This is a genomic window from Streptosporangium heterodermiicola (genome assembly GCF_051390675.1).
Taxonomy (GTDB): domain Bacteria; phylum Actinomycetota; class Actinomycetes; order Streptosporangiales; family Streptosporangiaceae; genus Streptosporangium.
On sequence record NZ_JBPJSR010000003.1, the window covers coordinates 342,590 to 453,417 of the forward strand.

110 protein-coding genes, 2 tRNA genes, 1 pseudogene and 1 riboswitch (2 of these 114 running past the window's edge) are annotated in these 110,828 nt (G+C 69.7%); of the genes and pseudogenes, 44 read left to right on the plus strand and 69 right to left on the minus strand.

Features of this window, described 5'->3' with window-relative positions; genetic code table 11:
• On the plus strand, positions 1-684 hold the 3' portion of the coding sequence (locus ACSC1Q_RS08740; protein ID WP_436758141.1) for a carbohydrate kinase family protein. 285 nt of this gene lie to the left of the window's left edge; 684 of the gene's 969 nt are visible here — the last part of the coding sequence; its start codon lies off the left edge, out of view; its stop codon occupies positions 682-684.
• A 97-nt stretch (positions 685-781) separates the two neighbouring features.
• Here ACSC1Q_RS08740 and ACSC1Q_RS08745 read toward each other — a convergent pair whose 3' ends face one another.
• On the minus strand, positions 782-2,917 hold the full coding sequence (locus ACSC1Q_RS08745) for an ATP-binding protein (protein WP_436758142.1): 2,136 nt from the start codon (positions 2,915-2,917) through the stop codon (positions 782-784).
• A 648-nt stretch (positions 2,918-3,565) separates the two neighbouring features.
• On the opposite strand from ACSC1Q_RS08745, the gene ACSC1Q_RS08750 reads away from it, so the two are divergent.
• Together ACSC1Q_RS08750 and ACSC1Q_RS08755 are read left to right on the plus strand one after the other, a co-directional pair.
• Positions 3,566-7,864 (plus strand): nSTAND1 domain-containing NTPase, encoded by a 4,299-nt coding sequence (locus tag ACSC1Q_RS08750; RefSeq protein ID WP_436758143.1) that lies wholly within the window; start codon positions 3,566-3,568, stop codon positions 7,862-7,864.
• Between the two features lie 116 nt (positions 7,865-7,980).
• Positions 7,981-8,925: an adenosine deaminase family protein gene (locus ACSC1Q_RS08755; protein WP_436758144.1), complete on the plus strand. Its 945-nt coding sequence runs from the start codon at positions 7,981-7,983 to the stop codon at positions 8,923-8,925.
• Between the two features lie 210 nt (positions 8,926-9,135).
• Here the strand turns inward: ACSC1Q_RS08755 and ACSC1Q_RS08760 are convergent, their stop codons facing one another.
• From ACSC1Q_RS08760 to ACSC1Q_RS08780, 5 genes are all read right to left on the minus strand, one after another.
• Positions 9,136-9,510, minus strand: a complete 375-nt coding sequence (locus tag ACSC1Q_RS08760) for a VOC family protein (protein WP_436758145.1) — start codon at positions 9,508-9,510, stop codon at positions 9,136-9,138.
• A gap of 77 nt (positions 9,511-9,587) precedes the next feature.
• The gene (locus ACSC1Q_RS08765) at positions 9,588-10,559 is read right to left on the minus strand and encodes an NAD(P)-dependent alcohol dehydrogenase (protein ID WP_436758146.1); all 972 of its coding nucleotides are present in this window, start codon (positions 10,557-10,559) and stop codon (positions 9,588-9,590) included.
• 10 nt (positions 10,560-10,569) lie between these two features.
• The gene (locus ACSC1Q_RS08770; protein WP_436758147.1) at positions 10,570-10,839 is read right to left on the minus strand and encodes a hypothetical protein; all 270 of its coding nucleotides are present in this window, start codon (positions 10,837-10,839) and stop codon (positions 10,570-10,572) included.
• On the minus strand, positions 10,840-11,190 hold the full coding sequence (locus ACSC1Q_RS08775) for an ArsR/SmtB family transcription factor (RefSeq protein WP_436758148.1): 351 nt from the start codon (positions 11,188-11,190) through the stop codon (positions 10,840-10,842).
• Positions 11,191-11,470: 280 nt separating this feature from the next.
• Positions 11,471-12,064 (minus strand): helix-turn-helix domain-containing protein, encoded by a 594-nt coding sequence (locus ACSC1Q_RS08780; protein WP_436758149.1) that lies wholly within the window; start codon positions 12,062-12,064, stop codon positions 11,471-11,473.
• A 59-nt stretch (positions 12,065-12,123) separates the two neighbouring features.
• Here ACSC1Q_RS08780 and ACSC1Q_RS08785 point away from each other — a divergent pair, with 59 nt between their 5' ends.
• Both ACSC1Q_RS08785 and ACSC1Q_RS08790 read left to right on the plus strand, forming a co-directional pair.
• Positions 12,124-13,128: an alpha/beta hydrolase family protein gene (locus tag ACSC1Q_RS08785; RefSeq protein ID WP_436758150.1), complete on the plus strand. Its 1,005-nt coding sequence runs from the start codon at positions 12,124-12,126 to the stop codon at positions 13,126-13,128.
• A 272-nt stretch (positions 13,129-13,400) separates the two neighbouring features.
• Entirely contained in the window at positions 13,401-14,315 is a 915-nt protein-coding gene (locus ACSC1Q_RS08790; protein WP_436758151.1) for a CPBP family intramembrane glutamic endopeptidase, read from the plus strand.
• A 156-nt stretch (positions 14,316-14,471) separates the two neighbouring features.
• Here the strand turns inward: ACSC1Q_RS08790 and ACSC1Q_RS08795 are convergent, their stop codons facing one another.
• Entirely contained in the window at positions 14,472-16,097 is a 1,626-nt protein-coding gene (locus ACSC1Q_RS08795) for a DUF1349 domain-containing protein (RefSeq protein ID WP_436758152.1), read from the minus strand.
• Between the two features lie 226 nt (positions 16,098-16,323).
• Between ACSC1Q_RS08795 and ACSC1Q_RS08800 the strand changes: the two genes are divergently transcribed.
• Positions 16,324-17,766 (plus strand): sensor histidine kinase, encoded by a 1,443-nt coding sequence (locus tag ACSC1Q_RS08800; RefSeq protein WP_436758153.1) that lies wholly within the window; start codon positions 16,324-16,326, stop codon positions 17,764-17,766.
• Positions 17,763-18,437, plus strand: a complete 675-nt coding sequence (locus ACSC1Q_RS08805; RefSeq protein ID WP_436758154.1) for a response regulator transcription factor — start codon at positions 17,763-17,765, stop codon at positions 18,435-18,437. The genes ACSC1Q_RS08800 and ACSC1Q_RS08805 overlap by 4 nt, the downstream gene beginning before the upstream one ends.
• Before the next feature lie 10 nt (positions 18,438-18,447).
• On the opposite strand, the gene ACSC1Q_RS08810 is transcribed toward ACSC1Q_RS08805, so the two are convergent.
• The gene (locus ACSC1Q_RS08810; protein ID WP_436758155.1) at positions 18,448-18,945 is read right to left on the minus strand and encodes a DUF1203 domain-containing protein; all 498 of its coding nucleotides are present in this window, start codon (positions 18,943-18,945) and stop codon (positions 18,448-18,450) included.
• Positions 18,946-19,196: 251 nt separating this feature from the next.
• Between ACSC1Q_RS08810 and ACSC1Q_RS08815 the strand changes: the two genes are divergently transcribed.
• The gene (locus tag ACSC1Q_RS08815; protein ID WP_436758156.1) at positions 19,197-19,757 is read left to right on the plus strand and encodes a cysteine hydrolase family protein; all 561 of its coding nucleotides are present in this window, start codon (positions 19,197-19,199) and stop codon (positions 19,755-19,757) included.
• Between the two features lie 179 nt (positions 19,758-19,936).
• On the opposite strand, the gene ACSC1Q_RS08820 is transcribed toward ACSC1Q_RS08815, so the two are convergent.
• Complete coding sequence (locus tag ACSC1Q_RS08820; protein WP_436758157.1) at positions 19,937-20,872, minus strand: NHL repeat-containing protein; 936 nt, start codon at positions 20,870-20,872, stop codon at positions 19,937-19,939.
• Positions 20,873-21,200: 328 nt separating this feature from the next.
• Between ACSC1Q_RS08820 and ACSC1Q_RS08825 the strand changes: the two genes are divergently transcribed.
• Complete coding sequence (locus tag ACSC1Q_RS08825) at positions 21,201-22,052, plus strand: DUF72 domain-containing protein (protein ID WP_436758158.1); 852 nt, start codon at positions 21,201-21,203, stop codon at positions 22,050-22,052.
• Between the two features lie 13 nt (positions 22,053-22,065).
• Here ACSC1Q_RS08825 and ACSC1Q_RS08830 read toward each other — a convergent pair whose 3' ends face one another.
• From ACSC1Q_RS08830 to ACSC1Q_RS08845, 4 genes are all read right to left on the minus strand, one after another.
• Positions 22,066-23,517: a DHA2 family efflux MFS transporter permease subunit gene (locus ACSC1Q_RS08830; RefSeq protein ID WP_436758159.1), complete on the minus strand. Its 1,452-nt coding sequence runs from the start codon at positions 23,515-23,517 to the stop codon at positions 22,066-22,068.
• Between the two features lie 73 nt (positions 23,518-23,590).
• Complete coding sequence (locus ACSC1Q_RS08835) at positions 23,591-24,079, minus strand: MarR family winged helix-turn-helix transcriptional regulator (RefSeq protein ID WP_436758160.1); 489 nt, start codon at positions 24,077-24,079, stop codon at positions 23,591-23,593.
• Positions 24,080-24,315: 236 nt separating this feature from the next.
• On the minus strand, positions 24,316-25,185 hold the full coding sequence (locus ACSC1Q_RS08840) for an aminoglycoside phosphotransferase family protein (RefSeq protein ID WP_436758161.1): 870 nt from the start codon (positions 25,183-25,185) through the stop codon (positions 24,316-24,318).
• Positions 25,186-25,564: 379 nt separating this feature from the next.
• Positions 25,565-26,512: an AraC family transcriptional regulator gene (locus tag ACSC1Q_RS08845; protein WP_436758162.1), complete on the minus strand. Its 948-nt coding sequence runs from the start codon at positions 26,510-26,512 to the stop codon at positions 25,565-25,567.
• A gap of 132 nt (positions 26,513-26,644) precedes the next feature.
• On the opposite strand from ACSC1Q_RS08845, the gene ACSC1Q_RS08850 reads away from it, so the two are divergent.
• Positions 26,645-27,682 (plus strand): aldo/keto reductase, encoded by a 1,038-nt coding sequence (locus tag ACSC1Q_RS08850; RefSeq protein WP_436758163.1) that lies wholly within the window; start codon positions 26,645-26,647, stop codon positions 27,680-27,682.
• A gap of 111 nt (positions 27,683-27,793) precedes the next feature.
• On the opposite strand, the gene ACSC1Q_RS08855 is transcribed toward ACSC1Q_RS08850, so the two are convergent.
• The 6 genes from ACSC1Q_RS08855 to ACSC1Q_RS08880 all read right to left on the minus strand — a co-directional run bounded on the left by ACSC1Q_RS08855 (position 27,794) and on the right by ACSC1Q_RS08880 (position 33,129).
• Positions 27,794-28,039, minus strand: coding sequence for a hypothetical protein (locus ACSC1Q_RS08855; protein ID WP_436758164.1), 246 nt, complete (start codon positions 28,037-28,039; stop codon positions 27,794-27,796).
• A gap of 147 nt (positions 28,040-28,186) precedes the next feature.
• Positions 28,187-29,068 carry a L,D-transpeptidase family protein gene (locus ACSC1Q_RS08860; RefSeq protein WP_436758165.1) on the minus strand — a complete coding sequence of 294 codons (882 nt, stop codon included), beginning with the start codon at positions 29,066-29,068 and terminating at the stop codon, positions 28,187-28,189.
• A 207-nt stretch (positions 29,069-29,275) separates the two neighbouring features.
• Positions 29,276-30,166: a GNAT family N-acetyltransferase gene (locus tag ACSC1Q_RS08865; RefSeq protein ID WP_436758166.1), complete on the minus strand. Its 891-nt coding sequence runs from the start codon at positions 30,164-30,166 to the stop codon at positions 29,276-29,278.
• A 164-nt stretch (positions 30,167-30,330) separates the two neighbouring features.
• Positions 30,331-30,750: a Rieske (2Fe-2S) protein gene (locus ACSC1Q_RS08870; protein WP_436758167.1), complete on the minus strand. Its 420-nt coding sequence runs from the start codon at positions 30,748-30,750 to the stop codon at positions 30,331-30,333.
• Between the two features lie 50 nt (positions 30,751-30,800).
• Complete coding sequence (locus ACSC1Q_RS08875; RefSeq protein WP_436758168.1) at positions 30,801-32,459, minus strand: sensor histidine kinase; 1,659 nt, start codon at positions 32,457-32,459, stop codon at positions 30,801-30,803.
• Position 32,460: 1 nt separating this feature from the next.
• On the minus strand, positions 32,461-33,129 hold the full coding sequence (locus ACSC1Q_RS08880) for a response regulator transcription factor (RefSeq protein WP_436758169.1): 669 nt from the start codon (positions 33,127-33,129) through the stop codon (positions 32,461-32,463).
• A 225-nt stretch (positions 33,130-33,354) separates the two neighbouring features.
• Here ACSC1Q_RS08880 and ACSC1Q_RS08885 point away from each other — a divergent pair, with 225 nt between their 5' ends.
• Positions 33,355-33,927 carry a hypothetical protein gene (locus tag ACSC1Q_RS08885; RefSeq protein ID WP_436758170.1) on the plus strand — a complete coding sequence of 191 codons (573 nt, stop codon included), beginning with the start codon at positions 33,355-33,357 and terminating at the stop codon, positions 33,925-33,927.
• A 248-nt stretch (positions 33,928-34,175) separates the two neighbouring features.
• On the opposite strand, the gene ACSC1Q_RS08890 is transcribed toward ACSC1Q_RS08885, so the two are convergent.
• Both ACSC1Q_RS08890 and ACSC1Q_RS08895 read right to left on the minus strand, forming a co-directional pair.
• A complete protein-coding gene (locus ACSC1Q_RS08890) occupies positions 34,176-35,267 on the minus strand; it encodes an Rv3169 family protein (RefSeq protein WP_436758171.1) in 1,092 nt (363 codons plus the stop codon).
• A 272-nt stretch (positions 35,268-35,539) separates the two neighbouring features.
• Positions 35,540-36,031 carry a hypothetical protein gene (locus tag ACSC1Q_RS08895; RefSeq protein WP_436758172.1) on the minus strand — a complete coding sequence of 164 codons (492 nt, stop codon included), beginning with the start codon at positions 36,029-36,031 and terminating at the stop codon, positions 35,540-35,542.
• 329 nt (positions 36,032-36,360) lie between these two features.
• On the opposite strand from ACSC1Q_RS08895, the gene ACSC1Q_RS08900 reads away from it, so the two are divergent.
• Both ACSC1Q_RS08900 and ACSC1Q_RS08905 read left to right on the plus strand, forming a co-directional pair.
• The gene (locus ACSC1Q_RS08900; RefSeq protein ID WP_436758173.1) at positions 36,361-36,897 is read left to right on the plus strand and encodes a peptidylprolyl isomerase; all 537 of its coding nucleotides are present in this window, start codon (positions 36,361-36,363) and stop codon (positions 36,895-36,897) included.
• A 166-nt stretch (positions 36,898-37,063) separates the two neighbouring features.
• A complete protein-coding gene (locus ACSC1Q_RS08905) occupies positions 37,064-37,942 on the plus strand; it encodes a rhomboid family intramembrane serine protease (RefSeq protein ID WP_436758174.1) in 879 nt (292 codons plus the stop codon).
• Between the two features lie 48 nt (positions 37,943-37,990).
• Here the strand turns inward: ACSC1Q_RS08905 and ACSC1Q_RS08910 are convergent, their stop codons facing one another.
• A complete protein-coding gene (locus ACSC1Q_RS08910; protein WP_344744891.1) occupies positions 37,991-38,236 on the minus strand; it encodes a cell division protein CrgA in 246 nt (81 codons plus the stop codon).
• 211 nt (positions 38,237-38,447) lie between these two features.
• Here ACSC1Q_RS08910 and ACSC1Q_RS08915 point away from each other — a divergent pair, with 211 nt between their 5' ends.
• The 3 genes from ACSC1Q_RS08915 to ACSC1Q_RS08925 all read left to right on the plus strand — a co-directional run bounded on the left by ACSC1Q_RS08915 (position 38,448) and on the right by ACSC1Q_RS08925 (position 39,943).
• Complete coding sequence (locus ACSC1Q_RS08915) at positions 38,448-39,116, plus strand: class E sortase (RefSeq protein WP_436758175.1); 669 nt, start codon at positions 38,448-38,450, stop codon at positions 39,114-39,116.
• 99 nt (positions 39,117-39,215) lie between these two features.
• Positions 39,216-39,374 carry a hypothetical protein gene (locus tag ACSC1Q_RS08920; RefSeq protein WP_436758176.1) on the plus strand — a complete coding sequence of 53 codons (159 nt, stop codon included), beginning with the start codon at positions 39,216-39,218 and terminating at the stop codon, positions 39,372-39,374.
• Positions 39,371-39,943: an anthranilate synthase component II gene (locus ACSC1Q_RS08925; protein WP_436758177.1), complete on the plus strand. Its 573-nt coding sequence runs from the start codon at positions 39,371-39,373 to the stop codon at positions 39,941-39,943. Before ACSC1Q_RS08920 ends, ACSC1Q_RS08925 begins: the two co-directional genes overlap by 4 nt.
• A 321-nt stretch (positions 39,944-40,264) precedes the next feature.
• Here the strand turns inward: ACSC1Q_RS08925 and pknB are convergent, their stop codons facing one another.
• The 7 genes and pseudogenes from pknB to ACSC1Q_RS08960 form a co-directional block, all read right to left on the minus strand.
• Positions 40,265-42,142 carry a Stk1 family PASTA domain-containing Ser/Thr kinase gene (gene pknB, locus ACSC1Q_RS08930; RefSeq protein WP_436758178.1) on the minus strand — a complete coding sequence of 626 codons (1,878 nt, stop codon included), beginning with the start codon at positions 42,140-42,142 and terminating at the stop codon, positions 40,265-40,267.
• Between the two features lie 862 nt (positions 42,143-43,004).
• Positions 43,005-43,712 (minus strand): annotated as a pseudogene (locus ACSC1Q_RS08935) (protein kinase domain-containing protein); the annotation flags it as partial.
• Positions 43,709-45,166, minus strand: a complete 1,458-nt coding sequence (locus tag ACSC1Q_RS08940) for a peptidoglycan D,D-transpeptidase FtsI family protein (RefSeq protein ID WP_436758179.1) — start codon at positions 45,164-45,166, stop codon at positions 43,709-43,711. The gene ACSC1Q_RS08940 and the pseudogene ACSC1Q_RS08935, both read right to left, overlap by 4 nt.
• Positions 45,163-46,542 (minus strand): FtsW/RodA/SpoVE family cell cycle protein, encoded by a 1,380-nt coding sequence (locus ACSC1Q_RS08945; protein ID WP_436758180.1) that lies wholly within the window; start codon positions 46,540-46,542, stop codon positions 45,163-45,165. Before ACSC1Q_RS08945 ends, ACSC1Q_RS08940 begins: the two co-directional genes overlap by 4 nt.
• A 4-nt stretch (positions 46,543-46,546) precedes the next feature.
• On the minus strand, positions 46,547-47,857 hold the full coding sequence (locus ACSC1Q_RS08950; protein ID WP_436758181.1) for a Stp1/IreP family PP2C-type Ser/Thr phosphatase: 1,311 nt from the start codon (positions 47,855-47,857) through the stop codon (positions 46,547-46,549).
• Positions 47,854-48,321, minus strand: a complete 468-nt coding sequence (locus ACSC1Q_RS08955; RefSeq protein WP_362688484.1) for an FHA domain-containing protein FhaB/FipA — start codon at positions 48,319-48,321, stop codon at positions 47,854-47,856. The genes ACSC1Q_RS08950 and ACSC1Q_RS08955 overlap by 4 nt, the downstream gene beginning before the upstream one ends.
• Positions 48,322-48,338: 17 nt before the next feature.
• The gene (locus ACSC1Q_RS08960) at positions 48,339-49,079 is read right to left on the minus strand and encodes an FHA domain-containing protein (RefSeq protein ID WP_329088344.1); all 741 of its coding nucleotides are present in this window, start codon (positions 49,077-49,079) and stop codon (positions 48,339-48,341) included.
• Between the two features lie 166 nt (positions 49,080-49,245).
• Between ACSC1Q_RS08960 and ACSC1Q_RS08965 the strand changes: the two genes are divergently transcribed.
• Positions 49,246-49,328: transfer RNA gene (locus ACSC1Q_RS08965), tRNA-Leu, on the plus strand.
• A gap of 394 nt (positions 49,329-49,722) precedes the next feature.
• On the opposite strand, the gene ACSC1Q_RS08970 is transcribed toward ACSC1Q_RS08965, so the two are convergent.
• Together ACSC1Q_RS08970 and ACSC1Q_RS08975 are read right to left on the minus strand one after the other, a co-directional pair.
• Positions 49,723-50,757 carry a hemolysin family protein gene (locus ACSC1Q_RS08970; RefSeq protein WP_436758182.1) on the minus strand — a complete coding sequence of 345 codons (1,035 nt, stop codon included), beginning with the start codon at positions 50,755-50,757 and terminating at the stop codon, positions 49,723-49,725.
• Complete coding sequence (locus tag ACSC1Q_RS08975) at positions 50,754-52,226, minus strand: hemolysin family protein (RefSeq protein WP_436758183.1); 1,473 nt, start codon at positions 52,224-52,226, stop codon at positions 50,754-50,756. The genes ACSC1Q_RS08970 and ACSC1Q_RS08975 overlap by 4 nt, the downstream gene beginning before the upstream one ends.
• Before the next feature lie 294 nt (positions 52,227-52,520).
• Between ACSC1Q_RS08975 and ACSC1Q_RS08980 the strand changes: the two genes are divergently transcribed.
• Complete coding sequence (locus ACSC1Q_RS08980; RefSeq protein ID WP_436758184.1) at positions 52,521-53,804, plus strand: LCP family protein; 1,284 nt, start codon at positions 52,521-52,523, stop codon at positions 53,802-53,804.
• 273 nt (positions 53,805-54,077) lie between these two features.
• Here ACSC1Q_RS08980 and ACSC1Q_RS08985 read toward each other — a convergent pair whose 3' ends face one another.
• Positions 54,078-54,722 (minus strand): GOLPH3/VPS74 family protein, encoded by a 645-nt coding sequence (locus ACSC1Q_RS08985; RefSeq protein WP_436758185.1) that lies wholly within the window; start codon positions 54,720-54,722, stop codon positions 54,078-54,080.
• A gap of 224 nt (positions 54,723-54,946) precedes the next feature.
• On the opposite strand from ACSC1Q_RS08985, the gene ACSC1Q_RS08990 reads away from it, so the two are divergent.
• The 4 genes from ACSC1Q_RS08990 to ACSC1Q_RS09005 all read left to right on the plus strand — a co-directional run bounded on the left by ACSC1Q_RS08990 (position 54,947) and on the right by ACSC1Q_RS09005 (position 58,262).
• Positions 54,947-55,540 carry a DM13 domain-containing protein gene (locus tag ACSC1Q_RS08990; RefSeq protein ID WP_436758186.1) on the plus strand — a complete coding sequence of 198 codons (594 nt, stop codon included), beginning with the start codon at positions 54,947-54,949 and terminating at the stop codon, positions 55,538-55,540.
• A gap of 15 nt (positions 55,541-55,555) precedes the next feature.
• Entirely contained in the window at positions 55,556-56,161 is a 606-nt protein-coding gene (locus tag ACSC1Q_RS08995) for a TenA family protein (protein ID WP_436758187.1), read from the plus strand.
• 159 nt (positions 56,162-56,320) lie between these two features.
• The gene (locus ACSC1Q_RS09000) at positions 56,321-56,644 is read left to right on the plus strand and encodes a rhodanese-like domain-containing protein (protein ID WP_436758188.1); all 324 of its coding nucleotides are present in this window, start codon (positions 56,321-56,323) and stop codon (positions 56,642-56,644) included.
• Between the two features lie 123 nt (positions 56,645-56,767).
• Positions 56,768-56,906: riboswitch (TPP riboswitch) on the plus strand.
• Positions 56,898-58,262 (plus strand): purine-cytosine permease family protein, encoded by a 1,365-nt coding sequence (locus ACSC1Q_RS09005; RefSeq protein ID WP_436758189.1) that lies wholly within the window; start codon positions 56,898-56,900, stop codon positions 58,260-58,262. Its footprint overlaps the riboswitch before it by 9 nt.
• A 14-nt stretch (positions 58,263-58,276) precedes the next feature.
• On the opposite strand, the gene ACSC1Q_RS09010 is transcribed toward ACSC1Q_RS09005, so the two are convergent.
• Entirely contained in the window at positions 58,277-58,861 is a 585-nt protein-coding gene (locus ACSC1Q_RS09010) for a methylated-DNA--[protein]-cysteine S-methyltransferase (protein WP_436758190.1), read from the minus strand.
• Between the two features lie 125 nt (positions 58,862-58,986).
• Here ACSC1Q_RS09010 and ACSC1Q_RS09015 point away from each other — a divergent pair, with 125 nt between their 5' ends.
• Both ACSC1Q_RS09015 and ACSC1Q_RS09020 read left to right on the plus strand, forming a co-directional pair.
• The gene (locus tag ACSC1Q_RS09015) at positions 58,987-60,858 is read left to right on the plus strand and encodes a sensor histidine kinase (RefSeq protein ID WP_436758191.1); all 1,872 of its coding nucleotides are present in this window, start codon (positions 58,987-58,989) and stop codon (positions 60,856-60,858) included.
• A gap of 157 nt (positions 60,859-61,015) precedes the next feature.
• Complete coding sequence (locus ACSC1Q_RS09020; protein ID WP_436758192.1) at positions 61,016-61,465, plus strand: ATP-binding protein; 450 nt, start codon at positions 61,016-61,018, stop codon at positions 61,463-61,465.
• Between the two features lie 151 nt (positions 61,466-61,616).
• On the opposite strand, the gene ACSC1Q_RS09025 is transcribed toward ACSC1Q_RS09020, so the two are convergent.
• From ACSC1Q_RS09025 to ACSC1Q_RS09035, 3 genes are all read right to left on the minus strand, one after another.
• Positions 61,617-62,312, minus strand: a complete 696-nt coding sequence (locus ACSC1Q_RS09025) for a YidC/Oxa1 family membrane protein insertase (RefSeq protein ID WP_436758193.1) — start codon at positions 62,310-62,312, stop codon at positions 61,617-61,619.
• A gap of 310 nt (positions 62,313-62,622) precedes the next feature.
• Complete coding sequence (locus ACSC1Q_RS09030; RefSeq protein ID WP_436758194.1) at positions 62,623-62,889, minus strand: DUF6412 domain-containing protein; 267 nt, start codon at positions 62,887-62,889, stop codon at positions 62,623-62,625.
• On the minus strand, positions 62,886-63,053 hold the full coding sequence (locus tag ACSC1Q_RS09035) for a hypothetical protein (protein ID WP_344915193.1): 168 nt from the start codon (positions 63,051-63,053) through the stop codon (positions 62,886-62,888). The genes ACSC1Q_RS09030 and ACSC1Q_RS09035 overlap by 4 nt, the downstream gene beginning before the upstream one ends.
• Before the next feature lie 131 nt (positions 63,054-63,184).
• Between ACSC1Q_RS09035 and ACSC1Q_RS09040 the strand changes: the two genes are divergently transcribed.
• A complete protein-coding gene (locus tag ACSC1Q_RS09040; protein ID WP_344748551.1) occupies positions 63,185-63,880 on the plus strand; it encodes a response regulator transcription factor in 696 nt (231 codons plus the stop codon).
• Positions 63,877-65,004, plus strand: coding sequence for a sensor histidine kinase (locus ACSC1Q_RS09045; protein WP_436758195.1), 1,128 nt, complete (start codon positions 63,877-63,879; stop codon positions 65,002-65,004). The genes ACSC1Q_RS09040 and ACSC1Q_RS09045 overlap by 4 nt, the downstream gene beginning before the upstream one ends.
• A 305-nt stretch (positions 65,005-65,309) precedes the next feature.
• Here ACSC1Q_RS09045 and ACSC1Q_RS09050 read toward each other — a convergent pair whose 3' ends face one another.
• On the minus strand, positions 65,310-65,873 hold the full coding sequence (locus ACSC1Q_RS09050; RefSeq protein ID WP_436758196.1) for a hypothetical protein: 564 nt from the start codon (positions 65,871-65,873) through the stop codon (positions 65,310-65,312).
• 229 nt (positions 65,874-66,102) lie between these two features.
• Here ACSC1Q_RS09050 and ACSC1Q_RS09055 point away from each other — a divergent pair, with 229 nt between their 5' ends.
• The 3 genes from ACSC1Q_RS09055 to mptB all read left to right on the plus strand — a co-directional run bounded on the left by ACSC1Q_RS09055 (position 66,103) and on the right by mptB (position 68,847).
• Positions 66,103-66,456 (plus strand): STAS domain-containing protein, encoded by a 354-nt coding sequence (locus tag ACSC1Q_RS09055; protein ID WP_326646321.1) that lies wholly within the window; start codon positions 66,103-66,105, stop codon positions 66,454-66,456.
• Positions 66,457-66,504: 48 nt separating this feature from the next.
• The gene (locus ACSC1Q_RS09060) at positions 66,505-67,185 is read left to right on the plus strand and encodes a glycosyltransferase (RefSeq protein ID WP_436758197.1); all 681 of its coding nucleotides are present in this window, start codon (positions 66,505-66,507) and stop codon (positions 67,183-67,185) included.
• 129 nt (positions 67,186-67,314) lie between these two features.
• Positions 67,315-68,847 carry a polyprenol phosphomannose-dependent alpha 1,6 mannosyltransferase MptB gene (gene mptB, locus ACSC1Q_RS09065; protein ID WP_436758198.1) on the plus strand — a complete coding sequence of 511 codons (1,533 nt, stop codon included), beginning with the start codon at positions 67,315-67,317 and terminating at the stop codon, positions 68,845-68,847.
• On the opposite strand, the gene ACSC1Q_RS09070 is transcribed toward mptB, so the two are convergent.
• Positions 68,729-71,308, minus strand: coding sequence for an alkaline phosphatase family protein (locus ACSC1Q_RS09070; protein ID WP_436758199.1), 2,580 nt, complete (start codon positions 71,306-71,308; stop codon positions 68,729-68,731). The genes mptB and ACSC1Q_RS09070 overlap by 119 nt on opposite strands.
• Positions 71,309-71,419: 111 nt before the next feature.
• Between ACSC1Q_RS09070 and ACSC1Q_RS09075 the strand changes: the two genes are divergently transcribed.
• The 3 genes from ACSC1Q_RS09075 to serS all read left to right on the plus strand — a co-directional run bounded on the left by ACSC1Q_RS09075 (position 71,420) and on the right by serS (position 75,646).
• On the plus strand, positions 71,420-72,943 hold the full coding sequence (locus ACSC1Q_RS09075) for a glycosyltransferase 87 family protein (RefSeq protein ID WP_436758200.1): 1,524 nt from the start codon (positions 71,420-71,422) through the stop codon (positions 72,941-72,943).
• A 291-nt stretch (positions 72,944-73,234) separates the two neighbouring features.
• The gene (gene pheA, locus ACSC1Q_RS09080; protein WP_436758201.1) at positions 73,235-74,155 is read left to right on the plus strand and encodes a prephenate dehydratase; all 921 of its coding nucleotides are present in this window, start codon (positions 73,235-73,237) and stop codon (positions 74,153-74,155) included.
• Between the two features lie 228 nt (positions 74,156-74,383).
• Positions 74,384-75,646, plus strand: coding sequence for a serine--tRNA ligase (gene serS / locus ACSC1Q_RS09085; RefSeq protein WP_436758202.1), 1,263 nt, complete (start codon positions 74,384-74,386; stop codon positions 75,644-75,646).
• 57 nt (positions 75,647-75,703) lie between these two features.
• Here serS and ACSC1Q_RS09090 read toward each other — a convergent pair whose 3' ends face one another.
• Together ACSC1Q_RS09090 and ACSC1Q_RS09095 are read right to left on the minus strand one after the other, a co-directional pair.
• A complete protein-coding gene (locus ACSC1Q_RS09090; RefSeq protein WP_436758203.1) occupies positions 75,704-75,865 on the minus strand; it encodes a hypothetical protein in 162 nt (53 codons plus the stop codon).
• A 702-nt stretch (positions 75,866-76,567) separates the two neighbouring features.
• Entirely contained in the window at positions 76,568-76,771 is a 204-nt protein-coding gene (locus ACSC1Q_RS09095) for a cold-shock protein (protein ID WP_012886943.1), read from the minus strand.
• A 237-nt stretch (positions 76,772-77,008) separates the two neighbouring features.
• On the opposite strand from ACSC1Q_RS09095, the gene ACSC1Q_RS09100 reads away from it, so the two are divergent.
• Positions 77,009-77,809: an HAD family hydrolase gene (locus ACSC1Q_RS09100; RefSeq protein ID WP_436758204.1), complete on the plus strand. Its 801-nt coding sequence runs from the start codon at positions 77,009-77,011 to the stop codon at positions 77,807-77,809.
• Between the two features lie 140 nt (positions 77,810-77,949).
• Here ACSC1Q_RS09100 and ACSC1Q_RS09105 read toward each other — a convergent pair whose 3' ends face one another.
• Complete coding sequence (locus ACSC1Q_RS09105; RefSeq protein WP_350968516.1) at positions 77,950-78,465, minus strand: bacterial proteasome activator family protein; 516 nt, start codon at positions 78,463-78,465, stop codon at positions 77,950-77,952.
• Between the two features lie 4 nt (positions 78,466-78,469).
• Positions 78,470-79,426 carry an NAD(P)H-quinone oxidoreductase gene (locus ACSC1Q_RS09110; RefSeq protein ID WP_436758205.1) on the minus strand — a complete coding sequence of 319 codons (957 nt, stop codon included), beginning with the start codon at positions 79,424-79,426 and terminating at the stop codon, positions 78,470-78,472.
• A 117-nt stretch (positions 79,427-79,543) separates the two neighbouring features.
• Here ACSC1Q_RS09110 and ACSC1Q_RS09115 point away from each other — a divergent pair, with 117 nt between their 5' ends.
• Positions 79,544-81,844 (plus strand): MinD/ParA family ATP-binding protein, encoded by a 2,301-nt coding sequence (locus tag ACSC1Q_RS09115; RefSeq protein ID WP_436758206.1) that lies wholly within the window; start codon positions 79,544-79,546, stop codon positions 81,842-81,844.
• Between the two features lie 120 nt (positions 81,845-81,964).
• Positions 81,965-82,053 (plus strand) — tRNA-Ser (locus ACSC1Q_RS09120).
• A gap of 214 nt (positions 82,054-82,267) precedes the next feature.
• Here ACSC1Q_RS09120 and ACSC1Q_RS09125 read toward each other — a convergent pair.
• From ACSC1Q_RS09125 to ACSC1Q_RS09190, 14 genes are all read right to left on the minus strand, one after another.
• Entirely contained in the window at positions 82,268-83,512 is a 1,245-nt protein-coding gene (locus ACSC1Q_RS09125) for a tyrosine-type recombinase/integrase (protein WP_436758207.1), read from the minus strand.
• A gap of 122 nt (positions 83,513-83,634) precedes the next feature.
• Entirely contained in the window at positions 83,635-83,829 is a 195-nt protein-coding gene (locus ACSC1Q_RS09130) for a helix-turn-helix transcriptional regulator (protein WP_362871544.1), read from the minus strand.
• A complete protein-coding gene (locus ACSC1Q_RS09135; RefSeq protein WP_436758208.1) occupies positions 83,826-85,559 on the minus strand; it encodes a replication initiator in 1,734 nt (577 codons plus the stop codon). Before ACSC1Q_RS09135 ends, ACSC1Q_RS09130 begins: the two co-directional genes overlap by 4 nt.
• Complete coding sequence (locus ACSC1Q_RS09140; protein WP_436758209.1) at positions 85,556-85,750, minus strand: hypothetical protein; 195 nt, start codon at positions 85,748-85,750, stop codon at positions 85,556-85,558. Before ACSC1Q_RS09140 ends, ACSC1Q_RS09135 begins: the two co-directional genes overlap by 4 nt.
• Positions 85,750-87,195 carry an FtsK/SpoIIIE domain-containing protein gene (locus ACSC1Q_RS09145; RefSeq protein ID WP_436758210.1) on the minus strand — a complete coding sequence of 482 codons (1,446 nt, stop codon included), beginning with the start codon at positions 87,193-87,195 and terminating at the stop codon, positions 85,750-85,752. The genes ACSC1Q_RS09140 and ACSC1Q_RS09145 overlap by 1 nt, the downstream gene beginning before the upstream one ends.
• A gap of 86 nt (positions 87,196-87,281) precedes the next feature.
• On the minus strand, positions 87,282-87,602 hold the full coding sequence (locus ACSC1Q_RS09150; protein ID WP_436758211.1) for a hypothetical protein: 321 nt from the start codon (positions 87,600-87,602) through the stop codon (positions 87,282-87,284).
• Entirely contained in the window at positions 87,599-88,024 is a 426-nt protein-coding gene (locus ACSC1Q_RS09155) for a plasmid replication, integration and excision activator (RefSeq protein ID WP_436758212.1), read from the minus strand. The genes ACSC1Q_RS09150 and ACSC1Q_RS09155 overlap by 4 nt, the downstream gene beginning before the upstream one ends.
• 125 nt (positions 88,025-88,149) lie before the next feature.
• Positions 88,150-88,971 (minus strand): integrase, encoded by an 822-nt coding sequence (locus tag ACSC1Q_RS09160; protein ID WP_436758213.1) that lies wholly within the window; start codon positions 88,969-88,971, stop codon positions 88,150-88,152.
• 1 nt (position 88,972) lies between these two features.
• Entirely contained in the window at positions 88,973-89,815 is an 843-nt protein-coding gene (locus tag ACSC1Q_RS09165) for a sigma factor-like helix-turn-helix DNA-binding protein (RefSeq protein ID WP_436758214.1), read from the minus strand.
• A 418-nt stretch (positions 89,816-90,233) separates the two neighbouring features.
• On the minus strand, positions 90,234-90,641 hold the full coding sequence (locus ACSC1Q_RS09170; RefSeq protein WP_436758215.1) for an ATP-binding protein: 408 nt from the start codon (positions 90,639-90,641) through the stop codon (positions 90,234-90,236).
• 96 nt (positions 90,642-90,737) lie between these two features.
• Entirely contained in the window at positions 90,738-91,577 is an 840-nt protein-coding gene (locus ACSC1Q_RS09175) for a helix-turn-helix domain-containing protein (protein ID WP_436758216.1), read from the minus strand.
• Between the two features lie 384 nt (positions 91,578-91,961).
• Entirely contained in the window at positions 91,962-92,975 is a 1,014-nt protein-coding gene (locus tag ACSC1Q_RS09180) for a PIN domain-containing protein (RefSeq protein WP_436758217.1), read from the minus strand.
• A gap of 217 nt (positions 92,976-93,192) precedes the next feature.
• On the minus strand, positions 93,193-95,013 hold the full coding sequence (locus ACSC1Q_RS09185) for an ATP-dependent nuclease (RefSeq protein WP_436758218.1): 1,821 nt from the start codon (positions 95,011-95,013) through the stop codon (positions 93,193-93,195).
• A 541-nt stretch (positions 95,014-95,554) separates the two neighbouring features.
• Entirely contained in the window at positions 95,555-96,319 is a 765-nt protein-coding gene (locus ACSC1Q_RS09190) for an ASCH domain-containing protein (RefSeq protein ID WP_436758219.1), read from the minus strand.
• Positions 96,320-96,456: 137 nt separating this feature from the next.
• Between ACSC1Q_RS09190 and ACSC1Q_RS09195 the strand changes: the two genes are divergently transcribed.
• Entirely contained in the window at positions 96,457-97,326 is an 870-nt protein-coding gene (locus ACSC1Q_RS09195) for a nucleotidyltransferase domain-containing protein (protein ID WP_436758220.1), read from the plus strand.
• A 280-nt stretch (positions 97,327-97,606) separates the two neighbouring features.
• Here ACSC1Q_RS09195 and ACSC1Q_RS09200 read toward each other — a convergent pair whose 3' ends face one another.
• Together ACSC1Q_RS09200 and ACSC1Q_RS09205 are read right to left on the minus strand one after the other, a co-directional pair.
• Positions 97,607-97,873, minus strand: coding sequence for a sigma factor (locus ACSC1Q_RS09200; protein WP_436758221.1), 267 nt, complete (start codon positions 97,871-97,873; stop codon positions 97,607-97,609).
• 315 nt (positions 97,874-98,188) lie between these two features.
• Complete coding sequence (locus ACSC1Q_RS09205; protein WP_436758222.1) at positions 98,189-98,779, minus strand: DinB family protein; 591 nt, start codon at positions 98,777-98,779, stop codon at positions 98,189-98,191.
• Between the two features lie 8 nt (positions 98,780-98,787).
• Between ACSC1Q_RS09205 and ACSC1Q_RS09210 the strand changes: the two genes are divergently transcribed.
• The 3 genes from ACSC1Q_RS09210 to ACSC1Q_RS09220 all read left to right on the plus strand — a co-directional run bounded on the left by ACSC1Q_RS09210 (position 98,788) and on the right by ACSC1Q_RS09220 (position 100,071).
• Complete coding sequence (locus ACSC1Q_RS09210) at positions 98,788-98,937, plus strand: hypothetical protein (protein ID WP_436758223.1); 150 nt, start codon at positions 98,788-98,790, stop codon at positions 98,935-98,937.
• 63 nt (positions 98,938-99,000) lie between these two features.
• The gene (locus ACSC1Q_RS09215) at positions 99,001-99,507 is read left to right on the plus strand and encodes a type II toxin-antitoxin system PemK/MazF family toxin (protein ID WP_436758224.1); all 507 of its coding nucleotides are present in this window, start codon (positions 99,001-99,003) and stop codon (positions 99,505-99,507) included.
• A gap of 39 nt (positions 99,508-99,546) precedes the next feature.
• On the plus strand, positions 99,547-100,071 hold the full coding sequence (locus ACSC1Q_RS09220; protein WP_436758225.1) for a hypothetical protein: 525 nt from the start codon (positions 99,547-99,549) through the stop codon (positions 100,069-100,071).
• Between the two features lie 23 nt (positions 100,072-100,094).
• Here ACSC1Q_RS09220 and ACSC1Q_RS09225 read toward each other — a convergent pair whose 3' ends face one another.
• From ACSC1Q_RS09225 to ACSC1Q_RS09235, 3 genes are all read right to left on the minus strand, one after another.
• The gene (locus ACSC1Q_RS09225; RefSeq protein ID WP_436758226.1) at positions 100,095-100,253 is read right to left on the minus strand and encodes a hypothetical protein; all 159 of its coding nucleotides are present in this window, start codon (positions 100,251-100,253) and stop codon (positions 100,095-100,097) included.
• 411 nt (positions 100,254-100,664) lie between these two features.
• Positions 100,665-101,558: a hypothetical protein gene (locus tag ACSC1Q_RS09230; protein WP_436758227.1), complete on the minus strand. Its 894-nt coding sequence runs from the start codon at positions 101,556-101,558 to the stop codon at positions 100,665-100,667.
• Between the two features lie 158 nt (positions 101,559-101,716).
• Positions 101,717-102,139, minus strand: a complete 423-nt coding sequence (locus ACSC1Q_RS09235) for a hypothetical protein (RefSeq protein WP_436758228.1) — start codon at positions 102,137-102,139, stop codon at positions 101,717-101,719.
• A 291-nt stretch (positions 102,140-102,430) separates the two neighbouring features.
• On the opposite strand from ACSC1Q_RS09235, the gene ACSC1Q_RS09240 reads away from it, so the two are divergent.
• Complete coding sequence (locus tag ACSC1Q_RS09240; RefSeq protein WP_436758229.1) at positions 102,431-103,408, plus strand: FkbM family methyltransferase; 978 nt, start codon at positions 102,431-102,433, stop codon at positions 103,406-103,408.
• Positions 103,409-103,540: 132 nt separating this feature from the next.
• On the opposite strand, the gene ACSC1Q_RS09245 is transcribed toward ACSC1Q_RS09240, so the two are convergent.
• Positions 103,541-103,927, minus strand: coding sequence for a VOC family protein (locus ACSC1Q_RS09245; protein WP_436758369.1), 387 nt, complete (start codon positions 103,925-103,927; stop codon positions 103,541-103,543).
• Positions 103,927-104,223: an ArsR/SmtB family transcription factor gene (locus ACSC1Q_RS09250; RefSeq protein ID WP_436758230.1), complete on the minus strand. Its 297-nt coding sequence runs from the start codon at positions 104,221-104,223 to the stop codon at positions 103,927-103,929. Before ACSC1Q_RS09250 ends, ACSC1Q_RS09245 begins: the two co-directional genes overlap by 1 nt.
• Positions 104,224-104,490: 267 nt before the next feature.
• Between ACSC1Q_RS09250 and lepB the strand changes: the two genes are divergently transcribed.
• Complete coding sequence (lepB, locus tag ACSC1Q_RS09255) at positions 104,491-105,030, plus strand: signal peptidase I (protein ID WP_436758231.1); 540 nt, start codon at positions 104,491-104,493, stop codon at positions 105,028-105,030.
• A gap of 352 nt (positions 105,031-105,382) precedes the next feature.
• Here lepB and ACSC1Q_RS09260 read toward each other — a convergent pair whose 3' ends face one another.
• Positions 105,383-105,631, minus strand: a complete 249-nt coding sequence (locus ACSC1Q_RS09260; protein ID WP_436758232.1) for a cell division protein SepF — start codon at positions 105,629-105,631, stop codon at positions 105,383-105,385.
• 94 nt (positions 105,632-105,725) lie between these two features.
• Between ACSC1Q_RS09260 and ACSC1Q_RS09265 the strand changes: the two genes are divergently transcribed.
• Positions 105,726-106,349: a DJ-1/PfpI family protein gene (locus ACSC1Q_RS09265; RefSeq protein WP_436758233.1), complete on the plus strand. Its 624-nt coding sequence runs from the start codon at positions 105,726-105,728 to the stop codon at positions 106,347-106,349.
• 116 nt (positions 106,350-106,465) lie between these two features.
• On the plus strand, positions 106,466-107,032 hold the full coding sequence (locus ACSC1Q_RS09270; RefSeq protein ID WP_436758234.1) for a flavoprotein: 567 nt from the start codon (positions 106,466-106,468) through the stop codon (positions 107,030-107,032).
• Positions 107,033-107,388: 356 nt separating this feature from the next.
• Here ACSC1Q_RS09270 and ACSC1Q_RS09275 read toward each other — a convergent pair whose 3' ends face one another.
• From ACSC1Q_RS09275 to ACSC1Q_RS09295, 5 genes are all read right to left on the minus strand, one after another.
• Positions 107,389-108,282, minus strand: coding sequence for a protein phosphatase 2C domain-containing protein (locus tag ACSC1Q_RS09275; RefSeq protein WP_436758235.1), 894 nt, complete (start codon positions 108,280-108,282; stop codon positions 107,389-107,391).
• Between the two features lie 299 nt (positions 108,283-108,581).
• Positions 108,582-108,818 (minus strand): hypothetical protein, encoded by a 237-nt coding sequence (locus tag ACSC1Q_RS09280; protein ID WP_436758236.1) that lies wholly within the window; start codon positions 108,816-108,818, stop codon positions 108,582-108,584.
• Between the two features lie 296 nt (positions 108,819-109,114).
• Positions 109,115-109,501 (minus strand): hypothetical protein, encoded by a 387-nt coding sequence (locus ACSC1Q_RS09285; RefSeq protein WP_436758237.1) that lies wholly within the window; start codon positions 109,499-109,501, stop codon positions 109,115-109,117.
• 3 nt (positions 109,502-109,504) lie between these two features.
• A complete protein-coding gene (locus ACSC1Q_RS09290) occupies positions 109,505-109,927 on the minus strand; it encodes a hypothetical protein (RefSeq protein ID WP_436758238.1) in 423 nt (140 codons plus the stop codon).
• A 57-nt stretch (positions 109,928-109,984) separates the two neighbouring features.
• Positions 109,985-110,674 (minus strand): hypothetical protein, encoded by a 690-nt coding sequence (locus ACSC1Q_RS09295; RefSeq protein WP_436758239.1) that lies wholly within the window; start codon positions 110,672-110,674, stop codon positions 109,985-109,987.
• A gap of 110 nt (positions 110,675-110,784) precedes the next feature.
• Here ACSC1Q_RS09295 and ACSC1Q_RS09300 point away from each other — a divergent pair, with 110 nt between their 5' ends.
• A protein-coding gene (locus tag ACSC1Q_RS09300; RefSeq protein ID WP_436758240.1) for a cadmium resistance transporter crosses the window boundary here: on the plus strand, positions 110,785-110,828 show its 5' portion. The gene runs 556 nt beyond the window's last position; only the first 44 of its 600 coding nucleotides appear in the window; it begins with the start codon at positions 110,785-110,787; its stop codon lies beyond the right edge, outside the window.

Sequence of the window (110,828 nt, forward strand, 5' to 3'; positions counted from 1 at the left end):
GTGACACTCGTCACGCCCGACGGCCGTCGCATGGGTTTCCCGCATCTGGCGCCCGTCGACCGGATCGCGTACCCACCGGACCTCTTCGAGGCGCAGGCCCGTGGCGCGGACCTTCTTGTCCTGACGAACGCGAAGTTCGTCCGGGACCTGGTGCGGCCCGCGGCCCGGCTCGGCGTTCCCATCGCCGTGGACGTCCACCTCATCCACGATCTCGACGACGAGTACAACCGTCCGTGGCTGGAGGCCGCGCGGATCGTCTTCTGCAGCCACGAGCGCCTGCCCTGCCCGCCCGCGCGGTGGGTGGCGGAGATGTTCCGGCGCTACCCGCGCTGCCAGGTGGTGGGCGTCGGGCTCGGCGAGCGGGGGGCGGTGCTCGGGACGAGGGACGGGCTGCTCGTCAGGGCGGAGGCCGTGACGCCACGGGGGGTCGTGAACACCACCGGGGCCGGCGACGCCCTGTTCGCCACCTTCCTGCACGTCTGGCGGAACACCGGAGATCCGGTACGGGCCCTGCGGGCGGCGGTGGTGCACGCCGGCTGGAAGGTCGGGTCCCGTACCCCGGTGACGGCGTCACTGACCTGCGAGGAGCTGTCGAGGCTGGGAGCGGCGCGTTCGCCGCGTGTCGTGACCGGACGCTGGGACCCCCGCCCGCCGGCCGTCCGCCGGGACGCCGGGACGGCCTGACCGCCGGGACCGTCCCGGCACCCCGCCGGGACCGTCCCGGCCGTCGGTCACGATCCAGCTGTCGGGCACGACCCCGCTGCCGGGCACCACCCGGCCGTCAGTTTCCGCTCAGGCGGGACAGCCGGTCGTCCAGCCTCGCGCTCCTGGCTCCCCGCCGGACGAGGATCCGCCGCGCCTCCTCGTAGCGTTCACGAGCGTCGTCCCGGTGGCCGTTCTCCAGGGCGAGGTCTCCGAGTGCCTCCAGGGCCTGGGCCTCGCCGTCGTCCGAGCCGATCCGCCGCATCTCCTCCAGTGCCCGTTCCAGGAGATCGGCCGCCGCCGTGGGTCCTCCGGCCCGCGCGCGGCCGAGCAGGACGAGCACGCGTGCCTGGTTGTAGGGGTCGGGTTCCGGCGCGAGGAGCCGTCGCGCCTCCGTCAGGCATTCGACGGCCTCCGCCTGGCGATCCCTCACGGTCATCGCGTCGCCGAGGTCGCACAACGTCAGAGCCACCTTGCGTGACCTGCCCACCGCGCGGTAGCCGTCGAGTGCCTCCCCGAAGAGCGCGATGGCCTCGTCGACCCGCCCTCGGTCCTTCTCCACCAGGCCCAACCGGCGCAGGCTGCCGGCCACCCGCTGCCGGTTTCCCTCGCGACGCCAGATCTCCAACGCTCCCCGGAAGTCGTCGGCGGCCTCGTCCAGCCGGCCGAGGGCGCGCAGCGCCAGACCGGTCCGGTTCAGCATCTTGGCCTCGCCCGGGGAGTCCGAGCAGGCGCGCGCCGCCGCCAGGCCCAGCCTGTCGACCTCCAGCCGTTCCGCGTGATGACCGCGGTACAGGAACAGGGGCCAGATGCCGTCGACCAGCTGCCAGGCCACGTCGAACAGACCTCGCTCGGACGCGGCACGGACGGCGGCCCTGAGGTTGGCGAACTCGTCCTCCAGCCAGTCGAGCGCCTGCGCCGGGCCGGTGAAGACGACCGGCTCGGCGGGCTCGTGGATCACCGCCTCCCGGGAGACCCGGCGGTACGGCAGCACGACCTGGCTCGCGCTCCAGGCGGTGTACAGGAACCAGTCGAGCGCCCTTCGCGCGGTCTCCTCACGGGTCGCCGCGGGATCCAGCTGCTCGGCCAGCTCCCGGGCGTGCAGCCGGGTCAGGTCGTGGAAGCGATAGTGCCCGCCGGGCACGTCGTCGAGCAGGTTGGCGTCCGTCAGGACCTCCAGCAGGTGACGGACCTGGACAAGCGGAAGCCCCACCGTCGCGGCCACCGCCCGGCTGTCGAAGGTGGTGCCGGGGAAGAGCCCGAGCAGCCGGTAGACGCGTGCCGCCTCCTGCGGGGAGAGTCCTCTGTAGGAGAGCGTGAGAGCGGCCCGGATCGTCATGTCGTCCTCCACCGACAGCTCGCTGAGGCGCCGCCGCTCGTGGCTGAGGGCCTCCACCATTTCCGACAGCGGCCAGTGTGGCCTGGTGGCGAGCCGGGCGGCGGCCACGCACAGGGCGAGCGGTAGTCGCGCGCACAGTTCCACCAGCTCGCCGGCCGCCTCCGGCTCACCGTGCACCCGGTCGTCGCCGACGGTCCGTTCCAGCAGCGTCAGCGACGCGGCCGGACTGAGCCGGCCCAGCTGGACCCCCCTCGCCCCGCGCATCAGCAGCCCCGCGAGCCGCCACCGGCTGGTGACGATCGCGACGCTGTCCGCGGACGCCGGCAGCAGCGGGTTCACCTGGGCCGCCGACAGGGCGTCGTCCAGCACGACGACCAGGCGGCGCCCGCTCACCAGCGACTGGTAGAGCGCCGAACGTTCCGCCAGGTCACCGGGGATCCGTCCGGGCGCGACCCCGAAGGCACGGATGAACCGCCCCAGCACCTCCGCCGGTTGCACGGGGGCGTCCACGGCGTGCCCACGCAGGTCGGCGAAGAGCTGACCGTCCGGGAAGGCGCCACGCTCCCGGTGCGACCAGTGCAACGCCACCGTGGTCTTTCCGATGCCCGCCGGGCCGCTGACGACGGCCACCTTGGGCACCCCCGTCCCTCCCCGGCCGGAACACGCGGCGTCCAGCAGGGCGAGCGTCTCGGCACGATCGACCAGGATGCCGCCGGCCGGCAGCTGGGTCGGCCGCGGCAGGGGGGTGGACGCCTGGTGCAGGTGGATCCCGCCGTGGACGTCCCGGGCCTGGACCGCCGGCCCCAGCACGGTTCCGTTCAGCTCGTTGACATGATCTTCGGGTCGCTGGTTCCTGAAACTGGAGTCGGCACTCATCGCCCTGCTCGTGTCACGGGCGATAAACCGTGCCCGCGAATAATTGTTGACCGAATCGGTTGTTTCCATACATGAGAAAATGAACAACAGCTTCCATGCTCATGCCATCCGGCGTCTTCGTCAAGACAAAAAGGCGCTCTTCCGCTTGTTCTCATCCAGTAAATAAGACCATATGTGTGTCTTGAGTAGGAGATATATCTTTTTGTGATACTTGAAAAGATATGAGGCTTGAGTGATGGAAGTAGCCGTGTGAAAGCGTACGGCGTTTTCCGTGATAGTTCCCGGCGCTCCCACACGACCGATGCGCATCCTGTTGTCCGGGCCGACGTACTCCGTTGTTCCCGCAGTTCTTCGTGACCCACCCGGGCGCCGGCCCCGCGTTCATCGGACGCGCCTGAGGATCCAGACGGTCCCGGTCCGAACGTTCACGGTGGGCACCGCGTCCCGCAGCCGGTGCGAAGCCGGGGTGGCTCGGGTCGAGTGTCAAACCGGCCGGTATATGTGCGATATAGGCTCTGCTGGAACCCGCTTTAGTGCCTGTGTGACGGTCCGCGCGAGGCATGGGCTCCCACCACGACCGGACGTATCGACGCAGCAGGCGGCGGACCAGGATTCCTCGTTCCGAGGTCCGATGAGGGCGGGATCTGATTGGAATTTCACGTTCTGGGGCCGCTCAGCGTTTCCCGCGACGGCCAGTTGGTTCCTGTCAGTGGTGCACCCAAGCTTCAGCTCACCCTCGCCGCGCTGTTGTCCAAGGCCGGCCAGCCGGTGTCGATCGACTGGCTGATCGCCGCGGTCTGGGGTGACGAGCCGCCCGTGTCCGCGCGGCGCAACATCCACCTCTACGTCCACCAGCTGCGGCGGGCGTTCGGCGCCCACGTCCTGCCTGGACGGCCGGGCGGATACGCGATCATCACCGACTCGCTCGACGCCGCGCGTTTCCGCAGTCTCGCCGCGCAGGGGAGCGCGGCCCTGGCCGACGGAGACGTCGAACTGGCCCGTGACCGGCTGCGCGGGGCGCTGAACCTGTGGCGGGGACCGGCGTTCGCGGAGTTCGGCGACCACGCGCTCATCGCCGAGGAGGCCCGGCGGCTGGAGGAGGCGCGGCTCATCGCCCACGAGCGGCTGGCGGAGACCGAGCTCGGTCTGGGACGGCACGTCGAGCTCGCCGCCGAGCTGGCCGATCTCACCCGGCAGCATCCGTACCGGGAGAGCCTGCGCGCTCATCACATGCTCGCGCTGTACCGGTCCGGCCGTCAGGTCGAGGCGCTGGAGGTCTTCCGCCGGACCCGCGACCTGCTGAACGCGCAGCTCGGCATCGAACCCGGCCCCGTGCTCCAACGTCTGCACGAGGCGATGCTCCGCGGTGACGAGGATCTCCTCCCCGCCCCGGATCCGCCGTCGCGGACGCCCGCCGCGCCGGGGGCGACGGAGGAGTGGGCCGAGGGCGACTGCCCGTACCGGGGGCTGGTGGCGTTCCAGCCGGAGGACGAGGAGTGGTTCTTCGGCCGCTCCCCGCTGGTCGACCGGCTCCGCGAGCTGGTCGACCGGCTTCCGGTGGTCGGCGTGTTCGGGGCGTCGGGAAGCGGGAAGTCGTCCCTCCTGCGCGCCGGCCTGCTGGGGACGGGCTCCGGCGAGCACGGTACGGCGGAGTCGCGGCTGGGCCTGATCATGACGCCGGGCGAACACCCGCTGGACGCGTTGGCCGAACTGGTGGCGAAGGTGTCCGGCGACGACCCCGAGACGCTCCGCGACGAACTGTCCGGCGATCCCGGCGCCCTGAACGCCGCCCTGGACACAGCCCTGGACACAGCCCTGGACAGGGCTCTGGACACGGCCCCGCGCGACGGGCGGGAGACCCGCCTGCTGCTGGTGGTGGACCAGTTCGAGGAGATCTTCACCCTGTGCGCCGACGACGGGGAGCGACGCCGGTTCGTCGAGGTCCTGCTGGGCATGGCACTCGGCGCGGACCGCCGCGCCGTCGTCGTGCTCGGCATACGAGCCGACTTCCTCGCCCACCTGACCCAGCATCCCGGCCTGGTCGAGGCCCTGGGCGGTGAGGCCCAGCTGCTCGTGGGGCCGGTCTCACCGGCGGACCTTCAGGAGATCGTCGTCCGGCCCGCCGCCCGGGCGGGGCTCACCGTGGAACCCGACCTGCTGGCCACGGTCCTGGCCGACGCCGCCGAGGAGCCGGGCAACCTGCCGCTGGTCTCGCACGCGCTGCTGGAGACCTGGCGGAACCGCACCGGCCGGAATCTCACGCTGTCGGCCTACCAGGCGGCCGGCGGCGTACGCGGGGCCATCGCGCAGAGCGCGGAACGAGCCTACGACGAGCTCGCCCGCGCGGAACAGCAGGCCGCACGCAGGATCTTCGTGAGACTGACCGCGCTGGGAGACGGCACGGAGGACACCAGGCGGCCCATCTCCCGGGCGGAGCTCGTCGGCCTGGCCGACCCCGAGGTCACCTCCGGCGTGCTGGACCGGCTCGCCGCCGCACGGCTGGTCGTGCTCGCGGAGGAGACGGTGGACGTGGCGCACGAGGCGCTGATCCGGGCCTGGCCCCGGCTGCACCGCTGGCTCACCGACGACCGCGAGAACCTGTTCGTCCATCGGCGGCTCACCGACGCCGCGCAGACGTGGCGGGAACTGGAGCGCGACTCCGGAGCCCTGTACCGGGGCGTCCAGCTTCTCGCCGCCCGGACCTGGGCGGAGGATCACCCGCAGGAGCTGAACGACGTCGAAAGCGCCTTCCTGCGGGCCAGCCGTGTGCTGGAGGAGAGCGAGCGCGACGCGACGAGACGCCGCACCCGGCTCCTGCAACGCCTCCTGGCCGGGATGGCCGCGCTCTTCCTGCTCGCCCTGCTCGGCGGAGGCGTGGCCGTACGGCAGGGGCGGGAGGCCGGCCACCAGCAGGTGGTCGCCCTGTCGCGGCAGCTGTCGCTGAAGGCCGGGTCTCTCCTGGACACGGATCCGGATCTGGCCGGCCTGCTGGCGATCGCCGCGTTCCGTCTCAATCCGGAGACCGAGACGCGGGGCGGCCTGCTGAGCGTGTCGGCCGCGGCGCGCCGCCGCGTCGAGTTCAACACCGAAGGACCGGCGATCTTCGGGGTGGCGTTCAGCCCGGACGGCTCTCGGCTGGCCTCGGCCGGCACCGACGGAACGGTCAGCCTCTGGGACCCGCGCACCCGCACCCGCGTCGAGACCTTCTCCGAGCACGCGGAACTCGCGGGGACGGGACCCGTCTACGCGAGGGTTGCGGCCTTCAGCCGCGATGGCGGGCTGCTCGCCTCCACCGCGAGGGAGCCCTCCATCGCGGCGAGCAAGGGCTCGATCGTCGTGCGGGACCTGGGCTCCGGCCGGCCGGTGTTCCAGCGGCGACGGGAGCTGCTCACCGACGCGATGGTGCTGAGCCCCGACGGGACGAAGGTCGCCGTCGGAGCCGGCAAGGGCGCGATCGAGGTGTGGGACCTGCCCGGCGGGAACAGGCGCACGCTGAAAGGACACCGGGAGGAGGTCGTGGCTCTCGCGTTCAGCCCCGATCGGCGATTTCTCGTGTCCGCCACGGACGGGGCGGAGAAACCGCTCGTGTGGGACGTCGCCTCCGGGACCAAGGTCGCCGCGCTTCCCGCCGAACGCGTCCACAGGCTGAGCTTCGATCCCGCCGGCGGCACCCTCGCCACGGGCTCGTTGCGGCACGGGGTGCGGTTCTGGCGAATCGCTCACGACGGTGTGACCGCCCTGCCCGCGCTGCCCAGGCAGTCGCCGTACGTCTGGGAGATGTCCGCTCCCGTCGCCGGCCGGATCGCCGTCGCCGACGAGAACGGCCTGGTCACCGTCTGGGACACCGTGCGACGTCAGCCCATCGAGACCTACCAGGACAGAAGCCGCGCCGAAGCGCTTTCCCTCGCCTTCAGCGCCAACGGCTCGATGCTCGCCTCGGCCGGCTTCGGCCGAACCATCATGATCCGCGAGCACGCCATTCCTCCGTTCAGCGGACACAGCCGGGCCGTGAACGACATCGAGATCAGCCCGGACGGCCGTGTCATCGCGTCGGCGAGCAGCGACCGCACCGTCCGGCTGTGGGACGCGCGCGGAAACCCGATCGCCACGCTCGGCGACCATCCCGACGACGTCCGGGCCGTCGCCTTCAGCCCGGACGGCCACCGGCTCGCGACCATCACCCGCGGCCACACGATCACCGTCTGGGACGTCGGCAGCGGGCGGAGGCTCACCACGATCACGTACAAGGGAGTGGGCGCCTCCACCGACGTCGGCTTCGATCCACAGGGGCGCTTTCTCGTCGGGGCCGCGCTCGGCCGGTTCCGCTGGAACCTCCACGATCCGGGGAGCTCCGTCGAGCCGTTCCCGGGCATTCCCTACATCGCCTCGGCACTGGCGTTCAGCCCCCGCGATCCACTGCTCGCCACCACCAGTCCCGCCGGAGACCTCATCGTCTGGGACCTGGCCCAGGACCGGCAGGTCCTCGCCTTCAGGACGCGCCAGAGCTCGGTGCTCGACGTCGCCTACAGCCCGGACGGCGAACTGATCGCCACGGCCGGGGCCGACCGGACCCTCAAACTGTGGGACGCGCGGACCGGGAAGCCGCGTGCCACGCTCACCGGCCACACGGCCCCGATCCAGGTCCTCGCCTTCAGCCGGGACGGCCGCGCGCTCGCGTCCGCGGGTGACGATCGCACGATCACCGTCTGGGACCTCCCGTCCAGGAGTCCGACGGCCACGCTCACCGGCCACACGGCCCCGATCAAGGGCCTGGCCTTCACCGCCGACGGGGACCTGATCTCCGGAGGGGACGACAGCAGGATCATCCGCTGGTCGCTCCGGCCCGAGCCGCTCGTGGGGAAGCTCTGCCGGGAGATCGGCCGCGACCTCACCCGCGAGGAGTGGGCCACCCATCTCCCCTCCGTGGACTACCGGTCCACGTGTTGAGGGGCCGGTGGTCCGGGTCGGGGGTTCTCACCTCGGCTCCCCGTTCCGTCTTCCGCGCCCGCGCCGATGTCGAGACCACTTCTGCTCTGTTCAGAGCTCGATTTAGAGTGGGAGAGGTGAGGGATCTTCGTCTGCTGCCCAAGGCTCATCTGCACGTCCATCTGGAGAGCACCGTACGGCCGCGGACCGTGCGCGAGTGGGGAGGGCCACCCGAGCCGGAGGGGCCGTTCGCCGGCTTCCGGGAGTTCGCCGACCAACGGGCCCGGGTACGGGCGTTGCTGGACACGCCCGAGCGCTTCCGGAGGGTGGCGCTGGAGTTCTGCCAGGACGAGGCGGCCCAGGGCACCCGGTACGCCGAGGTGACCTTCACCGCCGCGTCCCACGGCGAGCGCGTGGGAGCGATGGAGATGCCGCTGGAGGCGGTGCTGGACGGGCTGGCCGAGGGCAGGCGTCACGGGATCGAGTGCCGGGTGCTGCTCGACCATTCACGCCGCCGGCCGGTGGAGCGGCTGTGGCGGACGCTCAAGCTGGCCGGCCGGTACGACGAGGTGATCGGTATCGGGCTGGCGGGCGACGAGAGCCACCCGCTGGCGCCGTTCGCCGAGGTGCTGGACGCGGCCAGGGACACCGGGCTGCGCCTGGTGCACCACGCGGGCGAGGCGGCCGGGCCGACCAGCGTCCGCGAGGCCCTTGAGGTGGGCCACGCCGAGCGGCTCGGGCACGGCATCCGGGTGCTGGACGATCCGGCGCTGGTGGCCGAGGTGCGCGAGCGCGGCATCCCGCTGGAGGTGTGCCCCACCTCCAACGTCCTGCTCGGGCTCGTTCCCACGTTCGCCGAGCACCCGCTGCCGCGCCTGCGCGCGGCCGGGCTGGTCGTCACGGTCAACACCGACGGGGAGACGGCGTTGGCCGACGAGTACGCCCGGCTGCGCGAGGTCCTCGGCCTCACCGACGCCGACCTGGCCGGGCTGGCCGTGGCCGGGGCCGAGGCGTCCTTCGCCCCGCTCGCGGTGAAGGAGCGGATCAAGGCGGGGGCGGCCGCCTGGCTCGGCCGTCCGTAGCGGTCACGGACCGTCAGAGCCACCCCCGCCCACCTCGCTGGTCGTCCGCGGCTCCACCGGGTAGACCTGACCCGCGGCCGCTCGTCCTGGGACCGCCTGTCCCGCGGTCGCTCGTCCTGGGGTCGTCGGCCGCCGCCGAAGCTCGTGCCGTGACGCGCACGCGCGGGACGGAGGCTTTCGAGGAGACGGATCCGTACCGGGGTGAGCGAGCTACGCCTCGGCCCAGACGCCGAGTTCGTTCCCGCTCGGGTCGGTGAAGTGGAAGCGGCGCCCGCCGGGGAACTCGTACGGCCCGTTCACCACCCGGCCGCCCGCGTCGGTCACCGCCCGCACGGACCGGTCCAGGTCGGTGGAGTAGAGCAGCACGAACGGGCCGCCCGCCCGTACCTCCTGGTCCGTGCGGAGGCCACCCACCTCGGGCGCGGTTCCGCCCTGCGGGTTCTGGATGCCGGCGTACTCGGGCCCGTAGTCGGTGAACCGCCAGCCGAACGCCTCGCCGTAGAAGCGCTTGGCCCGATCGAGGTCGGTGACGGTGAGTTCGACGTAGTCGATGGCGTGGTGCCGATGCGCGGCGGGATGAGTCATGCGCCGCATTATCCCGCCGCCGTCTCGCGAAACCGTGACCACGGCCCCGGGGGAGAGCCGGAAGGCGGCTCCCGGTCTCACGGAACGGTGATGACGATCTTCGCCCGTGCGTGCTCCTCGCCGAAGTACCGAATCGCCTCGGGGACCTCGCTCAGCGGGTAGGTCCTGTCGATCGCCGGGGTGATCCGCCCGGCCTCGATCATCTCCTTGAGGTCGGCGAGGTTCTTCCGGCTTCGCTTCGCCGTGTACGGGCGCAGGTTCTGCCGCACGAACGGCGACAGCGCCAGCGCCCCCACGAGCCGGCCCACCGGCCCGAACCAGCGGTCGCCCTTCGAGCTGGACAGCACGAGGGTCCCCCCGGGGTTCAGCACGCGCCTGCAGTCGGACAGCGAGTGACTGCCCGCCAGGTCGAAAACGAGGTCGTAGCGCCGGTCGCCCCTGGTGAAGTCCTCCCGGGTGTAGTCGACGACATGGTCGGCGCCGATCGAGCGGACCAGCTCCGCGTTCCTCGCACTGCACACACCGGTCACCTCCGCCCCGAACGCCCTGGCGATCTGTACGGCGAAGGTGCCCACCCCTCCCGACGCCCCGTTGATCAGGACCTTCTGCCCCCGCGCCATCCCGCCACGGTCGCGGAGCCCCTGCAGCGCGGTGTTCGCCGCCCAGGGTACGGCCGCAGCCTGCTCGAAGGTCAGGTTGACCGGCTTCGGGCACAACAGGTCCTCGGGGACGCGGGCGTACTCGGCGAAACCCCCGGCGGCGACCTCGGCGTAGACCTCGTCGCCCGGCCGGAGTCGCGTCACGTTCTTACCGACGGCCTCGACCTCCCCGGCGATGTCCCGGCCCAGGACCTTCTGTCTCGGCACGCGCAGCCCGAACACCAGGCGGCCCAGATACGGCAGGCCCGTCATGGTGACCAGGTCGCCGTGGGTCACCGATGCCGCGCGAACGCGTACCAGAACCTCGTCGTCGCCGGGCACCGGTTTGTCGGCCTCACCGAGCCGCAGGACGTCGGCGGAGCCGTACCTCTCATAGATGATCGCCTTCATCGTGTCCTCCTCATTCGACTGTCCGCAGGATCTGCTCGATCGAGGCCGCGCGCGACCGCAGTTCGGAGAGGTCGTTCGACATCCGCTTCTGGGTGTCCAGGGTGTTCTCGGAGAGCTGCTCGTAGCGGCGTACGAGCCGGTGCAGGTCCTCCTGGACGGCGGCGGACATCTTCAGCTTGCGGGACTCCAGGACCGTCGCCGCGGTGCCGATGATCAGGATCAGGGCGAGCAGCGACAGGCCCAGGATCAGGACCGTGCCCGGCCAGGTCGTCGTGTCCATTCAGGACTGCTCCTTGGGTGCGGGACCCTTCTCCGGGTCCGATCGGGTGAGGGTCCTGACCGACTCGGCCAGGGTCGAGGCGGTCAGGCTCAGGTGGAAGTCCGTGACCTCGTAGTACTTCATGGCCTTGCCGTCCTCCGAGAGTTCGAGACTGCCGACGATCAGCCCGGCCGCCTCCAGCCGCTGCAGGTGCATGTGCAGGAGAGGCCGGCTGATCCCGATGTCGCGGGCCAGGCGGCTCACGTAGTCACGCCCATCGGCGAGCTTCGCGACGATGCGCAGCCGTAGCGGGTTGGCCAGCGCCGCGAGCATCACGACCAGTTCGTCACCGGTCGGCGCGGGCCCTGTCATGAGGCTCCTTCATGTGTAAGAATTTTCTTACAGGTGAAACATAGCTCATACGCGATGGATCTGGCCAGGGCCGTTCGACCACGGGCTCCGGCTTCTGCCCGGAGCCGTTCGGGACGTCGACGTCCGCGCCGAAGGTGGTGGGGCCGGTTGGATTCCCGTCCGTCCCCACCGCGTGAGGATCGAACGCCGTCGAGACGCGTCGCCGGGGCGGCACGGTTCGCGGTCCGCGGTTCGGCCACCGGCCCTGGAGCGGCTCGATCAGCTCAACCGCTTGATCGGTTCAACCGGCTTGATCGGCCGCTCGTTCGGTGCCGGCGTCCGGCCCGGGTTTCGTCGCCGGTTCCTTCCCGGGCCTGTCCGGTACGACGACGAGGCTGACGACGCGACGGGTGCGGCCGTCGCCCTCGGCGTGGCTGATCCGGGAGAGGACCGCGCGCTCGATCTCCTCGACCATGGTGGCGAACTCATCCTCGGTCAGACATACCGCCGCCTGCCGGTAGACCACGCCGTCCGAGATGGGATCGATGTCCTCGTGGGCGAGGTAGCGGCCGAAATCCGCCATCAACGACGCCGCGAACGTGGTGAACGCCCGTTGGTGGTCCTCACGCGTCATCGCCGCCCGCGCCTCGGGGTCGACCGCCGCCTGCTCCGGGCGCACCCGGTAACTGCGCTCCACCGTGCCGCGCACCCGTTTCTCGTCCACCACCTCCAGCACGCCCGCGTCGGTCAACACGGCGATGTGCCGGTACATCGTCGCCGGTGCGATGTCGGGGAGGCGGTCGCGCAGCTGCGCGGTGGTCATCGGATCGGTGTCGAACAGCGTTTGCAGGATGCGTATCCGGACGGGGTGCAGGAGAAGATCCGCGGTTGACATGAACCTATGTTCTCATATGAGATAATGTTCTCAAAGTTGATAACGATGAAAGGCGGGACATGCGCGACGTCGACATGACGGTGACCGCGGACGACGGACTGTCCCTGGTCGGCACGCTGACCCTGCCCGCGGGCCCCGGCCCGCACCCGGCCGTCCTGCTGCTGCACGGATCCGGGCGGCTGGACCGCGACTCCAACACCGGACGGCTCCGCATGGAGCTCGGGCCGCCGATGGCCGCCGCGCTCGCGAAGGACGGGATCGCCACCCTGCGCTATGACCGGCGCGGCGTCGGCGCCACCTCCGGCGACTGGCGCGCGACCGGATTCGCCGACAACCGGCACGACGCCGCCGCCGCGTTACGCGCCCTCGCCGGGCGGCCCGACATCCGGGCGGACGCCATCGGCGTGGTCGGGCACAGCGAGGGCGCCGTCCACGCCATGTCCCTCGGCACGCGCCCGGGGGTCGGCGCGGTGGTGCTGCTGGCCGGGTTCGCCCGCCCGGGTGAGGACGCCCTGCGCCGGCAGGCCGGGATGATCGCCCGCGACCTCCCCGCGCCGGTGCGGCCGCTGCTGCCGGTCCTGCGAGCCCTGGCCGCCCGGCACCTGGCTCAGATCAGGACGACTCAAGCGGACGTGGTGCGCCTCGCCGGGATGCCGGTGAACGCCCGGTGGATGCGGGAGATGCTCGCCCACGACCCGCGCCCGGACCTGGCGAACATCCAGGTCCCCGTCCTGGCGATCACCGGGGACAAGGACGTCCAGGTCGACCCGGCGGACCTGGACGAGATCCGCAGGCTGGTGCCCGGTGAGGTCGAGGTCCACCGGATCCCCGACCTCACCCACCTGCTGCGCCGGCCGGTCGACGCCGGCCTGCTCACGCGGGTGGCCGGCTGGCTCGCCCACCGGCTTCGGGAAACGTCCCGGGAGAACCGCGAGGGCCGGGAGGGCCGGGAGAACCGCGTGGACCGGGAGGGCCGGGAGAACCGCGTGGACCGGGAGAGTCCGTCCGCCCCGCGGCGCGAATCTCCGGGCGGGACGGGGGATTCCCTGGTCAACAGCCCCTAACCCGGTCACTTCAATCGTTCCGGTCACTACGGCCGTGTCGGTCACTTCAACCGTGTCGGTCACTACGGCCGCGCCGGCCGCTACGGCCGGTCAGGTGTTGTGGGCGTCACGTCCGGCCGGCACACCCGCTTCCCGTCGCCCTCGGGCTCGCTGACGGCCGCATCGTCCCGCGCCGGCCGCCGAGAACGCTCGATCGCGGCTTCCGCTTCCGCTCCTCCCCCGCAGCAGGGATCGAGAAATTCCTCCCTGTGATACCCGTGAAAGGGAAAAGCATGACCATCGCACCCCCCGTCCGCAGGCAGAACGGCCTCGCCCTTTTCTGGATCGTCACGTTCGCGACGAGCTGGGCCTTCTGGTTCACCGCGATCGCACTCGGTGGATCGGCGATGAGTTTCCCCACCGTCATCCCCCACCTGCTCGCCGGTTTCGGCCCGATGATCGGCGCGATCGTGATCCGGGCGCGCCGTGCCCGCCGCCGTCAGCCCGTCCCCGCTCACACGGTGAGATTCCGGCTGAGCACGCGGCTGTTCTGGGTGCCGCCCCTGCTGGTACTGGCGTCGGCGACCGTGGTGGGAGCCGCGCTGCTCGCGTACCTCCTGGGTGGTCCCGCGGTGAGCTTGACGGCGGGGCGGGACCTGGTCGCGACCGTCGGCGGGCCCGTGCCGTTCCTCATCAGCATGCTGATCGCGGGCCCGTTGTCCGAGGAGCCCGGTTGGCGCGGCACGGCGTACCCGCGCCTGCGCGCGTCGTTGAGCCGCTTCCGGACCGGCCTGCTGCTGGGCGTCGTCTGGGCGGTTTGGCATCTGCCGCTGTTCTTCGTCCCCGGGACCGTCCAGGCCGGATTCGGCCTGTTCAGCTGGAGCGGGCTGCTGTTCACGATCAGCGTCGTCCCGATGGCGCTCTTGACCGGCTACGCCTACGAGCGTGCCGGGGTCGCGGCGTCGATCGCGGTTCACTTCGGCGTCAACGCGACGATGGCGCTGCTGAGCGTCAGCTCGCCCGTGACGATGGCGTCCATCGTGGCGATGCAGGTCGTTGTCGCGATCGCGCTGCTCGCTGGCAGCGTGGTCGCGACAACGACCTGCCGGTCGACGAGGACTCCCGGCCGCACCGGGTCGGAACCGACGAGTCGTACCAGACCGGCCGTACCCGCGGTTGAAGGTGCATCCCTGACCGTTACGGTCTAGATCATGAAAAGGGTGCCGGAGGCGCGGAGGTCGACTTCGAAGTCTGGTTCGATCGGAGTCGAAGGACACCTCCTCCTACATGGTGAGAGCGTCCACCTGGCCCTGCTGAGGCGGCACCGGGTGCCGCGATGCCGCCGAGTCTCCGGCGGCGGGCCGCTACCTCCAGCGGGGTAGCGGTCCCGATGCCGGGACACCCCGGCGTAGCCGGGAGCCGGCCAGGGCGAGGACGACCGCGGCGTACCCGCAGAGCACGGCGAGCCCGGCCCACCAGGCGAGGGGGTGGTAGCCCGCCGACGGCGCGTAGTGGGCTACCACCTGCGGATACTCGCGAATGGTCTGTACGACGGCGAAACCGGCGGCGGGGGTGAGGCGCAGCAGCCACCTGGCCGTGTCGTCGGGCAGGAGCGGCAGGACCGCCAGGAGGTACGGAAGGACGACCGTCGAGATCGCGACAAGGATCGCCGCCCAGGTTCGCCGCAGCAGCGCGCCGAGAGCGAGCGCGAGGACGGCGGCGACCGCGAGCAGCGCCGCGACACCGGCGACGACCCGCATCCCCGTGAGGGCCGGCACCGGGATGACACCGAGGCCGTTGGCACGCAGGATGTCCGGACCGGCCGTCACCACGACCACTGCGGAGACCAGTCCGGCCAGGAAGGTGACCGCGCCGGCCACGATGGCCTTCGCCGCCAGTGCCCGGCCGGTGAGCGGCGCGACGCCGGTCACGTCCGGCCGGTGCCCGGCGGTCGTGAACCGTACGGCCACCACGAGCACGATGATCAGGCTGATGGCCAGGCCGACGAGGCCGCTCTCCACGGGGTGGCCGCCCTCGGTGCCGCTCGGCCCGATGTCGCCGGTTCCGGTGACGGTGAACGCGCCGTTCGACTCGACGAGACCGGCCGCCCGGTGGTACTTCTCCCAGTCGGTGTGCCCCATCTCGCCCACGCTGCCGTGGCTCCATCCGTTGGCGGAGGCGTCGGCAGAGGTATCGGCGGGGGTGCCGGCGGGGGTGCCGGTGGACGTGCCGCCCTCCACGCTGATGTGGTCGAAGGTGGCGGTGGCCTGGGTGAAGCGTGCCTCCGGGAGGCTCGCGCCCAAGGCGACCTGCCTGAGCGTCAGGTCACCCGGGGACGTGACGAAGAGCCCGACCCGCACCGTCTCGGGCAGCGCGGCGAGATGGGCGGTGCCGACCCGCGTCCATCGCGTGCCGTCGGCCGACTCGTGGCCGGTGACGGTGTCGCCGGAGCGGGTCAGGCGCAACCAGCGCGGTGCCTCCGCCGAGACGCCGCCCGCGCGGCCTGCCGTGTCGTGGACGTAGTCGTGCTGCATCCGTACGCCGTGCGCGCCCGTGAGCATCAGCGCCGCGTAGGAGGAGCCCTGCGCGGTGCCGTCCTTGACGATGACGCCGGCCTTCGCCCAGGGGACGAGGCCGGGGACGATCTCGTCGTGGTCGGGCGGCGGGTAGGTGATGATGCCGGTCATGGACGTCACGCGGACGGTGATGCTGCCGTTCTCGCCCAGCGGCCGGTGGACGAAATAGAACGTGTCGCTCACCGCCTGGCCGTGCGGCCCGGCCGGATCGGTGGGACAGGGGACCTCCACCGGGCCGTCGCCGCAGTGGGAGCCGCCGCCGAGCGTGATCGCGTGGAGCAGTCCGAGCAGGACGGTGACGAGGATCGCGGCCGCCACGGCGATCATCCGGCCCCGGGTACGGAACCTCGCCCACTCCTGTCGTACCTGTGCGGTCAGGGATGGCTCGGCGGTGGCTTCGTGGGTTTCTCGCATGGGGCCGGTTCTACGGATCCGGCCCTAACACGGGCCGAACCGGCACTGTCACACCGCTGTTAGGTCGGGCACCCCATCCTGGAGGTCCTGGAAATCCTTGGGGTCTCAAAAATCTCAGAGGTCTTGGAAGTCCTATAGGTCTGGAAGCCCTGAAGATCTTGGAGCCCCTGGAAGTCCTGGAGACCTTGGAGATCTTGGAGATCCGCACGCGAACGGGAGAGGACCGATGAGCAAGCCGCGAGGCCCCGCACGACCGAGGCGGACGGTGAGGCAGCGTTTCACCATCCTGTACGCCGCCCTGTTCCTCCTCTCCGGCCTGGGGCTGCTCGCCCTCACCAACCTGCTGGCCACCGGCATGAGCGTGACCCAGCCGGTGCCCGGCCAGACCTCTCCCGTCCAGCGGCCCGATCTCACCCGCGCCCAGGAACGCGTCCACCAACTCGAAGCGCGGCTCTCGGACGTCCACGCCGTCCAGTCGCGTCAACTGCTGGTGGGTTCGGTGATCGCGCTGGTCGTGATGGCGGCGACCTCGTTCCTGCTGGGCAGGGCCATGGCTGGCCGGGTGCTGCGCCCGCTGCGGACGATCACCGCGGCGACCCGGCGGATCTCGGCCGAGAACCTGCACGAACGGCTGGCCGCGCCGGGTCCCGCCGACGAGGTCAAAGACCTGGCGGACACCATCGACGGGCTGCTGGAACGCCTGGAGGCGTCCTTCGCCGCCCAGCGCCGGTTCGTCGCCAACGCCTCCCACGAGTTGCGGACACCGCTGACGACCATGAGGGCGTCGCTGGACGTGGCCGTGGCCAAGCCGGAGCCGGTGCCGCCGCAGACGCTGGCGCTCGCCGACCGGCTACGCACCGAGCTCGACCGGGTCGACGGCCTTCTGGAGGGCTTTCTCGATCTCGCCCGCGCGCAGCACGGCGAGCTCCACGGCCGCGTCCCGGTCGCGCTCGGCGCCCTGGTGTCCGAATCGCTCGCCGCCCGCGCGACGGACATCGCGGAGCGGGACCTGACCGTCGAGGCCCGTGTACGGGACATCGCGTGGACCCGGGGCAGCCCGCCCCTGCTGTCCCGCATGGTGAACAACGTGATCGACAACGCGGTCGTCCACAACCGGCACGGTGGCACGATCCGGCTCACAACCGGGACCGGGATTGAGACTGGGACTGGGACTGGGACTGGGTCTGGGACTCGGTCCGGGACTGGGCTCGGGTCTGGGTTTGGAACCAGGTCCGGGTCCGGGTCTGGGATCGGGATCGGGATCGGGGCCGGGGACGACCCGGTGTGGCTGGTCGTGGAGACGGACGGGCCGGTTCTCGACCCGGCGCAGGTCGCCGGGCTCGCCGAGCCCTTCCGGCGGCTCGCCGCCGACCGGACCGGCTCCGAGACCGGTGCCGGCCTCGGCCTGTCGATCGTCGCGGCCGTCGTCGGCGCGCACGGCGGCGCCCTGGCCCTGCACGCCCGGCCGGAGGGCGGCCTGCGCGTCACCGTCTCACTGCCGCGGGAGCCCGCGCCGGAAAACGGTTCGCACCTCACCGCCTCACCGCTACGGGAGCCCGCACCGGAAGGCGGTGGCTCACTGCCGTGGGAGCCCTGGCCGGAAAGCGATTCGCGCCCCACCGTCCCCTCACCGCCGCCGGGGCCCGCGCAGGAAGGCGTCGCCCCGTGAGGGTCCTGGTGGTGGAGGACGCTCGCTCGCTCGCCGAGATCCTGGCCGAGGGGCTACGGGACCAGGGCATGGCCGTCGACGTCGCCCACGACGGCCTGGCCGCCGCGGCGAAGCTCGATCTCAACGCGTACGACGTGGTGGTCCTCGACCGTGACGTGCCAGGGATCCACGGCGACGTCCTCTGCCAGATGATCACCGAGCGGGACGACCGCGCGATGGTCCTGATGCTGACCGCGGCCGGCTCTCCCGGGGACCGGGTCAGCGGCCTCACCCTGGGAGCCGACGACTACCTCGCCAAGCCCTTCCACTTTCCCGAGCTGGTCCTGCGCCTCCGCGCCCTGGACCGCCGCCGGCCGTTCGCCCGCGCACGGACGCTGCGCGCGGCCGGGATCGAGCTCGACCCGGTACGCCGCACGGCCACCCGCGACAACCGGCGGCTCGACCTCTCGGTCAAGGAGTTCGCGCTCCTCGAAGCCCTGCTGCGCGCCGGTCCCGGCTTCCTGAGCACCGAGGACCTCCTGGAACGGGTCTGGGACGAGAACGCCGACCCGTTTACCAACACCGTCACCGTGACCATCGGGAGGCTGCGCCGCAAGCTGGGGAACCCGCCGGTCATCACGACGACACCCGGGGTGGGGTACCGCGTCGCCGACCCCGGGGGCGAGGCGTAGCGCGGGAGGGTCAGGCGCGGTGCACCTCGAACAGGAAGCAGCCGAACTCCACCGCCCGTACGTGCACCAGCGCCACGCCGGGGTCCGCGAACTGCTCCGCCAGGATGGTCTCCGCCGTCGCGGCGTCGCGGCTCGCGTACTCGTCCACCAGCCGTCCGCCGAGGATGTTGCCGTCGGCGTCGTAGGCGCGGAAGACCCGCCGCTCACCGCACATGTCGACGGGGAAGCCCGTCCCGCCGGGCCCCGCGCACGGCCCGGCGTGCACGAACACCGGGCCCACCTCCTCGTACGGGCCGGGGTCGCCACCGGTCCGCGCCCCCCACCGGCGCAGCGGCGCGTACGAGAGCAGGGCGAGTCGCTCTCCTGGGAGGCTGCGGCGCAGGCAGCATCGCAGCGGGGAGCCTCCCTCGGTGTCGGTGACCATGCGGGGCGGACGCCCGGCGTCGTCGCGGACGCGCAGCTCGGCGGCGACCTCGGCCTCGATGGCGAACGTACGGAGAATGCTCATGGATCCATGCTCGGCCGTACGGCCCCCGGCGCGCTGGCGGAAATCGGCCCTGGTTGTGAGCCCGGACGGTCTCCTTCGTCTCGACGAGACCCCTCCGTTCCAGGCTTCCCCCGGGTGAGCGCGCCGGCCGGGCAGCTCTCCCGGGACCTGTGGCCGGGACGGCTCGCCCCGATGACCGGTGAGGGGGTTTCTGTCGGTGGGTGTGTCTAGCGTGGGCAGGCACAGGATTCCGGCGTGAGCGAGGGAAGACCATGACCACACTCGAGAACCGGCCGCACACCGCGCTCCTCGTCGTCGACGTGCAGAACGGTGTCGTCGAGGGGACTCACGAGCGCGACGTGGTCGTCGCGAACATCGGCGGTCTCGTCGAGAGGGCGCGGCGGGAGCGGGTCCCCGTCGTCTGGGTCCAGCACTCGGACGAGCAGCTCGTGAGGGGGAGCGACAACTGGCTGATCGTCCCCGAGCTGGCTCCGGACGACGCCGAGCCGCTCGTCGAGAAGCACTACAGCGACTCCTTCGAGGAAACCACCCTTGAGACCGTGCTGTCGGGTCTCGGCGTCGGGCGGCTTCTCGTCGTCGGGGCACAGACCGACGAGTGCGTCCGCTCGACCATCCACGGCGCGTTCGTCAGGGGATACGACGTGACCCTCGTCAGCGACGCCCACACGACGGAGGACCAGACGGAGTGGGGGGCGCCGCCGCCGGACAAGGTCATCGCGCACACGAACCTGTACTGGACCTACCAGACGGCGCCGGGACGGACGGCCGGGACGGCCGAGACCAAGAACGTCGACTTCGGCCGCGAGTCCTGAAGCCCGTGTGACGACGCGGACGGCGTCCCCCATGAACGGCACCGGGTCACCGCGGAACCGGACCACGTGCGCGGGCGGGAGCGGGTACGGCGTGTCGTCCCGCTCCCACCCGCCCCGCTCCGTGTCGCGGAAGGCCGAAGGAGCCGGTCGCGAGGGAACGAAGGGAACGAAGGGAACGGTCAGTGACGCTCGACGGCCACCACGTCGTACGGGGTCGTCGGGGTGGGGGGCGTGGTGAATCGCGCGTTGGGGAGATAGAGGCGGTCGCGGAAGGAGGCGACGGTGGTCGGGACGTCGAAGCGGCCGTCCGTGAGCTTGCGGACCACCTTCCCCGAGGTGGCGCCACGGTCCAGCGAGAGGGACGTCAGGGTGTTCAGGCGGTTCTGCACGACGTGGAGGGTGCGGCCCTCCAGCAGCAGGCCGTCACCGTTGGTCAGGGACTCGGCGCCGATGTCCACCAGGGTGGCCACGCCGGTCGAGGGGTTGACGCGGAACAGCTTGCCGGTGTTGGACTGGACGACGAGCAGTGCCCTGCGGTCGGGGGTCTGGGCGATGCCGTTGGCGTTGTTGCCGGTCGTGTAGACGATGTCCCCGCTCAGCGGCACCTTGACCGCCTCGGCCGGCAGTGCTCCCCCACGCCCGAACGGCAGCTTGTACAGCACGGGGTTGGCCGAGTCGGTGAAGTACGCCGCGTCGCGGGTGAGCACGACGTCGTTGACGAACGCGGTGCCGGTGGCGAGCCGGTAGCTCGCGAGCACCTTGCCGTTCCTGGTGTCGATCACGCGGGCGTCGCCGCCCGTGCCGCCGGCGACGAACAGCCTGCCGCGCGTGTCGACCTTGAGGCCGAGCGACGGGGTTCCCGGGCCCGGGTTGATGATCCGGCCCTTGCCCGTGCGCAGGTCGGCCCGGTAGATCGCGCCGGTCCCGCGCGAGCCGAAGTACGCGGCCGCTCCCGGGCCGATGGCGATCCCCTCCGGCTGGAAACCGTCCGGGAGGGAGAACTCGGTGGGATAGGCCGGCTTCTCATGAGGGGCGGAGGTCGTGGATCCGGTCTCCGCCGCCGCGGCCGGGGCCGCCATGAGCACGGTGAGGAACCCTGCTAGGAGAAATGCCACCTTCATCAAAGAACATCCCATCTGTCGCGAATGCGATGGTCTACCCGAATGCCCGCTTGGGCAATGGATCCAACGTATGCCGCCCGGCTGTAGCGATCCCGTAAAGCCCACGTGCCCGGACAGCCCCGTAAAGCCACCCGCCCGGACGCCCCCGCGAAGCCCGCCCACCCGGACGCCCCCGCGAAGCGCATCCGCTCGCACGACCCCGTACAGCCCACCCGCCCGGACGCCCTCGCGAAGCGCATCCACCCGGACGACCCCGCAAAGCCCACCCGTCCGGACGGCGTCCGGTTCCTGTCTCCCGCCGTCCTTGGATAGCGTCGAGGGCATGCGGCTTCATGTGGGATGCGCGATGTGGACCCTCACGTCATGGCAGGGACGCCTCCTGCCCCATCCGCTCCCTCCCGGGGAGCGCCTGCGGGCCTACGCGACCTGGTGCAACGCGGTGGAGGGCAACACGACGTTCTACGCGACACCGGCGCGGAGCACGGTGGAGTCGTGGGCGCGGCAGACCGGCCCCGACTTCCGCCTGGTGGCCAAGCTGCCCAGGACGATCACCCACGAGGGCCGCCTCACCGGCGTCGACGAGGAGGTCCGGTCGTTCCTGGAGGCGATCGAACCCCTCGGGCCACGGGCCCAGACTCTCTGGATCCAGCTGCCGGGGTCGTTCGGCCCGACCGACCTCGGTGCCCTGGCGGCCTTTCTCCACAGGCTCCCCGGCTCGCACAGGTACGCCGTCGAGGTCCGCCACCGCGCGTTCTTCGACGACGCGCGATCCGTACGGCTTCTCGAAGGGGTCCTCGCCGGAGCGGGCGCCGAGTGGGTGCCCTTCGACACCACCACTCTCTTCCGCAGCCCTCCGACCAGCGACGCCGAGCGGGAGGCGTGGTCGAAGAAGCCGCGCATGCCGCGCAGGTCGGACGCGCTCACCGACCGCCCGATCGTCCGCTACCTCGGCCGGGACGACACGGCGAGCACGGTCGAGGGCTGGGGGCACTGGGTCGGCACGGTCGCCGGGTGGCTGCGCGAGGGCCGCTCGCCGACCGTGTTCGTCCACACCCCCGACAACGCCGACGCGCCGACGCTCGCCCGCCGCTTCCACGACGACGTACGGGCCCTGCTGCCCGGGATCGAGCCGCTCCCCGAGCCCATGCCCACCGAGCCGCTGACCCTCTTCTGACCACCGACCGTGATCAGGCGGCCTCCGGCCTGGGCTGCCGCAGCACGACGAGCGCGACGGTGAAGGCGGCGAGGAGCAGGGCGGCGGCGATGCCGAAGGCCAGGTGATAGCCGCCGGTCAGGGCCGCCGCCCCGCTCGCTCCCGAGGACAGCAGTTCCTCGGTACGCGAGGCGGCCAGCGTGGACAGCACCGCGACGCCGACCGCCATGCCGATCTGCTGGGTGGTGTTGAACAGCCCGGACGCCAGGCCCGCGTCGTCGGCCCTGGCGCCGGACATGCCGAGCGTGGTCAGGGCCGGGAGCACCAGCCCGCCGCCCGCGATGAGCAGCATCACCGGGAGCAGGTCGGTGACGTAGTTCGCGTCCACCGGTACGCGGGTGAGCCAGCCCATCGCCCCGAACAGCAGCACCAGGCCCGCCAGCAGGACGGCACGCTCACCGAAACGGGTGTTGAGCCGGGCGGAGAGGAACAGGGACACGCCGCCGATGGCCACCGCCGCGGGGAGCATCGCCAGGCCGGTGTCGAGCGCGCCGTACCCGAGGACCTTCTGCATGTAGAGCGCGACGATGATCTGGAAGGCGAACATGGCCGACAACGTCAGGATCTGGGCCAGGTTGGCGCCCGAGACGTTGCGCGAACGGAAGATCCGCAGGGGCATCAGCGGGGTCCTCGCGGTCGCCTGGCGGGCGACGAACGCGGCGAGCAGGACGAGCGACACCGCGCCCAGGCCGAGGGTGTGCGCCGCGAGCCAGCCGTACTCCTCGATCTTGACCACCGTGTAGATGCCCAGCATCAAGCCCGCGGTGACCAGCACGGCGCCGATGACGTCGGCCCCGGCGGCGAGCCCGATGCCGCGCTCGCCCGGCAGCGTCCGGATCGCGAGCGCGATCGTGGCCAGCCCGATCGGCAGGTTGATGAAGAAGATCCAGTGCCAGCTGAGCGCGTCGGTGAGGACCCCGCCCAGGACCTGGCCGATGGAGGCCCCGGCCGCGCCGGTGAAGCTGAAGACGCCGATCGCCTTCGCGCGTTCGCCGGGCTCGGTGAACAGCGTCACCAGGATGCCCAGCACGACCGCGGAGGCCATCGCGCTGCCGACGCCCTGCAGGAACCGGGCCGCGATCAGCGTACCGGGCCCGGTGGACAGCCCGGCCAGCAGCGACGCGGCGGTGAAGACCGCGTTCCCGGCCAGGAACATGACCTTGCGGCCGATGAGGTCGCCCAGTCGTCCGGCCAGCAGGAGCAGCCCGCCGAAGGCGATCAGGTAGGCGTTGACGGTCCAGCTGAGCCCGGCGGGCGAGAAGCCCAGGTCCGCCTGGATGGCCGGCATCGCCACGGTCACGATGCTGCCGTCCAGGATCGTCATCAACATCGCGGCGGACAGCACGGTGAGCGCGAGCCAGCGCGACGGGGACGCGCCGGTACGGGGTGGCCGGGAGGTCCGGGGGGAGGGTGCGGTGTGCGGCATGGCCGTCTCCTGTTCGAAGGGGAACAGAAGCGACCGTAGCAGATAGTTTTGTTGTAGACGATCCTCTATGGATTTACTTGGTGCGCTGCCGTGCCCGCCTGACCCCCTGCGGCGCCTCGGCGGGGATGGCCAGATGGCCCGTCACCAGGCGGTTCATCGCCCGTACGAGCACCTCGCCCTCGTCCTCCGGCAGCGAGCCCAGCGCCGCCCGGTGCACGCCGTCGACGATCTCCTGGCTCTGCCGCGCGACCTCGGCGCCCTTCTCGGTGACCGCGATGATCCGGGCGCGCCGGTCGGTGCTGGACGGGCGGCGCTCGGCGAGCCCCGCCTTCTCCAGGGCGTCGACCGTGACCACCATCGTGGTCTTGTCCATGTCGCCGAGCTCGGCGAGCTGGATCTGCGTGCGCTCCTCCTCCAGGGCGTGGACCAGCACGCAGTGCATGCGCGCCGTCAGCCCGATCTCGGCGAGCGCCGCCGCCATCCGGGTCCTCAGGACATGGCCGACGTGGTCGAGCAGGAACGACAGGTCCGGCTCGGTACGGGCGGGTGCCATCGCGGTCATGGCCCCTACCATAGCCAACCGGTACCGTTCTGGATTATCCGCAAGCGGAACTACTTGACGGGCCCGGGACCTGTCCGATGAACGATCACCGCTCGTGCGGCCTTCGTGTCCGGGCCCGGCGAACCGTCTCCCCGGCGGCCCACGGGCGGGCCGCCGCCGCGACCCGCGAGCCGGGGTCCGCCACGTCGTGACCACGTGATCCCACGCCGGTCACACGGGGCCGTACGGGGATCTCGTCAGGTGGCGTTCTCGTGGTCGGCGAGGACTTCGCGGATCACGTGCCGCGCGTTCGCCGCGAACACCGGATTCGTGTCCCGGTAGTACGGGAGCGCGATGAGCGCGATGGACAGGGCCCGGCCGCGACCGCGCGCCCAGGTCGCGTCGTCGACCTGGAGAGCCGTACGGAAGTCGTCGCGCACCTCGGCGGGGAGGAGGTTCCAGGCGACGATCAGGTCGCAGGCGGGGTCTCCCACCCCCGCGGTGCCGAAGTCGATGACGGCGCCGAGCCGTCCGCGGACGAGCAGCAGGTTCCCCGGCATCAGGTCGGAGTGGACCCAGACGGGCGGCCCCGGCCAGCCGGGAGTCTCCAGGGCGGCCTCCCACGCCGCGGTCGCCGCGCCGGTGTCGATCGTCCCGCGCAGGTCGCCGATCGCGATGCGCGTCGGAGCGTCCAGCGTCTCCAGCGGCCCGCCCCGGTAGGCGGGCGGCCCGTCGGGGAGGTCGATCCGGCGGAACGCGGCGACGAACGCCGCCAGATCCCTCGCGAGCGGGCCCGGCTCGGTCAGGCCGTCGGCGGACGGGCTCTCACCGTCGAGCCAGCGGTAGACCGACCAGGGCAGCGGGTAGCCCTCGGCGGGCCTCCCCGCGCCGAGCGGGACGGGAACGGGCACCGGGAGCAACGGCCCGAGCCTCGGCAGCCACCGCAGGTCCTTCTCGACCTGCGCCGCGGAACCGGCCCTGCGGGGCAGGCGCACGGCCATGTCGTCACCGAGCCGGTAGATGGCGTTGTCGGTGCCGGAGGAGTCGAACGGCTCGACGGGAAGGTCCGCCCACCGCGGGAACTGCGCGGCGACCAGGCGGCGTACGAGAGGGACATCGTGCTCCATCTCATCCGCATGCATCCTGCGAGCACGCATGGGCACCTTCCTCACCTTCCCAACCTGGAGCGGGACTTTCCGGCCGCCATGCCTTCCGCCATACGCCGGGCCTCCCGCCGTACGGCGACCAACGTTCATCGGAACGGTTTCCGGACGCGCCTGTCAACTCATATACCGGTCACGCACCGGCGGGAACGCGCACGCGCCCGGCGTTCGCCGGCGGTACGGGCCTCTCCCGGGAACTGGTCGGCACGGTGCCCCTTGTCTCGGGAACCCGGAACCCGGAACCGGGAACCGGTCGGCGCGGTCGCCTCGGGCTCGCCGCCGGAGGTGTCCGCGAGGCGACCGGAAAACCAGGAACCCGTCACCGGTGTGCCGTTCGCCGACGTCATTCGTGGACGGGAGGGGCGGCCGGCGGGGGTGGCTTCGCGGTCCGGTACCGGGCGGGCGGCTGGCCGGTGACGCGTTTGAAGGCGTTGCTGAAGGCGCTCTCCGAGGCGTACCCCCACTCGGTGGCCACCGACGCGACCGTGCAGTCACCGGCGCGCAGCGCCTCGGCCGCGGACCGGATGCGCCAGTGCAGCAGGTAGTCCAGCGGCGGCAGCCCGACGAGGGTCTTGAAGCGCAGGGCGAAGCTGGAGCGGGACATGTCCACCTCGGCGGCGAGGCCGGCGACCGTCCAGCGGCGGGTGGCCTGCTGGTGCATCAGGGTGAGCGCGGAGCCGATCCGCGGGTCGTTCAGCGCCCCCAGCCAGCCCGGGATGCTCTCCTCACCGGCCAGGTGGGCGCGCAGGGCCTGGACGAACATGATCTGGGTCAGATGCCCGATCATCACCGTCGCCCCGAGCGGCTCGGCCGCGGTCTCGTGGGTCAGCATCCCCAGCACCGGGCGCAGGGTCCGGGCCTGCTCGCTGTCGGCGGGGATGCGCACGGCCGGGGGCAGGCAGTCGAGCAGCAGCGTCGCGGTCATGTCGTCGAGGGTGATGCTGCCGCCGATGATGACGGTCGGCTCCGCGTCCGGGCCGGTGGTCCCGTACCGCACGTTCCTGATGTTGGGAGCGTCGAGATAGACGGCGTGGCCGTCCTCCGCCTCGATGTCCAGATTACTGGCGACCTCGTACGGCCGCCCGCCCGTGAGCAGGTAGCAGTCGCCCGCCGCCAGCCGCAGCGGCGGCATGCCGTCGATGGTGAGCCAGCAGGCGCCGGACGCGATCGCGCCGATCTTGATGTGCCGGTAGCTCCGGAAGCGCAGCGCCCAGCGGCCGGAGGCCTCGAAGCGCGAGGAGAGGGCGCTCCTGACGTTCAGCAGGGTGAGGACATCGGACAGGGGGTCCATGACGACTCCGGACGATCTCGCATATATGTCGGACTCTTTCTTATGGATTGTCTAGGTAGGCGGGTTATAGCGTTCCAACGCCCCCCCTCATCCGGCCATCCGGCCATCCGGTCATCTGGAAGGAGTAGGACGATGAAGTACGCACAGCTCGGTACCACCGGGGTTTTCGTCTCCGGCATCTCGCTGGGGGCGATGAGCTTCGGCGGGCGCGGCCAGGTCTGGGAGGCGGTCGGCGCGCTGGACGCGAAGGAGACGGACCGCCTGGTGAGCACCGCACTCGATCACGGGGTGAACCTCGTCGACACCGCCGACGTGTACGGCGGGGGCGAGTCGGAGGAGCTCCTCGGACAGGTGCTCGGCGCACGCCGCCGCGACGTGGTGCTGGCCACCAAGATGACCGCGCGGACGGCCGCCGGCCCCAACGACGTCGGCCAGTCCCGGCTGCACATCACGCGGTCGCTGGAGGACAGCCTGCGCAGGCTCCGTACCGACCACATCGACCTCTACCAGATCCACAACATCGACCCGATCACGCCCTTCGAGGAGTCTCTCGCCGCCCTCGACGACGCCGTGCACCAGGGGAAGGTCCGCTACGTCGGCGCCTCGAACCTGACCGCCTGGCAGGCGATGAAGGCCCTTGGAGTCTCCGAGCGGCGGGGATGGGCGCGGTTCGTCTCCCTGCAGGCCCAGTACTCGCTCGCGGCGCGCGACATCGAACGCGAGATCATCCCCCTGCTCCAGGACCAGGGACTCGGCCTGCTGGTGTGGAGCCCGCTCGCCGCCGGGCTGCTGTCCGGGAAGTTCGACCGCACCGGCACGAGTGACGGCGGGGCCCGCCGCGGTCGGTTCGAGTTCCCGCCGGTGAACCTGGAGCGCGCCTACGACGTCATCGACGTCCTGCGCGAGGTGGCGGCCCGCCACGAGGTCGGTGTGGCCCGCGTCGCGCTGGCCTGGGTGCTCTCGCGACCGGGCGTGAGCAGCGTCATCATCGGCGCCAAGCGCCCCGAGCAGCTCACCGAGAACCTCGCCGCCGTCGACCTGGAGCTCACCGAGCGGGACCTCACCGAGCTGGACGCCGTCAGCGCGCTCCCGGTGGAGTACCCAGGCTGGATCCAGGCCGACCACTCCGACCGCTTCCCCAAGCAGGACGCCCTCACCCCGCGGGGCTGACCCCGGCACGGCGTCGCCGTCCTCGGCGTTCTCGGCGTTCTCGCCGTTTTCACCAGCGGAGACCGGTGGAGACATCAGGGAGGTCGAGCCTCGGCGCGGCCGGCCGCACGGTCACGGGTTCTTCGCGCCCGCCCGCTGCGTGATCGTGTTCCGTACGAGCCACAGGACGCTCTGGTGAACCGCCACCCCGGCGGCGACGTTGAGCACCCCCAGCGCGGCCGCCATCACCAGTGACCCGTCGAGCCCGATCGCGTCGCCGGCCAGGAGCACGGCGGGCCAGAACACGGCGGCGGCGAGGAGGGAGGCCCGCCACCAGCGCCCGAAGACCAGGCCGAACAGGATCATGGTTGGTATCACGACTCACGCCCTTCGGAATGATCTGCCGACATCTTCATCATGACCTCACGGCACCGGTTCTAAGCCCGTGGGATCGGTTCGATCGCCGTACCCACCGGGATTTTCCGGCGAAGAGGTCACTTCCCGGCTCGGGCGCGCCCCCACGGCTCACCGGTGGCCCCTGCCGTGACCGTCGACGGAGCGGCCGGGCCGCGAGGAGTGCCGGTGCGAGCGACGCGGAACCTCAGGAGGTCGTGCCCTGGGAATCCGGGAGCGTTGTTCACCGCCGGCCTTCGGGCGGCGTTCGGCGGGAGCCTCCGGGCGGCGGACGTACACGGGGACGTCCGGCTGGAGGAACCGGTAGACGTCGAGGGCGTTGTGCAGCGGGACCCGGACGCACCCGTGGGACGCGGGGTAGCGGGGGACGAGAGTGGAGCCGTGGATGGCGATGCCGCCGTTGAAGTAGACGGGGTAGAACATCGCCCCCAGGATCCCCGTGGACCAGCCGGGGACCCGCGCCCCCACCCGATAGTCGCCGAGCGGGGTCGAGGCGAACCCGCAGTGGCCCTTCTCGCAGTACGGTCTGCGGGCACCGGTCGAGATGTGGGTCACCAGCACGGGTTTACCGCCCTTCCACGTCGTGAGGAGCTGGCGCCGTAGATCGATCTCGGTCCTCTCCGGCTCGCCGTCCGCCACCAGGGGCCTGATCCGGCGGGGGTGCAGGAGGGCCTGCCAGGTCGGCGAGTCGATCCTGTCGACGGGCTTCAGCCCGTTGGCCTTCTGGAAGGCCCACACGGTCATTCGCAGCGCGGAGTCGTACGTGGGGCTGAGATTTCCTGGGGGGAACCCCAAATCCTTGAGTCTTTTCTTCGCGTTGTGGACCTCGATTCCCCTGCTGCCCATTCTCAGGGTCGTGAATTGGTCCGGAAGGGGGACGTGACGGGAATCGGGGGTGGGGTCGGCCACGGCATGTGTGACGCCGAAGGGGAGGGTCGTGACCAGGGCGAAGGCGGTGCCGGCGATCAGGGAGCGTTGAACGGTGCTTCGCATGTGTGACGTCTATCCGCCGACAGGTGCGATCAATCCTCTAATGCTACTTGCCGGGGAGTAAGACTTATGCAGCCACGCACGGTTCAAGAGTTATCTCGGGGGAATTTTCCCGGGAAAATATGCATATATTTCCAGGCGAGGTTATATGGCGATATTCATTGGATATCTCGGAAACCGTTGGACGTGCTCGGCGGGACCCGGCGGGGTTCAGCGGCGGCGCGTGTGGCGGGCCGTCCGGTCGAGGGCGCGGAAGCCGAGTGCCTCGTACAGTCGCGCGGGCACCGGATACCCCGCGTCCCCCCGAGGCTGGACGATCGCGGTGACCGCTCCCGCCTCCCCGAGCCGGCGCAGCGCGTACAGGCAGGCCGCGCGGGCCAGCCCCATCCGCCGGAAGTCCGAGTGCGTGCCGACCGGCTCCAGCTCCCCGACGCCGTTGGCGTCGTCCAGCCAGATCAGGCAGTACGACGCCAGGCGGCCGTCCGGCGCCTCGACGACGCAGTCCAGCTCGCGCCGGTAGGGCCACGCGCCCATGACGTCGCGATAGCTCTCCTCGGTGACCGACGAGGGGGCGAACGCCGACCGGTGCACGGCCACCCGCGCGGGCACGTCCTCCTCGCCGCGCACGTGGCGCGCGACGAAGCCGGGAGGCAGCTCGGGTTCCGGCAGGTCACGCATGTCACGCAGGTCGCGTGACATGCGCAGCAGGAAGGGCGCGTCCGCGGGCTCCCGCCGGTAGCCGTGCCGGGCCAGGACCTCGGCGAGCCGTCTCTCGCCCTCCAGGACGGTCACCCCCAGCTCGTCGCCGGTGGCCACGCCGCGGAACCAGTCGAGCACCTCGTCCGCCAGCTCGGGACGCTCCGGATGCGTGAACATCTCCAGCTCGCCCGGAGGCGTCGCCCATCCCCACGCCAGGGTCTCACCGTCGCGCTCCCACAGCGCCGTCGGCCACTCCGCCTCCCGGCCCACGTGCTGGAACCTGCTCCAGGCGAGGCCCCCGACGTGCGGCCGGACGGCGGGCCCCCAGGCCGCCCGTACGAGTTCCTGCATCTTCCGCAGGTCGGCGGCACCCTCGTAGGGGCGCACGGTGACGTCACCCATCGGTCTCACACCTTTCTCACGATGCTTCCACCGTGACCCTCCCCGCCGCCGCGCGAAGCCCATTGATTCACGTGAAACCTTCGCCGATGTCCCGGAAGATCACTCGCTCCCGTGACGGGTGTCATGGGAGCGGCCCGCGCGGAGTCCTGGTGAGCGCCGGTCGATCAGCTCAGCCGGATGACACCCTTGGAGATCCTGATCTTCTTACGGGCCAGCGGCCGCTTGGCGGGACCCCTGGCCACCGAGCCGTCGGCGATCCGGAATTTGCTGCCGTGGCAGGCGCAGTCGATGGTCCCGCCACGGATGGTGGAGACCGGGCAGCCCTGGTGCGTGCACTTCGCGCTGAAGGCGCGGAAGGTGCCCTTCCTCGGCTGGGTGACCACCCACGTGCCCTTGATGATCCGGCCGCCGCCGACGGGAATGCTGCTGGTCTTGGCGAGGATGGGACCGGCGGCCTCCCCGGTGTCCCCGGTGTTCTCGGCGGCCTCGGCGGGGCGTACCCACGTGGTGGCCGACGCGATCGCGGCGGCGGCGCCGCCCACGAGACCTCGGAAGATCATGAAGCGGCGAGTAGGGGCGGGCATGGCGGGCCTCCTGGGGAGTGAAGGGGTCCGTGATAGATCACGCGTGTGGTTCATATCACAGGAAAACGGGCCTGCAGCCATGCTTCTCGATCTTTCCCCACGATACGCAGGCCGCCGTCGTGCCGTACCGCGATGTCCCTGGCGATGGCCAGCCCGAGACCCGCGCCGCCCGCGTCCCTGTCCCTGGCCTCGTCCAGCCGGGTGAACCGGTCGAAGACCGCCTCGTGGTGCTCGGCGGGAATGCCCGGCCCGTCGTCGAGCACGTCGAGAACCGCCTCGCCGCCGTCCGTGGACAGCCGGACGGTGACCGCGGAACTCGCGTGGCGTACGGCGTTGTCCACCAGATTGGCCACCAGACGGCGCAGCTGCCCGGCGGAGCCGAGGACCACGGTGTCGGCCGCCACCTCCAGCGTGACCCTGATCTCCGGCCGGGGCCGCGACCTCGCCGCCTCCTCGGCGGTCACCTGGCCGAGATCCACCTCCTCGTGACAGCTGGGCTCACCGGCGTCCAGGCGGGCGAGAAGGAGAAGGTCGGAGGTGAGGGCCTGGATCCGCTCCACGTCGGTGAGCGCCTCGGCCGTCAGCGGCCCCGGCCGGGCCAGCTCCAAGCGGGTCCGCAGGATGGCCAGCGGGCTGCGGAGCTCGTGGGCCGCGTCGGCGACGAAGCGCTTGTGCCTGCTGACCGCCAGTTCGAGGCGGTCGAGCGTCCGGTTCATGGTCTCGGCGAGGCGGGCGATCTCGTCACGCGACCTCGGTACGGGGACCCGCCGGTGCAGGTCGCTGGCGGTGATGTCGGCCATCTCGGCGCGGATGGCGGAGACCGGTGCCAGCGCCCGGCCGACGGCGAGCCAGGTGAGGACGGCGACCAGCAGGAGCAACGCGGGGATACCGGGAAGCAGCAGGCCACGCAGGGTCGTCAGGGCGTCCGCCGTGGGTTCGAGCGAGGCCCTGGCCTGTACGAACAGCGTGCCGTTGGCGGTGTCCACGGGCATGGTGGCCAGGGCGAAGGACTCGCCGGGAGCCCACCGCGCCACCTCTGCCGGCTGGAGCGCGGCACCGCCCGCGACGCCCCGCACAGCCGGCACGGGCGCCGCCGCGACCTTCACGCCGAACGGCCCGGACGGCCCGGGTGCACCGGTTGGTCCAGATGGCCCGGACGGCCCGGACGGCCCGGACGGCCCGGATGGCCCGGACGCGCCGGATGATGGCGTGGCTTTCCCGGATCGCGCCGTCACCTTCCCGATGGACGGCCCGGACACCCTGGACGGCCCGGACGAGGGCGCGGCCTGCCCGCCGGACGATCGGAAGACGGCCGGGGCAGGGCCGGAGAGGGCCGGTGCAGGCGAGACGGGACGCTTGAAGATCTTGATGTCGGGATCGAGAAGGGCCGGCTCCGAGTGCCAGGCGGCGCCGGTCCGCGCTCCGGTGACGGTCACCACGGTGGCCGACGGAGAGTCGATCGTCCACACGGGGAACGCCGGGACACCGGCCGACGCGGTGTCGACCGCCGAGGCGTCGAGCATCACCGTGCCACCGGCGAGCACGTCGGCGGTGGCCCCGGCGCGGCGGGCGGCCTCGTCGGAGGCGCTCCGCGTCAGGCTCCCCGTCAGCACGCCGACGAGCACCGACGACGCTACACCCAGCGCGACCGCGACGATGGCGGTCGCCGCGAGGGTCGCCCGGAGCCGTACCGACATGCGCGATGCCATCTCAGGCCTCCAGCCGGTAGCCGGCGCCGCGTACGGTCACCAGCGACGAGCGGCCGAACGGGGAGTCGATCTTGCGGCGGAGCGCGCTGACGTAGACCTCGACGATGTTCGGATCGCCGTCGTAGGAGAAGTCCCACGCCTGGGCCAGCAACTCGCTCTTGGAGACCACCTCCCCCTGCCTGCGCGCCAGCCCGTGCAGGACCGCGAACTCCTTGGGCGTGAGGGAGATCTCCACCTCGCCCCGGCGGCAGCGAAGCCCCGCCGGATCGACGGTGAGGTCGCCGACCGCGATGGACACCGGCCTCGCCCTGCCGCCCCTGCGTACCAGCGCGCGCAACCGGGCCAGCAGCACCACGTAGGAGAACGGTTTGGACAGGAAGTCGTCCGCGCCCGTGTCCAGGGCCTCGGCCTCGTCGTGCACCCCGTCCTTGGCGGTGAGCATCAGGATCGGCGTCCAGTTCTCCGCGTCGCGAAGCTTGGCGCAGACGGTGTAGCCGTTCATCCGGGGGAGCATGACGTCGAGCACGATCACGTCGTACGGGTTCTCGGTCGCCATCCACAGCCCGTCACGCCCGTCGTACGCGACGTCGACGGCGAAGCCCTCGCCCGCCAGCCCTTCCTTCAGGAGATGGGCCAGGCGCTTCTCGTCATCAACCAGTAGCACGCGCATGCCGTCCAGCCTGACGTACCCCGCCTAAAGCCAACCTGAAGACGATTTCCGGCGCCTTCAGGCTGGGTTCAGGCAACGGGCGAGAGCCTGTGGTCTCCAGCACCGCATGCCCGTCCGCTCACCGAGCCACATGCCCTTCATCCGCTTAATCCGTTTCATCTGCTTCATCGGCTTCGTCCGCTTCATTCGCCTCGTTCGCCGATTCGTCTGACAAGGAGAACACCCATGCGCATCCGCATGCTCGCCGCCGCCGTGGTGACCGCGGGGGCTCTGATGGTCACGCTGACCGGAGCCGCCAGTGCCGACGGCACACCGACCCCCGCCCCCGTCCCCCTGGCCGGGGACGGCGTCGTGCTCGTCGACTGTGAGGGGGGCGGCCAGGTGACCCTGACGACGCGCCGGCTCACCGAGGCCGAGCGCGAGAAACTGGAGAAGGAGGGGTCCGCTCTCGCGGTGCCCGCGCTTCCCGCGCTTCCTTCCGGACAGGCCGGTGGTGAGCCCAGGAAGGCCGAGGCCGGACGCGTCATGATCACCGAGGACGTCCGGGCGGTGCGGCCGGACGCGGAGCCGCCCGCCCTGCCCGACGGCGCGACCCCGCCCGAGGCCGCCAAGGTCATGACCGCGCGTCCCCTTCCCGAGGGCGCTCCGAAGGCCGGGGAGGTGGCCGTACTCTCCAAGGCCGAGTCCGCTCTCAAGGGGGTCGCGATCACCGAGGTCAGGGTGGCGGGCAAGCTCTCGGAGGGCGACGTGCCCACCGTGACCTGCGTAAACAAGGCCGAGAAGGCCGAGGAGGAGTGACATCGCGGGGACGCCCCGGCGAGCCGAGGAGCGTCCCCGGAAAAGACCTGCGAACCGGCCGGGGTATCCGTGCGGGAATGTCCCCGGCCGGTTCGCAGCCGGATCGCCGCCGGTTCGGGGGCGGTTCGGGGGCGGCGATCGGTCCCCGGGGAACGGCAGGTCACGTGCGGTGGCCTGGCCGGTCCCCGGGGACCGACGGGGCGCGTGCGGTGATCGGCCCTCCGGGAAGGACGGGGCGCGTGCGGTGATCAGCCCTCCGGGAAGGACGGGTGCGGCCCCAGGGCCCAGTACTCGTACAACCCGTAGCCGATCCGGCCGTCGTACTCGAAGCGGCCGACCGCGTCGACCATGCCCCACATCGTGGCGGCGTCCTCGGGCAGCGTGTGGGTGACGCCCTGGACCACCGGGCGGGGACCCTGGTACATGCCGTGCTTCCAGTCCGGTTCCAGGCCATATCCGGTGCCCACCATCAGGTGCATCGGGAGAATCGGGACGCAGTGCAGGTCGAAGGGTTTCCCGCCCGGCGGGGAGAAGGAGATCGTCGCCTCGCGCACCTCCCGGGTGCCGTCCACGTACGTCGGGCGGTACTCGGGACGGCCGAGATACTCCTCCTCGCCCTCCCTCGGGGAGCCGAACCCCCACACCCGCACCGCCTCCTCCAGCACCCGGCGGCCCTTCTCGTCCTCCTGGACGATGCACAGGATGGCGTGGTCGTCGAACTGGACGGGCGTGTAGAGCCAGTAGAAGGTGCCCGCGTTGCGCGACTGGATGCCGGGGGGCTCGGGCTCGCCGACCGGGCGGATGCCCCACGAGCGGTCGCGGGTGCCCTGCCAGCGGTCGGGGGTGACCTCGACGCGCTCGTCGCCAACCAGGATGTGCCCGGTCCACCGGCCGGTCTGGGCCATCCTGGAGGAGTCGAACACCACGCGCTCCTGCCAGCGCAGGAAGTGCCGGGGCTCCAGGGTGGCCGGTACGGTGCCCTCCCAGGTGAGGTCGAAGGAGAGGCCGTGCTCCGTGGCGTCGAGCACCACCCGCAGCCGCCGGAGGCCCTCGATCACCTCGACCTCGAACGGGCCGACCCGCGTGTTCATCCGGTCGTCACCGAGTTCCCTGGAGGCCCGGACCACGCGGTGCAGGTTCCGGTACCGCACGCAGGCGAACGCGTCCGTGACCCCGAGGTTGGGATACTGGCCGAGACCGACGACGAGCATCAGCTCGTCGGACCCCGCGTGGCAGTTGAAGTAGTACCGGTCGTAGAAGTTGCGGTCCGACGTCGTGACGTGCCGCATCACCTCGGGCGACTGGTGTACGGGATGGTCGTCGAGGGGCGACAGCGTCATCGGTGCTCCTTGGGTCCGGGAACACGTTCTAACAAGCGCTTGGTGATCGGTCAATGGGCTCCCGCGCAGGAGTGCGCTCCCGTGGTAGAAGTGCCGACGGGCTCCCGCGCAGGAGTGGACTCCCGTGGTAGAAGCGCCGACGAGCCCTCGTACAGGATCGTCGACAGGCTCTCGTGCATGAGTACGGCCCGCACCTTCCGCGGTGCGGGCCGTACTCCCGGCAGTCGCCGTACGCCGTGTCCGTTCTGTGGATGACCGGCGTGCTCCGGCTCCTAGGGCAGTCTCTTGGAGGTGTGCTCCGCCCTGGAGTCGGCCTTGGCGCCGATCTCGTCGGCCTTCGCCGCGGCGTCGTCCGCCGCGCCGGAGACCTTTCCGGCCGCCGCCTCCGTTTTCTGTCCCACCCACTGGGACGCGTCGGAGGCGCTCTCCTTCAGCGTGTCCGCCCACTGGTCGGCGTTCCTGCGGTACAGGACGTAGCCGGCCGCCGCGATCGCGACACCCGCGAAGAGCAGGAGCATCGGCGTTTTCCTGGACTTCGCGGGAGTGGGATCGATTTTCGCGGCGGCCTGGGATAGCGCGGCGCTGATCTTCGGCGCGAGCTGCTCCTCGAACGAGTGCGCGGCGGCGTCAAGCCTGGGTGCCGCCCACCCGCGTGCCACGATGATCTTCTCGCTGGCCACGTCACGAGCCTGACCGGCCACTTCACGGGCCTGGCCGGCCATCTCGCGGGCGTGACCGGCTACGTCGCGAGCCTGGACCGCCATGTCATGGGCATGATAACTGGCCGCGTCACGGGCGTGGCTGGCCATCGGGCCGACCCGATCCGCGGCTCGGACGGCCTGAGCCTTCACGTGGCGCAGCCGCCTTTCCGGAGCCACGATCTTGATGTGGCGCTTTCCAAACAGTGCTAGAGGCACAACAACCTCCCCATTCGTTGGGGCCCCGTCGCCACCCCTTCCCGCTCGAAGGCGGCTCAATCATGACGGCCCGTGGGAGGATGCTTGGGGATGCGGCTGCGGCCGAAATCGTCAAAGTGCCACAAAAGCAATACGTTGCACAGGTATTCCTACGACCTGAAGGGGGCAGTCCGATCATGGCTGAGAAGTTGATCGCGAACCTCAAGACCAACCGCGGTAGCGTGAAGGTCCAGCTCTTCCCGGATCACGCGCCCAAGACCGTGCGTAACTTCGTCGAACTCGCCGAGGGCACCCGCGAGTGGGTGCACCCGGAGACCGGCCAGAAGTCCAACGCCAGGCTGTACGACGGCACGATCTTCCACCGGGTCATCTCCGGATTCATGATCCAGGGTGGCGACCCGCTGGGCCAGGGCGTCGGCGGCCCCGGCTACAAGTTCGACGACGAGATCCACCCGGACCTCTACTTCAACCGCCCGTACCTGCTCGCCATGGCCAACGCCGGCGTCCAGTTCGGCCGGGGCACCAACGGCTCGCAGTTCTTCGTCACGGTGGTTCCCACGCCGCACCTCAACGGCAAGCACACCATCTTCGGCGAGGTGATCGAGGGCCAGGACGTCATCGACGCCATCGCCAAGACCGACACCGACGCCCGTGACCGTCCCACGGAGCCCGTGGTCCTGGAGTCGGTGACCATCGAGCGCGTCCAGAGCTGATCTCTCGCCCGGCGGCCTCCCCAGGAGGCCGCCGTTCGCGTTCCCGCGCGACCCGCGCCCCGGCCGGTGTGGCCCGGTGGCCGTTCGCGGGTGTACGGGTGCTCGGGATCGTGAATAGGCTGGCAGTCTGTGGATAACAGCACGCTCGAAGGGGCCAGCCACACACATGACCACCCAGCCGTCCAACGAGCACAACACCGTTGTCCCCACCTGCTACCGGCATCCAGGACGTGAGACCTACGTCCGCTGCCAGCGCTGCGACCGCCCCATCTGCCCCGACTGCATGCGCGACGCCTCGGTCGGCTTCCAGTGCCCCGAGTGCGTGGCCGAGGGCAACAAGGGCGTACGGCAGGCGCAGTCCGTGTTCGGCGGCCGGGCGGTCACCACCCCCCGGGTCACCTGGGCACTGTTGATCATCAACGTCCTGGCGTACGCCGCCGAGACCGTGAGCACCGACTGGGTGCTGACCAACTTCATGATGAACGCCTACGAGGTCGGCTATCACGGTGAGTGGTGGCGCCTGATCACCGGCGCCTTCCTGCACCAGCCGCTGGGGAGCGGTGGCTTCGCCCTGACCCACATCCTGTTCAACATGTGGGCGCTGTACGCCATCGGCCCCGAGCTGGAGCGGCGCCTCGGGTCGGCCAGGTTCCTGGCGCTGTATCTCCTCGCCGCGCTCGGCGGGTCCGTCGCCGTCTACCTGTTCGGCATCGCCGCGGTCGGCGCCTCGGGCGCGATCTACGGCATGTTCGCCGCGCTGTTCGTGCTCGCCAAGAAGCTCGGCTACAACGCCCAGGGCGTGCTCTGGCTGATCGGCGCCAACGCCGTGATCACCTTCGTGGTCCCCGGCATCAGCTGGCAGGGACACCTCGGTGGCCTGATCACCGGTGCCCTGGTCGCCGCGGTCTTCGCCTTCGCCCCGGACAGGAAGAACCGCAGCGCAATCCAGTGGGGAGGTTGCGCGGCGGTGCTGATCGTCCTGGTCGCACTGGTGCTGGGGCTGCCGCCGTTCGCCGTCCAGGCCGAACTCGGGATCTTCGGTTGATCCACACCCTGATGCTTCCCCAGGGTGTGGACAATGCCTGTGGAAAAGCTAGCGCCAGCGGGTGGAAAGGATCACCCCGAGGATGATGAACGCGAACCCGACCAGCAGGTTCCAGTTCTGGAGGGTGCCGAGGAGGGGAGCGGTGGGCGCCACGTAGTAGACGGCGATCCACAGGATGCCGACGATCCAGCAGGTCACCATGACCGGCGCCAACCAGCGTGGGCTGATCTTGACCTGCTGTGAGGTCTGCGGCGGGGTGTAGACCGGCTTCTTACGAGTCTTGGGCTTGGGCACTGGGGTTCTTCTCCTGCGTCAACCCTGCGCGATCTGGATCGTGCGCAGGCCGTGTCGATTAGCGTAGTCGCTAGTGGGTGAAGTTCCGTGTAAGGATAGTCGGCGCAGGTGGACCATGGCGATTCCGTGGGGCACCATCCTGTGGCAAATGTTGCGCCGGACCCGTGATCCGGCCCGCCGCGGAGGGCTTTTCGGTCACTAGCCTGACTTCATGAGAGCGGCGCTGAGGGTGCTGGGCGACCTGAGCGTCACCGCGGGGCTGATCGTCCTCCTCTTCTGCGCCTATCTGCTGTGGGGCACCGGCTCCTACACCGCCGGGCAGCAGGCGCTGCTGCGCGGCGAACTCCTGGCAGAGGGTGTCCCGCCGGGCGGAGAGGCCGGAGAGCGGCGGGGCGGGCCGCCGGGACCGATCCGGCTGGGCGGGGCGGTGGCGATGCTGGCGATCCCCAGGCTCGGGGACGACTACCGGTACGCCATCGTGGAGGGCGTCGACCAGGATCGGCTGCGGATGGGCCCCGGCCATTATCCCGGCACCGCCATGCCAGGAAAAATCGGAAATTTCGTTCTTTCGGGCCATCGGACCACCTATGCCGCCCCGTTCAACCGCATAGACGAGCTCCGCCGGGGTGATCTCATCCTGGTCGACGCCCGCGAGGCCCGCTACACCTACCGTGTCACCGGCAAGCGCGTCGTCGACCCCGGCGAGATCGGCGTGGTCGCCCCGGTTCCCGACCGGCCGGACCGCGAGCCGACCAGGGCGCTGATCACCCTGTCCACCTGCCACCCGGAGTACTCGGCCGCCCAGCGGCTCATCGTCTCCGGCGAGCTGGAAGAGCGTGCGGCCCGCCTCGGACGGCCCGGACAGACACGGCCCGGCTAAACGAGGCCCGGCTATACAAGGCCCGGATAGACGCGGCCCTGGGAGACACCCGGACAGACACGGACAGGCCGGGGCAGGCCCGGACAGGAAGGCGGTCCCATGTACGGCTGGATCTGGCGGATGCTTCCCGGAAACCTCGTGGCCAGGGTGTTCGCCGCCCTGGTGCTGGCCGGGCTGGTCGCGGCCGTACTCTGGTATGTCGTGTTCCCCTGGATCGAACCTCGCGTCTCCCTCGACCTGACCACCGTGGGCCGATGAGCCGCGTCCTCGTCGTCGACAACCACGACAGCTTCGTCCACACCATCGTCCAGTACCTCCGCGAGCTCGGCGCCACCTGCGACGTGCGCCCGCGCGACCGGGTCGCGGTCGAGGACACCCGTGGCTTCGACGGGGTCCTGATCAGCCCCGGCCCCGGCACCCCGGAGGACGCGGGTGTGAGCGTCCCGCTCGTCGGCCACTGCGAGGCCCACGGCATCCCGCTGCTCGGCGTCTGCCTGGGGCACCAGGCCATCGCCATCGCCCACGGGGCGACCGTGGGACGGGCACCCGAGCTGGTGCACGGCCGTACCAGCGCGATCTCGCACGACGGACAAGGCGTCTTCTCCGGCCTGCCGTCACCGGTGACCATGACGCGCTACCACTCGCTGGCGGTGCTGCCGGGAACGGTGCCGGAGATCCTCCAGGTCACCGCGACCACCGGCGACGGTGTGATCATGGGCCTGCGTCACCGTACCGCCCCCGTCGAGGGTGTGCAGTTCCACCCCGAATCGGTGATCTCGGAACACGGTCACCGGCTGCTCGGGAACTGGCTCGAAAGATTGTTGTAACGCGGGACCCGTCCTGGACGATTGACCAGTGAGAGTCCTTCCGCCATCGCCCCCGAGTGGCGGAAGGACTCTTCCCCGTTTCCGGGCCTCCCGGTTTTCCCGGTCCCCGACGCCCGGCCCTCCCGGCGGGAAACCGGATGACGAGGCCACGAAGGCCGGGCGCCGTGCGAGCCGTACACCGCGCGAACCACGGGAACCACGGAAACGGCCAAGGACCCCCGGAACAAGAACGAACGAGAGACGGAAACGACGAAGACCCCCGCGCGGTCGCGAGGGCCTTCGTCAGGTGTTCCGGTCAGACGGGCCGGTCAGACGGGCCGGTCAGTTCCCGTCGGGCGGCGCCTCATTGAAGATCGTGCCGTCGTCGGGCTCCGAGGGCGTGTCCTCCGTCGGCTGCTCGTCGGGAATGGTCGGCTGCTCCTCGGGGAAGGTCGGCTGCTCGGTCGGCTCGGGCGGTGCCCCGCTCGACACGATCAGCGTGATGGTCGTGTTCTGCTGGTACTTGCCGCCCGCCTCGGGAGACTGGCTCAGCACGGTGTCCTTGGGCAGGTCACTCGGCTCCAGGACGACCTTCCACTTGAAGCCCGCCTCCTTGAGCGCGTTCTTGGCGTCCGCGAGCGTGAGGTTCACCACGCCCGGGACCTCCACCGCCTCCTTGGGGACGTAGATCCGGACGGTGCTGCCCTTGTTGGCCTTCTTGCCCGCCGCGGGCACGGTCTCGAAGACGACGCCCTGCTTGCGGCTGGAGGGCTTGCTCTGCAGGTTGACCTCGAAGCCGGCGTCCTCAAGGGCCTTCGTGGCGTCCTCCACGCTCATGTTGAGCACGGGGGGCACCTCGACCTTCTCGATCCCCTTGGAGACCTTGAGCGTCACCTCGGTGCCCTTGTCGACCTCGTGGTCGGCCGCCGGGTCGCTCTCGATCACCGAGCCCTTCGGGATCTCCTCGTCGAACTCCTCGACGACCTTCACCTTCAGGCCGAGATCCGTGAGCCTCTTGCTCGCCGCCTCCACGGTCTGCGAGGCCAGCGCCGGGACCTTCACCTGACCGCTGGCGGTGGGGGTGCCCGGCGAGCTGAGGAACATGTAGCCGACGCCGATGAAGGCCCCGATGACCAGTAGCGGGATGAGGATCCACGCCGCGGTCTTGACCGCGGTGTTCCCGCCGCTCTGCTGCCGGCGACGGCCGCCCCCTCCGGTGCGCGGGCCGCCGCCCTCCTCGCCGTACTCGTACGCCGGGACGGCGGTGGTGCGCTGGGTGGCCGGGCCGCCGGGGCCGCCGGGACCGGGGGCCTGCATCGTCCGGGTGGCCGAGCCGTAGTTGTTGTTGGCGCTCAGCGCCATCGTCTGGGCGTCCGTCGGGATGCCGGACATCGCCCGCTGGATGTCGGCCCGCATCTCCCCGGCGCTCTGGTAGCGGTGCGCCGGGTCCTTGGCCATCGCCTTGAGCACGATGGCGTCGGCCCACGGGGGGATGTCACGGTCGATCTGCGACGGCGGGATCGGGTCCTCGCGCACGTGCTGGTACGCGATCGCGACCGGCGAGTCACCGGTGAACGGCGGCTGCCCGGTCAGCAGCTCGTACAGCACGCAGCCGGTGGAGTAGAGGTCGCTGCGGGCGTCGACCCGCTCGCCCCTGGCCTGCTCCGGCGAGAGGTACTGGGCGGTGCCGATCACCTGGGCGGTCTGCGTCATGGTCGCGGCCGAGTCGGCCATCGCGCGGGCGATGCCGAAGTCCATGACCTTCACGTCGCCGTTGCGAGTGATCATGATGTTCGCGGGCTTGATGTCGCGGTGGACGATGCCGCCGCGGTGGCTGTAGTCCAGCGCCCGCAGGATCCCGTCGACCAGCTCGGCGGCGCGCTCGGGCAGCAGCCGCCGGTCGGCCCGCAGCAGGTCGCGCAGCGTGCGGCCGTCGACGTACTCCATCACGATGTAGGGCACCGGAGCGCCCTCGGAGACATCCTCGCCGGTGTCGTAGACCGCGACGATGGACGGGTGGTTCAGTGACGCGGCGGACTGCGCCTCCCGGCGGAAACGCGCCTGGAAGATGTGATCCCTGGCCAGGTCCGCGCGGAGGGTCTTGATGGCGACGATCCGATCCAGCCGGATGTCTCGGGCGCGATAGACCTCGGCCATGCCGCCACGCCCGACGACGCCGTCAAGCTCGTAGCGATCGCCGAGGCGTCGGGGCTGAGTCATTTCCTGCACTGTCCCTTACCGTTCATCTTGGGTGCCGGTGCGCTCTTGGGCCACCGGTGTCCATCATCGACCCCTCGCCGCATCACGTCTCCTCATTCGGCGGGTCTGTGTCACCGGGTTCAGGAGTTGTGCTCGGTGTGAGGCTCGGTGTCACCGTCGGGGTGGTTGGTGTCGGGGTGGGCGTCGGGCTGGGGCTGGGTGGTGGCGACGTGCTCGGCCTTGCGGTGGGCGTGGCCGATGTGCTTACCGTAGCCGACGGCGTGACCGACGGGCGGGCCGACTTCGTCGGTGAGAGCGGCGGTCTGCTCGTCGGCGGCTTGCTTCTCGTCGGCCGTGCCGTCGGCGACGTGGTGGCCGGGCTCGTCCGTACGACCGGTTCTCCCGGCTCGCTGTCACCGGACTGGTTCGTCAGCTCGTGGACCGCGAGGGCACCCAGTCCGACCGCGGCGGCGCACCCGGCGACCGTGGCGACGATCACCGTCGTCCTGCGCAGGCCGCGGCGCCCGCGACGCGCCGGACCGGTGCCCGGCGGGGTCGTGCCCGCGCCGGATCCCGCACCGGCACCCGCGCCGTGACCGGGCCCTCCACCGGAACCCCCGCCCTGACCGGGGCCCGCCTCGGAGCCCGCGGCGCCCCGGCCGGACTCGGGCCGGAGGGGGACGGCGACGGCGGAGGTGACCTCCTCGGGCCACTCGCTCGCGGGCTCCGCGCGCCAGCCCACCGGGTCGGTGAGCATGCCGAGACCGGTGGCGCCGGTGGCGGTCAGCGCGTCGAGCAGCACGTCCGCCCGTTCCGACAGCTCCCTGGCACTCGCCGGGCGCCGCGGCGGATCCTTGGCCAGGCACGCCATGACCAGGTCGCGGACCGCCTGCGGGATCCGCTCGGGCAGCGGCGGCGGGGGCTCGCCGATGTGCATGAGGGCGATCGCCACCTGCGTCTCGGCGCGGAACGGCGCGTGCCCGGTCAGGCACTCGTAGGCGACCACCCCGAGCGAGTAGAGGTCGGTGGCGGGCGTCAGCGGGTCGCCCGACGCCTGCTCGGGGCTGACGTACTGCGCGGTGCCCATCAGGATGCCCGTCTGGGTGACCGGCACCGCCTCCAGCACCCTCGCGATGCCGAAGTCTGTGATCTTTATCACGCCCGCCTCGGTCACCAGAAGGTTCCCGGGCTTGATGTCCCTGTGGATGATCCCCGCGCGGTGCGCGGCGTGCAGGCCCATCGCGGTCTGGCGGACCACGTCGAGGGTGATCTCGGGGCTCAGGGCGCCGTCGCGGGCGAGGATGCCGGCGAGGGACTGCCCGGGCACCAGCTCCATCACCAGGTAGGCGACGCCGCCGCCCTCGCCGTAGTCGAAGACCTGCGCGATGCCGGGATCGGACAGCCCGGCCGCGATGCGCGCCTCGGAGCGGAACCGCAGGCGGAAGGCCGGATCCTCGGCCACGTGTGGCCGCAGCAGCTTCACCGCGACCTCGCGGCCGAGCAGCTCGTCCTTGGCCCGCCACACCTCACCCATGCCGCCCGACGCGATCCGCCCCAGCGGGCGGTACCGGCCCCCGAGCAACGCGGTCATCTACCCAGCACCGCTTCCATCACGCTCTTGGCGATCGGGGCCGCGGTCTGACCACCGGAGGCGTCGCTGCCGGCGCTCCCGGACTCGACGATCAGCGCGACGGCGACCTTGGGGTCCTCCGCGGGGGCGAAGGAGATGAACCACGCGTGCGGGTCACGGCCCTGGGCGGTCTCCGCGGTGCCGGTCTTGCCGCCGACCGTCACGCCCGGGATCTGCGCCGCGCTCGCCGTGCCCTTGTTGACGACGTTGACCATCATCTCCTGGAGCTTGCGCGCGCTGTCCTCGCTCATCGCGGTGTCCAGCTCGTCGGGGTCGGCGCTCGCGACCTCGCCGCCCTCGGAGTCGGCGATCTTGTTCACCAGGTACGGCTTCATGACCACGCCGTTGTTGGCGATACCGGCGGCGATCATGGCCATCTGCAGCGGGGTCATCTGGTTGCTGCGCTGGCCGATGGAGGCCTGGGCGAGGGCCGCCTGGTCCTCCTCGGGGCCGATGCTGCTGGGCGCCACCGGCATCGGGATCTCCAACTGCTCGCCGCCGATGCCGAACTTGGCCGCCTGGTCGCGCAGCGCCTCGTAGCCGAGGTCCATCGCGATCTTGCCGAACGGCGTGTTGCAGGACTTCTCCAGCGCGAACGACAGCGTCACCCGCCCGGCGCCGCACGCCGCGCCGCCGTAGTTGGGCAGGTCGGCGGTGGTGTTGGGCAGGTCGAGCCGCTGCGGCGCGTCGACCTGGGTCTCCGGGCCCACGGTGTCGTCGCTCTCCAGGTACGCGGCCGCGGTGACCACCTTGAAGGTCGAGCCCGGCGGGTAGGTGCGCTCGACCGCCCGGTTGAGCAGCGGCGTGTTCTCGTCCTTCTCCAGCTTCTTGGAGGCGGCGTTCACCTCGGCCTTGTTGGGCTTGGACAGCGGGTTGGGGTCGTAGGTGGGGATCGAGACCATCGCGAGGATCGCCCCCGTCTTCGGCTCGATCGCGACCAGCGCGCCCTTCCTGCCGCTCTCGCCCAGCGCCTTGTACGCGGCCTCCTGCGCCTTGGGGTTGATCGTCAGGTCGACGTTGGCGCCCTTGCTCTGCTTCGCGGTGAACAGGTCGATGCTGCGCCGGATCAGCAGGTCGGCGCTCGTCCCGTTGAGGAGGCTGTTCTCGGCCCGCTCGATGTTGCTCTGGCTCTCGGGCGCGAAGAACCCGGTGATGGGCGCGTAGACCTTGCCCTCGGGGTAGCGCCGCTCGAAGCGGAACTCGGGGTCGCCGGTGTCGACCGACTCGGCGAGGACCTTGTCGCCCGCGGTGATGCGGCCGCGCTCGACCTCGTACTGCGCGTAGAAGTTGCGGGTGTTGCGCGAGTCCTTGCGCAGGTCCTCCGCGCGCACGGCCTGCAGGTAGTTCACGTTGATCATGAGCAGGCCGAACATGAGCAGGCAGGCCAGGGCGGCGCGCTTCAGGGGACCGTTCATCGCTGGAACACCTGCGTCATTCCTTCGTCCTGGATGGCCTGGGGCGGAGGCTTCCTCGCCGTGTCCGACATGCGTACCAGCAGCGCGATAAGGATCCAGTTAGCCAGCAGCGCCGATCCGCCCTGGGACATGAACGGGGTGACCAGGCCGGTCAGCGGGATCAGGTTGGTCACGCCGCCCACGATGATGAAGACCTGCCAGGCGAGGATGAACGACAGGCCGCCCGCCAGCAGCTTGGAGAACGGCTCGCGGGCCGCGATCGAGGTGCGCAGGCCGCGCTCGACCAGCAGGGCGTAGACCATCAGCAGGGCCATCAGCCCGGTCAGGCCGAGCTCCTCGCCTGCGGCGGTGAAGATGAAGTCGGAGAACGACAGCGGGATCAGCTCGGGGTGGCCCTGCCCGAGGCCGGTGCCGAGCACACCGCCCTGTCCCATGGCGAACAGGCCCTGCATGAGCTGGAAGCTGCCGCCGAAGTCGCGGTCGTACAGCGCCTGGTTCTCCGGGTCGAGGAAGACCTCGAAGCGGGCCGCGACGTGGTCGAAGAGCAGCCCCGCCAGGACCGCTCCACCGACGAAGAGCAGGATGCCGATGAGCACCCACGAGGTGCGCTGGGTGGCGATGTAGAGCATCGCGATGAACGTGCCGAAGATCAGCAGCGAGGAGCCGAGGTCCTTCTGCAGGATCAGCACGCCCAGGCTGAGGCCCCAGGTGATGAGCACCGGGCCCAGGTCGCGGGCCCGGGGCAGGTCGATGAAGAGCAGCCGCCGCCCGGCCAGGGCGAGCACGTCGCGCTTGGCGACCAGGTAGCCGGCGAAGAAGATGACCAGGGCGAGCTTGGTGAACTCCGCGGGCTGGAGGGTGAAGCCGGCGATGCCGATCCAGATGCGGGCACCGTTGATCTCCTGGCCGATGAACGGCAGCAGCGGCGAGATCAGCAGGGCCAGGCCGATCGCGCCCATGGTGTAGGTCAGACGCTGCAGCGCGCGGTGGTCGCGCAGCACGATCAGCGTCACGGAGAACATGACGACCCCCACCGCCGTCCACAGCAGCTGGTTGGTGGCCGAGGCACCCGGCATGCCGGACGCCTCAAGGCGGTAGATGATCACCAGCCCGATGCCGTTGACCAGCGTCACCAGCGGCAGGATCAGCGGGTCGGCCCAGGGGGCGAACCTGGCCAGCACCAGGTAGGCGGCGAGCATGAGGCCGCCCAGGCTGAGGCCGTAGGTGACCATTCCCGCGGGGATCTGCTTGTCGAGGGCCAACCCCACGTTGGCGTACGCCAGCATCACGATGGCGACCGCGAACGCGAGCATCGCCAACTGGGCCACCCGCCGTTTGGCGGGAAGCGGGACCGGCTCGGCGCTAGGGGTGCTCATGTGTTTACTGTGACCTTGTGGGTTCGGGAGCCCTGGCGGGCGCGGAGGACGCGGAGGCGCTCGGGGATGCGGTCGGTTCGTCCTTCCCGTCGGATTCGGCCGCGGACGTCTTGAGCTCTTCGATCTTCTTCAGGCCCGCCTCGACGGTGGGGACGGGGATGCCGTCGCGGACCTGGCCCTGCTGGAACGCGCCGAGAGTCGTGATCGACTCCGCGGTGCTCCGGGCGACGTCGAAGAGCTCGATGGGACCCAGGTTGGTCTTCACGCCCTGGAAGACCACGATCTCGTTGCCCTTGGCCCCCACGAAATACTGGTCCTCCAGCCACTGCCCGCCGAAGTACCAGCCTAAGCCGCCACCGATGACGACGACGCCGCCGGCCACGGCCAGAAGAGGCCACAGCCGGCGGCGCTTGGCCGGTCGGGCCGCGGCCCTGACGATCGGCTCGTCGGTGTCGTCGTCGTCGGAGATGACGGGCTGCGGCATGGTGACCGCGCTGGCACGGCCCGCCGGGGTGTCCGGCGGCTGCGACCTCGGCATGCTGGAACCGGCGGCGCCGACCACGGCCGCGTCGGTGCGCGGTACGTGGTTCTCGTCCACCTCCAGCACGTCGGCGAGGACGCAGGTGATGTTGTCGGGGCCGCCGCCCCGGTTGGCCAGGTCGATGAGGGTGCGGACCACCCCGTCGGGATCCTCGATCGTGGAGAGCGTGTGGTGCAGGGTCTCCGCGCTCACCACCCCGGACAGGCCGTCGGAGCAGAGCAGGTAGCGGTCGCCGATCTGGGCCTCGCGCAGGGACAGGTCGGGGTCGACCTCGCCGCTGCCGTCGAGCGCCCGCAACAGGATCGACCGCTGGGGATGGGTGGCGGCCTCGTCCTGGGTGATCCGGCCGTCGTCCACCAGTGACTGCACGAGGGTGTGGTCGTGCGTGATCTGGTAGAGCTCCCCGGCTCGCAGCAGGTAGGCCCGTGAGTCGCCGACGTGGACCAGGGCGACCCTCGTCCCCGACCAGAGCATGGCGGTGAGGGTGGTGCCCATGCCCTTGAGACTGGGGTTGTGGCTCACCATCTCGTGCAGCTTGCGATTGGCGTCGCGTACCGCCGCCTCGATGGCGCTGAGCAGGTCACCTCCCTGTGCGTCCGTGTCGAGCGAGGACATCTCGGCGATGGCGACCGAGCTGGCCACCTCGCCGTGTGCGTGGCCGCCCATGCCGTCCGCGACGGCGAGCAGGCGGCCGCTGGCGTAGGCGGAGTCCTCGTTGCCTTCGCGGAGGAGGCCGACGTCAGAGCGGGCGGCGTAACGGAGTGCGATGGTCATTTGCGCAATTCGATGACGGTCTTGCCAATGCGGATCGGAACACCGAGCGGCACCGGAGTCGGACGGGTGACTTTGGAGCGGTCAAGATACGTGCCGTTGGTGGAGCCGAGATCTTCCACGATCCACTGACCGTCCTGGGGGAAGAGCCGGGCGTGCCGGCTGGAGGCGTAGTCGTCGCTGACTACCAGCGTCGCGTCGTTCGCCCGGCCGATGGTGATGGGCGTCTCCGAGAGGGTAATGGTGGTGCCTTGCAGGGGGCCACCGGTGACGACCATCTCCCGTGGTTCCCCCTTCTTGGATTTGGCCGGGGTCTTCACCGGCTTGGGGGCCTTGCGCGCGGGGACGGCGGCGGCCGTGCGTGATCCGAACAAGTCTGTCCGGATCACACCGACCGCGGCAATCACGAAGAACCACAGCACCGCGAGGAAGGCGAGCCGGATCAGCAGCAGCGTGAGCTCGGACATGGACCGTCTGTTTACCTTTAATCGCGCCGGAAAACCAGAGTCGTTCGCCCCAGCGTCACGCGAGTGCCGTTCTGGAGCTCGACCCGGCGAACCGGCTGGCCGTTGACGAAGGTGCCGTTCGTGGAGCCGAGGTCGACGAGCGCGACCAGGGGACCCTCCACTCGCAGCTCGGCGTGGTGCCGGGACACACCCGGGTCAACCAGCCGCAGATCGCAGTCGGTGCCCCTGCCGAGCAGGGTCACCGGTGTTGTCAGGTCGAAGGACCGCTGGCCCTGCGGGTCGTCCTGGGTGGACACCAGCAGGCGGGGGCGGCCCCCGAAGGCGTGGGATTTCGCGGCGGGCACGTCGCTCACCGGCTGGCGGATCTCGTCCTGCTCGACCGTCGCGCCGCGGATCACGCCCGAGCGGATGCGGAACAGGCCGACCGCGAGGTCGTCGGCCGTCTCGAAGCGGACCCTGACCGGCCCCACGAAGGAGTAGCCCTGTTCCTTGGCGTACTCCCTGGCGAGGTTGGCCAGCTCGTGGCTGATGCTGTCGGAGTAGACCTCCAACCGCTCGTTGTCGGTCGTGGACAGCTCGACCACGAAGTCGTTGGGCACGAGAGTGCGTCCCTGGGCGACGATCGCCGCCCGCTCGTCCATCTCACGTTGGACCGCACTGGCGACCTCTACCGGCTGAAGGTCAGATTTGAACGCCCGTGCAAAGGCCCCTTCAACCAAACCTTCGAGCCTCCGCTCGAAACGCTGAAGGACTCCCACCGGGTACCTCCCCTCCTCCGTCTATGTGGTCGCGGCCGCTTGGGGGCTCGTTGGCTCGTTCCTCGCTCTCTCGCACCCAGCTGCTCCGCTTTCGCATCTAGGAGGATCGTATCCGGGTTCATGGGTACCGGCTGATCCGTGCTAATGTTTCGACCGCACCCAACAAGGGCGGGTGGCGGAACGGCAGACGCGCACGGTTCAGGTCCGTGTGTCCGAAAGGACGTGAGGGTTCAAATCCCTCCTCGCCCACAAGATCACTACCCCGGTCACGCGAGCATCGCGACCGGGGTTTTGTCGTTTCCTGGGAAACCACGCATCCATCTGAGCCATCCATAAGGTCTCGTGGCGGACCGAGTCGATCATCGATCAAGGTAGTCGCTCGCTCCGTTATAGAGAAGTCTCAGGGGTTACGCATGGGTCTTGTGGTTTTTGGACCACTACGGCATGTCCATCGGTTCTACCCAGCCACGCTTGCTGATCACTTTCGGATGACTTGCATAGGTTCGCCGGTGTCCGATTACGCCGACAGAGAACACGGGCCGGGAAAAGAATCTTTCCCCGGCCCGTGTCGTCCTCCCGGCGGTTCCTTGATCGGTTCCTTGATCGGTCTCTTGATCGGTCCCGCCGGGCTCCGCGCTCCGGGCTAGCGGGTCGCGGGCATCCGTACGTCCAGGATCTCGCCGAGCAGGTCCGTGAGGCTCACCATGCCGACCACCTCGCCGCCGCCGTCCGTGACCAGGCCCAGGTGCGCGTGGGCGTCCTGGAGCGTGGAGACCGCGTCGGGGATCGTGGTCGCCTTGGCCAGGCGCGGCACCGGGCGGGCGAGCTCGCCGGGGCTCGCCTCCGGCCGGACGAGGATGTCCCTGACGTGCACCACGCCCAGGACGTCGCCCGGCCTGCCGGAGGTGACCAGCATGCGCAGGTGCCCGTCGCGCGCGGCGACCTGGCGCATCTGCTCGCTCGTCGCGTCGGCGGGCACCGAGGTGGTCTTCTCCAGCGGCAGCATCAGCCGCTCCACCGGCTGCTGGTGGACCCGCAGGGCCCGGGTGAGCAGGTCGTGCTCGTCGCGGTCGAGCAGGCCCATCCGGCCCGACTCGCCGACCAGCATCGCCAGCTGGACCGGGGTCCTGGTGGTGGCCAGCTCGTCCTTGGGATGCACCCCGAACAGCCTCAGGATCCCGTTCGTCAGGCCGTTGAGCGCGGCGAGCACCGGCCGGACGACCCAGGTGAAGCCGCGGAACGGCAGGGCCAGGCCCATCGCCGCGATCTCCGGATGGGTGAGCGCCCACGACTTGGGAGCCATCTCGCCGATCACCATGTGCAGGAAGGTGACGAGCGCCAGCGCGATCACGAGCGAGATGGGGACCCGCAGCGACTCGGGCAGGCCGACCGCGCCGAAGAGCGGCTCCAGCAGGTGCTCGATGGCCGGTTCGGTCACCATGCCCAGGCCGAGGGAGCACAGCGTGATGCCCAGCTGGGCTCCGGCCAGCATCAGGGAGAGCTCCCTGCCGCCGCGTACGGCGGCGCGGGCGGCGAGCCGGGTCAGCCGGCCTCCCCGGCCCGCGAGCTCCTCCAGGCGGTGCCTGCGGGCCGAGATCACCGCGAACTCGGCGGCGACGAAGAAGGCGTTGCCGATCAGCAGGGCCACGCCGAGCAGCAGGGCGGAGGTGGTGCTCATCGCCGCCTCGCCTCACTCCGCTCGATCATGGGCGTCTCGGGGCCACGCTCGATCATCAGCGGCGCGGTCATCGCCGGTTCGTCCTCTTCCTCGGTTCTCGCCTGCGGGGTGTCCCCGGGATCGGCGTCCTGCGGTGTGACGAGCAACAGCCGCACCCACTCGGGGACCCTGCGGTGCACCGAGAGCACGGAGAGCACGGCCTCCCTTTCGTCGGCGCCGTCGTTCTCCAGGGGGTCGTTCCGCGACGTGAGCGTGACGGTCACCTGGTCGCCGGGCTCGGCCATCCGGCCGAGGGTGGCGAGCACCAGGCCCGCGACGGTGTCGTAGTCGTCGCTCTCGGGGAGCCGCAGCCCGATGGCCCGCTCGATCTCGTCCAGCCGGAGCGTGCCCGGCAGGTCCCACGTGCCCTCGTCGCCGACGACGACCCCGGCGGGCTCCGGGTCGTTCTCGTCGACGAGCTCGCCGACGAGCTCCTCCGCGAGGTCCTCGATGGTGACCACTCCGGCCAGGCCGCCGTACTCGTCGATGACGCACGCCAGGTCGTCGTGGGCGGTGCGCATGCGCTCCAGCACGAGAGGCAGCGGCGAGGAGGTGGGCACCAGGAGCGCGGGACGGGTGATCTTCTCCAGCGTTCCGTCGGTCAGTCCCGACCTGAGCAGCTCGCGTACGCCGGTGACGCCGACGACGTCGTCGCCGTTCTGGTTGCAGAGCACCGGGTAGCGGGAGTGGCCGTGCCTGCGGACGGCGTCGACCAGGTCGGAGATCGGCCGGTCGTCCCTCAGCAGCACCAAGCGGGGGCGCGGCACCATGACGTCCTCGGCGGTGCGGTCGCCGAACTCCAGGGCGCGGCCCAGCAGCTCCGACAGCCTCGGCGGCAGGTCACCCGCGGTGGCGGACTCAGAGATGATCCGGGACAGCTCCTCGGGGCTGGCGCCGTGCTCGATCTCCTCCACGGGCTCCACGCCGACCCGGCGCAGCAGGCCGGTGGCGGCGGAGTCGAACAGGCGGATGACCGGCCCGGCGATCCGCAGGTAGATCATCGTCGAGCGGGCGAGGAACTTCGCCACCGGCTCGGGACGGGCGATGCCCAGGTTCTTGGGGGCCAGCTCACCGAAGACCATCTGGATGACGGTGGCCACCGCGACGGCCAGCGCCACGGCGATGCCGGGCACGGCCCCGAGCGGCACTCCCGCGGCCTCCAGCCAGGGGCGGATGACCGTGGCGATGGCGGGTTCCGAGATGAAGCCGACGAGCAGGGCGGTCACGGTGATGCCGAGTTGCGCGCCCGACAGCATGAACGACAGGCGTCCCGTCACCTCCAGCGCCCGTGCCGCGGCCGCGTCGCCCGAGTCGGCCTGCTCGCGCAGCACGCCGCGGTCCGCCGCGACGAAGGCGAACTCCTGGGCGACGAAGTAGCCGGTGGCGAAGGTGAGTAGGAGGATGGCCAGCAGGCCCAGGGCCGTGTTCACCGGGCGGCTCTCCCGGGTTTCTCAGTGGTGCCCGTGCGTTCGCACGGGCTGGTATTCCACGGGTCCGGAGTGGACACGATCATCCTTTCGAGCAGAGGTAGTCCTCTACCGTAACGATCCGGGTGGGGGTCGATGTTTCCGGATCGGCCGACGATCGCATTGTTGGTCACTAACAACCTGTCTGAGTACTTTTACATAGGGAAACCTTGGGCACGTGGCGGCAGGCTCCCGAGCCACGACGTAGCGTCGATAATGACGTTTTCACCATGAGATCAAGAAGTGGCGGGACAAGACGTGGCTGACAGGCCCGAAGACGACGATCGCACCCGCGCGCTGCGATCGCCCACGCCGGGGCCCGTGCCGCCGAGAGCGGCCGGGCAGCCCGCCTACCCCTCGCCAGGCGGCCCGGGGACGCCCGTACGGCGGTCGGCGTCCTCACGGCGGGAGGCGCCCGTCCGGGAGGAGACGTCGCGCGAGGTGCCGCCTCCCCGGGGCGGGCGGGTGTACGGCAAGGCCAGGTCGGGCTCCAGTCCGGTCAAGCCGCTGAACGCGCCCCCGCCCCCGCCGGGGGACTCCGGCGGCCGGGGCGGCGGGAGCGCGTCGCGCATGCCCGGCTGGCGGCCGAAGCGTCCCGGCAGGCTCGTCGTGCGGATCCTCGCCGGGCTGGTCGTCGTGCTGCTCGTCCTGGCCGTCGGCGGATACTTCGTGATCAACTCGCGGCTGACCAAGGTCGAGGCGCTCACCGACTACGAGGGCCGTCCCGCCGACACCCCCGGCACCAACTGGCTGCTGGTCGGCTCCGACAGCCGCGCGGGCCTGACCGCGGCCCAGCGCAGGAAGCTCGCCACGGGCAAGGCCGTGGGCCGCAGGACCGACACGATGATGCTGCTGCACATCCCCGAGGGCGACGACCGGCCGACCCTGGTCAGCCTCCCGCGCGACTCGTACGTGCCGATCGACGGCCACGGCAGCAACAAGCTCAACGCCGCCTACGCCTTCCAGGGCGGCCAGCAGCTGCTCCCCAAGACCGTGGAGCAGGTCACCGGGCTGCGTCTCGACCACTACATGGAGATCGGCTTCGGCGGCTTCGTGGGGATCGTCGACGCCATCGGCGGGGTCGAGATCAACGTCAAGCAGGCGATCAAGGACCCCAAGGCCGGGATCAACCTGAAGAAGGGCCTGCAGACCATGGACGGGGGGACGGCCCTCGGCTACGTCCGCACCCGCGCCACCGGCGCGATCCCCGACCTCGACAGGACCCAGCGCCAGCGCCAGTTCTTCTCCGCGGTGGTGAAGAAGGCGGCCAGCCCCGGTGTCCTGATCAACCCCTTCACGTCCGTCCCGCTCGCGCTGAGCGCGGCCGACTCGGTGTCCGTCGGCCAGGAGACCGGCGCCTTCGACCTGCTCTCCCTCGGCCTCGCCATGGGCGGCGACCCGGTCACCACGGTCGTGCCCATCGGCTCCCTGCCCACCATCGACGGCCAGTCCGTCGTCAAGTGGGACCGGGAGAAGGCCCTGCGCATGTTCGAGGCCCTGGCCCAGGACAAGCCCGTCCCCAAGGACGCCCTCGGCAAGTGACGCCCGCCCCGGCCCGGGGCTTCTCTCAGTCCTCGGGCCGACGTCCCTTTCGTCCGCTTCCCATCCGGAGTGACGCCGCGCCAGGGCGGGCGCGGGACCCGGACGCCCTCGCCGGGCGGAGCACCTTCGTGACGGTGTTCGCCCGGCGAGAGCTCACGGATCTTGGCCGCCGGTGCCGACGAGACGACCCCACCGCCCGCCCGGCGAGAGCTCGCGGACCTTGGACGCCGGTGCCGGCGACCCCGTCGCCCGCGCGGCGAGGGCTCGTGGACCTCAGCTGCCGGAGCTGACGACGACCCCCGCTATCACGGCCGCCATGACGGCGGCGTTGACGGCGGCGATGGTCTGGGAGACCGCCCTGCCGGCCCACTCGCCCTCGGTGATCTCCTTGATCCGCTCCTTGCTCGCGCCGGGGAACGCCTTACGGTCGATCTTGGCCGCGTGCAGGATCGCGATCAGCACCGCGTCCCGCTCGTCGGGAGTGGCACCGGACAGCACGCTCTGGACCCGCTCGCGGATCGCGAGCTCGACGCCCGGGTCGCGCTCGGGGTAGCGGTTGCTCGGGAAGATCCCCAGGATCTTGCGCCGCTCCTCGTCCAGCACGCCCCGCTCCGCCAGGCGCGACAGCAGGCGCCCGCGGAGCTTGCCGGAGTGGAGCCTCTGCACCCACCACTCGGGCTTGCGGGCCTTGGACTCCGCCGCGATCCTGGCCAGCGCCGCGTCGAGCTCCTCGTCCCCCGGCGGGGTCGCGTCGAGAACGGCGACCCTCTTGTCCGCGAGATCGATCCGGCCGCCGACGGCGAGCTCAGCCAGCAACGCGCCGCCGAGCGCGGCGTCCAGCTCCGAGGAGCCGATGAGTTGTCTGCCCCGCTCCTCGTCGTACGCGAGCAGGAGCACTTCCTCAGCGATCGTCGTCATCGTTCGACCCTACGTCGCGGGCGCCGCGCGGTCGCGAACCGTCCGGGAGGCGGCGATCGTAAGCACTACGTAAGCGATCGAGGGCGGTGCCCCGGATAGCGTCGGCACCGGGGCCGGAGGGACGTCTCGATCTCCTTCCTGTCACCGGGGGCCGATGGTCTCCGCGTTCCCGCCCGTCACCGGAGACCGACGGTCTCCACTGGTCTCCACGCCGGAGGTGTCCGATGAGGGTCAAGAGGTTGCTCCGGCATCCCGTCACGTGGGGTGTCCTGGCGTTCGGCGCCGTCGCGCTCGGTGTCGCGCTGTACCTGTTCCAGCCGTGGCGCCTGTTCACCACCGTCGAGGTGAACGAGGCGCTGCCCGTCGCGGGCGCGTCCGCGTCCCCCGGACCCGAGGCCACCCGGCAGGGCGAGCCGGGTGAGCCGGGTGAGCCGAGCGGGTCCGCCGAGTCCGCCGAGTCCGCTCGGGAGCCGAAGGTCCTGGCCACGGGTACGTTCGTCTCCCACGAGCACGAGACCGAGGGCAGGGCGAGGGTGCTGGAGCTGCCCGACGGGAGCCGGGTCCTGCGGATCGAGGACCTGGACACCTCAGACGGCCCGGACCTGCGGGTCTGGCTCAGCGACCAGCCCGTCAAGAAGGGCAACGCCGGGTGGTTCAACTTGGACGACGGCGAGCACCTCGAACTCGGCGAGCTGAAGGGCAACCGGGGCAACGCCAACTACGCCGTCCCCGCCGGGGCCGACCTCGGCAGCCTGAGGTCCGTCACCATCTGGTGCAAGCGCTTCGGCGTCTCCTTCGGCGCCGCCGCCCTCACCTGACACAATCTCCGACCCATGAGCGTCTCTGAGGAACTCCACGTCATCGGCCGCCCGCTCGTCGAGGCGCAGCTCGCCCACCCGACGGTGGCGGGCATCGCGCGAGGAGACCTGCCAGAGCCGGTGTTCCGGTCGTGGCTGGAGCAGGACTACCTGTTCCTGCTCGACTACGTCCGCGTCTTCTCGCGCCTCGCCTGGCAGGCCCCCGACGGGCATCTGGGCGACCTGGTGGACCTGGCGTACGCCACCTTCCACGAGGAGCTGAGCCTGCACCGGTCGCTGTCGGCCGAGTTCGGCGCCGACCTCGACGGGGCGAGGAAGGGGCCGGCCTGCGCGGCGTACACCTCCTTCCTGCTCGACTCGGCGGCCGTCTACGCCGACGGCCTGGCCGCGCTCTATCCCTGCATGTGGGGCTACTCCACGCTCGGCCGCGCCCTGGCGGAGAACCCGCCCGCCGAGCCCCGCTACCGCGCCTGGGTCGACACCTACGCCCACCCGGCCTTCGCCGAGCTGACCGGGCGCGTCGCGGTGATGATCGACGAGGCGGCGCCGGACCCGGGCAGGGCCGCGAAGCTGTTCGCCGAGGGGATGGCCCACGAACTCGCCTTCTGGGACGTGCCCTGACCTCGTTCGCCCCGATGCCCGGCTACCGTCGCGGTCCGGGCGGTCCGGCAGGATCGGACGTACCGAATTGGCCTGCTATCAGGGGAAACCGAAGGTCCGGATGAGGGCATCCACGTGGCTTTGCGTCCCATCCGGTGGAGGAGTTGGAACAATGGGCGTATGAGTGTTCCTGAGGTCGAGGCGCAGGCCGTGCCGGATGACGCGTTCCTGCTCGACGTGCGCGAGAACGACGAGTGGCGTGCCGGGCACGTGCCCGGCGCCGTCCACATTCCCCTGGGTGAGCTGCAGTCCCGGGTCGACGAGGTGCCCAAGGGCGCGCCCGTCTACGTGATCTGCCGGGTCGGCGGCCGTTCCGCGAACGCCACCGCCTGGCTCAACCACGTCGGCTGGGACGCGATCAACGTCGGCGGCGGCATGCAGTCCTGGGACGGCGCGGGGCGCCCGATGATCGCCGAGAGCGGTCAGGACCCCTTCGTCGCCTGAGCGTCCGTACGAGTCGTCCGGGCCGTCCGAGCCGCTTGAGCGTACGAACCGTACGGGCCGCGCGAGGGGGGAGCCCTCGCCGGGACCCTTGCCAAGAAAGGAATGAATGGCATAATCAGGGCGAATGTCTACCGCGGGAGCTCGGGCGTAACCGGGCTGAGAGGGCGGAACCACGCAGAGGGTCTTGGACCCTCCGACGCGCCGCCGACCGCATGAACCTGTCCGGGTAATGCCGGCGTAGGGAGTGTGCGCGATGACGTCTGCCGCCGTTGATTCCAGAGGCTCCGGGGACCCCGGGGCGGCCGAGGCGCCCCTCACGCTCGGCGAGGCTCCTCCCAAGGCCCTCGGCGTGCTCGACCAGGGCGCGCTCTGGGCCAACCTGGGTGTCAGCCTGCTCGGCTTCTCCGGCGCGATCACGCTGATCAACCCGCTCGGCGACCGGCCGCTGAGCTTCGTGGCCGCGATCCTGGCCGCCGTCGTGGGCAGCGTCATCGGCACCGCGATGGTCGGCCTGGCCGCGATCCCCGGGCAGCGGACCGGCGCTCCGGCGATGGTCCTGCTGCGCGGGCTGTTCGGGGCCAGGCTCTCCTACCTGCCGACCGTGCTGAACATCGTCCAGATGCTGGGCTGGGGGGCCTTCGAGCTGTGGGTCATCGCCCAGGGCGCCCAGGCCATCGCCGGGTCCTTCGGCGTCGAGGTGCCCTACGCGGTCTGGGTGGTCGTCGCGGGGGTGATCACCACCGCGCTCACCATCCGGCCGCTGGGAGCGGTCCGCCTGCTCCGCAGGTACGTCACCGCCGGCGTGGTGATCTCGATGATCTGGTTCCTGGTCGCCCTCTTCCAGCGCGGACCGGCGATCGGCGGCGGGTCCTGGGAGGCGTTCGCCCCCTCGGTCGACTACGTGATCGCGCTGTCGGTCTCCTGGGTGCCGGTCGCGGCGGACTTCGCCCGCTTCTCCCGCTCCGGCAGGGCCGCGTTCACCGGGGTCGTCGGCGGCTACACGATCGCCCAGGTGGCCTGCCTCGTCCTCGGCATCGCGGCGCTCGCGCTGGTCGGCAACGACCCGGACCACGTCTGGGACCCCTTCGTGGCCGCGGCCCTCGGCCCGCTGTTCTTCGGCATCCTGGTGCTGCGCGAGACCGACCAGTCGTTCGTGAACGTCTACTCCACCGCGATGTCGCTGCAGAACCTGCTGCCCCGGCTGGACCGCCGGGTCATCTCCGCGGCCATCGGCGTGCTGGTCACCCTGCTCGCGATCTTCGTCGACGCCGGGACCTACACCGGTTTCCTCGGCCTCATCGGGGCGGTCTTCGTGCCGATGTTCGCGGTGCTCGCCGCCGACTACTTCCTGCTCGGCGGCGCCAGGCACTGGGACACCTCGGAGACCGCGCCCTCGCGCCCGCTCATGGTGCTCCCTTGGGTGCTGGGCTTCGTGACCTGGTGGATGCTCGCCGCGCTGCCGGGCGCCCCGGAGCTCGCGTGGTGGACCTCGTTCTGGAACGGCGCCCGCGACGCGCTCGGCTTCGTCCCGCGGCCGTGGATGAGCGCGTCCGTCGGCGCGTTCCTCGTCGCGGGTCTCGTCACCCTGGGTCTTGGCGCGCTCCGGCGCCGCTCCTGACGATCGCGGAGGGGCTACGCGCCGCCGGGGCCGCGGAGCACGGCGGTGGACTCGATGCGCAGCAGGCGCTCCTTGGCGGCGGAGCCTCCGGCGTACCCGCCGAGGACGGCCTCGCTCTCGACCACCCGGTGGCACGGCACGATGACGCACACCGGGTTGCTGCCCAGCGCGTTGCCGACCGCGCGCAGCGCGCGCGGCCTGCCGATCCGCTCGGCGATCTCCAGGTAGGTCGTCACCGTCCCGTACGGCACCGCGAGCATCATCTGCAGCACGGTCCTGGAGAACTGGGTGGCCAGGCGCAGGTCGACGGCGATCGTGAAGGCGCGGAGCCTGGCGGAGAAGTAGGCGTCGAGCTCCCGGCGGACCGGGTCGAGCCGCCGGGCGTCCGGCCCGATGAACGTGCCGACCTCCCTGCTGATCCGCTCGAAGACGACGTTCTCGTCCTCGTAGCTGCAGGCCACCACACCCCTGCCCGTCACGGCCAGGGTGAGGCGCCCCAGCGGGCCGTCGAGCGTGCCGAACGCGATGTCGGGATGGCTCGTGCCGACGTAGTCGGGCGAGGTCACCCGTAGCAATGCATCGATGTCGCCGGATGACATGGCCCCACCCTTTCGTATCCAGGTGTGTGGTGACCGCAGAGTATCGGACGGATCGCCCGGCCAGTGGCAACACGTGCGGGACGAAAGTGCCAAGATCAGACCGGTCGAGACGGCACTATGGGTGTGTGGTGGACTACACGGCCGACAGTGACGGGGGCATCGGCCGCGAGGTCGTCGCCGCGGCGCCCAACGCGATCGTCGCCATCGATCGCGAGCAGACGGTTCTCGCCTGGAATCCCGCGGCCGAGCGCCTTTTCGGCTGGTCGGCGAAGGAGATGGTCGGACGCCGGGTGCCGGTGGTCCCCGAGGAGCTGACGGCCGAGCACAACGCGGTCCTGGAGAAGGTCCGCACCGGCGGCCAGGTCTCGCTGAGGACCAAGCGGTTCCGCCGCGACGGCAGCCTGCTCGACGTGCGGGTCGACACCGCCGCGCTGTCCGCGCCCGACGGCGCCCTCCTCGGCTACGTCAGCGTCTACCACCTGGCCCAGGACGACGAGACCGCCAACGACCGCAACGCCCGCCGGGCACAGCTCGTCCGCAGGCTCACCGACGTGGTCGCCGACATCAACGCCGAGCTGGAGCTGCCCGCCGTTCTCGACCGGATCGCGGCCAGCCTCGCCGACCTGACCGGGGCCGACGCGGGCGGGTTCGTGATGATCGAGGGTGACCGGCTCCGCCTCGTGGCCTGTCACAACCTCCCCGGCTCGATGCGCGACTCGACCGCGGACCTCCGCACCAGCCTGGTCGGCAAGCTGCTGCGCGAGGGCAGGACCGTCCTGCTGGAGACCGGCGACCAGGACCGGCTCGACCAGCTGATCTGGTCGCGGCTGCCCGGCCTGCACACCATCGCGCTCGGCCTCGCGGCCATGGGCGGGCGGTCGTACGGCGCGCTGTACGCCCTGTTCGCCAAGCGCAAGGCGGGCCACCTGGAGCTGGAGCTGCTGGAGCTCCTCGCCGGTCACGCGGGCATCGCCGTGGGCAACGCGATGGCCTACCAGGAGGCCGTACGGCAGCGCGCCCACGAGCGGGCGGTGTTCGACGCCAGCGCCGACGGCATCGCGGTCCTCGACGGCGCGGGCCGGGTCGTCCAGTGGAACCCGGCCGCCAGCGAGCTGACCGGCTTCCACGCGGCCGAGGTGATCGGCGGGCCGCCGCCGTTCCAGCTGCCGGCGCCGGGGGACAGGTGCGGCATCCAGCTGCCCTCGGGCACCTGGCTGGACGTGCTCTGCGCGGAGATCGTGGAGACGGGCGAGACCGTGGTCGACTTCCGCGACGTCACCCGCGCGAAGGAGCTGGAGGAGGCCAAGGACCTCTTCCTCGCCACCACCAGCCACGAGCTGCGCACGCCGATCACCGTGGTCCGGGGCTTCGCCAGCACGCTCGACAGCCGCTGGGACAGCATGGCCGACGCCGAGCGCCGGGCCGCCGTGCGCACCATCGCCGAGCGGGCCCGCTCCCTGGGCCAGCTCATGGACCACCTGCTGCTGGGCTCGCGCGCGGGGGCGGGCGAGCTCACGCTCAGGATCGAGAGCTTCGACCTGGCCGAGCTGGTCAGGGGCGCCACGCTGGGCCTGCCGATCCTGTCGGACCTGCACCGGGTCGAGGTCGACGTCCCCGGCGACCTGCCCCGGGTCTCCGGCGACGCGCTGGCCACCGACATCCTGCTGGCCCAGCTGCTGGAGAACGCCTTCAAGTACTCACCGGACGGTGGCCTGATCAGGGTCGAGGCATGGGTGGACGGCGACCGGGTGGTGCTGGTGGTGGACGACGAGGGCGTCGGTATCGCCCACGCCAGCAGGGAGCGCGTCTTCGAGCGCTTCGTCCAGGCCGACAGCGGTGACCGCCGCAGGTTCGGCGGGGTCGGCCTCGGCCTCTACATCGTGCGGAGCCTCGCGCGGGCCCAGGGAGGGGAGGTCTCGGCGCATCCGCGCCCCTCGGGCGGCACCCGGATGAGACTGGCCCTCCGTATCGCCGACACGCCAGGCGCCCTTACCTGATCGACACGCCGAACCGGTAACGAGTCGGTAACGGATGTGCTGATCTATTGTCGAATGTGCACAAGCTGTAATTGGCGCGCGGTTTCCAAGACTATCTAACGGGGCATTTCGGTCGTACTGGGGTGAGTTCCTCAGGGGGGAACAGGCATACGGGGAGGTGAGTGCGTCGAGCGTCGTTCTGTTGCCGTATGCACCGTCCAGCGTCGCTGTCGCACGCCAGCGCCTCTGCTCTGACCTGCAGGAACGGGGTGTGTACGAGACCGCCATCGACGACGCGGTGCTCGTGGTCAGCGAGCTGCTGAGCAACGCGCTGCGTCACGCCCACCCGTTGCCGTCGGGACAGATCAGAGTGTCGTGGCTCTGGACCGAGGAGCATGTCGAAGTCGCTGTGAGTGACGGTGGCGCCGCCACCGAACCGCGGGCGGGACGCCCGACGCTCTCCTCCCTGGGAGGGCGGGGCCTTGGAATCGTCGAGTATCTGGCGTCCACGTGGGGTGTCAGGCATGAGGGGGACATCACCACGGTGTGGGCGGTGGTCACGGCGGTCGACACGGTAGGTAACGGCCACGTTTCCACCCCCGAACCCGCTCTCAGGGAATGCGGATAACCCTCTTCAGGGATTTCGTCCCGCTTCATACGTCTTCATACGTCATGAAGCGGGACGAAATCATCGCGCATGAATCGATCATCGCGCATGAGCCGGGGCGCGATCTTTCCTCCGGTGGCCGGCACTCCGCCGGTGCGGGAACGCCCCGCCCTCACCCCCCGGCGAGCGCCGGGCGGTGCAGCACCGCCTTCTCCGCGGCCGTCCAGGCCGTCGAGACGAGGAGATAGATCCCCGCCGCGAGCGGCAGCACCGCGGCGACCAGGACGGTCCCGTACGGCAGCAGGGGCAGCATCCGGCGCAGCGCCGCGGGCTGGACGTCCTCGCTCATCGTGCGCCGCGTCCGGCGGGACGTGATCCACGCCACGGCGAGGAGCAGCAGGAAGAGCCCGGCGAAGACCAGGGTCGGGCCGCTGATCAGCCCGAACCCGGCCACCGTGCCCGCGAACTGCTGGCCGAGCGGCACCCCGAAAAGACCGTGGGTGAGGAGCGCGTTGGCCTGCCCGGCGATCGTCGAGGAGATGAACACCTGGTACGTCACCATGAGGAACGGCATCTGCGCCACGGACGGCAGGCACCCGGCCAGCGGTGAGGTCTTCTCCCTGGCGTAGAGGGCGGCCAGCTCCCGCTGGAGCCGCTCGGGGTCGCGGCCGTGACGCTTCCTGAGCCGCTGGATCTCCGGCGCGAGGCGGACCCTGGCCCGCTCGCCCCTGGCCTGCGTGACGCTGAGCGGGAGCAGCAGCAGCCGGACGAGGACGGTGAACACGACGATCGCCGGAGCGGTGGAGCCCAGCGGTCCGGCGAGCGCGGCGATGAGGCCGGCGACGAACGCGATGACGGGGTCGAACATGGAAGGGGCCCTTCTGAGCGGAGTGGAAACGGCGCAGAAGGCGCCCGCGAACCGCGAGGTCCTTCCCGGACGCGTACGCGCGGCGCGCGACGCACGGCCGCCGGGGGTGCCTCCGGGACGCGGTGACGACGCGGTGACGACGCGGTGATCACGTGCGTACGGGGCATGCCGGTGACGTGCGCGCGGGGCACGCGACGGCGTACACGCTCAGGGGGTGAGCGCGCACCGGCCGGTCACGTGCGAGGGAACGCGCGGGAACGCGCGGGAGGACGCGGGGATCGCGAGAGGTCGCCGAGGACGTGTCGCGGGGTTACGCGGGCGCCGGGCCCGCGGAGGGTGCTCTGGGCCGGGACCTCCCGGCCGCGTCGGGGTCGAGCTGCCGGACGAACATCGTCCGCCTGGCCCGGTCGCGCCTGGACATCGGCGACCGTGACTCCGTACCCGAGGTGACCGGCGCCGGGCGCAGCGCCCAGGCGAGCAGGAGCACGCCCAGCCCGACCACGGCGGCGGCCGTCAGGACACCGCCGCCGTCGAACATCCAGACCGCCAGGGTCTGGGCGGCGAGCAGCAGGTTCACTTCTTGAACTTGGCCACCGCGGTGACCAGCGCGACGACCACGAAGGCCACCACGGCCAGGACGAGCGCGAACTTCAGCAGCCCGAAGAGCGCGGGCAGCACGAACCCGAACACCACGTATAGCGCGAGCAGGACGCCCAGAACCCCCAGCACGATACGACTCATGTGATCCACCGTACGCGGGGCGGGGCGAGGGCGGGCGCCCGATCGTAACGATGGTCATAACGATCGAGCGCTTCTTACGGACCGGTGACACGACTTAGGCATCGTCCCTTCGCGGGCCTACCGTGGGGGCCATGAGCGCGCGGATTCTGGTGGTCGACGACGATTCGATGGTGGCCGAGGTCGTGGCCCGCTATTTGGAACGTGACGGTCACGTGGTCGAGTGCGTCGGGGACGGCGCCGAGGCGCTCAGACGCGCGCTGGCCAACCCGCCCGACCTGATGGTGCTCGACCTGATGCTCCCCAAGATGGACGGGCTCCAGGTCTGCAGGAAGCTCAGGGAGCGGTGGCCGGTTCCGGTGATCATGCTGACCGCGCTCGGCGACGAGATGGACAGGGTCGTCGGCCTGGAGACCGGCGCCGACGACTACGTCACGAAGCCCTTCAGCCCCCGGGAGCTGGCGCTGCGCGTGCAGTCCGTGCTGCGGCGGGCGCGCGGGGCCTCCCTGCCGACCGGCACCGGCGTGCTCAGGGACGGAGAGCTCGCGGTCGACGTCGGCGCCCACGAGGTACGGCTCCGCGGTGACGAGATCATGCTGACCGCCCGCGAGTTCGACCTCCTCGCCCACCTGATGCGCAACCCCCGCCAGGCCTTCAGCCGTTCCGCCCTGCTCGACCAGGTCTGGGGCTGGTCCTTCGGCGACTCGTCCACGGTGACCGTCCACGTCCGCCGCCTCCGCGAGAAGATCGAGCCCGACCCGACCGACCCCCGGCGCATCGTTACCGTGTGGGGCGTCGGCTACCGCTACGAGCCGCTGGCGGAGCCGTGATCCCCGAGATGCTGCTGATCGTCGCGGTCACCGCGGGGCTCGGCCTGCTGGTCGCGCTGGCCGGGCTGGGCGCGATGCGGCTGCTGCGCGAGCGGTCGATCGGCGTGATGCTCGCGGTGGTCGTCGTGGTGACCGTCACGGCGACGGTCGGCGGCATGGTGGCACTCACCCTGAAAATGATCATCGAGGGGACGTCGAGGAACATCGTGCTCAGCGTGGTCGTCGTGGGCGGCCTGGTCGGGCTGGGCGTCGCGACGGTCCTCTCGCGCCGGGTCGTGGCGGCCAGCCGGAGACTCGTCGACGCCGTGCACGCCGTACCGGCCTCGGGGGAGTTCACGCCCCCCGGGGGGCTGCCCGCGGAGCTCGGCACGATCGCCGGGAGCCTGGACCGGGCCTACCGGCGGCTGCGCCTCGGCCACGAGCGCGAGCGGGCCCTGGAGAGCGCCCGCCGCGAGCTCGTCGCCTGGGTCAGCCACGACCTGCGCACCCCGCTCGCGGGCATGCGGGCCATGGCCGAGGCACTGGAGGACGGGGTGGTCGCCGATCCGGAGACCGTCGGCCGCTACCACCGGCAGATCCGCCTGGAGGTGGACCGGCTGTCGGGCATGGTCGACGACCTGTTCGAGCTGTCCAGGATCCACGCGGGGACGCTGCGCCTGTCGCGCGGCCCGATCGGCCTCGGCGACCTGGTCGCCGACGCGCTGGCCGGGGCTGAGGAACTGGCCAGGGGCAAGGGGGTACGGCTGGCCGGAGAGGTCGATCCGGTGGTCCCCGTCCAGGCCGACGCGGCCCACCTCTCCCGGGCGCTGCGCAACCTGGTCGTCAACGCGATCAGGCACACCCCGGGCGACGGCGTGGTCGTGGTCCGCGCCTCGGTCGAGGACGGTACCGCCTGCCTGTCCGTCGCCGACGGCTGCGGCGGCATCCCGGCCGACGACCTGCCCCGCGTCTTCGACGTCGCCTTCCGCGGCGAGACGGCCCGTACCCCCAGCGCCTACGGGGCCGGGGCGGGCCTCGGCCTGGCGATCGCGCGCGGCATCGTCGAGGCCCACGAGGGGGCGATCGGCGTCGTCAACTCCGGCCCCGGCTGCCGCTTCGAGATCCGCCTGCCGCTCTCCGCCTGAGCGATCCGCCCCTGGGTCCGGGTTCGGTCCGGCCCGGTCCTGCTCGGCCCGGCTTGATCTGGCGTGGCCTGGGCCGGTCCGGCACGGCCCGAGCGGACGGACGTCGGCGAGCGCGGGAAACGGTGAGGCGGGTGCCCGGCGGGCGCGGGGAAGGGGGTTCCCGATGGGCTCAGGGAACGTGAGGTGGGGGCCCGGCAGACGGGTGGCACACGAGGTGGATGCCCGATGAGCAGCGCAGGGGGTGGCTCCCCGGTGAGCTCAGGGAACGCGAGGTGGGCCCGGTGGGCGGGGGGAGGACCGGGCGATCAGTTCGTGCCGTTGCCGTTGCCGTTGGAACCGGTGTTGTTGGCGGCGGTGCCGTTGGTGGTCGGCGCGGGTGTGACGTGGCCCGGGGTGCCCTGCGGGCCCTCGGGCCGCACGGAGACCATGAGGGTCATCTGCGCGCACTCGCCGCCCTCGGTGTCGGGCTCGACGTGCTGGCAGGAGGTCAGCCTCCTGGTGGTGCCGAGGGACTCCACCATCGCCCGGAACGTCGGGCACGGCCAGCGCCACATGCAACTGCGGCAGCGCAGGATCGGATGCGCCGCGTCGCTGGTGATGCCGCCCGCGTCGCGCGGCTGGTGCAGGTCGAGCAGCCTGACGCCGAGCGTGGCGAAGTCGAGGAGCTCCTCGCGCGCTCCTTCGAGGAAGTCGAGGTCCTCGGTCGACAGGCGGGTCCTGATCGGGACGTATCCCTCGTGGTTCACCAGGCCGCGCAGTGAACTCGCCGCGTCGCGCCACGAGGTGGCCTTGTCGGTACGAGTGATCATGGACTCCAGGTGCTCCCGGAGCCGCTGTCGCTGGAGATCCTCGGGTAGGTCGGTGTTCATGGATGCGTTCGAGCCCGTTTCCTGTAACTCAACGGCCGCCACTGACGTAGCGCAGCGACGATCGGGAGGCGCCGGGTCTCCTCCCCTTTCCGGCCAAGCCGGTGTTGCTTAGTGTCAAGCTTCGCGCACTCAGGGTTTCCGTGAGGCGGAAACGGGGGACAAAGGGCGGACGACTCGGGTTGTTCAAGAGAACGTGACCCGCGGCTCTCGCGCCGCTAGTGTGCCCGCTGTGGAGCTAAAAGTCTCAACTCGATCTCATGCCGGGCACACCGTCGTGACCATCGTTGGCGAAATCGACCTATATACCGCGCCTCGCCTGCAGGCCGAGTTCACCCGGCTGCTTGGGCAGAGCCAGACCATGCTCGTCGTCCTCGACATGTCCGCCGTGGAGTTCTGTGACTCCACCGGCATGAACGTGCTGCTCTCCGCGCTCAAGCGACTGCGCGAGCGGGGTGGCACGCTGGAGGTGGCGGCGCCCCGGCCGGCCGTACGCAAGATCCTGCAGGTCACCGGCCTCGACTCCGTCTTCGTTGTCCACGAGACGCTGCCGGAGAAGCTGCTGACCTCCGAATCCCAAGGATGACGTTCTCCTCACGGCTGATGCCCGGGGTCCCCACACTGGAGGTGTTCGATGACCGGCACGGCGGCGATCATTCCCGCCAAGGATGAGGGCGACAGGATCGGGGCCACCGTGGCCGCGGTCCTGGCGCTGCCCGGCGTCGACCTCGTCGTGGTCGTCGACGACGGCTCCGTCGACCAGACGGGGCGGGCGGCCAAGGCCGCCGGGGCCCGCGTCGTGCGGCACAGCCACAACCGGGGAAAGGCCGCCGCCATGGAGAGCGGCGCCCACGCCGTGCGCCTGCTCGACGGCGAGGAGCCCCGGCACCTGCTGTTCCTCGACGCCGACCTGGGCGAGACCGCCCGTACGGCCGCGCCGCTCATCGAGCCGGTCGCGGCGGGCGAGACCGACATGACGATCGCCGTCTTCGTCACCCGCGTGAAGCTGGGCGGCCACGGGTTCGTCGTGAGGCTCGCACGCGAGGGCGTCGAGCGCGCCACCGGCTGGACGCCCGCCCAGCCGCTCAACGGGCAGCGTTGCCTGACCCGGGCGGCCTTCGAGGCGGCCCGGCCACTGGCGCGCGGCTTCGGAGTGGAGACCGGTCTCACGATCGACCTGCTCAGGAAGGGCTTTCGGGTGCGTGAGGTCCCGGTCGAGATGGCACACCGGGCCACCGGCACCGACTGGAAGGCCCAGGTCCATCGGGCCAGGCAGTTCCGCGACGTCGCCCGCGCCCTGCTGGCCCGCCGCTGACCGGACGGCCGAACCCGGGTACCGGGCAGCGGGCCGGGCGGTTCCGCGACGTCGCCCGCGCCCCACTGACCCGGGCTGCCCGACCCGGCACCGCACCGGGCACCGTGCCGGGTGTGCTGGAATTTGCGGGTGACTCGGGATGCGTCGGTCGTCGACGAGAGGCGGAGTCCCGCCGGTGATACGCCGCGGGGGCTCGACGTCGCCGCGTTCGGAGCGATGGGGCTCTCGGTGGCGACCACGGTCCTGATCGGGCTGCTGGGCCCCTCGGCCATGGTCCCGAGGTTGCCCGGACCCTCCTGGCACCCTCCGTACTCGCTGGACGCCCACCCCGGTGTCCATCTGGTCATCGCCATGGGGGCCGTCGCGATCGTGCTGGGCGGGCTCGGCCTCGCCGCCGCGCTCAGGTCCCGGTGGCGGCCCGACCCGCGCCGGCTGCTCGCGGCCGGTTGCGCCGTGGCGGGCCTGCTCGCCTTCCTGCCGCCCTCCGGCTCGGCCGACCACCTCAACTACGCCGCGTACGGCCGCCTGGTCACGCTCGGCCAGGACCCGTACGCGATCACCCCGGCCGCCCTGCCCGGTGACCCGGTCACCGGCGCGGTGGAGGAGTGGGCCGGTGTGACCAGCGTCTACGGCCCGGTCGCCACCGCCGTACAGGCACTGGCGAGTCTCGTGGGCGGCGACTCGGTCAGGCTGACGGTCTTCGCGATGGCCCTCGTCAACGCGGCGGCGTTCGTCGGTACGGCGCTGCTGCTGCACCGTTTCGCCCGGGGGAACGCGGATCTCCAGCGGCGGGCGGCGCTGCTGTGGACGGTCAATCCGCTGATGATCTACCACCTGGCCGCCGGGATGCACGTCGACACCCTCGCCATCGCCTGCATGGTCGCCGCGCTCACGGTTCGCGGGGCCGCCTCGGGGCCGCTGCTCGGGGTGGGCATCGGGGTGAAGCTCAACGCCGGGCTCGTCGCCCTCGGACCGGCGTGGGAGCTGCGCCGCTCGCCCGGCAGGCTCGCCGTGGTGGCGGGGACCGCGACGGCCACCGTGGTGGCGATCTACGCCGTCGCCGGGCCGCACGTGCTCGACCAGGTGAGCGCCGCCAGCAAGAAGGTCTCCCTCGCCACGCCCTGGCAGCTCGTCAAGGCAGGGCTCCAGTCGATCTTCGGTCCGGGCGCCTACTCGGCCTGGATCCAGATCGGGTCCCTGCTCCTGCTGGCCTGCCTGGCCTGGCTGGTGCTGCGGGCGCTGGGGACGCCGAGAACGCCGGGGACGCTGGGGGTGCCGGGTGCGCCGGGGGTGCCGGGGGTGCCGGGAGCACCGCCCGCCGACACCGCGCCCGCGGTCGCCGCCGCGATGGTGGTCGCCTGGCTGTTCGCCGCGCCGTACGCGCTGCCCTGGTACGACGGGCTGGCCTTCGCGCTGCTGGCCCTGGCGTCCTGGCCCGCGCTGGAGGCGTTCATGGTGGCCAGGGTCGTCGTGCTGTCGCTGGGCTACCTCCCGGCCAGGGAGGTGCCGCGGCCCGACGACCTGCTCTGGACGAAGACCCTGCTCAGGGAGACGGTGGTGCCGTGGACGCTGCTGGCACTGACGGTCGCCCTGGCGTGGTGGGCGGCGAGAGCCGGACGGCGCGCACGCAGGCGGCCAGCGTCAGCGGCACCGCGACCGTGAGCGCCATGGCCGGGATCGCGATGCCCGAGTCGTTCATCAGGAACCCGATCAGCGCGCAGGCCAGCGCCCCGAGCAGTCCGGCGCGCAGCGCGGGCGCGAGCGCGTAGGCCCGGCCCAGGGCCGACGCGCCCCACCGCGACGGGCGGTCGAGCACCAGGAACAGGAACGCCAGCGCGACCAGCGTGAGCAGCGACAGCGACCAGTTGCCGACCGTGACCCCGATCATCGCGGCGAACTTGCGGCCGACCACGGTCCAGGCCTCCCCGTCCAGCACCTGCTGCACGAAGGAGCCCAGGTGGGTGCGCCGGTCGGCGGGCCGCAGCCAGTCGACCACCGCTATGGCGCCGATCAGCAGGCCGCCCGCGAGGCCGACAAGGACCAGCCTCACCGGCGAGACCCGCCCGCCGGACAGCAGGATCAGGAAGACCGCGACCCCGACCAGGAACGCCGGGACCCCGCCGAAGTCGGCGCCCCACGCGGGCCAGCCGTCGACGAACACCGCCAGCCCCCCGTACGCCGCGCACACCGCGAGCGCGAGCGCCCGCCGCCCGCGCGAGATCAGCCACTGGGCGATCCCGGCGAGGGCGAGGATCGTGCCGGCGGAGTAGACGGCGAAGGCGATGTTGCTGAAACCGTAGAAGCGCCCGCCGGTGACCGGCTCGTAGCCGGTGACCGCGTTCACCTGCAGCGCCGAGCCGGTCATCACGTCGGCCAGCAGCGCCACCGAGGTGACGGCGGCGACCACCGTCAGCGGGCCGAGCGGGTGCGCCCGCCACGGCCCGGCGAGCGCCACCCCGGCGATCGCGCAGGCGAGGCCGAGGATGGTGACGATCACCCAGACCATCGGCGCGGGCAGGCTCCACCAGGGGACCAGCTGCGCCAGGAAGGTGGACACCGCGATCGCCCCGCTGACCACGGCGACGACCCGGACGGCCGTCAGGGCGCGGGAGCCGCCCCAGCCCCGGCGGATCGCGACGGCGGCGAGCAGGTAGAACAGGATCTGCACCGCCACGAACACCGCGAAGAACGGCCCCCTCACCTCGCGCAGCACCTGGCTCGCCAGGTCGTCGTCGGCCAGCTTCCCGGCCGTCGCCGCGACCGGCTCCCCGCTCGGCGCGTCGCCCAGCCAGGCGCGTCCCACGACCCCGTTGGGGGCCTTCAGGCCCAGCAGGCCGATCGCGGTGGCGGTCAGGTCGGTGTTCGTGACCAGGCCGTCCTGGCGGGTGGAGGCGGCGGTGAGGTAGCCGCGCGCGTACGTCCCCCCGGTGGGGGACGGGCCCCGGGCGATCGCCACGTGCAGGTGGGGTACCGCCGAGGTGTCGGCCAGGCCCGCGACCAGGACCGTGGTCGCCGTCGCGGGTGACGTGGCCAGGCGGCCGAGGACCGCGCCCACCACACGGTCGGCCCCGGCCACGGCCTCCCGCCGGGCCTGGACGGTCATCCCGTCCGGGAAGCCGTTCGCGGCGTCGGCCGGGGTGCTGTCCGGGGTGCCGGTCGGAGTGCTGGCCGGGCCGGGGGCGCCGACGGTCCAGGCGCGGGTGAGGTCACCGGCCTCGACCACGATCAGCCCGTACGGGGACAGGTCGCCCAGTTGCTCGACGCTCGCCGCGTATTTTCCGATTTTTCCGGACTTGTTGGCGGCGGCGAGGGCGGCTCCCGGCCCGACGGCGGCCACCTTCAGGCCCGCGCCGGTCGCGAGCTCGCCCAGCTGCCCGAGAACCGGCCGGTAGGAGGTGGCGGCGTTGAAAGCGGACAGCTCGGCCCAGCCGGGCACGCCCGCCTCGCCGCCGGGGGCCGTCTCCGGCGCGCGGGGGGACTCGCAGCCCGTGCCGGGCGCGCCCGCGCGCTGGCCCGCCGAGACCGTGAGCCAGCCCGCCACCGGGCAGGTGATCCCCCGCTCGGGCGGCGGGACCGCCCGGGTGGACATGGACGCGGACCCGCCCTCGCCCACCAGTTTCCACAGGTTCGGGGTCCGCTCCCGGTCCAGGTCACTCCACTCCAGGCCGGGTATCCCGACGATCACGACCTTCGCGGGAAGCGCCCGCGCCGGGCCGCCCGCCGTACCGGCACCGGAGGCGCCTGTCGTACCGGCATCGGAGGCGTCCGTCGTACCGGCACCGCCTGTCGTACCGGCATCGGCACCGGCCGTCGCACCGGCACCGGAGGCGTCCGTCGCGGTGGCAACGGAGGCACCTGGAACGCCCGGAGCGCCGGAGGCGGCGGAGGCCTTCGAGGCGCCCGGGACGCCGAGGAGCACACAGAGCCCGGCCAGCAGCGCGGTCAGCAGCAGGGCCGACAGCGAGGCCGACAGCGGGGCCTGCGGCGGGGACGCGACGGCCGGGGCGGTCCTGGCGGCCCGGTGGGGCGCCGGTCGCGTCGCGGTCCCCCCTGCGGCCGGTCGCGTCGCGGTCCTCCCGGTGGCCGGGCGCGCGGGCCCGTGACCGCGGTGTGTCGAAGCCATCCGGTTCCCCTGTCCGTATCCGTCGGGCGGCCGTTTCCCCGGCCCCACGGTAACCGGCCCCACGACATGGCCGACCCCACGGTAACCTGCCTGCTCGTGAGGACTGGCGAGGTGACCACGACCGAGCGGCGCCCCCGGACATGGCTGTCGTGGCTGGTGTGGCTGCCCGCGTTGCTGCTCGTCGCCGCCGCGGTGTCCCCGCTGGTGCTCCAATGGCTGGGCAACGTGGACGACCAGCGCTTGGTCGACCTGGACGTTTACCGTACCGGCGGGGCGGCGATCCTGGAGGGCCGGTCCGTCTACGGGTTCGTCACCCCCGCGCCGCAGCTGCTGCCCTTCACCTACCCACCCGTGGCGGCGCTGCTCGCCACCCCGCTGGCGGCGATGTCCTGGACGGCGGCCCAGTGGGTGTGGACCGCGTTGATCTTCCTGACGCTGGCGGTCGCCGTCCGGCTCTCCTTCCGCGCCGCGCTCGGCGGCGCGGGCACCGCACCGGGCACGCCTGACGGGGGCCCGGTCTCACCGCACGCCGTTACCGGTACGCCCGCTGAAGAGTCCGGTACGCCCGCCGGAGAGGCGAATGCCGTTCCCGGTACGCCGGTCGAAAAGGCGGATGCCCTTGCCAGTACGCCCGCCGAAGCGGCGCACGCCGTTTCCCGTACGTCCGCCGGGGGCGCGGCGCGGGCGGAGGGGGCGTCCGGGGGCGTACGCGCCCGGCTGTCCGGGGCGATCGGGTCCGGTGAGGCGGGTGGGGCGGGCGGGGCGGTCCGCCTGTGGGCGCCCCTGCTGTTCGCCGCCCTGATGATCGCGTGCACCTACCTGATGCCGATCAGGGACCAGGTCCGCTTCGGCCAGGTGGACATCCTGCTCGTCGCGCTCTGCCTGGCCGACTGCGTGGCCCGGCGTCCGGTGTGGCCGCGCGGCATGCTGATCGGCCTCGCCACCGCCGTCAAGCTCACCCCGGGTGTCTTCCTGATCTACCTCCTCATCGCCGGTTTCGGGCCCGGCGCGAGGCGGGAGCAGCGCGGGACCTTCCTCGTGGCCGCGCTCACCGCGGCGCTGCTGACCCTGCTGCCGTTCCTGGTGATCCCGGCGGACGCCGCCGACTTCTGGTTCCGCGCGCTGCTCGACCCCGAGCGGCTCGGTGCCAACGCCGCGACCACCAACCAGTCGATGCGCGGCATGCTCATCCGGCTCTACCTGCCCGACGCGCTGACGAGCCTGCTCTGGGTGGCGCTGGTCGCCGTGGTCGCCTGGTACGGCTTCCGGTACGCCCGCAGGGCCCTGCTCGACGGGCACCTCGTGGCGGGGGTCGCCCTGGTCGGGCTGATGGCCGTGCTGCTGTCGCCGGTCGCCTGGATCCATCACCTGGCCTGGGTGGTCGTGGTGCTCGGCGCGCTGGCCGGTGACGGGCGCGACCCGGTCAGGCTCCGGGTGGCCGCCGGGGTCTGGCTCTACTACGTGCTGCCGATCCCCTGGTGGGGAGTGACGATCAAGGCCGTGGAGATCCCGGTGCTCAGTCCCGTACTGGGCAAGATCGTGCAGAACGGGTTCGGCCTGGGCGCGCTGGCCCTGGTCTGGCTGCTGGGGGTCTGGCTGCCCAGGCGGAGAGAGGCGTTCCGGGCGCTCCCCTGACGGCCCGGACCGTCTTCGTGCTCGCTCCCGTGACGATCTCCGACGATCTCGCTCCCTCGACGATTTCCCGGCGTTCTCCAGGTGGTTCCGGTCGCCTCCCCGGTGGGATACGGCCTCGGATGCGAAGCGGCCGGAAGGGCGGCGGCCCCGGGCGTGACGTGGCCCGCGAGGGGATGATCGAAAGAAAACAGCCTCTGACGTGGTACGACTTCGAGTGATCGGTTCGAGGTCAGTCGCGTCAGTATGTAATCCTCCGCACATTTTCTGACAGTCGCCGGATAACCTGGGTCCATGTCGAAACTCGCTTACCTGGGACCGGAGGGGACCTTCACCGAGGAAGCCCTGCGCATCCTGGCGCCTGAGGCAGAGCGCCTGCCGAGCCCGAACGTCACCGCGGCCCTGGAGGCCGTCCGGCGCGGCGAGGCCGACGGAGCCGTCGTCCCGATGGAGAACTCGCTCGAAGGCGCCATCACCACGACCCTTGACGAGCTCGCCCGGGGTGAGTCGCTGCTCATCACCGCCGAGCTGCTGCTCCCCGTCGAGTTCTCGCTCCTGGCGCGTCCCGGCACCGAGGTCGGCCACATCAAGAGGGTCTTCTCCCACCCGGCGGCCATCACCCAGTGCCGCAACTTCATCGCCCGCGAGCTGCCCGACGCCGTGGTGGTCGCCGCACCGTCGACCGCCGCCGCGGCGCAGGAGGTCGCGCTTCCCGGCTCGCCGTACGACGCGGCCATCGCCGCGCGCATCGCCGGTGAGCACTACGGCCTGGTCGAGCTCGCGGCCAGGATCGGCGACCGCACCGACACCGTCACCCGGTTCGTCCAGGTGTCGCGTCCCGGCCCGCTGCCCGAGCCGACGGGTGCCGACCGCACCTCGCTGGTCGTCTTCCTCGCCGACGACCACCCGGGCGCGCTGCAGGAGATGCTGACCGAGTTCTCCGTCCGCGGCGTCAACCTCTCCCGCATCGAGTCGCGGCCCACCGGCGACGGCATCGGCCGCTACTTCTTCCACTTCGAGTTCGAGGGCCACGCCGCCGACGCCCGTGTGGGAGAGGCGATCTCTGGTCTGCACCGCATCTCCGCCAGGGTGCGCTTCCTGGGCAGCTACCCGCGCGCCGACGGCCTCTTCCCGCAGATCAAGCGCGGCACGAACGACGGCGACTTCGCCGACGCCGCCGGCTGGCTCAGCAGGGTCCGCACCGGCCAGGTCTGATCGTCACCCGCCCCCCGCTCCTCGTACGGCGCCGGCCCGAGCCCGCGGAGGGCGTCCCGCCGGGCGAGAACGGGCGGGGGCCGGCCGAGGTCGGTCGGGACCGGACGGGGAACGGATGCCGCGTGGGCGGGCCGGGGTCGGCCGGGACCGGACAGGTAACGGATGCCGCGTGGGCGGGCCGGTTAATCCGGGCGCGGACGCTCGCCGTACATCGGTAGCCTTGTGGCTGTGATTGACCTGCGTACCCTTCGTGAGGATCCCGACCGGCTACGGGCGTCGCAGCGTGCCCGCGGTGAGGACGACTCTGTCGTCGACACGCTGCTCGACCTCGACGGGCGGCGGCGTGGCGCGCTGAGCCGCTTCGAGACGCTCCGCGCCGAGCAGAAGACCGTCGGCAAGTCGGTCTCCCGCGCCTCAGGGGAGGAGAAGGCCACCCTGCTGGAGCGGGCGAAGGACCTCTCCTCGCAGGTCAAGTCCGCCGAGGCCGAGGCGGAGACGCTCGGCGGCGAGCTCGACGAGCTGCTCTACACGGTGCCCAACCTCGTGGAGGAGGGGGCTCCCGCCGGTGGCGAGGACGACTACGTCGTGCTGGAGGAGATCGGCGAGAAGCCGTCCTTCGGCTTCGAGCCCAAGGACCACCTGGTGCTGGGCGAGCTGCTCGGCGCGATCGACATGGAGCGCGGCGCGAAGGTCTCTGGCTCGCGGTTCTTCTTCCTGAAGGGTGTCGGCGCGCGGCTGCAGCTCGGGCTCCTCAACATGGCCATGCAGCAGGCGATCGAGGCGGGCTTCGTCCCGATGATCACGCCCGTGCTGGTCAAGCCGGAGTCGATGAAGGGCACCGGTTTCCTCGGCGCCCACGCCAGCGAGGTCTACCACCTGCCCGACGACGACCTGTTCCTGGTCGGCACGAGCGAGGTGCCGATGGCGGCCTACCACGGTGACGAGATCCTGGACGGCTCCGCGCTCCCGCACCGCTACGCCGGATGGTCCTCGTGCTTCCGCCGCGAGGCGGGCTCGTACGGCAAGGACACGCGGGGCATCATCCGGGTCCACCAGTTCGACAAGGTCGAGATGTTCTCCTACGTGCGCCCCGAGGAGGCGCACGCCGAGCACCTGCGCCTGCTCGACTGGGAGAAGGAGATGCTGGCCAAGGTCGAGCTCCCCTACCGGGTGATCGACACCGCGGCCGGAGACCTGGGGTCCTCGGCCGCGCGGAAGTTCGACTGCGAGGCGTGGGTGCCCAGCCAGGGCCGCTACCGCGAGCTCACCTCGACCTCCAACTGCACCGACTTCCAGGCCCGCCGCCTCGGCGTCCGCTTCCGCGACTCCGGCGGCAAGCCCCAGCACGTGGCCACCCTGAACGGCACGCTGGCCACCACCCGCTGGATCGTCGCCATCCTGGAGAACCACCAGCAGGCCGACGGCTCCGTCGTGCTCCCCAAGGCCCTGCGCCCGTACGTCGGCCTCGACGTCCTCGAACCCGTCAAATAGGCCCGCGTCCTCGAACTCGTCAAGTAGGCCCCGCCGCGCGGCGGGGCCTACCCGCGTTCACACCGGATGTTCCGACGCCTCCTCCGCTCGCGCCGCGCCCGCCCAGCCGACCAGGACGGACCCCCCGATCCCGATCCCGCCGACGAGCCAGGCGAGGAACCCGGCCGTCGGATAGTCGTCGATGGTGCCCGCCTCCCATCCGGTGAAGAGCATCCACATCGCGAACGGCGTGCAGCAGGCGATGGTGACCAGCGCCGGCCAGGTCAGCGCCGGCGATCCGCCGCGTGTGACGGCGTGCCACGGCCATGCCGGACATGAAGCCGAGCAGGCCGACGAAGAGGACGACGCGGTGCTCCGTCCTCAGGTCGACGCCCGGCGCGTCGAGCGGGATCGCCGCGTCCGGGGAGAGGCCCCCGTCGAGCGGGCCCATCCGCCGCCAGTTTCCCCGCGCGTCCCGTACGGCGGCAGGAGGGGCTCTCGCGAACGTTCCATGGCCGGGTGGATCCGCCGCTGTGAGGCCGGGTTCGGGGGCGGCGGCATTCGTGACCGGGGTGTGTCCTGGAACCCGAAGGCCCCGCGCGTCCCGGCACCGGGTGGATCACGCCCGTCGATGGCGCCCGGCACGTCCACAGTCGCGCGGAAAGGCGGGAAGCGGCCGGGGGCGTTCAAAGACCGTCCCCGTGCCGGCCGAAGCCCTCAGGATCGCTCTCAGCGACGGGGAGGGGCCGGACCGCCACGCGGCCACTCCTGGGAAGTCCCCCGGGGGTCCTGGCGCCCCGGTTACCCCGGGTGCCCGGGTGTTCCGGAAGGTGTCCAGGAAGGTGCCGCACGGAAGGTGTCCAGGAAGATGTTCAGGAAACGGAAAGGCGGGGTTCGCCAGAAGCGAACCCCGCCTTCCCGTTCAACCAAGAGGTCTATGCGTCAGACGGCGCGGACCTGCGAGGCCTGCGGGCCCTTCTGGCCCTGGGTGATCTCGAACTCGACCCGCTGGCCGTCTTCGAGGCTACGGTAGCCGTTGCCCTGGATCTCGGAGAAGTGCACGAACACGTCCGGTGCACCGCCGTCCGGTGCGATGAAGCCGAAGCCCTTTTCAGCGTTGAACCACTTGACGGTTCCCTGAGCCATTAAAGCTCTCCCTCAGGATTTGAAACTTTGGGATTCACACCTCATGAACCCCATGTGTCGTACAGCGGGCCCCGGGGTGGCTCAGTCAAACTGGTTTTCACAACGGGATTCAGCTAATACAACGCCATCACATCTAACACTATCCGGCGCGGGCGTGTTCCCGCCATGAGGAAGATTCCTCGGACCGGATCCCTGGGGCCGACACGCCGACCATCACAGTGCAGACTGGGACGTGTTATGCAAAGCCCCAGGCTGGTCGCCACCGACCTCGACGGCACCGCTCTGCGCTCGGACGGCACCGTCTCCCCCCGTACGGCCGCCGCTTTTGCGCTTGTGGAGAACGCCGGGGCCACGCTGGTCTTCGTGACCGGCAGGCCACCTCGCTGGATGCACATGGTCGCGGGAGCCGTGCGCCATCGGGGGCTGGCCATATGCGCCAACGGAGCCCTCGTCTACGACCTGCACAGTGAGCGGATCGTCAAATCCCACCTCATCCACCCGGACGTGCTTGAAGAGGTGGTGAGACGTCTTCGCGAAAAGGTTCCGGACCTCGCGTTCTCTGTGGAATACGAGGGCGGATTCGCCCACGAATCGGACTTCCGTCTCGGAGGATGGGACAGTAAGGCAGTCGCCGGACTCCGTGTCGGAACGGACACACTCACCTCGCGGCCCTGCGCCAAACTTCTGGCACTGCATCCCAGAATGGATCCCGACATCCTTCAGGCGGCGGTCTGCGGACTGGTCGGCGACCTGGTCACCCCCACCCATTCCAGCGGCCGGGCACTGATCGAGATGAGCGCGCACGGAGTGACGAAGGCCTCGGCACTGTCCCACCTGGCCACGACGCTCGGCATCGCGGCCGAGGAGGTGGTCGCCTTCGGTGACATGCCCAACGATCTTCCGATGCTGCGGTGGGCCGGCGTCTCGTACGCCGTCGCCAACGCCCACCCGGAGGTGCTGGCCGCGGTCGATCACGTGACCGCGGCCAACAACGACGACGGGGTCGCCGGGGTCCTTGAGGAGCTCTACGGATCGTGACGGGCTTCACGAGCCGTACGAAGGCCCGGTGAAGGCTGCGCGAGCCCTGTGGAAGCCCGGTGAAGGCTCGGCGATCGGAAGCCGTCGCGGCTCCCGATCGCGCCGTCGCGGGCCGATGTCCCCGCGGGTAACCGATGCCCTTACAGGTAGGGGCCCGCGTTGCCGCCCGGGGGGCCCTCCTGCTGCTGGAGGGACATGCCGCCGGGCAGCGCCCTGCGCATGTTCTCCAGCTGGGCGCGAGCCGCCATCTGCTGGGCGAACAACGTGGTCTGTATGCCGTGGAACAGCCCTTCGAGCCAGCCGACCAGCTGGGCGTGGGCGATCCGGAGCTCCGCCTCGCTGGGCGGGGTGCCGTTGACGTCCTCGGTGAAGGGCAGCGAGAGTCGTTCCAGCTCCTCGACCAGCTCCGGTGCCAGACCGTCTTCGAGCTCCTTGATGGAGCTCTGATGGATCTCCTTGAGCCGCTTGCGGCTGGCCTCGTCCAGCGGGGCCGCCCGGACCTCCTCGAGGAGCTGGCGGATCATGCTGCCGATGCGCATCACCTTGGCGGGCTGCTCGACGAGGTCGGCGATCGACCGGGTCTCGCCCTCCTCCTCGCCCTGGGAGCCCTGGGGACCCACGACCACGATGTGCGGAGTGCTCTCCTCAGCGTTCATAACCTCAACTTACTAGCAGGATTTTCCCGATGTGTTCTCCGGACTCCAGGATGCGGTGGGCCTCCGCCGCGTTGCTCATCGGCACCCGGGCGTGCACCACGGGCCGGATCGCCCCGGCGTCGAGCAGGGGCCAGACGTTGTCCACGACGCCGCGCACGATGGCCCCCTTCTCGTCGACGGGCCGGGCGCGCAGCGTGGTGCCGTGCACCGAGGCCCGCTTCGCGAGCAGGGCTCCCAGGTTCAGCTCGCCCTTCGTGCCGCCCTGCAGGCCGATCACGACCAGCCGGCCGCCCGTCTTGAGAACCTTGACGTTCCCCGCGAGGTACTTGCCGCCCATGATGTCGAGGACCACGTCGGCCTTGACCTTCTCCGAGAAGTCCTCCCGCCGGTAGTCGATCCCCTCGTCGGCGCCCAGCTCCAGGCAGCGGGCGATCTTCTCGGGGGACCCGGCGGTGACGACCACGCGCGAGCCGAACGCCTTCGCCAGCTGTACGGCCATCGTGCCGATCCCGCTGGCGCCGCCGTGCACGAGGAGGGTCTCGCCCTTCCGCAGGCGCGCGGTCATGAAGACGTTGGACCAGACCGTGCAGGCCACCTCGGGCAGCCCGGCGGCCTCGACCAGGTCGACGCCCTCCGGCACCCGCATGACCTGCTGCCAGGGAACGGCGACCTTCTCCGCGTACCCGCCGCCGCTGAGCAGCGCGCACACCCGGTCACCCGGCGCGAACCCCTCGACGTCCGATCCCACCGCCTCGACCACGCCGGAACACTCCATGCCCGGGTACGGGGAGGCGCCGGGGGGCGGGTCGTAGAAGCCCTGGCGCTGCAGCGTGTCGGCCCTGTTGACCGCGGAGGCGGCCACGTCGATGATGACTTCGCCGCGTTCGGGAAGCGGGTCGGGGACCTCCCGCCACGTCAGCACTTCCGGTCCACCTGGTTTATCGATCACGATGGCGCGCATGTGAGCAAAGGTATCCGCTGAGCCCCAACTTGGTGGTTGCTCACGTTGACAGGAACACAGGGCGTTAACCTGCTATGTGTTTGCTGCCCTTTTATGCCCATCCCGAGGGGGAACACGGTGGCAAGACACGATCGTGAGGAATCTCTCGAGGAACAGCTCGCGTGGCTCGACGCCATCAAGGAGCAGGAGGAGGAGGCGCCCGCCCTGGCGGTGAAGGCCACCGCGGTGGACGACGCCGTCGTCTCGCCGTACCCGAAGGACCCCTGGAGTCTGGTCCCGAACGAGCCCGACGCGACGTCCTCGCCGCTGTTCCGCGCGGCCGTCGACTCGGCACACCCGGTCACCGACACTCCGGTGGAGGACGCCGACGCGGCCGACTGGATGGAGGCCTCCGACACGGTGAGCTCCTTCACCGTGCCCGCTCCGGCGTCCGGCAAGCAGGACAACGACGGCTTCCTCGCGCCACTGAAGCCCCTGCCGCGCCAGGAGTCCGCCGACACCGGCGACTACGGTCACGCCGACTTCACCGAGCCGCACCTCCGCACCCCGTTCGCGGCGCCCGCGCAGGAGCCGTCGCGCGGGCTGTTCGAGCAACCCCAGCGTCCGGCGGAGCCGGCCGCCCCGGCCGAGGCCGCCGACGCGGAGCCGCCCAAGCCGTCGTCCTCGGACACCGAGCGGTTCACCTTCGGAAGCACCGACTCCGACCGCTTCTCCTTCGGGAGCGGTGGCACGCGGTCCGCCTCGGGGGGCCAGGACTTCTCCTCGACCAGCGGAGACTTCTCCGCCGGAAGCGCCGGAACCGCCGAGGCCGAACGGTCCACGTCCGGCACGTCCGGCGCGTCCGAGGGGGGCGACCGCTTCCCCGCCGCCGGTGCCGAGCACGACCGCGACCGTACGATCTTCGAACCCTTCGAGTCCACCGTGACGTCGGTGGTGAAGGAGCCGCCCAGGCAGGCACCCGAACGCTTCGAACCCGCCCCCGAGCGCTTCGAGCCTGTCTCGGACCGCTTCGAACCCGTTCCGGCGCCCGTCCCCCCGTCCGAGCCCAAGCCCGACCCCGCCGACTCGTTCCGGGCCCCCGAATCCTTCGGCACCGACAGGCCGGAAGCGGCCGCGGCGCCGGAGCGTCCCGCCACCTCGGGTGCGTTCGGTTCGGAGACCGCCTCCGGTGCCTCTGGTTCCTCTGGCTCCCGCGGCTCCTTCGGCTCGGAGCGTTCCAGCTCGGCTCCGCCTCCTACCGGTCCCTCCGGTTCTTCCGGTTTCACCTTCTCCGGTCCCACGGCCTTCGCGCCGGGACGGGACGCGCCCCCCGCCCCCGAGCGGGACTCGTCCCAGGAACGCGCGGAACGGGAGAACCCCTTCGCGCCGGGACGGGACGCGGCCGAACCTGTGCGGGAGCCGTACCAGGCACGCCGCCGCCAGACGGCTCCGGCATCCGCCTTCGGCGCACCGGCCAGGCAGCAGCCTCCGGGCACGGTTCCCCGGCAGTCCGCCGACAGCCTGGACCCGGAGTCGCTGCTGAGGGGCCGTCGCAACGCGCCCGCCGGGGGCTGGCGGAAGCTGGTCTACAAGGCGTCGGCCGGGCTGATCAAGCCCGGCGAGTCCCCGGAGGTCCGCCGCCGCAGGGAGCTGGTCGGCCGCGCACGCACACCGGTGGCCACCGGCCACCACCGCGTCGCCGTACTCAGCCTCAAGGGCGGTGTCGGCAAGACCACGACCACGGTCGGCCTCGGCGCCACCCTGGCGCAGGTACGCGGCGACCGGGTCATCGCGGTCGACGCCAACCCCGACCGGGGCACCCTGTCGGACAAGGTCGAGCTCGAAACCTCCGCGACCGTCCGCGACCTGCTCAACGAGCGGCAGCAGATCAAGAGGTACGTCGACATCCGGGCCTTCACCTCCCAGGCCCCGTCGCGCCTGGAGATCCTCGCCTCCGACCGTGACCCGTCGGTGTCCGAGGCCTTCAGCGCGGCCGACTACCAGTCGGTCTCCCAGGTGCTGGAGAACTTCTACTCGATCTGCATCACCGACTGCGGCACCGGCCTGCTCCACTCGGCCATGTCCGGCGTGCTCGGACTGGCCGACCAGCTCGTCCTGGTCAGCTCCCCCTCCGTGGACGGCGCCCGCGCCGCCTCGGCGACCCTCGACTGGCTGGAGGCCCACCACTACGAGGAGCTCGTCCGCTCCGCGACGGTGGTGCTGTGCAGCGTCCGCCCGCGCTCGAAGTCGACCGTCGACCTCGACCGCCTGGAAGCCCACTTCGCGGCCCGCTGCCGCGCCGTCATCCGCGTCCCCTACGACCCTCATCTTGAGGAGGGCGCGGAGATCGACCTGGAAAGGCTGCAGCCCGCCACCCGCGAGTCCTACCTCCGCCTGGCCGCCTCGGTCGGCGACGGCTTCGCGGGCCCCCAGCCCTGACCCACACCGGGCGGGCGCCTTGTCCCCGAACTTGGAGACGAGGCGCCCGCCGGGTCCGGGCACGCCCGGGTCAATGAGAGACTAGGGTGCAATCTGACACGTTCTCCGGACGTGTCACCAGGAGAGCTCGCCTAGTGGACGATGGCGGCGGTCTTGAAAACCGCTAGGCCGGGTGACCGGTCTCGTGGGTTCGAATCCCACGCTCTCCGCCGAGCACCAGAAACGGCGTCTGACCAGGGACTTCCCTCGGATCGGGCGCCGTTGATCGTTTCCGGGGTGCGCAGCCGTATGCCGCTCTGAGCGGCCACATGTCGCTGGTCGTGGGATATCTGTGGGATGAAACCGGTCACGTTCGCCCAGCTCAGCCAGGCAAAAAGAGAGGGCCTCGGGATGACCGAGACCCTCTCACCGTAACCGGTGAACTCACGCCGCCAGCGCATCCTCAATCCTCTGGTTGGCGATCTCCGCGCCACCGTCGATGCACTTGGCGTAGACCTTGAGAAGCACGTCCACCCCGTGCCCCGCCCGCTCTGCCACGTCAGGGGCCGCCACCCCGGCATTGAGCCACAGGGACACCGCCGCGTGCCGCAGGTCGTAGGGTCGGGCAGCCAGGGGTGAGACCTGCTGTTCCGGAGCCAGGGCGAAGGCCCGCGCCGCCTTCCACACCTCGCAGTAGGTCCCGATAGAGATCACGCCACCGCGAGAGCTACGGAACAGCCGGCCGTCCTCGTGGACGCCGAACTCCTCGATGTGCTCGCGCAGGATGGCCACCAGCTCAGGCGGGATCGGCACGGGACGGCCCTCGTCCTCGGCCCGGTGCTTGAGCCCGCGATCATCGTGGGCCTCACCGCTGTCGGTCCACTTCTTGTTCGTCTGCGGCTTGGACTTGGCCAGGATGAGCCGCCCCCAGCCCGTCGCGGGAAGGTGGCAGTCCTGTTTGCGGAGCCCGAGCGCTTCGGCCGGGCGGACACCGGCGAAGTACAGGCAGGCGAAGAAGCCCCGCAGGTGCCGGCCACGGTCGAGACGGCTCACGTAGGTCACCGCCGTGAGCAGTTCGCGCGCCTGGACCGGGTTGACCACCACGCGCCGATCAACGACCTCCCGGATCTTCGGGGGCTTCCACGCCTTCACCTTGTCGATCGGGTTGGAGGGCAGTTCCTCCAGGTCCACCGCGTATTGGAGAGCGTTGTAGAAGACCGACCGCTTACGGGCGATCGTGGTAGCCGCAGCGGCTCCACCGTCGAGCCGGAGCGTCAACGCGTCCAAGCCGAGCCGTACATTCCGGACCTTGTTCAGGTCGGCGATGTGGAGCGAGTGCCGTTCGAGCCAGGCGAGAGCCGTACGGATGACCTCCGGTCGTACGAGTTGCCGAGCGGCAGGAGGAAGGGCGTACTGCCGGAGAGCCTCCCGGAGGACCAGCGGATCGGGTCTCCCCGGCGCGTCCTCGTTGACCAGAGCAGGCGTCACGGTCGCCAGGGCATCGGTGAGACTGTCGCGGGTCTTCGCTGCCGCGTGGGGCCATTTCATGTCCACGTACGCCATGACGAACCCGAACCAGTTCACCGCGCTTTTAACGGCCAGCATGGAGAGCGGAAGTCCGGTCTCCTCGTCGAATGCCTCACCGCGCTTGGCCGCCTGCCGGAGATCGGACTGGAAGTTCTCGGCCAATGCCTTTGTGCGAAAGGTTCGTGACTTACGGCGACGTCCGACAGCCCACCGCAACTCGTACGACGGTGCCTTACTGGACTGGTTCCGCCTGATATCCCAGACCTTGATGTCGTACGAGGTTTTCACGCCGCCTCCCGAAGGGTCTCAAGCCAGGCGGTGAATTCGCTGCGGTAGATACGGATCTCGCCGTTCGGGAGCTTGAGACCCTGCGGAGCATGGCCGATCTCCCGCCACCGGTAGAAGGTGCGCCGAGACACCCCGCCGAGTTCGTCGAGGACTTCCGGAACGGTCATGAGCTGGTCGCGGTTCTTGCTCACGCTGCCTCCCGAATCTCGACTGTCGAAACGTTCTGTCCGTCTGCTCTGTCTTGGAGTTCGGCTAGGCGTGCTTTGGTGCGGTGGCGGTCGGCGACCCCACGTAGCAGCCGTTTGGGCAACGGGGTGCGGTTGGGGTCCTTGGAGGAGACCGGCCGCCAGACGTAGCGGTGGGAGTCGGTCACGGTCTCGTCGGGCAGGCCGAGCATGTCGAGGACCCAGGCCCGGCGGTCGGCCTTGTGTTCGCGCAGGGTCTTGTTCGACCACTTGCGGGAGACCAGGACGCGTCGGCCGGCGTAGCCGAGGTGTTCGGCCTTGTGCGCCTTGCCTTTGCACCGGCCTGGCAGCATGCCCGCTTTGGCGCACTTGGGCTGCACGCCGTACCGCAACCAGTTCGGGCAGGTGGCCGAGCACGGTTCGTAGCGCAGCGCCTCAACCATCCGGGTGGCGTGGTCACGGCGTGCGGGGTTCTCGGTGGTGGGGTCGTCGGGGTCGAGGGGGTCGCCCAGGCTCTTGGTCAGGTACTTGGTCAAGTAGCCGATGCGCTTGTGCGCGTCCGGCGATCCGGCGACGAGGCCCTGAACATCGACCTGAGCACCGAAGCGCACCACGTGCAACGGTTCAGCCTCGTCGTCCTGGTCGAGCTGGTCGAGTGCCTCGTCCCAGGTGGGCAGCAGTTCCCCGGTGACGGGGTCGAGGTAGTCGCCTGCCTGTCCGTCCGGGTAGGTCGCGCCGTCGCCCAGGTCGGCCCGTGGCGCCCAGATAGGCAAGTGGTCGCCGTCGAAGCGGACCTCAGTGACCGATGGCCACCACACTTGGTGGTAGGTCGCGGCGGCAATCGCCTTGATCTCCGCACGCGGCATGGTCCCGCGGATTGCCATGTGCAGATGCGGGGCGAGCCGCTTCTGAGGTTCAACGGTGGCGAAGTACTGCACGTCATAGCCAGCGACCCGTCGGAGGTTCTGCACGAACCGGTCGACGAGCTTGGAGAAGTGCAGCGCGTCACGGGCCGCGCGCGCGTAGTCGTAGGTGCTCGGATCGGCCGGCACGCCCAGCCCTGAGCGGATCTTGCCGTAGGAGGGCAGGGTGAGGGTGACGAACAGCGACGGCCGGTAGACCTTGCCATCGGGGGCGATGAAGGTCCGGCCGAGGGTGGTGTCCTGCTTGGCCCGCTTGGGCAGGTCCGGCGCATCCTGGCGGCGCCTGGTCGAACGCGAGCGCTTGGGAGCCGTCCGCCCGCCCAGGACGTTACCTCGCATCCCGGCGGCATTGATCTCCGCGTCGATGCCCGCGATGGCCTCGTCCCAGTCGGCGACCTCTTCGCCGTTCCTCTCGGCCTCGTCGCGCTTGGCTTCCACGTCGGCCCGGAACTCGATCAGCCATTTCTGATCGTCGGTGGAGGGGTGGGGTTCGGCGACGGGTTCATGGTCCAAGTGCCAGCCTTCCCGGCACTGGGCACGGCGCAGCTGCTGATTGCGTTTGGCGCACGGCGGACACTTGGCCTCTTGGGTCGTCCCACAAGGGATGTCGAACGGTTCGCTCTGACCGGTATGGGTGTCGATGCGGCGCATCTCGATGGGGCGGATGCACACCCCGTTGAGTTTGGCGACCTCGATGGCCACGTCCAGGGCGACGGGCAGGGTGTCACGGACGAGCCGGGGAAGGGTGCGATCAGCGCCGTTCGGTGGAACATCGATTGCGAGGGTGGAGGAAGAGGTGGGGGCGTCGTTCACATGTCCTCCTCTCGGTCGAGCACGTCGGCAGTGAACCGGTAGGCGTCGCTGTAGGGGTCACGGTGCAGCCGGATGTTGACCAGGTCGGAGAGCACCAGCTCAAAGCGCGGCGGGGAGTCGGACAGGTTGCCGAGGAGGCGGAAGGGAATCGTGTCGATCTCGGCGAGGGTGCCCTGAATGATGATCTTCATCAGGCCGCCCCGTCCATTTCGATCGGCAGGGTGTCGCCGGTGACCAGGGCCGCCATGTCTTTGATGTCGGCATCGGAGACATAGGCCGCGCGGACCCGGATCGGATCGGGCGAGGTCTCCAAGCGGACGTAGGCGACGCCCGCGCCCTGCTCGGGGATCGGGGAGATGTGATCGGCCAGCGCTCCCCTGTCGCGTGCGCCGTCACCGAGGACCATGTCCACCTGTTCCGATTCATCCAGACGGAGCGCGATCTTGTCGGGGAACAGGTTGCGGATGTTCATGACCTCCTTGCGCGGGTCCTGGAGGGCGGCCATCACGCCGAACCCGACCGCACGGCCTTGGGTGGTGAGCGTCGCCAGGGCAGCCGAGATACGCAGCTTGAGGCCCTTGTCGGACTGGTAGGCGGTCAGGAACGCCACCTCATCGACGAGCACCAGGACGAACGGGTCATCGAGGGTAGGGGTATGGGAGCGCTGGAGTCCGGAGTAGCGATCGGCCCGCTCCTGCATGATCTTCACGGCCGCTTCCAGCAGATCAGCGCACGCGGCTGGATCAGCGGCGTACCGATCTCCGAAGATCTCGCGACCGTAGGACAGCTCCATCCGCTTGGGATCCAGCGCCCACACCTGCGCGACACCGGCCCGGACCGCCGGGAGCAGACCACGGATGGCCGACCACAGGAACGAGCCCTTGCCCGCGCCTGTCGCGCCCGCGATCAGCACATGCGTGCCGTGCACCTTGAGCAGGTACGGGCAGCCGTTCTCACACGTGCCGATCTCGACCGGCCCCACTGAGGCGACCACCGGGAGCGGAACCGCCGGCAGCGGGACGGCCAGCGGGTCACGCCGGGGAAAGGTCAGTTGCAGACAACCGGCTCGCACGATGGCCACCCGGCAGGAGGAGGCGCCGAAGCCGTGGGCGAGGTGGTCGATGCGGTCGGACCAGTCCTTGACCGCCTGCCCGCTGATCATCTTCACCGTGACCACGTCGGCCCAGGAGGTGCAGCGGATGCGGATGAGGTGGGGCAGGTAGTCGCGGCCTTGGAGGTGACGGCCGAGCCCGGAGATGATCATCACTGGTTGCCAGTGACGGCGGTAGATCCACACCAGGCGCCACCAGGCCAGCAGTCGCCAACCCACCCAGCGGTTGAACGAGGCCCGATCGAAGAACGGCCACGGAGCCAGCAGCGAGACGGGAACGACGAGCAGGACCAGGGCGAGACGCCAGCCGTACAGGAGGACGAGCACGACCGGAGCAGCAGCCAGCACCACGGCGACCGGGTGACGCCAGAGGAGCCGGATCACGCCAAGCAGCAGCCGCCATAGGAAGATGGTGATGGTGAGGATGGCCGGGGTACGGACCACGGCCGGACGGAACACTACGGCGGTATCGGGGGTCGTCGTGACGAGGGTGCGTGCCTCGTCACCGGGCAGTTTTTTGAACATTAGGCTGGAGCCTCTTCCTTGAATTCGCGTGAGAGGGAGAACCGAGGGGCCGCCGGAATGCCAGTTCCAGCGGCCCCGCTTCCATGTCAGGCCGCGACCTCATCCAGGCCCGGCAGCATCGGAGTAGCCGCCTGGTCGGCATGGAGGCGCTCGCAGGCGGCGAGGTAGCGCGCGGCGGCATCGGCGATCTGCCGGGCGAGGTTCACGTCCTGCTTAGTGACCGGCCCACCGCCCGTGGTGGAGATCAATATCTGCGCTTCGGTGGTGGACAGGTGCAGGCACGGCCGATCCCCCTGGCCGTGCAGCACCATGACCGAGAGGTTCGGGGTGTGGAAGGAGACATTGAGCCGGGTCAGACCCTCACGGATCGACGCGGTGACGTAGGTGTAAGGCGAGTGCTCATTCATGCCGCGATCTCCTTACCGGCCGAAGCCTTGGCCGCACCCGAGCCGGATCGGGGAGCGCGCATCGCGGTTGCCCGCAGGGACCAGGCCAGGCGACCGGTCTTCTCGGCGACGTAGGCGGTGGCGGTCATGCCGTCGAACTCCACCGGGACGAACGGCATGCCTGGCAGCGGAGGCGGGGGCACCGGCTGAACCGGGGACAAGATCTTGACCGCCACCGTCTTCTGTCCGGCCTTGAGGGTGGGATCAGCGTCCATGACGGCGACCTGCCAGACGAGTTCGCCGGTGGTCTTGTCCTTGGCGTAGACGGTGCGTCCGCCGGTCGAGGCGGTGAAGTCCTTGACCTGCTCGACCTCGCCGACCACATAGCAGCCGTGCGGGAAGACCTGGTCGAAGCTGACGGGGATGGGGCCTTGGATGGCCATGATGTTCACCTTTCGTCTACCCCTCTAGACAGTTACGGCCGACCCGCAAGGAAGGATGTCTAGGGGGCTATGCATGAAAGGTAATGTGGCTCACGCAAACTGTCTAGGGGGGTGGACGAAAGTATCTAGGAGAACTTCCAGAAGATCGCGCTAGCGTCGTCATGTACCTTGCTGCGCGGCCATCGGGAAGCGTCAAGGTCGGCGTGCTCGGCGTGGCGAACCTGCCTGATCAACTCATCCGGCCCGGCGTCGTCAAGGGTATCGAGGGTCTGTCGCCAGCTGGCCAGGGCGAAGCGGTCGACGAGGCGGGAGGCGCCGTCACTGAGCAGTGCGGCGGCTCGTACCCGCTTGATGGAGATGCTTCCGGTCAGTGCCTGGTCGGCGGCGAGAGGGTCGACGCTGGCGACCCAGAATCCTCCGTCGACGTTGCGGTGTCCGCGCATGGCCGTCACGTAGTCGCTCCGGGCTTGTACGTGCGCTGCGGTTCCGGCCAAGGCCGTGTTCAGCGGGCCGCGGTAACGCTCCCCGGTCAGGGCTTCCCGGTCGTCGCAGACCACCAGCGGTTCCGCGCCGAAGATGTCGAGCAGCAGGAGTGAGTCCGCCAGCACCAGCCACTCCAACGTGTTAGTCGTGCGGCGGAGCATGACGACGGTGGCCGAAGGGGAGCCCGCGTGTGCCAGGTCGCAGGTGAAGTCATGCAGCGAGGCGACGGTCTTGATGCCCTCGGCGAGAAGTTGGGTCAAGGTGCCGGTGCTCTGCGTCATGGCCGCCAGGAGGGTGGAACCCAGGGTATGGGCGTACCAGGCGACTCCATGCGAGCAACCGATCTTCAGCCCCGCCGGGGTTCCGGCCCCGTCCAGCAGGATCGCCGCTTCCGGGGTCGCGCCGACGAAGTCCTCATTGGGCTGGTCTGGGTGAGCGGGTTCGGTGGCGAAGCCGAGGGGCACGTCAGTCTTCCTCGTGCCGGTAGAGAGGGCTGGCCAACTGCGTACGGACCGGCTCCCCCGTGGTGGGGTCGTATTCGACGGCGACCACGGTGGAGAAACGCTTGTCGCCGACCTGGCCCCAGATGGTGGCGATCTCGGAGGCGAGCAGGTCGATGACGCCGAGCGAGCCGTTGGGGTGAATGCCGGCGATGGCCAGGAAGGTGCCCTTGCCGTCAGGCCGGGGGAGACGGCCGAGGTAGGCCGAGTCAGTCGGCTGCGGTGGGTCGACCTGACTGCCGGAACGGTAGGCGACATCGGTCCGGGTGTCGCGCAGCAGCCAGCCGAGGTCGTCGCGTTCCCATCTGATCACGGGATCGGTGTCGTAGGCGGCGCGCATCGCCTCCGCCATCCGAGGGCCGCAGATGACGAGCAGGCCAGGCCGGTTGAGGTCGACCTGTCCGTCCGCCGAGACGTTGTCGGAGGCCACGGTCAGGCCGAAGGAGTGGGCGAGGTCTTCCAACCGCTTGCCCGAGCGCATGTCGTCCAGGGCGAGCATGGGGCGGTTGCGCTCCGGATCGAGTCGCAGCGGGGTCACCACGGTCACCGCCCCCATGCCGAGGAACGCGCCCTCCGGGGCCGGTCCGGTGTGTTTGATCTGGTGGATACGGCCACGGGAGAGCCCGGCCTGCTCGGCGATCTGCGCGTACGAGACACCCTGGGCATGCAGTTCTTGGATGACTCGGCGGCGGAGCCGGGCGAGTTCGGTGACCTCCTGCTGGGCGGTGTTGAGCCGTTCGGTAGCGACCCGGATCAACTGGTACGGGTCGTCGATGGCGGCTATGCGCTCAAGGTCACTCGGTGGCACGGTTGTTTCCCCTCGGTGATACTCCACCGAGTCTAGACCCCTAGACGATATGCCGTCGATCGTCCTCGGAAGTGCCGGTGCGAGCCTTTCACCGGTTATCGGGTGCGTGGCGCGAATCGCGGACCGTCGCCTTGGCACTCCCCGTGTCATCGCGCTCGCCCTGCCAGCAACGCCGTCCACAACTCCAACGCCTCGCGCTCGCGGCCCCGAGGACTCTCGGCGATGACAAGGGCTGCTTCTTGCCTGGTGGTCCGCCGGATGTAGAACTGTCCTCCCGAAGAGCACAGCTCGTAGATGAGTGACCGACAGTGGCATGTCCAGTTGATGACTCGGCGTCGTTCGCCGGGACGCGGCTTCGTCCAGGACACCGGCGTGTGACCAGCCTGTGGCCGCCGCGCATGCGGAGCCAGGCAATCACTCACCGCCTGGTCGCTTTCGAGGGCTTGACGTCCAGGGCAGCCCATACGATGCGGCCTTTGTAGTCTCCGGCCACCCCCCAGTCCGCTGCCAACTTAGTGACCAGGTTCAGACCTCTGCCGTCTTCCTCATCCTCCTGAGGGGGGAGCAGGCGCGGCAGCGACGGGCCGCCCTGGTCCAGGACGCCGACCCAGAGCCTGTCGCCGTCGACATGGACGGAGACGGTGAAGCTTCCGCCGAACCGACCGCTTGCGGAATGTCGGATCGCGTTGGTGGCCAGTTCACTGATGATCAGTTCGGCGTCCTCGGTTATCGGCCATGTTCTGAGGAGGGTGGTGATGAACCGTCGAGCTTCGGCGATGGCCACCGGGGAGCCGGGGAAGGTACGGGACATGCGCCAGGACGGCATAGCAAGCTCCGATGTCTAGGGGGCTATACATCCATGCCGTCAGCGTATGAGCGAACCTAGCAGTCCTTCAAGTTATTCGACTTATAAATAAGTCAATCAGCCCAACCGGGCAGCCAACTCCTGATACTCGATCCCGATCTGCCCGAGAAGATCCCGTAACCTCTCGCCATACACGGCCGCCGCCGCGAACGCCTCGAAGGTCTCCACATGCGTAGCCAGCTCACCCGGCCCGCTCAACGTGAGATCACCGGTCAGGCTCTCGACCACGCTCACCGCACCGTCGTAGATCGTGAACCCATGCAGCGGGAGAGCCGGAGCCTCCACCGACCACGGCACCACCCCGAGACCGACATGCGGAAGCGTCGAGACCTGAACCAGCCGATCAAGCTGAGCCCGCATCAGCGTCGGCGACCCCGGCCATGTCCGAACCGCGCCCTCCGTCAGCACGAAGGAGAATTCACGCTCCGACTCGAACAGGACAGCTTGCGCTTCCACTCGGACCGCCGCAGCCCTGGCCGCGTCCTCGTCATCGACATCCCGACCGAAGGCCAGCGCAAGCCGCGCGTACTCCGCCGTCTGCAACAGCGCCGGAATCATGCCCGACTGAAACGACACCACCCGACGAGCCGACCGCAGCCGGGCCGCGTTCGCCGACTCCCTGCCGGCCAAGCCACCCTTGAGACGGGACACTTCATCGCGCAGCCGCGCAAGCAGAGCATCCAGCTCCTCACGACCCGCCTCGTTCAGGCCCAGCGCCTCAACGAGCCGATCGACCGTATCCGGCGTGGGAAGGAGCTGCCCCGTCTCGATCTGAGAGACCGTCGGCTGACTCACCCCAGCACGCAGCGCGAGTTCCTTGCCCGTCAGACCGGCGTCCTTACGCAGCCGACGCAGCAACCCACCCAGCACCCGAAGCCGATCCCGACGATCCTCCACACCCAGCGTTCTACCAGCCCCCCGCGAGAGGAACGCCACCCATCCCGGATCACTGCCGAATTGTTCCCATAGGTATCAAGCGGCGGCGCGGCGCGCCGCCGTACCCCCGGCCCTCCGCCCGCCCGCCGTCCGGGCGTGCGGCCTGGGGGCCGGTCCCGGACGGCGGCGGGACACCGGGCCGGGCGCCATACGCCGACCGTGCCGTACCAACCGGACGCTCCGACCGAGGTTGCCGCGCCGCCGCACAGATGCAGCCCTCACGATCGCCACAATGTGGTTGGTCGCCGCACATGGCTGGGGCGATCGACGATCCGTGCTTCGTTCCTCAGCACGGCTCACCGAACCAGATAGTTGCGGCCTGCCTGGGAGCTGCAGGGACTATAGTCAATCGGGCCTATCAATTGTGAGTATCTCATGGCTCTTCACCACATACCCATCTGGGTACCGAAGAGTCCAATGGATACTTTGCAAGCTGACTTCTTCGACCGCTCCTCCGCGCGTGTTCAGCTTGCACTCACCCGATATAGCCGCCTCTCCCTCCATGTCATCCTCAACGCCTCCCTCAATATTAAAAAAGGCCGTGAACGAGACGGCGAAGATGTAGGCAATATCAGTGCGAAAGTACGAAGGAACAACTCCTCGAAGTTTCACACGAACCCGAAGGTCAATTGCCATGGAGCTGTAAGCAAAAGCCTTTTCTGCTTGTGCCGCAATCAGGATCCTGCTGTCAGCCTTCGAAATTTCATCGGAGTCGACGGAAGCTTCGGGGGCGAAGGACTGCATAGCCTCCTCTAGAGTCGAGAAGACACGCAAGCGTCCGTTCTTTACAACTACCTCCGATGCAAGATTATCGGCGAGGCCGTTTTTGGGCTTGCGGTCCCGGTAGAATGCCGTGTCTCCCGTCACAAAAACAACCCGATAATCTTCAGCCAGCGATACGCAAGCCTCCCAAAGCAGAGAATCCTTCATCTGCTGATTCTTCGGACTGTTGGGCGGAGTATCGTTGTTTACGCGCTCCAGAGCTTGCTTAGCCTCAGCAAGACTCATAGCTGGATAAATCGTCTGGCTAGCGATTCCGGACAGACGGCCACGGATGGCTACCTCAATGCTTTCCTCGGTTAGGGTGACTATGCCAGCAGCGATCGAATCCCCGGTGATCGTGTTTATTTCAGAGGTGACTTCTTTGAGCTTTTGGAGCAGTTCTCGCGCCATTCTGGTGCGATGCTTATCCAGCTCCGTGTTCAAAACCTCTGGAATAGCTAACCTCAGCGAGAGATTACGCTTAAGTGTCGATAAGAACGTTACTCCGATCGGACTCCCAAGCCACTTAAGCCTGATCCACTCGTTACAGTCGATCACAACACATGTATTGTCAGACGCAGCTTCCACTGGTGTCACAACGGTCATCGTAGTGCACCCACATGGCGGATTAAAACAGCCTGCGTCGGCTCGATAAGGCTTTTTTGTGATTCATGTGAGACCATTTGACCCATAATCGTGTTAAGGGAATCGATTGAGTGCGCCACAACAAGGAGTGGGCACTGACAGACTGAAAAGCCTGCCCGCTGAATTAAGCCAATGGCCAAGTGATCACCATGAATCTCGGGCATCGTATCTAATTTGGGAGACCGCGCATTTCTTTACTGCTCCGAAGACTAGTTCGGCGACACTCCGTCAGTCGCTGCCGGAACTGCTCCAACCCTTCAGGGCGAACAAGAGGGTCGTCTGCTGCGCGACTTATCAACGCTGTGGTGAGATCATCCACTCGTCGGAAGAGACTAAGTTGTTTCGCCAGCCGTCCTAAAGTCTTCTTCGCATCCACGAGAGCGAAGCGCTCGGTCTCCCAGCACGCTCTCACTGCCTGTTCCTGCTGCCGCCGAACCTCAGATACGGACTTACTCTTAGCCGCCAGAACTCGCGCCTGTTCGGCGTAGGCCTCTTCAAGCCCCTTGTCTCCGCGACCCCGATCTATCTTGGGCATAGGGAATTGGCGACCCAGTTCAGCTTGAACAAGTGCATTAATGACGTCAGAAAGCAGACCATCCGCTGCCGCACGTAACAATGCTTCGGCTTCGTCGATAGATGCGGGCCTACCCAGAGATTGAAGAACGGCAGCTAGGAGAACTGGCTCCAATAGCATGCTTTCGAAAGAGCGCCGCGGCCATATATGGAGATGAGGGTGAGTTTCCGTATAGCGTGCAAGGTCAGCGCTGCTCATCAAGTCCCGGTCAATAAGACAAAGCCATGGCAAGTCACCAGGGCCGTCCTCCAGGAATCGATAATGGACAAGTACCCGTTGGCGATCTCCTGCCACCCCAACGTGAAGGCGCTCGATCTCTTCAGGGAAGAGCTGGTTGAGGCGCTTCTGGTCATGGTCACCTTCGACAACCAGTCGACCGGACTTAAGGACTAAGTCCGCTTGCTCGACACCGAAATGGCGAATTACATCAAGCATCGAAGACGGGTCCGTGACGCGCGATACCTGGCTGTCTCCAGTGCGTATTTCATAGATTTGAGACGGGAGGGATGATGCCACGATCTTGAGGGAGTGCGTTACAAGGATGATCTGTGTACGTGAGGCGACCTGGCGAAGTGCCCGCAGGAATGCCGCTTGAAGGGTGGCATGCAGGTGTAGTTCCGGCTCATCCAATAGCAGCAGAGCTTCGCCGTTGGCTGCCTCGTACAGCGTACACAGCAATCCGAGGAGCCCTAATTCGCCACTTGACAGCCCGCTTAGGTCATGTCGGTAGCCATCCTTCAACTCGACCTCGATACAACCGCTGGTGAAGCCCTCCGTGAAGCGCGGCAGCAGAAGGCGCTTCTCGGTGACGTTCAGGAAGACTCGGGCCAAGTTCTCGTAGTCATTCGCACTACTGCCAGCCCGCTGAGAGCTGAGCGACCGGTAGTCGAGCATCATGAGTGCTTCGGTCAAACTGTCCAATCCCGCAAATGATGATGCCCCATGCAGAGCATCGCTGTCAGGTTTTCGGATGCGGTTGCCGCTCATGGAGATTACGCGCGGGAAGCCGTGGGCCGATCGAAAGGCTGGAGCGAAGAGCGTCTCTGCGAGAGGGGATCCCGAGTAGATGACCTGGCCGGCGGTATCGATGACCGCCGTTCGATGATCAAGCTCTTGTCGAGGAAGTGGGCGCCCATGTATGGAGCGGTGAAATAGATCGGCCTGTTCGAACTCTCGATCGGTGACAGTGAACGTCATCGAGAGCTCTGCTCGCTCTTGGCCCAGCCTCACAAGCGCCGATTTGGGCAATCGAGGAGGCGATATGATCGCCGACAGAAGCTCTATGGCTTCCAGCATGCTGGACTTGCCGGACCCGTTCGCTCCAGCGAGGACCACATAATTTGGAGCATCCAGCCCATCCAACTGCGCGTATCGGATTGAGCGGAAGTCCCTCACCTTCACAGTTGACAGACGCATGACTCAACCTCCAAAAATCGGTCCTCGCAGGATACCCCTACATGGCAGGGTCGCCGCAATAAAAATACCGCTGGAGACAGACAACGGGGCGAAAATACCAATTGTCCCAAGAGTGGGGGGTTCCGTCCTCTGAGCAAGCCGCAGTGATCTTGATGACCATGATGCGGACACTCGCTCCAGGCTGTAAGGGCGCACTGTAGTCCACCGCAGTTCAGGGCCGTTCGTGACGGCCTACAGACGCCCTGGCCTACATTGATGGTGGCGTGTTCAGTCTCGTGGGATATTCACGGGATGATCTTCTGTAGCCATGGCTAGCAAGGATGCTTTCGCCCTGGTGAGAGGCCCTGTCGCTGCATGGAACCTAGCCCTCTTGAAAACCGCTAGGCCGGGTGACCGGTCTCGTGGGTTCGAATCCCACGCTCTCCGCCACCTGTGGAAACCCCGGCTCCCGCCTCGACGCCGATCGTCGAAGCGGGCCGGACGGGAACACGGCGCCATGATCTCGCTTCCCGGGATCTTCTCCGCTCCGGGATGAGCGTGATCACCTTCTCTGCCGCGTCGCCGAGGACGGCCTGGCCGAGGACGGCCTGACGGAGCCATCGTTCGCACGACAGGAAGAGCGGCTTTCAGACTCGCTCGATCTGGATGGCGAGGACGCCCAAGGCCTCCTTTCCGGGTTGTGGATGCGGCGGATGCCGGCGAGCTGTTCCTCGCGTGGGGAATCGGGGTTGACGTTGGCCGGGCCCTCGGCGTCGAGCATCTCATCGAAGCCGGTGTAGCGGGCTGCCCGGACGACACGGGTGAGGCATTCATCGGTGCCGCAGGCGAAGCGGATGTATTGACCTGCGGCGAGGTCGCGCAGGTTGGCGTACTGGACGCGAACCTCGATCGTCTTGCGGCCGGAGGCGACCAGGTCGAAGTAACGTCGGTACAGGTTCATGTGCCGGGCGCGCGGCGGGCTTGTCGGGGTGACGCTGCGAGTGCTCATCAGGCGGTTCACTTCCAGGGTCGTGTAGGAGCGGTAGAAGTGTTTCGGGTTGGACAGCATGAGCCGGACCAGCCAGACCATCGCGTCCACGTAGTCATCGATGCCGCCGTTCCACTCGGTCGCGTTCAGCATCCAGGGTTGAGTACCCGGTGGCGGCGGGACCTTGTTGTCCCGGATCAGGGACTTCGACAATTTGGCCCCGGTGTCGGTCAGCACCATCGGCGTGAAGATCCTGGGTGGCGAGTGGATGCCGCGCAGGGCGGCGAAGGTCGCATCGACGAGCTGGCACCCGGGTGCCCAGTCTCCGCCCTTGACCATGACGTTCAGGATCGCGGGCTCGGCCGCCAGGACCCTTTGTACGGTAGGTGGCGCCCTTCTCGGTTTGCTTCGATTTCCCAGGCTCACGTTTAACGGTTTTCCGCCCATTATGGTCAATACCTGCCAGAATAGCGTTTGTGAAACGGGATAACGCTACGGAGCTTGTCGAACTCGCCCTAACCAATCAGGTCGCGGGGCAGGACACGTGGCCGCTGGAGGTCATTGACAAGATCTATGTCTTCGGCTCGTACGCGCGCGGGGCTCTGGAGCCTCATGATGTTGATCTTTTCATCGAGAATACATCGGGAAGCAGGCGTTGGGCGCACCACGTGATCAACTCAATATCGCGTGGGAGCAGTCCCTACTCGATCATTCGCCAAGGTTTGCTTGGAAGAAGGCGTGGTTGTCAGCTGGTCTTCGATTACGACATCCAATCGGACAACGAAGCGGTCCTGCTATGGCAGCAAGGTGAACCGCTTGAGACGGCGTTGGGACGGCTGCGAGCAATCGAGGTAGATCCCGCGGCCGGACGTGCTCCACGGGAAGCCATGCTGCGTGAGTTCGAGGGCCTCGACAGATACATCCCGCTCTACCATCGTGAGCAACTCGTCGCCGCCGTAACCGCTGGAGCGATCTCTATCGAGCGACTCACACTCGACAGCGCAGAGCCCGATCCCGATCGTGATGTCGACCTCGGCATACGTCTCCGGTGGAAAGATGCCAGCCCACTCCAACGAGCCGCCAGGGCAGTCTTGGCGTACTGGAGAAGCCGCGGTATCGATCCAAAAGGCGGTCATCTACATGGGCGAGACATCGAATCCAAGGACACTCCCTACTTTGCGGGTTTCCAACTCAGATACCTTCAGAGTCTCCCCCACTGCTTCACGGACTTCGGTGGGGTGGAGTGGATCGAAATCCCTCACCCGACGAAAAGTAAGCCACTTGAGGCGCTCTGCATCGTGCCAGGGGACAACTTACAGCTTTTGAAACACGGCTGGCCGTTTTAGCTCCATCCTTCAATGGGGGTTGCGATGCAGGCCGGTTCAAGCGGGTTCAGGATGGACTGTGTGCCCTCTGACCTGTATTGAATCGCCCGTAACAGCCCTAGGGCGATCTTTTGATCTGTGGGTTCCGGGTTCGAGTTTCCTTTAAAGGGCGATGACATGCCTTCGGCAGCCGCGAGGGCCGGACCTCGGCATGTCTTCGATCACCCGAAAAGCCTCTTGACGACCGCGTCGACGGCCGCCCGTTCGATGTCCGGAAGCACATATGTGTAGGTGTTCATGGTCAGCCTGGTCTGGTGGACACCTCCGCGACGCGGGAACGGCGCCGCCACCAGCTCACCTGCTCGTGATACATGACACGGCGGACGTAACCCTCGATGGCCGCAGGGTCGCGCAGGTTGCGCCACTTCACCGCCGTCTTCGTCAACGCCGACTGCATCAGGTCCTCGGCGGCGTGCCGGTCGCCGGTCAGCAAGTACGCGGTACGGAACAGCGCCCCTGATCGATCGATGACGAACTCCCGGAAGTCCGCCTCAAATCCTGGATCCACCTGTCCTCCTCGCGATGTCACCAAGCAAGGACGCGGACAGGGCGCCGGTCTATGCCGGCATGGCCGAACCGATCCGGGTCAAGGGCCACATGCGCGGCTTGGGTCCACAGCCCACAGCCCACAGCCCACCCGGAGTTCGAACGCGGATCAGGGGCCCTCTTCTCGCGTCAGGGAGGAGGGCTCTTTTCGATTTCCGTAGAACCCCGGGTCGTGTTCGCTCCCAGCCTGCCGCCTCTCACTCGTCGCCCCGGAGCGTTGGAGTCATCGCCGTCGACCAAGCCCGGCACCAGAATGTCCCCCCGCCGGATCGCAGGCTCAGTTCCTGCCGGCCTCCCGCGCCACACGCTCCAGCCTGTCCCGGTAGCCCTCCCACCACGCCTGGTCGGCTGGCGCCATGTTGTCGTTGTCCTTCTTCAGTCCGACGACTCCGTCGAGGAGCTCCCGGACGATGTCGGCGTGCCCGGCATGCCGGTTCGTCTCGGCGATCATGTGTATCAGGATCAGGTGCAGCGTCACCTGGCTCCGATCATCCGGCCACCACGGCACCCGGCCGACCGCGTCCAGTGTCAATGCCTCGATCGTCGCGTCCGAGTGCGCCCACACCCGGTGGTACAGCCCGACGATCTCTTCGCGCGACTCGTCCGCGGTCGCCCACATGTCCGCGTTGGGTTCGGCCTCGTCCTCGAACCAGGGAAGCGGCTCGGCGGACGGCCGCCCGAAAGTGTCGCCGAAGTATCCCAGCTCAACGCTGGCCACGTGTTTGACCAGCCCCAGCAGGTTGGTGCCGGTCGGTGTCAGCGGGCGGCGGACGTCGTACTCCGAGAGCCCGTCAAGCTTCCACAGCAGGGCTTCACGGGCGGTCCGCAGGTAGCGGTGCAGGTCCGACTTCGGATCTGATTCGGTCATAGCGGACATTGTTCCACCGCGGGATCGCCGATGCCCTCATCCCCGAGGAGCGCGACCCGCTCCGAGAGCTGCTCGTCCGCTTCACCGGGGCGATCCAGGTATCCCGGACGCCGGTGACCTTCTGCCCGAGCTTCATCGGTGTGTTCTTCTGCACCTGATACGTAAAGATGAAATATCCAACTAAGATTGGGATTCAGTGCCTGCCGAGTATGTTATGAGCCATGACTGAAGCCCTCGGGGAAGCCGGTGCATTGCTGGGAATTCTGGCAGGTATTGGCATATGGGTAGCGGCCATATATGCCTTTGTCCGCCTTGTTCGATGGATCCTCGCCCCCCGCCCCGCCGGGCCCCAGGTGCACGAGGTGCCGCCGGACCCGGCCTGGCAGTCGCGCCCGCGTCCCGGCGACATCTGGTGGGCCGGCGTGCCGTTCGCCGACGGCTCGGGGGGAAAGGTCAGGCCATGCCTGGTGATTCGCACCCATCCGGCGGGTGTGGAGGTTCTGAAAATTACCAGTCAGGACAAATCACATCGGATGAACTGCGTCAGCATCCCCACCGCCCACTGGGACCGGCGTGCGCGAAAGGACAGCTGGCTCGATCTCGACGCCCCGTACTTCATCGACGATCACGATTTCCGGCGGCGCGCCGGAACATGCGACGACGGGACCTGGTCGCTGGTGAGACGCCGGCACCGGACGGGCTGGGTCCACTCTCCCGGGCGTCGATGACGTCCCATTCGATTCCCGTCCCGCCGGTACGGTGTGCCGATGGCGGACATCTACGAGCTCGTGCTGTCGGTGGACGTTCGTGCCGACATCACCGACGACGAGCTCGCCGAGCTGCGGTGGCATGTGGGGCAGGGGCCACGACCTGGGCGACTGCCGATCGGCACTGACAGATACGTGGAGGCCCATCCACTCGGTGATCCCGACGACCCCGACTGCGAGTGGGAGGACGCGGAGGTGGAGCCCGTGTTCGCGCGACGCGGTGCCGCCTGGCGCGTGGGGGGCGCGCTCGTCGCCGAGCTGGCCGCGCGGGAGCGATCGGACGGCTGGGCGCTGACGGTACGCCAGGAGTTCCATCCCGACGACTTCTACCGGCTCCGGACGCTGCTGGACTGGCTCGGCCGGTACTCGCTCGACGCGCATACCGATGGTGTCGAATCCTTCGTCGGCTACCTGCGCTTCCATGAGAGCACCGAGATCGCGCCACTCGTTCTCCTGAACGGGCGGATTCGCGTGCCGGAGGACATCGAGTCGCATACCCCGCACTGGAGGGACACCGAGTCGTGACCGGCCCGGCCCGTGGCCGGTTTTCAGGGGCGGGCCGCGGCGTACAGGATGTCGCGCATCTCGGGCAGCGACTCCTGGTCCTCCCGCCAGATCAGCCGCAGGCTGAGATCCGGAAGCGGGAGATCGAGCTGGACCAGAGCGCCGGAGCGGAGGCCGTCGGCGACCGCGAACCGGGGAAGCAACGGGATCCCGAGTCCGTGCTCCGCCCACGCGCATCACCGGGACGCCTCCGACCTCGATCCGTTCGGGGCCGGAGTCGAGGATCCTGTTCCCGGCCATCCAGAACGAGCACTCGGGGACGTTGACCAGGAGCCACTCGTGCCTGAGGCCGCCGGGGGTCGGCGCGGTCCGGGCGGCGAGCGGGTGGGCGGGTGCCGTACGACGGCCTCGAAGGTCCTGAGCTGGTGTAGCTCTCTCACCCCTCGTCCCGGGAGTCGACTCGAACATGACCCCGCCGAACTCATCCGCGCCGGCGTCGGCGGACCTCCGTCCGAGGGGGCGTGCCCGCGCGCCGGCCGGCATCTCGCCGGGCTACTTCATGGTGTTGCTGGACATGACCGTGCTGTCGGTCGCCGAGCCCGATCGTTCCCTTCTCAGCCGCGCCACGGCGGAGGATCGCCCGGCGTGAAATGGGACTGTGGCCGGGTCCGGAGGGTGGTGGCGGCCTGGAGGAGGACGGCGGCCGGAACGCGAGGGCCGGCTTTCAGGATGATCGTGGCGTCGTCGCGGTCGATCACGTAGGCGGTACCCGTGTCGGCGACCCGCCGCCATGTCCGGGTGCTCACCGGCTCGTACGCGGAGTCCTCGCCGGGCGGGTCCACCCGGGAGCGGACGGTCACGGCGATGGTGGAGGCATCGCGCTCGGCGGGGGTGGCGGCGCGGTGCAGTCCCGATGGGCGCAGGAGATAGCGCAGGTCGCCGGGACGGGCGGAGCGGCGCTCGACCGTGTAGGCGGGCAGGTCGGGAGCGAGCAGCGGGATTCCCAGATCGGGGAGGCGGGGGTGTGGTCCCGCCAGCGGTATCGGCGGAGGGCCGCCCACGGCCATCAGCGGCAGCTGCCACCACCACCGGGATCCTCCCGTCGTGGTGAACAGGGCGGTCAGCCCGTACGCCAGGGTCGAGGCGACGAAGACGGTGACGAGCACGTTTTCGATGATCTGCGAGGCGACCGTGCCGAGGACGGCCCAGAGGGCGACGCCCACGATCGGGGCGGGCAGGGCGACGTGCCAGGCGGGCCGCACGCGCAGCGCCCACAGCAGCGGCCAGGCCAGGACCAGCAGGGACGGTACGGTCCCCGCGGCGATACCCATCCCCTGGCCGAGGCGGCCCCAGCCGTCGGTGTCGCCCGTGCCGTCGTACGGGACGACGGCCAGCCCGGAGAGGATGACGGCCCCGGCGAGCGGCGGAAGAACGAGGCCGACGAGCGCGGCGGCCAGCGTACGGCGAACAGCCGAAGGTGCCGTGAAGCGCTTGCCGGTGGAACGCACGGGATCAAGGATGACATGTGGGGCGATACTCGGCCGCCCGCCGCCCGCCGCCCGCCGCCCGCCGCCCGCCGCCCGCCGCCCGCCGCCCGCCGCCCGCCGCCCGCCGCCCGCCGACTCCGGCGCCGCCCGCCGCCCGGTATGGTTCGCCGTCCGTTCGGCTAGCGGATCTGGTCCTCCTCGTACGGGTCCCCGTCGGTCGGCCCGAGCGGGAGGTCCTCCGGCCAGTCGTGATCGGGAGGTGGCTGCGGTGGCCTGCGCAGATCCACCCGGCCGATCTCCGCCTGGACGTGTGTCATGTCGGCGAACGCGGAATCCAGGGCGGGAATCGCCGACTCCACGCGGATGCGCGCCTGATTGCGGTGATGCCTGGGGTCGCCTCCCTGCCAGGAGGCGACCAGCCGGCCGTCGGGCAGGCTCACCACGCGCTCCCGCAGGTGCCGCGCGACCTTCGCCGCGTTCTCCAGCAGGTTCGCCAGGTAGCAGGCCTGAAGATAAGCCTTGTCCGCCTCGTCGAACTCTCCGTGGCGGCTGTCCGGGCTCGAAGCGTCGGAGCCCTCCAGTGCCCGCCGAACGGCCCGCATGGCTTCTTCCAACTCGTCCAGGTCCACAAGGCTCCCCGATGTGAGAGGACGGGCCCGAACCGGGTGTGCCTGACGCCGCCCGGCCCCGCGAGGCATCTCCTTCCTGGATCTGTACCCCGGCTCACGACCGATCGTCAGACGTATATGAATTGTCCCCGCGCGGCCTTGACCCGAGTGGTTTCGAACACGTCTCCAGGTCTCAATGGGGTCCCCGTCGCGTTTCCGAAAGCCGGTCGCCGACGCTCGCCGATTTTCGCCCGTGTGAGTCGTGACTGAGTCAAACTTCGAATCATGGCCCTATCGATGAAGCGGCTACGGCAGGATCTCGCCATCGCGGTGATGCGAGCGGCCAGGGCGGCGAACAGGAGCCGGATGGTCCGCAAACTGCTGCGCGGCCGTAGTGTCCGGCGCTTTCCCCTGGTCAACCGGCTTTATCACACGGTGTTCCGATTGGGCGTCACCACCGGGAATCGCGATGCCGAGGTGCGTTACCGGGGTGTCGTGCTGACCGGCCCGGTGTGGGACGCCACGATCATGCCCTCGATCTCGGCGGGATACTACGAGGAATTCGAGGTCGGCGTCTTCGAGGAATTGGCCTCGGTCAGTCGTTCGATACTCGACGTCGGGGCGAACATCGGTGTCTACGCCTGCACCGGTGGGGCGCGCCTTTCGCGGGACGGCAGGTTGATCGCCTTCGAGCCGGTGCCGGAGAACGTCGCCTACCTGAGACGCAACGTGGAGCGCAACGACCTGACCGGCCGCGTGACAGTGGAGCCGGTGGCCGTGGGGGCGTCGCCCGGTGAGCTGACCGTGCACCTGTCGGGCGAGCAGTCCGGCAAGCACTCGGCCGCGGCGGCGAACGTCGGGACGTCCACGGGCGCGATCACCATGCCGATGACGTCGATCGACGCCTATCTCGCCGACAATCGCCTCGGCCCACCCGACATCATCAAGATCGATGTCGAGGGTTACGAGGGCTTCGTGCTGCGGGGCGCGGTCCAGGCACTGAACGCCTCGCCGACACTGCTGTTCGAGCTGCACCCCGAGCTCCAGGCCAACTGCGGCTGCGACACGAGCGAGCTGCTCGACCTCGTCTTCGCCCGCTATCCCTGGGTCTTCCTGGTGGACGAGCTGGACAACGTGCTGCGGCCGTGTACGCGAGCCGGCCTCGACAGCCCTGGCGCGATCGGCCTCTACCGCTCCAACCTCGTGGCGATCGGCCGCCGGGAGCACCGGGACGCGGTACGGCGGTGGCACGACCTCGGCTGAGCGCCGCCGTGTCCGGCTCGACCTCCCGCCCGACCCTGCCGGAACCGGTCTCCGTCATTCAAGATCACGTACTGACACGGGCGGGTGGCGGCGAACCGGCCGGTCCCGATGTTCGTCGGCGAGGGTGGGCGACTACTTCATGGCGGCGATCTGGATCAGGTTGCCGCAGGTGTCGTCGAAGACGGCGGTGACCACCGGGCCGAAGTCGGTCGCGTCCTGGGTGAACTCGACGCCCAGCCCCTTGAGCCGCTCGACCTCGGCGTACACGTCGTCAACGGCGAACTGGGTGAACGGGATGCCGTCGGTGACCAGGGCCTTCTTGAACGGGCCCGCGGCCGGGTGGCCATCCGGCTCCAGCAGCAGCTCGACACCGTCCGGGTTGGCGGGGGAGACCACGGTGAGCCATCGGGCCTCGCCGAGGGGCACGTCGGTCTTCTTGATGAACCCCAGCTTCTCGGTGTAGAAGGCCAGTGCCTTGGCCTGGTCGTCGACGAGCACGCTGGTGATGTTGACGCGGATCACGGATTCGGTTCCTCTCGGTCGATGGGCCACCGCTCGACGATCGAGCGCAGCGGGCTCGTGTCGATGTGGTGGAACTTGTACCGGCCCTGCCGCCGGGTGTGCACCAGGCCGGCCTGTTCGAGCACCGCGAGGTGCTGCGAGATGGCCTGGCGCGAGGAGGCCAGGCCGTGCTTCATGGTCAGTCGGCCGCAGATCTCGAAGAGCGTCTGACCGTCCTTGTCGGTCAGCTCGTCCAGGATGACGCGTCGCGTCGCATCGCCGATGGCCTTGAACAGGTCGGGGTCTCCTTCCATGGGCACAGTTATAGGCAAGTCGCCACTTGCCTGTCAAGGGGAGGAAGGCCACCTGGACCCCTGCCGGTGATGGAACGGCCTCCCCGGAAGCTCCGGAACGCGCGCGGAACCGGTCTTGGCCCGCCTTGCTCGGCGGCCACGGAGCCCGCCGTCCGACGGAGGAAATCTGCTCGTCCCGTCGCCGTCACCGCAGGACGAGCTGAGCGGACCAGGGCCAGGACGCGGAAAGAAGCGTCAGGGTTGCACCTTGTCCAGCATAATGTCCTAGTGAACCGTTATGTGTCGTATGTCCTGTGTGCAGCTTTGATTATGCCGATGATTACCGGGTGCGGCCTTGTCGACCGCATCGCGGGGAGGAAACAGTACGGCGTCCCAAATGGAGTCATGGAACCCACCATCAAAGCGGGCAGTAAGGTGACGGCGACCCAGACCGGGGGGCGATACGTTCCGAAGTTCGGTGACGTGATCCTTTTCGAGACCCCCAGGACGTGGGGCGGAACCGGCATCCGCATCTCGCGAGTCATCGGTGTTCCAGGGATTGCCGTGCGATGTTGTGATGGTCAAGGACGGATGACCCTGAACGGGCAACCCCTGCGGGAGTCCTACATCAAGGAGCCTCCCGCCTCGCGTCTTGTCTTCGGCCCCGTGACCGTTCCCGAGGGGCGTGTGTGGGTGCAAGGAGACAACCGGCATATTTCTATTGATTCGCGCTCCCGGTTTCTTGAACTCGGCGGCCAGAACCAGGATGATTCCATGATCTCTGTGTCTAGCGTCGTCGGGATTGTCGACCTTTCCGCCGTTGAGTGAAAACCACGGGAATCAGTGGATGATCGAACCGTACGGATCCAAACAGCCGGGTCTTCGGTGACCGGCCAGGCGACCGGTTCCAATTCCGAGACATCGTTCACAACGTCTCGTCGGACCACGAGTTCGGGAGACGTCGGCGGGTCGGGTTCGCTCCGGTGGGTTTGCGGGGCGAGGCCATACGTCATGACGGCCCCCGCGGCGGCGTGGTTCTCCGAAGGAACCGCAGCGATCGATCGACGATCCGATGCCCGGCTCCTCGACGCCCGTTCGCCGACCACCGCGCGGGAAACCGGATGGTTTCTCGTCGAAGGGGAGATCCGGGGCATCCGGTCAACCCGCCGCGCCACCTGACCTACGGCGCGTCTTCGGTGACCGGGACCCGGTTGCCCATCCCGCGGGGCATCAGCAGGAACACCTTGGACGACAGGCGGTCCATGTCCCCGCCTCTGCCGAACACCAGGCCGGCGGCGAAGTCGACGAACTGTTTCGCCTCGTCGTCCGGCAGCGCGGTGAGGTCCATCACCACCGGCACGCCGGTACGGAAGAAGTGCCCGACGTAGATCGCTTCGTTGTAGTTCTGGGGACGTAGTGTTTTGACCACCGGACAAGTCTCCACCGTCCGTCACACCCGTCAAGATGTCTTCCGAAGCGTGGGTGGCACCTCACCACCGCGCTCGCCACCGGGGGGAATCACCGTGCGCGTCGTCATACCGCTGTTCGACCGGTTCACCGCGCTCGACGCGGTCGGCCCGTACGAGGTGCTCAGGTTCCTGCCGGGTGCCGAGGTCGTGTTCGCGGCCGCCGAGGCCGGGCCGGTACGGAACGACGCCGGGTCCCTGGTGCTCACCGCGAGCGAGGCGTTCGCCGACGTCGACTCGTGTGACGTGCTGCTCGTCCCGGGAGGTCCGGGGAGCCGGGCGATGCTCGACGACGACGTGCTTCTCGGCTGGATCCGCCGGATGGACGGGACGAGCACGTGGACGACCTCGGTGTGCACCGGATCGTTGCTGCTGGGGGCGGCGGGGTTGCTCACCGGGCTCTCGGCGACGACCCACTGGGGCGCGGTCGACGTGCTGGAGTCGTTCGGGGCCACCTACACCGCCGAACGCGTGGTGTTCCAAGGGAAGGTCGTGACCGCCGCCGGGGTGTCCTCCGGCATCGACATGGCGCTCGCCCTCGCGGGACGCATCGCCGGTCAGACCACGGCCGAGGCGATCCAGCTCGTCATCGAGTACGACCCGCGACCGCCGTTCGACGCCGGATCCCCCGCCAAGGCGCCGCAGGCCGCGAAGGACCTGCTCGCGGAGAGAATCCGCTGATCTCACGGGATACGGTCTTCACGGGGTCACGGTCTTCACGAGGTACGGTCTCACGAGGCACAGGGCCGTGCGGCCCGTGAGCCCCCGAACCCGCCCGCGCTCCTGGGAGTGATCGTGTGACCGAGCCCGGCAAGGTCCTCTATGTCATCGTGTGCGCGGCCGGTGCCGCCCGCGACGTCGGCCGTCTCGTCGCCCTCGCCCAGGACGAGGGCTGGATCGTCCAGATCGTCGCCACCCCGTCCGCCCTGGACTTCGTCGACGTCCCCACCCTGGAACGACAGACCGGACGCCCCGTCCGCAGCCGCTACCGCACGCCGGACGAACCCAAGCCCCCCAGAGCCGACGCGATCATCGTCGCCCCCGCCACCTACAACACCGTCAACAAGTTCGCCCAGGGCATCACCGACACCTACGCCCTCGGCCTCCTCGCCGAAGCCCCCGGTCTCGGCATCCCCGTGGTCGTCCTGCCCTTCGTCAACGACGCCCTCGCCACGCGTGTGCCGTTCCGCCGGAGCGTCGAGAGCCTCCGGGCCGAGGGAGTCCGCGTCCTGGCGGGTCCTGGTTCGTACGGGTCCAAAGCCGAGTCCGGGTCCGAGCCCGAGTCCGGCCTGGCCGCTGCGGAAGGCGGAAGCCGGGAGAACGCCCCCTGGGCCCTCGCTCTCAAGGAGCTCTCCAGGGGATAGGTCCATGGGATGCGCGGCGACCGGAGTCGAGCCCTGTTCCGCCGGTCCCGTGCCGAGGGGCGCCCGATCGCCGTCCTCGCCGTGCCGGGGACCGGTCACGGTGAAGGTGGTGGCCGTGGCGGTGGGAGGTCGCGCGCCTGCTGGCCAAGCTGTCCGCCTTTCGCGGCGAACACCGCGATCTGGTGCGCGGCGGGGTCACCCAGGAGGTGGCGGCTGCGATGAAGCCGCTGGAGCGAGTGCTCGCCGGCAGCGAGAGCGCCGTCACCGCGAGGGTCGAGGCGCTTGAGCGGTACGCGGCCCACATCGCCGTCCGGGTGATCGTCCGCCGTGCGGCCCGGCGAGCCGGGGGCCGGGGGTCAGCCGAACAGGCAGTGGGCGGCCGTCGCGTCGTCGTGGGTTTTCGCCCGGGGCCAGCGGGAGCCGTCGGGATCGGTCCGCTCCGCCTCGCGGACCCGGCGGATCAGCTCGCCGGGGCCGGACCGTTCGAGGGTGTCGAGGGCCTCGCGCCAGGTGGCCAGCCCGAACCGGTCGACGAGCCGGGAGGCCCCGTCGCTGAGCAGCGCGACCGCCCGTACCCGGTCGGCGGGGAGCGTGCCGGTGAGCGCCTGCTCGGCGGTGAGCGGGTCGACGGCGGCGATCCAGAAGCCGCCCTCGCGGTTGCGGTGGTCCCGCATGGTCTCCACGTACTCCCGGCGCGCGGTGACGTGCTCGGCACTTCCGTTGGCGAGGCCGTCCAGGACCGACCGGTGCGCCCTGCCGACCCGATCCACCCGGTCGTCGCAGACGACCGTCGGCTCCGCCTGGCCGGTCACGTCCAGGACGAGGACGGAGTCCGCCAGGACGAGGAAGTCCAGGTCGCCCGCCGTACGGCGGACCATGACCACCGTGGCGGACGGCGATCCGGGATGGGTGAGGTCGCAGACGAAGTCGTGGAGGGAGGCGACGGCCTTTATGCCGTTCGCGAGTATCTCCGTGAGCGTTCCGGTGTCCTGCGTCATGCCCGCGAGGAGGGTCGAGCCCAGGGAGCGGACGTACCAGCCGACGCCGTGATCGCACCCGGACTCCGCGCCCGCCGGGGTGCCCGCGCCGTCGAGGAGGACGAAGGCGTCCGGGGTCGCGCCGAAGAAGTCCTCGTTGCCGTCGTTGCCCGCGGTGTTTCCGGTGTTCTCAATGTTCCCGGTGTCCGCGGTGTTTCCGGTGTCCGCGTTCTGCCTGCCGGGTGCCGCTTCGGTGGCGAAGGTGATGCGCATCGGTTCGGAGCTCCTCGTACTGGACGGGCTCGCGCCGGACGGGCGTGCACGCTTCCCTCACGAGTTCCCCCGATGGAACGGCGTATTCCCACGCGTTCCCCGCCCGGACGCTCCTCACGGTGTGTTCCCGCAGCGGGTGTACCGGGCACCGCCGGTCCGGACACACCGGGGTACGGGACAAGCGGGGCACGGGCAGGCGGGCACGGACGAGCGGGACGTGGGGCGCTGGGAGGCGAGGCGATCGGGGCGCCGGGACGACCCTTCGGCGGGAGGGTTCCGGCCTTCGGTAAGTCAGGCCTTCAGTAAGAGGGCTCCGAAATGGACTCCGCTCGATAGACGTCCATCGGCCCCTCGTCGTCCTCGTCCACCCCCACCTTCCTCAGCAGCAAAGTCCGGCTGCCGATTTTCAGGGAACGTTCGCCGTTGATCTCCGTGGACGCGAACACCGTGACCGCGTGACCGTGCATATCGCGCACCTGGTCGTATTCTGGTCCGTCAGGAATTTCTAGCTTGATGCGCCTCGTCTGGAATGTCACTCTCCCAGTGTGAAAGCCACGGCCCCGAAAATCGATCGTGCGCGTGACGATATTTGGCATCATTTTCGACGGGAAAGGTATGGGTGCCGACGCCTTCCCCGGGCAGGGTCCTCGCGTACGGTGACGGAGCCCACCGGGAGGCCACCGGGCGTGGGCCGTACGCGGGTCACCATCGGACGGCATCGGTGGCGCGCCTCCCCGGTCGAACCGCCGTCCGGGCCTCGCGAGGTCCGTAGGTCCGTTGGTCCATAGGTTCGTTGGTCCATAGGTTCGTACGTCACCGGGACCGGGGAACGCTAGGGCAGGGGGTCGATCCCGATGTTCTGGTCGTACTGGACGAGCTCCGCCCCGCGATCGGTGAGGATGGGCCATCTGGTGACGCGGGCACACCAGACGACGTGTCCGGCCGTGATGTCGCGCGATCCGTCGAGGATCTCCGCGATGTCCCCCACCTTCCCGTGGGTGAAGTCGTCGATCTTCACGCCGGGTGTCGTGACGAGCTCGAACAGCTCCTCCTGGGTGGAGAGCGGGGAGATGGACAGGACGGCCGCGAGGCTGGTCGCCGGGACGCATATCCCGCCGCCACGGTAGAGACACATGGCGGTGACGCTCCGGGAGTATTCGGTCTTCGCCACCGCGATGTCGACCAGCGCGCTCACGTCGAGCACTCGACCAGGAAGCATGGCTCAGCGCCTCCGGAAACGGCGGATGCCGATCTGGCCCCACTCCGCCTCGGAGAGCTGGTCGACCCCGAGGGAGTCGGCCGCCGTGTCGAGGTCTTCGCGATGCAGGTTCCAGCGGTGCATCAGGGTGATCACGTGGGGTTTGTTGCCGATCTCTCGCTGGACGGCCGCGTGGATCACGTCGGCGACCCGGTTTCCGGTCAGTCGCGCCTTGCGAGAAAGCGCCTCATAATCCGCTTTATCCAGCTCTATGGTGATAGCTGTATCGGAATCCGGGGTGCTGATTGACCTTTGTCCTTCTCTGAGCTGGAGATGGGCCAGCCACAGCGGAACCGGTTCCGATTCTTGCCTGGCGCCATCGTGATCATTCGATGATGGTTTTTCCGATCCTGTGCCGTCTCGCCATGCCGGCATGGAGTGGGCCATGCGTTCGACAGTAGCTGTGAATTGCGAATTATGGCAGCACTTCTGGGCCAAAGGTCATCACCCCGGGAACCCCGGCGGCTGGGTGGCGGGATCGCCGGGAACACCGGAATCCGCAGGATCGGTGGGCACCGAGGGATCGGTGGGCACCGAGGGATCGGCGGGAGGGGCGGAAGTGGGAGCGGAGGTGGGCGCGGAGGTGGGGGTGACCGCTCCGCAGAATCCCATGGCCCGCCGCTGCTGGGCTATCTGGTCGACCGGGCTCTGGTACGTGAGCCGTTCCTCGGGTGAGGGCTCGTACCGCCACGTGTCGCCCTCGAAGGCGAAGTCGAAGTCCGTCGCGTCGTCGAGCCGGGTCGCCTGGACCCTGGCGCTGTCGCCGGTGATCGTGACGGTGCCGATGGTGAGCGGGGAGTTCGGCAGGGGCGGGGGGCAGATCTCGAACAGCCTCACGTACTCCTCCCGCGCGATCAGCCCCTGCGCCTCGGTGGTCCACAGGTCCCAGAAGTCGCCGTACGACCCGCTGCTGTAGGCGTCGAGCGCCGGTTGGACGGCCTGGCGGACCGAGAGCTCCGAGTGCTCGCCGCGCGTCGGAGTCGCCGTGCTCGGCGGCGACGAGGGAGGGTTGAACACCATGAAGACGGTGACGACGGCCCCGATGGCCACGCCGACGGCCATGACGACCATCGCGGCCAGTCCTCGCCTCGTCTCGCCCCGCGACGGCCGGCCGTACTGCGGCGGATAGCCCACGTGCGGTCTCCGGGGGACTGGCAAGAGCGGATGAAAGTGATCATAACGCCCGTGGCTCTCGGCTGACCACGGTCATCGCGTACCCGTAAGGGGAACGACATAATGCGCGCGTGATTCAAACGATCGGTACGGCCGCCGCCGTCTTCGCCGGTAC

Bases quoted from the DNA above. Each gene is read 5' to 3' on its own strand.
- ACSC1Q_RS09155 (WP_436758212.1), bottom strand. From the start codon at position 88,024: ATGGCCATCCAAGGCCCCATCCCCGTCAGCTTCGACCAGGTCTTCCCG.
- ACSC1Q_RS09220 (WP_436758225.1), top strand. From the start codon at position 99,547: ATGGCGGACATCTACGAGCTCGTGCTGTCGGTGGACGTTCGTGCCGAC.
- ACSC1Q_RS08920 (WP_436758176.1), top strand. From the start codon at position 39,216: ATGTACGGCTGGATCTGGCGGATGCTTCCCGGAAACCTCGTGGCCAGG.
- ACSC1Q_RS09170 (WP_436758215.1), bottom strand. From the start codon at position 90,641: ATGCCGTCCTGGCGCATGTCCCGTACCTTCCCCGGCTCCCCGGTGGCC.
- ACSC1Q_RS08985 (WP_436758185.1), bottom strand. From the start codon at position 54,722: ATGACGACGATCGCTGAGGAAGTGCTCCTGCTCGCGTACGACGAGGAG.
- ACSC1Q_RS08970 (WP_436758182.1), bottom strand. From the start codon at position 50,757: ATGAGCACCACCTCCGCCCTGCTGCTCGGCGTGGCCCTGCTGATCGGC.
- ACSC1Q_RS08865 (WP_436758166.1), bottom strand. From the start codon at position 30,166: ATGGGTGACGTCACCGTGCGCCCCTACGAGGGTGCCGCCGACCTGCGG.
- ACSC1Q_RS09000 (WP_436758188.1), top strand. From the start codon at position 56,321: ATGAGTGTTCCTGAGGTCGAGGCGCAGGCCGTGCCGGATGACGCGTTC.
- ACSC1Q_RS08950 (WP_436758181.1), bottom strand. From the start codon at position 47,857: ATGACCATCGCACTCCGTTACGCCGCCCGCTCTGACGTCGGCCTCCTC.
- ACSC1Q_RS09205 (WP_436758222.1), bottom strand. From the start codon at position 98,779: ATGACCGAATCAGATCCGAAGTCGGACCTGCACCGCTACCTGCGGACC.
- ACSC1Q_RS08745 (WP_436758142.1), bottom strand. From the start codon at position 2,917: ATGAGTGCCGACTCCAGTTTCAGGAACCAGCGACCCGAAGATCATGTC.
- ACSC1Q_RS08915 (WP_436758175.1), top strand. From the start codon at position 38,448: ATGAGAGCGGCGCTGAGGGTGCTGGGCGACCTGAGCGTCACCGCGGGG.
- ACSC1Q_RS08795 (WP_436758152.1), bottom strand. From the start codon at position 16,097: ATGCGAGAAACCCACGAAGCCACCGCCGAGCCATCCCTGACCGCACAG.
- ACSC1Q_RS08760 (WP_436758145.1), bottom strand. From the start codon at position 9,510: ATGACTCATCCCGCCGCGCATCGGCACCACGCCATCGACTACGTCGAA.
- ACSC1Q_RS09090 (WP_436758203.1), bottom strand. From the start codon at position 75,865: ATGTGGATGCTCTTCACCGGATGGGAGGCGGGCACCATCGACGACTAT.
- pheA (WP_436758201.1), top strand. From the start codon at position 73,235: ATGTCGAAACTCGCTTACCTGGGACCGGAGGGGACCTTCACCGAGGAA.
- ACSC1Q_RS08770 (WP_436758147.1), bottom strand. From the start codon at position 10,839: ATGGACACGACGACCTGGCCGGGCACGGTCCTGATCCTGGGCCTGTCG.
- ACSC1Q_RS08900 (WP_436758173.1), top strand. From the start codon at position 36,361: ATGGCTGAGAAGTTGATCGCGAACCTCAAGACCAACCGCGGTAGCGTG.
- ACSC1Q_RS08800 (WP_436758153.1), top strand. From the start codon at position 16,324: ATGAGCAAGCCGCGAGGCCCCGCACGACCGAGGCGGACGGTGAGGCAG.
- ACSC1Q_RS09070 (WP_436758199.1), bottom strand. From the start codon at position 71,308: ATGGCTTCGACACACCGCGGTCACGGGCCCGCGCGCCCGGCCACCGGG.
- ACSC1Q_RS08845 (WP_436758162.1), bottom strand. From the start codon at position 26,512: ATGGACCCCCTGTCCGATGTCCTCACCCTGCTGAACGTCAGGAGCGCC.
- ACSC1Q_RS09105 (WP_350968516.1), bottom strand. From the start codon at position 78,465: ATGAACGCTGAGGAGAGCACTCCGCACATCGTGGTCGTGGGTCCCCAG.
- ACSC1Q_RS09035 (WP_344915193.1), bottom strand. From the start codon at position 63,053: ATGAGTCGTATCGTGCTGGGGGTTCTGGGCGTCCTGCTCGCGCTATAC.
- ACSC1Q_RS08940 (WP_436758179.1), bottom strand. From the start codon at position 45,166: ATGAACGGTCCCCTGAAGCGCGCCGCCCTGGCCTGCCTGCTCATGTTC.
- ACSC1Q_RS08870 (WP_436758167.1), bottom strand. From the start codon at position 30,750: ATGCCCGCCCCTACTCGCCGCTTCATGATCTTCCGAGGTCTCGTGGGC.
- ACSC1Q_RS08890 (WP_436758171.1), bottom strand. From the start codon at position 35,267: ATGACGCTGTCGCCCCTCGACGACCATCCCGTACACCAGTCGCCCGAG.
- ACSC1Q_RS08810 (WP_436758155.1), bottom strand. From the start codon at position 18,945: ATGAGCATTCTCCGTACGTTCGCCATCGAGGCCGAGGTCGCCGCCGAG.
- ACSC1Q_RS08840 (WP_436758161.1), bottom strand. From the start codon at position 25,185: ATGGAGCACGATGTCCCTCTCGTACGCCGCCTGGTCGCCGCGCAGTTC.
- ACSC1Q_RS09110 (WP_436758205.1), bottom strand. From the start codon at position 79,426: ATGCGCGCCATCGTGATCGATAAACCAGGTGGACCGGAAGTGCTGACG.
- ACSC1Q_RS08995 (WP_436758187.1), top strand. From the start codon at position 55,556: ATGAGCGTCTCTGAGGAACTCCACGTCATCGGCCGCCCGCTCGTCGAG.
- ACSC1Q_RS08925 (WP_436758177.1), top strand. From the start codon at position 39,371: ATGAGCCGCGTCCTCGTCGTCGACAACCACGACAGCTTCGTCCACACC.
- ACSC1Q_RS08955 (WP_362688484.1), bottom strand. From the start codon at position 48,321: ATGTCCGAGCTCACGCTGCTGCTGATCCGGCTCGCCTTCCTCGCGGTG.
- ACSC1Q_RS08895 (WP_436758172.1), bottom strand. From the start codon at position 36,031: ATGGCGGTCCAGGCTCGCGACGTAGCCGGTCACGCCCGCGAGATGGCC.
- ACSC1Q_RS08860 (WP_436758165.1), bottom strand. From the start codon at position 29,068: ATGCGAAGCACCGTTCAACGCTCCCTGATCGCCGGCACCGCCTTCGCC.
- ACSC1Q_RS09100 (WP_436758204.1), top strand. From the start codon at position 77,009: ATGCAAAGCCCCAGGCTGGTCGCCACCGACCTCGACGGCACCGCTCTG.
- ACSC1Q_RS09290 (WP_436758238.1), bottom strand. From the start codon at position 109,927: ATGGCCCACTCCATGCCGGCATGGCGAGACGGCACAGGATCGGAAAAA.
- ACSC1Q_RS08880 (WP_436758169.1), bottom strand. From the start codon at position 33,129: ATGCGCGTGCTACTGGTTGATGACGAGAAGCGCCTGGCCCATCTCCTG.
- ACSC1Q_RS08815 (WP_436758156.1), top strand. From the start codon at position 19,197: ATGACCACACTCGAGAACCGGCCGCACACCGCGCTCCTCGTCGTCGAC.
- ACSC1Q_RS08775 (WP_436758148.1), bottom strand. From the start codon at position 11,190: ATGACAGGGCCCGCGCCGACCGGTGACGAACTGGTCGTGATGCTCGCG.
- ACSC1Q_RS08785 (WP_436758150.1), top strand. From the start codon at position 12,124: ATGCGCGACGTCGACATGACGGTGACCGCGGACGACGGACTGTCCCTG.
- ACSC1Q_RS09005 (WP_436758189.1), top strand. From the start codon at position 56,898: ATGACGTCTGCCGCCGTTGATTCCAGAGGCTCCGGGGACCCCGGGGCG.
- ACSC1Q_RS09215 (WP_436758224.1), top strand. From the start codon at position 99,001: ATGACTGAAGCCCTCGGGGAAGCCGGTGCATTGCTGGGAATTCTGGCA.
- ACSC1Q_RS09190 (WP_436758219.1), bottom strand. From the start codon at position 96,319: ATGGTCAAGGGCGGAGACTGGGCACCCGGGTGCCAGCTCGTCGATGCG.
- ACSC1Q_RS09275 (WP_436758235.1), bottom strand. From the start codon at position 108,282: ATGCGCATCACCTTCGCCACCGAAGCGGCACCCGGCAGGCAGAACGCG.
- ACSC1Q_RS08780 (WP_436758149.1), bottom strand. From the start codon at position 12,064: ATGTCAACCGCGGATCTTCTCCTGCACCCCGTCCGGATACGCATCCTG.
- ACSC1Q_RS09095 (WP_012886943.1), bottom strand. From the start codon at position 76,771: ATGGCTCAGGGAACCGTCAAGTGGTTCAACGCTGAAAAGGGCTTCGGC.
- ACSC1Q_RS09140 (WP_436758209.1), bottom strand. From the start codon at position 85,750: ATGAAGATCATCATTCAGGGCACCCTCGCCGAGATCGACACGATTCCC.
- ACSC1Q_RS09025 (WP_436758193.1), bottom strand. From the start codon at position 62,312: ATGTTCGACCCCGTCATCGCGTTCGTCGCCGGCCTCATCGCCGCGCTC.
- ACSC1Q_RS09050 (WP_436758196.1), bottom strand. From the start codon at position 65,873: ATGAACACCGACCTACCCGAGGATCTCCAGCGACAGCGGCTCCGGGAG.
- ACSC1Q_RS09010 (WP_436758190.1), bottom strand. From the start codon at position 58,861: ATGTCATCCGGCGACATCGATGCATTGCTACGGGTGACCTCGCCCGAC.
- ACSC1Q_RS09250 (WP_436758230.1), bottom strand. From the start codon at position 104,223: ATGGAAGGAGACCCCGACCTGTTCAAGGCCATCGGCGATGCGACGCGA.
- ACSC1Q_RS08765 (WP_436758146.1), bottom strand. From the start codon at position 10,559: ATGAAGGCGATCATCTATGAGAGGTACGGCTCCGCCGACGTCCTGCGG.
- ACSC1Q_RS08905 (WP_436758174.1), top strand. From the start codon at position 37,064: ATGACCACCCAGCCGTCCAACGAGCACAACACCGTTGTCCCCACCTGC.
- ACSC1Q_RS08850 (WP_436758163.1), top strand. From the start codon at position 26,645: ATGAAGTACGCACAGCTCGGTACCACCGGGGTTTTCGTCTCCGGCATC.
- ACSC1Q_RS08945 (WP_436758180.1), bottom strand. From the start codon at position 46,542: ATGAGCACCCCTAGCGCCGAGCCGGTCCCGCTTCCCGCCAAACGGCGG.
- ACSC1Q_RS09240 (WP_436758229.1), top strand. From the start codon at position 102,431: ATGGCCCTATCGATGAAGCGGCTACGGCAGGATCTCGCCATCGCGGTG.
- ACSC1Q_RS08835 (WP_436758160.1), bottom strand. From the start codon at position 24,079: ATGACCGCGATGGCACCCGCCCGTACCGAGCCGGACCTGTCGTTCCTG.
- ACSC1Q_RS08885 (WP_436758170.1), top strand. From the start codon at position 33,355: ATGCGCATCCGCATGCTCGCCGCCGCCGTGGTGACCGCGGGGGCTCTG.
- ACSC1Q_RS09145 (WP_436758210.1), bottom strand. From the start codon at position 87,195: ATGTTCAAAAAACTGCCCGGTGACGAGGCACGCACCCTCGTCACGACG.
- ACSC1Q_RS09040 (WP_344748551.1), top strand. From the start codon at position 63,185: ATGAGCGCGCGGATTCTGGTGGTCGACGACGATTCGATGGTGGCCGAG.
- ACSC1Q_RS09285 (WP_436758237.1), bottom strand. From the start codon at position 109,501: ATGCTTCCTGGTCGAGTGCTCGACGTGAGCGCGCTGGTCGACATCGCG.
- ACSC1Q_RS09235 (WP_436758228.1), bottom strand. From the start codon at position 102,139: ATGCGGGCCGTTCGGCGGGCACTGGAGGGCTCCGACGCTTCGAGCCCG.
- ACSC1Q_RS08790 (WP_436758151.1), top strand. From the start codon at position 13,401: ATGACCATCGCACCCCCCGTCCGCAGGCAGAACGGCCTCGCCCTTTTC.
- ACSC1Q_RS09060 (WP_436758197.1), top strand. From the start codon at position 66,505: ATGACCGGCACGGCGGCGATCATTCCCGCCAAGGATGAGGGCGACAGG.
- ACSC1Q_RS09150 (WP_436758211.1), bottom strand. From the start codon at position 87,602: ATGAATGAGCACTCGCCTTACACCTACGTCACCGCGTCGATCCGTGAG.
- ACSC1Q_RS08990 (WP_436758186.1), top strand. From the start codon at position 54,947: ATGAGGGTCAAGAGGTTGCTCCGGCATCCCGTCACGTGGGGTGTCCTG.
- ACSC1Q_RS08830 (WP_436758159.1), bottom strand. From the start codon at position 23,517: ATGCCGCACACCGCACCCTCCCCCCGGACCTCCCGGCCACCCCGTACC.
- ACSC1Q_RS08825 (WP_436758158.1), top strand. From the start codon at position 21,201: ATGCGGCTTCATGTGGGATGCGCGATGTGGACCCTCACGTCATGGCAG.
- pknB (WP_436758178.1), bottom strand. From the start codon at position 42,142: ATGACTCAGCCCCGACGCCTCGGCGATCGCTACGAGCTTGACGGCGTC.
- ACSC1Q_RS08875 (WP_436758168.1), bottom strand. From the start codon at position 32,459: ATGGCATCGCGCATGTCGGTACGGCTCCGGGCGACCCTCGCGGCGACC.
- ACSC1Q_RS09185 (WP_436758218.1), bottom strand. From the start codon at position 95,013: ATGCGTCTGTCAACTGTGAAGGTGAGGGACTTCCGCTCAATCCGATAC.